Source organism: Promicromonospora xylanilytica (genome assembly GCF_054782895.1).
Genome location: NZ_BAAGRP010000002.1, coordinates 57,672 through 173,014, shown reverse-complemented (window position 1 = coordinate 173,014; position 115,343 = coordinate 57,672). Strand labels below are relative to the sequence as shown.

Sequence of the window (115,343 nt, the reverse complement as noted above, 5' to 3'; positions counted from 1 at the left end):
CCGGGCCGGCGGCTCCCGGTCCGCCGGCGCCCCGAGCGGCGGCTCCCGGGCCTTCCACGGTGCCTGTCTGCCCGTCGTGGGTGCCAGCGGCGGACGGCGGCCGGACGAGCCGGGGCGGGGCGCCGTCGGGAGCGACCAGACCGAGCGGGGTCGGAGTGCTGGGCTGGTCCTCCCGCAGCACCCCGAGCAGGCGACGCATGTCGGCCAGTGCCGCACGGCCCGTCTCCGCGATGGTCCCGAGGGAGCGCTGGGCGGCCGCCGGGTCCGCGGCGGCGGCGTACCGTCCGCCGTCGGCCTGGGCGATGACCACCGACAGCGAGTGGGCCACGATGTCGTGCATCTCCCGCGCGATGCGGGACCGTTCCGCGGCGGTCGCGATCTGGGCCTGCTGGTCGCGCTCGATCTCGAGGCGTTCCGCGCGGTCGCGCAGGGCGTCCATCATCAGGCGACGGGACCGGCGGACCAGGCCGAACGCGAAGGCGCAGCCCATGGTCGCCAGCGTCGGGAGGATAACGGTCAGGCTCTGCCAGGAGAAGGACTGGGAGAGGTTGTAGCCGAGGGACAACGCTCCGAGCACCGTCATGCCACAGGCCGCGAGATAGGCCCGCCGGGTGCCGTAGACGGTGACGCAGTACATGGAGACGAGCACGCCGAAGTCGGCGGCGATGACCGGCAGGTCGAAGACCCACAGCTGGACCATGCAGGCGGCGAACACCGCCGTGGCGGAGGCGAACGGGCGGGTCCGGCACCAGGGGAGCGGCGCGAGCACCAGGACGGAGGCGAGGACTATCCAGGTGGCGTCGAACCGCGTGGCGTAGACGGACAGGGCTCCGGGGATCGCGAACAGAGCCGCCACCAGTGTCGAAGCGAGGTCGACAAGGAACCGGTGATGCTCGGACCACCGCGACCACCGCTCGTACCAACCCATGCAGGTCAGAGTAGGTCTAACCGTTGCGCCGGCGCGTCATACCGTGGTAGCACTTGCGCCATGGCACCCTCCACCGAAAGGATTCGGTGAGGTGGTTGTCGGGTGGGGTGCCCGGGTAGCGCCAGAGCGTCGGTTATGCCCTACGATGGCGAAATGACTCACGTACTCCTAGCCGAGGACGACCCGGCCATTGCCGAGCCGTTGGCACGAGCGCTCTCCCGTGAGGGATACGACGTCGTCGTGCAAGGAACCGGCAAAGGTGCGATCGAGAGCTCGACCGGTGCGGACATCGTAGTTCTGGACCTGGGCCTTCCGGACATGGACGGGCTCGATGTCGCGCGCGAGATCAGGGCCAATGGCCTCACCGTGCCCGTGCTGGTGCTCACCGCCCGTGCCGACGAGGTGGACCTCGTCGTGGGTCTCGACGCCGGCGCCGACGACTACGTCACCAAGCCCTTCCGTCTGGCCGAGCTGCTCGCACGGGTGCGGGCGCTGCTGCGTCGCTCGCACGGCGAGACCGGCGAGGAGGAGGAGCTGCACGCGCAGGACGTCCGCGTCGACGTCTCCGCGCACCGCGCCTTCCAGGGTGACCGCGAGCTGCACCTGACCACCAAGGAGTTCGACCTGCTGCGCGTCCTCGTGCAGAACGCCGGCTCCGTGGTCGTCCGGGACACGCTGATGCGCGACGTCTGGGGCTCGGACCCGGTCGGCTCGACCAAGACGCTGGACATGCACGTGTCCTGGCTGCGCCGCAAGCTCGGCGACGACGCCAACGCGCCGCGCTACGTCTCCACCGTGCGCGGTCTCGGTTTCCGCTTCGAGATCGGGGCGAGCTAGCCAGATGCGCGCCCGCGTGCTGCAGGCGACGATCGCCGCGGTTGCGGTCGCCGTCCTGCTCCTGGGCATCCCGCTCGCGATCTTCGGTGCCCGGTACGTCTACGGCCAGGAAGCGCAGCGAGTCGAGACCCGGGCCCAGGACCTGCTGGCTGCTGCCGTCAACTCCTACGAGCGCAACCGCTCGGCCGCCGAGGCCGGGTTCGTCGACCAGTCGGTCGTCGACCGGGCGGTGCAGCCGCAGGAGACGGACATCGTCGCCTACGTGACGGTGAATCAGCCCAACGGCGTGCAGCTGGTCTCGGGCGAGCCCGTGACCGGCGCGACGATCGACCGGGGACTCATCTCGGACACGCAGCCGGTCATGGGCGTCGTGGTCTCCGTGTCGGCCTGGCCCGCGTACATCAAGGCGATCAACGTCGTGGTGCTCGTCGTGTTCGGCAGCGTCGGCGCGTTCGCCGCCGGTGCCGTCACGGCGGCCTGGCAGGCGAACCGGCTGGCGCAACCCTTCGTGTACCTGGCCGCGTCGGCCGAACAGCTCGGCGCGGGACAGGTACGTCCACGGCTGGATCCGTCCGGCGTGGAGGAGATCGACCTGGTCGCGGCGGAGCTGGCCCGCAGCTCCGACCGGCTGGCGGCGCGGCTCGCCGTGGAGAGACAGTTCACGTCGGACGCCTCGCACCAGCTCCGCACGCCGCTGACCGCACTGACGATGCGCCTGGAGGAGATCACTCTCACCTCCAGCGAGCCGGACGTGCAGGAGGAGGCCCGGATCTCGCTCGAGCAGGTGGAGCGGCTGGTCGGCGTGGTCGACGACCTGCTCTCCCGCTCGCGGCGTGCCCAGGGCGGCACCACCGAGTCGGTCGACGTCGCCGTCGTCTTTCTCCAGCAGGAGGAGGAGTGGCGTGAGTCGTTCGAGCGCGCGGACCGGCACCTGAACGTCGAGGACTCGGGCGGTGCCCGCGTCCTGGCGACGCCGGGCGCGCTCGCCCAGGTGCTCTCCACGCTGCTGGAGAACTCGCTCAAGCACGGCGACGGCACCACCACCCTGCGGATCCGCGAGGGACAGCGGGGCGCCATGGCCATCGAGGTCACGGACGAGGGCTCCGGCGTGCCCGAGGACATGCAGGGCAAGATCTTCGAGCGCGGCGTCACGTCGGGCGCGGGGACGGGCCTCGGGCTCGCCCTGGCCAAGGACCTCGTGGCGGCCGACGGCGGAAACCTGCAGCTCACCCAGCGCACGCCGCCGGTGTTCTCCGTGTTCCTCTCGGGCGTGCCCAAGACGCTCGACCCGCACCAGGTGCTGCCCGTGGGGTCCAAGATCTCCAGCTTCGGCCAGAAGAAGAGTCGCGGCCGCCGGTAGGCTTCACCGACGTGAGCGCAACACTCGATCCCGCCCCGGCTGAACGACCGCTGTCCACCGGCGAACCGTCCGGCACCGCCTCCTCCCCGACGGGACCGCCCGTCGTCGCGGTGGTCGGTGGCGGCCAGCTGGCCCGCATGATGGCGCCCGCCGCCGGCGAGCTGGGCATCCGGCTGCGCGTCCTGGTGGAGGACCCGGCGTCGTCCGCGGCCCAGGTGGTGACGGATACGCCGGTCGGCGAGGCTCAGGACGAGGCGGCGATCCGCTCGCTGATCGCCCCCGCGTCCGGCCCGGCGGCGGCCGTGCTGACGTTCGAGCACGAGCACGTGCCGAACGTCCTGCTCACGGACCTCATCGAGCACGGGACGCCCGTGCGGCCAGGCCCCCACGCGCTGGTGCAGGCGCAGGACAAGATCGTGATGCGGCGCAGGCTCACCGAGCTCGGGGTGCCGTGCCCGCGCTGGGCGCCGCTCCCGGCGTCGTCCCCGGAGGACGGGCGGGCCGCCCTGGCGGTCTTCCTGAACGAGGCGGACGGCGAGGCCGTGGTGAAGACCTCCCGCGGCGGCTACGACGGCAAGGGCGTCCGCGTGGTCTCGTCCCCTGACGACGTCGACGACTGGTTCGCCGGCGTCGCGGACGGCGGCCCGCAGCTGCTCGTCGAGGAGAAGGTGCCCTTCGTGCGCGAGCTGGCCGCGCTGGTGGCACGCCGTCCGTCGGGCGAGGTGCGGGCCTGGCCCGTCGTGGAGTCGGTGCAGCGGGACGGGGTGTGCTCCGAGGTGATCGCACCCGCGCCCGGCCTGACCGCCGAGCTGGACGCGCGAGCCCGCGAGATCGCGACCACGGTGGCGGAAGGGCTCGACGTGACCGGCGTGCTCGCCGTCGAGATGTTCGAGGTGACCGGGCCGGACGGCGTGCCGACGGTCCTGGTCAACGAGCTCGCGATGCGTCCGCACAACAGTGGGCACTGGACCATCGACGGCGCCGTGACCAGCCAGTTCGAGCAGCACCTGCGTGCCGTGCTGGACCTGCCGCTCGGCGCCACCGAGCCGACGGCGCCCTGGACCGTCATGGCGAACGTGCTGGGCTCCACGCTGGACGAGCTCACCGGCGCCCTGCCCGACGTGCTCGCGGCGTTCCCCGAGGCGCGCGTCAACCTGTACGGCAAGGACGTCCGACCCGGCCGCAAGCTGGGGCACGTGAACGTGAGCGGCACCGACCTGGACGAGGTGCGCGGCCGGGCGGTCGCGGCGGCGGCCCTGCTGAGGGGCGAGGCGCCGGCGACGGTCGTGCCCGCGTCGCGGGTCGCGCCCGTCGAGATCACCACCGAGGAAGAGGCGAACGCATGAGCGGCAACCCGCAGGTCGGCATCGTGATGGGGTCGGACTCCGACTGGCCCGTCATGCAGGCGGCCGCCGAGGCGCTGGGCGAGTTCGAGGTGCCGGTCGAGGTCGACGTCGTCTCGGCGCACCGCATGCCCACCGAGATGATCGACTACGGGCGGCAGGCCGCCGGTCGCGGCCTGCGGGTGATCATCGCGGGCGCGGGCGGCGCGGCGCACCTGCCCGGGATGCTGGCTTCGGTGACGCCGCTGCCCGTGATCGGGGTGCCGGTGCCGCTGAAGTATCTGGACGGCATGGACTCGCTGCTGTCGATCGTGCAGATGCCGGCCGGGGTGCCCGTCGCAACGGTGTCGATCGGCGGGGCGCGCAACGCGGGCCTGCTCGCCGCGCGGATCCTGGCCTCGGGGACCGGCGACGAGGCCGCGGCTCTGCGGGAGCGCATGGAGGCGTTCCAGACGGAGCTGAGCGCGGTCGCGCACGCCAAGGGCGAGAAGCTCCGCGCCCAGCTCTGACAAATTCGCCGAGGTAGTCATCTGGCGAGGTAGTCGCCTGGCGAGGTAGTCACTCGGCTTGCGCTGAGTGACTACCTCGCCAGATGACTACCTCGGCGGGGTGGGGTCAGGAGCCCGGCATGCCGCCTACCTTTTCGCCGGCCGGGTACTCGCCGTCCCGGATCTTGGCCCAGAACTCGCCCACCTGGTTCTCGTCCAGCAGCACCGCCGAGGCGCCCGAGGGGGTGCGGTAGCCGATCGTCTCGATCGGCGGGGTGCCGGTCACGCCGTCGTCTCCGTTCGCGGAGCGGAACGCGAGCCCGAGCGAGGCGAGGTCGATGATGCCTGAGTCGGTGTCGGTCACGACGGTCCCCAGGCCGGCGTCGACGAGGCCCACCTGGGTGGCCGGGTTGAGCAGGACGCCCGGGTCCGCGACCTTCTTGCCGACGGCGGCGATGAGCTGCTGCTGCCGCTCCGTACGGCCGATGTCGCCCGTCGGGTCCGCGTAGCGCATGCGCGAGAACGCGATGGCCGTCTTGCCGTCCGTCACGTGGCAGCCGGCCTTCCAGTCGAGCTTCGACTTCACGTCGTGCACGTCGTAGTCGAGGCACAGTCGCACGCCGCCGACGGCGTCCACCACGCCCTCGATGCCGCCGAACCCGACCTCCGCGTAGTGGTCGACGGTCAGCCCGCTGAGCTGCTCCACCGTCTGCACCAGGAGCGGCGCGCCGCCGTACGAGTACGCGGCGTTGATCTTGTCGCCGCCCACGCCGGGGATCTCCGCGTAGGTGTCACGCGGGAGCGAGATGAGGGCCACCGGACCCGACCGGGGCTTGTGCAGCAGCATGATCGTGTCGGTGCGCGCGCCGCTCGTCGAGTCGTCGATGCCGCCGCTGCCGCGGGCGTCCGAGCCCGCGAGCAGGTAGGTCGTGCCCGGCGTGCCCGACGCGTCGGACAGCGCCTCGACGTGCTGGATCTTGCCGTTGGCCCAGATCATGAGACCGATCGGCCACGCGAGGACGGCGAGCAGGACCAGCACCATGACCACGCCGAAGACGCGGCCCTTGCGGATGCGGATGTTGCCACCGCCCCGTCCCCCGGAGGCCAGGGCGCTCGGCGGGTTGCCGCCGCCCCGTCCGCCACCGGCCGGCGGGCGGGGTGCGCTGCGCACCGGCGTCGGGCGCACGGGGCCCGCGCTCGCCCGGACCGGGCGGCCCGGGGGGATGGCCTGCGGCGGCTGTCCGCCGGCCGCCGGCGCCGAGCGCGGCGGGATGGACCGTGGCGCCTGCCCGCCGGACTCACCCCGCACAGGAAGCCCCGACCTACGTGGTGGGACGGGCGGGGGATTGTTGCGCTGGCCGGACACCGGTACCTCCCGAGAAGACTGTCTACGGATGCGTGGTTCGCTGCGGGCCCCGTCCGAGCCTTCCGGCCGTCCGATGCGGTGAGCACCGCCGACGCCGGGAATCCCGACGCCGGGGGTCTCCGCGTTCGCGAGCCCGCCCTGCTCCTTGCCCGCCACGCCCGGCACGACACGGGGACGCTCGCCCGTGTCACCGACCGGGATGGCGTCGTCCGCGCCCGGCCGCCCGCTCACGCCCTGCGGCGTGAAGCTGGGGGGTATCCGGACGCGCGTCACGTCGTCGTCGGCGCCCTGGGCCGAACGGTTCGACGTTCTGGGATCTGACATGGCTAGCCGCAGACCTTGGTGGTGTCGGCGCCGGTGAAGGCTTCTTCACCGGCCTGCTTGATATCGGTCGACTCCGGCGTGGGCTCGGTGGCGCCACTGGTGTCGGTACCGGTCTCGCTGCCAGTCTCCGTCCCGCCATCGGTCCCGGCATCCGCACCGGCATCCGTGCTCGCACCATCCGTCGGAGCGGAGGGCGACGCGGACGCCGAGGGGTCGGCCGACGGAGCATCCGGGTCGAACCCTGCGGGCCTGTCGTGCTTGATGTTGTCCCACAGCTGCACGGCCTCGTCGGTCCAGAGGACGTTCGCCGTCATGACCGGGTCGTACTCGTTGGGGACGGTCATGAACGTGATCGTGTCAGGCCGCACGTCACGCATCGAGTAAGCCAACCCGGCGAGTCCGTCGATGCTGGCGAGCTCCTTGTTCATGGTGAGCGAGCCGGTCACCGCGTCGAGGAAGCCGAGGGTCTTGGTGGGGTTGGTCAGCACGTCCTGGCTCAGCACCTTGCGGGCGAGCGAGGCCATGACCTCCTGCTGCCTGCCGATGCGGCCGAGGTCGGTCCCGTCGCCGAGGCCGTCGCCCGTCCTGGCCCTGGCGTAGTCCAGCGCCTTGACCCCCTGCAGCCTGTGCGTGCCGGGGGCGAGCTCCAGGTGGTTCGCCTTCTCGGAGTAGATCGCCTCCTCGACGCACACGTCGATGCCGCCCACCGCGTCGATCATCGACGAGAACCCGGCGAAGTCGACGACCACGAAGCCGTTCATGAACACGCCGGTCAGCTTCTCGATCGCGGTCACGGTGCACAGCGCGCCCGACGCGACGTCACCGCCGTACTGCACACCCTGGGAGAACGCGGCGTTGAACTTGGTGCCGTACAGCTCAGGGGTGGTGGTGCCGTCCTGCGTCGTGCAGCTCGGGAGGTCCACCGTGGAGTCCCGGGGGATGGAGATCATCTCGACCCGCGACCGGTCGCCCGAGATGTGCATGACGACGGTGGTGTCGGAGCGGGCGCCCATCTCGCCGCCGCCCGCCAGGTCCGCGTTGTCGCCGCCGCGCGAGTCGCTGCCCATGATCACGATGTTGAGCGGGGTGCCCGCGTTCGGGTCCTCGGGCAGCACTTCCTTCGGGCGGTCCGGGCCGAGGACGGCCATCTCCGCCGTCTCGATGTTCCCGGTCAGCTGGGTCACGGCTGCCGCGCCGCCGGCGATCGCGAGCGACAGCGCCGCGACGACCACCATCCCGACCGTCCGGGAGGCGCCGCCACCCTGCCCGTTCAGCGTCCGGGCATGGGACGGCCCCTTGGCGGGATTCGTCGCACCTGGGGCGCTGAAGTCAGGGAACGTCACGGCCACCGATCCTAGGGGCTGGGGGTTGTACGGCGGCGCACCGCCCGAGGTCGGACCGTAGAGGGTTCGTGGAGAAGCCCGAAGACGGTGTGCCGCCCCGTGCAAAACAACGGGCGACCGGGCATTTCGATGTGCGGATGACCGGGATTCCGGTTCTTTCGGGCGGCGCCCCGGCCCGGCCCACCGGCGCTCGGCTTACCGGCGCTCGGCCTACCGGGCGCCCGGCCGGAGCCGGCCGGCGCTCGTGCATGTCACCGCTGGGCCTGCTCGGTGCTCAGCAGCCGGGTCAGCCGCGCGTCGTCCAGCTCCAGCTCCGCCGCGGTGGCCGGCGATGTCAGGACCACGGAGCCGCCGCCCGCCCAGACACCGAGCAGCTCCAGCAGCACGTCCGCGACCGCGCCGCGCCCGTCCACCAGCACGCGGGCGCCGGCCCCGGGCTCCGGGACCAGGCCCTTGTGCGCGACGGTCCCCGCCGCGGTCACCAGGGCGTCCTGTTGGGGTTCCACCTCTGGCACCCAGCCGATGGCGTCGCCGTACGTCATCACCGCGGAGGCCGCGTCGATGGCGCCGGCGGGCAGGTCGCCGTCGTACCTGCGGGCGAGCGCGGGCAGGGAGACGGCGACGAGGTCCGCACCCGCGTCGGCCCAGCGGTCGGGGCCGTCCGTGACGACCACGTCCGGGGCGGCCCCGGCGGCGTCGGGCAGGGCGACCGTCGCGCCGGTGCGCCAGGCCGCCAGCGCCCACACCACGGTGCGCCAGTGCACGGGCAGGTCGACGACGACACGGGTGCCCGGCGCGGCGTCGAACTCCTCCACGAGCAGGTTGACCGTCTTGCTCGCCCAGTTGGCGAGCACAGCGCCGGAGAGCTCGACGCGCTCGCCGTCGTCGCCGTACCAGGTGAGGCGGGGGCGCCCGCCGTCCGCCGCGAGGCGGGAGAGGAGCGAGGCGATGTCGGGCACGGGGCCGCCGCTGCGGGGCGCGATCTGCATGCCGCCAGCCTATGAGGTCCCGGTGCCCGTCCGGCGACCAGAGGAGCTGGATCTGGTTCCGTGCGGGAGATTGGGTGGTGTGGGTGGTGTGGGTGGTGTGGGTGGTGCCGCCGAGCCGCAAGTTGCGCGTGGACGAGGCGCCGAGCCGCAACTTCCGTGTCCATGCGACCGCTCGGTGACGTGTTCACATCGATTCGGCGTCAGAGGTCGCCATCAAGTTGCGGTTCGGCCCCGGTACGGGGCTTGATCGGCGTCTGTATTGCGGTTCGAACCGGCAGGCAGGAACAGTCGACGTCCAACTTGCCGTTCGCCGCCCCCGAGCACCGCTCCCCGAGCACCGCTCCCCGAGCACCGCCAGTGTCCGTCGCCCAATCACCAGCGTCGGCCGCACCAGTCACCACTACCTGGCCGGAGCCCCCGCCCAGGGGCCGCGCGGCGTTCACACCGTGATCTCCCAGCATCTCCGCCACTACCAGAGCCCCTCGGCGTGGCGACTCGCCGGTACCTGAGAACAGGGAAAAGCCGGGGTCACGGGTGAGACGTGCGCCACGACCTGCGGAAGGACTCGTGAATTACCCGTGGAATCCGTGGGCGATAGCACATTTCCGCTTGACGACTCCAGGCGACACGCGTGTAATTCCATGTATGCAGTTTTCGTAGCGCATACGCAACGGGGCCTGGAAACTGCAGGTCTGGCCAGCAACGATTGATCGGGACGGGTCGGCCGGCAAGGCCCCGGAGCACGGACACGGCATGGAGGGGCACGTCATGTGGAACATTCTGGAATCGGACGTGAAGTTCCCGACTGACGCGGAGAACGCGGCGGTGCCGGTGGCGCCGGTCCTGCCGCTCTTCGGCGAGCTGTACGAGCTGACGGAGCCGGACGAGTCGTTGCTCGGCTGGCAGGAGCGCGCCCTGTGCGCGCAGACCGACCCGGAGGCCTTCTTCCCGGAGAAGGGCGGGTCCACACGCGAGGCCAAGAAGGTCTGCTCCGGCTGTGAGGTCAGGGCCGAGTGCCTGGACTACGCGCTGGAGAACGACGAGCGATTCGGGATCTGGGGAGGTCTCTCGGAGCGTGAGCGGCGCAAGCTGAAGCGCCGGGCGGTCTGAGAAAGCAGAGTCTCACCCTTCGACCGGCGCGTCTGCGGCGTGTCGGCGCAGACGCGCCGCATGATGTGAAGCGAGATGAGCGCTCCACGTACCGACAGCCTGTCGGCTCCCAGCCCGGACCGGGGTCCCCACGAGGCCACGGTCGGGCCCGTGTGGGCCAAGGTGCCCGCCCAGTCCTCCGCACCCGCGCCGAGGGCCGTCACGGTGACCGCGGTCGTGGTCACGCGCGGCAGCAGCCCCTACCTCGCCGCGACGCTCGCCGCGCTGCGGACCCAGGTGCGCACCCCGGACGACGTCATCGTCGTCGACGTGGACACCGCCCCTGCCACGTCGGGCCACCAGGACCTGCAGCTCGGCGGCGCGCGCTTCGTGGCCGGCGCCGGCGCCCGGACCTTCGGCGACGCGATCACGGCCGCTCTCGCCGCGACGAACGCGCCGGAGCGCGGCTGGCTCTGGTTCCTGCACGACGACTCGGCGCCGGCGCCCGGCGCCCTCGCGGCCCTGACCCGTGCGGTGGAGCACTCGAACGCGGTGGCCGTGGCGGGCTGCAAGCAGCGCCGCTGGGAGTCGGGCCCCGACGGCGAGCCCCTCGACCCCGAGCTGTCCGACCGCGGGGTGCTGGTCGAGGTGGGCCACACCGTGTCGCCGCTCAGCCGCCGGATGACCGGCATCGACGACACGGAGATCGACCAGGGGCAGCACGACTCGCGCGAGGACGTCCTCGCGGTCGGCCTCGCCGGGGCGCTCGTGCGCGCGTCCGTCTGGCGGGAGGTCGGCGGCACGGACCCGGTCTACGGCCAGCTCGGCGACTCGACCGACTTCTGCCTCCGCGTGCGGCTCGCCGGCCACCGCGTGGTCGTGGTGCCGGACGCCGTGGTGCGGCACGCGCAGGTCGCCCTGCACGCCCCGGGCTCGTCCGGTGCGCGGCGCCGTAGCCAGCTCTACCTGCGGCTGACGTCGGTCGCGCCATGGACCCTGCCGTTCGCGATGCTCGCGATGGTGCTGTGGGCGCCGTTCGCGGCGGGCTACCGGCTGGCCATGAAGCAGCCGGAGCAGGCCCGCGACGAACTCCTCGCGCCGCTGTGGGCGGTGTTCCGTCTGGGGCCGCTGCTGCGCGCGCGGCGGCGCATCGCGCGCACGTCGACGGTGCCGCGCAGCGTGCTGCGACCGCTGCTGGGCACCTGGCGCGAGGTGGCGGCGGAACGGCGTGACAGACGGCTCGCCCGCGGCGAGGCCCACCGGGTCGACGCCCCGTCCGAGCTGGAGCAGGCGGAGCTGCACGTGCTGGCCGTCCGCCGCCGCTCGGCGCTCGCCGTGGTCGTGCTCGCCGCGGTCGGGCTGGCGGCGGCGCTGTTCGGTCCGGCGTTCGGAGCCCTTGCGTCGGGCGGCCGGCTGGTCGGCGGGGCGCTGCTCCCCGCGGGCGGTACCACGGCGTCGGCGTGGTCGGCCGCGACGTCCGGCTGGGTGCGGGACGGGCTGGGTACCGCCGCGGCGGCGGACCCCCTGCTGCTCGTCCTGACCGGCCTGTCGGCCCTGGTCGGCGGCTCCCTGCAGCATGCGGTGGACGCGGTGCTCCTGCTGGCGCTGCCGGTAGCCGCCGTCGGTGCGTGGGCCGCCGCGGGCACGGTGACGCGCTCGGTGTGGCTGCGGGTGCTCGCCGCGCTCGCGTGGACGGTCGCGCCCGCGTTCCTCGGGGCGCTGGAAGGCGGCCTCTTCGGCGGTGTCGTGGCGCACGCGCTGCTGCCCTGGACCGCCGTCGCGCTCGTCCGTGCCGTGGGCGCGCAGGCCGTCGACCGGCTCGGTCCGGCCGACGGCGCCGCCGAGGAGCAGGCCGGTGCCGCCGCTCGTACGTCCCGGCCGAGCGCCGGGTCGCTGGGCGCGGCCGGAGCGGCCGGGCTGCTGCTCGCCTGCGTGGTGGCCGGGGCTCCCGCGCTGCTGCCCGCCGCCGTCCTCGTGCTGACGGGTTCCGTGCTCGTGGCGCCGCGCCGTCGCGGCTACCTGGCGCTCACGCTCGGTCCGGCCCTCGTCGTGGGCGCCCCGCTGTGGTGGACGGTGCTGCGGGACGGCGACCGAGGCCTGCTGACGGCCGAGCCGCTGGCCGGGTCGGGCGTCCCCGCGCCGGGTACCGCGTCGGGCCTCGAGCTGCTGCTCGGCCTGCCGTCGGCCCCCGCCCCCTGGTTCGACGTGCCCGACGGCGGCCCGTTCCTGCTCGGCGTCCGCGCCGTCGTGACGGCGGGCCCGTGGGCCCTCGGCGCGCTGGTGCTCGCCCTGGCGGTGGTCGGTCTCGTCGCGGCGCTGCTGCAGATCGGCCGCGGACGAGGTGCCGGCACCGGGCGGCACGTCGCCGGGACGACGCTGGTGGGCTGGCTGGTCGCGGCAGCGGGTCTCGCCGTCGCGGTGCTCGCCCAGGACGACGGCCGGTGGTCCGGCCCGGGGCTCTCGCTGCTCGTCCTCGGTCTCGGCACCGCCGCCCTCGCGGGCGCCCAGGCCCTCTCGGGGTGGGGGACGACGCTCCGCGGCTTCCTCGGCGGGACACGCCGGGTCGCCGTGGTCGGGCTGGTCGTGCTCGCCCTCCTGCTCCCTGCCGCACAGGCCGCCGCGTGGCTGACCGGCTCCGGAAGCGTCGCGGCTGCCGGACGGGCCGGGATGCTGCACGTCGCGACCGCCCCGGTGGTGCCCGCCGTCGGGCAGCAGATGCAGGCCCCGCCGCGGCAGGCGCGTGTGCTCGAGGTCGGGTTCGCCGCGGACGCCGAGGGCACCGCTGTCGAGGGCACCGTCGAGTACGCGCTGCTGCGGGCCGACGGCTCGCAGCTCGCCGACGTCTCGGCGGCGGCGCGCGCGACGTCGGGCGGGGATCGCGCAGCGGGAGGCGAGCCCGCCGTGGCGCTGGACGCCGCGGTCGCCGCGCTGGTCTCCGGTGCGACGGAGGGGGTGCCGGGCCGGCTGGCCGACCTGGGTATCGGCGCGGTGCAGGTCCGGTCCGCCGGCTCGGGTGCCGGAGCCGGGGCCGTCGGTGACCTCACGGCCACGCTCGACATGGTCCCCGGCCTGAGCCGGGTCACCGAGGGGCAGGACGTCTCGGTGTGGCGGGTAGCGCCCGAGGGCGAGCCGGCGCCGGGCTGGGCCCGCGTCGAGGAGTCGGGGACCCCCGGCGAGACGCTGGCGTCGGCGGGCACGACGGTCCGTGCCGACGTCGAGGCGGGCGGCACGGACCGCACCGTCGTCCTCGCGGAGGCGGCGGGCTCCGGCTGGCACGCGACGCTGGACGGACGCCGGCTGGAGCCGGTGCCCGACGCGACCGGCCTGCAGACCTTCGCGCTCGGGCCCGACCCCGGGCACCTCGTGGTGCGCTACGAGGCGCCCCACCGCACGGCCTGGCTGGTGCTCACGACGTTCACGCTGGTGGTCTTCGCCCTCCTGGCCCTGCCGGTGGGACGCAGGAGGGTTCGATGAAGCGCACGAAGCGAGGGGTTCCCGCGGCCGCCCGGCGGACGGCGGCCGCGGTCGGTGGTCTGCTGTGCGCCATGGCGGTGGGCGCGCTCGCCGTCACCGACGGCGGGGGACCCGCCGCCGTGGCGCCGACGGACGAGGTGCGCGCGATCCCCGTGGCCGCCGCCGAGACCGGGCTGGTCTGCCCAGCACCGGCGGAGCTGCGGCAGCCGGACGTCGGCGACGACGAGTTCAGCGCGGCCCCCGTCAAGACCACGACGTCGCTGACCACCGCCGTGCTGGACGGCGCGGAGGGCGCGGAGCCGTCGGTGACCGCTCTCGACGGGGCTGCGTCGGCCGACCTCACCGGCCCGCTCGACGCGGGCGACCTCGCCCACGTGCGTGCCGGCGAGGTGGACGGTGCCCGCACGCTGCGCGTGACGCCGAGCGGGGCCACCTACGCGACCGGGACGGTCGCGTCCGTGACCACCGCCGGTGACCTGCGTGGACTCGTCGCCGGGCCGTGCGCCGCGCCGGCCGTCGAGCACTGGCTGGTGGGCGGCAGCACGTCGGTGGGGTCCAGCGGCCGCCTGGTGCTGCAGAACCCCGGCCGGACGCCCGCCACCGTGACGCTGGAGGCGTGGGGCGCGTCCGGCCCGGTGGTCCTGGGGAGCCAGTCGCTCGTCGTGGTGCCCCCGGGCGAGCAGGTGGTCACCATGCTCGAGGCCGTCGCGCCCGACCAGAGCCGCCTCGCGCTGCACGTCACCGCGAAGGGCGGACGGGTCGGCGCCTACGTTCAGCACCACCGCATCGAGGGGCTGCTGCCCGCCGGCGCGGACCTCGTCGTGGGCTCCGGCGCCCCGTCACGAACGACGGCGGTGTCCGGCGTGGTCAGTACCGGAGAGGCCGTCGACGACCCGCACGCGCCGCGGCTCGCCCTCCTCGCCCCGGGCGACACCGCCGGGACCGCCCGTCTCTCCGTGCTCGGCCCGGACGGGCCGGTCCGGCTGCGGGGTGGTGAGGAGGTGGCGCTCGAACCCGGCCGGCTCACCACCCTGCCCCTCGGTGGGCTGCCCGAGGGCGCCTACACGGTGGTCGTCGACGCCGACGTCCCGGTCGTCGCGGGAGCAGCCCTGGACCGGGAGGGCAAGGCCGCGCAGGACGCCGTGATCGACGACGACCCGTACGACCGGGCCTGGCTCGCCGGGCAGGCGGTGCCCGCGGGGGGCGCCGTGGCCGACGGCGCGGTCGCCGTCCCGGAGCACGTCGCCTACGGGGTGACGCTGAGCGGCGTGCCCGACGAGCGGCACCCGGACCGGATCGGGGACGTGGACGGCAGCACCGAGGTGGCGCTGCGCGGCGTCGGGCCGGACGGCGAGGAGGCCTGGACCCACACGGTCGAGGTACCCACCGGACAGACGGTCGAGGTGGACGAGGCCGAGCTGGCGGAGCTCGGTGACGCCGTCGCCGTGATCGCGGAACAGCCCTCCGACGAGCCCGGGGTGGTCTGGTCGGTGCGCCTCGCCGAGGAGGACGACGAGTCGCTCTTCTCGGTGCTGACGCCCACGGCCCCGCTCGCGGCGGGCGGGGACGTACACGTGCGCCGGGTCGACGCCGGCTGAGCCCTCGCGGGCGGCGCAGGGCTCCGGTTCAGGACCGGTCGCCGAAGTTCGGGTCGATCTCCTCAGGCGTCCTGGCCAGCATGTGCGCCACCTGCTCCACGACGACGTCGCGCACCAGGTCGGCGAGGTCGTCCCGGTCGAAGGCCCGCGCCTCGACCGGCCGCCGGTAGACCACCACGCGTCCGGGCCGGCCTGCCTCGGCGGGGAAGAACCGGCCGAGCAGCACACCGCCGTCCTCCCACGGCGCCGGGTCCGAGGGCGGCACGTCCTCCACCGCGAACTCGGTACCGCGCAGGTGCGCCGCCCAGACCCGGTCGAGGTCCTCGACGACGTCGAGCACGAGCTCGTCGAACCGCTGCGCCCGCGTGCGGTGCGCCGGCGTACCCGGCGGGAACATGGGGCCGCGCAGGCCACGGCCGCGGCGGTCCCGGCGCCGCGGACGGGCGGGCTCACCCGGCGTCGCACCGGCGCCGTCCGGACGGGTGGCGGCGAGCCGGAGCAGGTCGGCCTGGGACGCCTTGGGGAGGGCGGACGGGCTGGCCGGGCCGGGGGAGCCGCTGGGGGTACCGGAGGAGCTGCCGGCCGGTCCGGTACCGCGGTCCGACCGCCGGTTCCGGCCACGAGGAGAAAACGGAGGCACCTACCGACGATACGTCCGATCGGGGGTGCGGCTCGGCACCGCCACGGTCGGCCTCGCCTCCGCGCGGTCCGCTTCGAGAATGCGATCCGGCATGCTCCAGCGCCCGGGACCATGCCGGATCGCATTCTCGGAACGGACCGGACGACCGTGGTGCAGGTTCGCCCATATCCTGTGCGTGTGCGCGACGATCCCGCCGAGTCGGCGTACCGCCGAGCCCTCGCCCTGACCACGGCTCTCGTGACGGTGGTCGGTGTGCTCTGGGCGGTCCTGACCCCGGCGTTCCGGGCGCCCGACGAGCCACAGCACGTCAACAGCGTGCTGCGGCTCGCGTACGGCGGCGGCTGGCCGGCCGCCGGCGAGGCCCTCGTGGGCCCGGCGCTGGACGAGGCGCGTGACCAGGCGGCGCTCGAGACCGACGTGCCCGGCAGGCACCTCGACCGGGAGGGCATACCCGCCTTCGTCGCCGTACCGCCGACGCCGGACAGCGAGCGGGGCACGGTCTCGGGTGAGAACGCCCTCGCCGACGTGGTCCCGCCCGGTACCGACACGCGGGGGCTCGACCCGGCCGCCGTCGACCAGATGACGCAGCACCCGCCGCTGTACTACGCGGTGGCGGCCGGCGTGCTGCACGCCACGGGTACCGCCGAGGCGCGCTGGGACCTCCAGCTCCTGGTGCTGCGCCTGTTCGACGTCGCGCTCCTGGTCCCCGTGCCGCTGCTGACCGCCGCGGCGGTGCTGCGCCTGTCCCGGTCGCGCGCCGCGGCGCTGGTGGCCGCGTCGTTCACGCTGTTCGTGCCGCAGGTGGGGCACATCATGAGCAGCGTGACCAACGACGCGCTGGTCACGCTCAGCGGAGCGGTGATCGCCTACCTGAGCGCCCGGGTGCTGACCGGCGACCTGCGGCTGCGGACCGCGGCAGGGCTCGGCGTGGTGGTCGGGGTGGGGCTGCTCACCAAGGTCATGGCGGCGTTCGCGGTGCCCGTGGTGGTGGCCGCCTACCTGCTCGCCTCCGGGCCGCGTACCCGCCGCGCGGTGGGGGTGCTCGTCGCCGGCGGGGTGGCGCTCGCGGTCGGCGGCTGGTGGTGGCTGCGCAACCTGCTGGTGCTGGGCACGGTGCAGCCCGTCGGCATCCCGGACCGGTTCGTGGAGGACGAGCCGCACGGCCTCTGGTACTTCCTCAGGACCGTGGTGACGAGCCTGACCAGGTCGTTCTTCGGCAACTTCGGCTGGCTGGAGGTGCGCGTGCCCGACGTCGTCTTCTGGACCGCCGCCGTCGTCGTCGCCGCGCTGTGCGGCCTGGCCGTGGTCCGCGGACCGGCGCGGCGGGCGACCGCTGCGCTCCTGCTGCTGCCCGCCGCCCTGTGGTGCGGCGTCCTGGTCAACGCCTGGCCGGACTACTCGGCCCACGGCTGGATCTCCGCCGTGCAGGGCCGGTACCTGTTCGCGGGGCTCCTCGCGCTCGGCGCGGGGACGGCGCTGGGCCTGTCCGCCCTGCTCGGGCACCGGCTGCGCGCGGCGGTGCCCTGGGTGACCGGCGCTGCGGGGACCGCCGCGGCCTGCGGGCTGGCCTACGGGTTCTGGGGCTTCTACCAGGGCCCGGGGCAGTCCGTGGCCGACGCGGCGGCCCGTTGGGCCGGGTGGAGCCCGCTGACCGGCCTTCAGCTCGCGCTGGTCGGGTCCGTCGCGGTGCTCGTCGGTGCGGCTGCCGTGGTGGCCTCGGCCCGCTTCTCGCGCTCGGCGCCGACCGGCTCGGTGTCAGCCGGCTCGGCGCCGAGCTCCGCGACCGCGCGCAGCGCGAGCGCCGCCGAGCCGACGACGGCCGCGGCGGCCAGCACGCCGACGACCGCCGCGGGCAGCGACGCCTCGGCGTAGAACCCCGGCTCCGCGGGTGTGGCCAGCTCGACCGAGAGCCAGACGGCCAGGTCGAGCACGGTCAGTGCGGTCCAGGCGGGGACGAGCAGCCGGGGTCGCACCGCGAGGCCTGCCGCCACCGCGAGGCACAGGGCGAGGGACACCACCAGCAGGTAGCGCGGGTACACCCCTCCGCTGCTGGAGGCGTACGCCACCTGCACGGACACCGCGACGAGGGCCGCGACGACCGGAAGGCCGCGCAGCAGCAGACCGTCCGGTGACCGCTCGACCAGGAGGGCACGGCGTCGGACCGCGGTGACGAGCGCGAGGACCAGCGGCGTCCACACCAGCAGCAGGGCCGTGACCACCAGCGTGGTCACGGTGAGCGGCGTGTTCGGTGGGAGGCGCCCGGCCCACCAGAAGAGGTCGGGGAGGCGGAGCCAGGTCTCGGGGTCGGCGAGCACCGCCCAGACGGGCCGCTCCTGCCGGTTCTGGTTCTCCAGCGCCCAGTCGAAGTGGGAACCGGTGACCGTGCCGGTGAGCCGCACGTTGCGCAGGTAGAACCACCCGCTGGTGAGCAGCACGGCGCCCGGCCCGGCCAGCGCGAGCGCGACCACGTGCGCCCACCGGCCGCGGCGCTGCGCCGCCCGGACCGCACCGGCGGCCAGGGCGACGGCGGCGACCACGGCGGCGATGAGGGCCGCCGACAACCGGGTCAGGGCGCAGGCCGCCGCGACCAGTGACAGCAGCGCGACCAGCCGGGCGTCGAGCCCTCGGCGCACGGCGGTGGCCGCGAGCCCGAACAGCACGGTGACCCCGGTGGCGGCCAGCAGGTCGTTGTAGGCGTTGCCGCCCACGTGGGCGGCGGCGGGCATGGCACCGGCGAGGAACGCGACGAGCGGGGGCAGCACGCTGCCCGGCCGCGTCAGACGCCGGGCGCTCCACCCGGCCGCCAGCACGAAGACGCCGCTGAGCAGCACGTTCACCCCGCGGGCGGCATAGACGGCCGCGACCGGGTGGCCGGCATCCGCCAGGGGGCCCACCAGCGGCGCGATGAGCAGGTAGTAGAGCGGGGGGTGCTGGGCGGTCCACTGCACGGGGGCGAGCCAGGCGCCGTCGGGCCGCAGCTCGAGTCCGTCCTCGAAGACGGGGAGCTCGCCGTGCCACACCTGGTAGGCGTAGTCGACGTGCGGGGGCTCGTCCCCGGTCGCGTACGGGGCGTCGGCGAGGGCGACCAGCAGGGCCAGGAGCATCCCGGAGACCGTGGCGGCGAGGAGGGCGACCCGCTCGGCCCGGCCGTCGAGCCGGAGCCGGAGGACGGACCGGGGGAGCGCGCGCATCATGTGGTCACCAGGGGGTCGGGGGCCGGCCGGGCGGGGCGGCCGGGCCGCCCGTCGCCGACGGCGGACCGCGTGAGCGAGACGGTGACGGCGGCGCAGAGCGCCAGGCCGGCGGCCGCAACTGCGACCAGCACGGCGCTCGGGAGGGCGTACCAGTACCCGACGGCGGCCACGGCCCGCAGGAACGCGTCCGGTCCGTCGTCGTGGGGCATCCAGTACAGCCGCCACACGTCGTGCTGGAAGGCCAGGTGCATCGCACCGGCGAGGACGAGCAGGGCGAGCGGCACGGTTCGGCGCCACCGGGGCCGCAGCACCGCCGCGCCGGCGACGGCGACGACCAGCAGCCCGACGAGCCCGGTGTACAGGTACCGGCCCTGCTGGGCCGCGCCGAGCTCGTGGAACGCCGCGAACTGCTCCCACGAGCCGCGGGCGACGATGCCGGCGAGGGCCGGCACGGGGAACAGCAGCACGAGGGTGTCGAGCCGGCGGAGCGGCCGCCGCACCAGGGCGGCGCAGAGCCCCGCGAGGATCACCACGAGCGCCACGCGGGCCATCCACCACGAGGCGTCGTGGTCCCGCGCGGCGGCGTGGTCCTGGACGAAGAAGAGCGTGACCATGCGCTCGGTGAACCGGCCCAGCCACGCGAGGCCGCCGTCGGACCAGCCGTGGACCGGGGTGAGGTCGGGCGGGTCGGCGTGCGTGCCGTGCGGCTGCAGCATGCCGTGGACCACGAGGTTGCGGACCCACCAGGCGACCCCGGGAAGGGCCACGGCCGCCGCCACGAGGAGCGCCGCCGCCGCGGCCCGGAGGCGGGTGCGCTCCCAGTACGCGGCGACCACGTAGGCGAGCAGGACCCACGCGGGGAGCATGAGGGCGAAGCCCTTGGTCAGCAGCGCGAGCATGGTGACCAGCCCGAGCACGGCCGCCGTGCGGCGGCTCAGGTCGCCGGTGAGGACCCGGACGACCAGGAGCGTCGCGCACGCACCGAGGGCGACCAGGAGGTTGTCGTTGTTGACGGCGGACGCCAGGTGGGTCAGCTCGGGGATGCCGAGCGGGGCCAGCGCCGCGGCGACCGGGAGCGGCTCGGGCAGGCGCAGGCGCCGGGCGGTGGCGAACAGCAGCAGCGGCAGCGGCAGCGCGAGCAGCGCGTTCCACCAGCGCAGGAGCAGCCACACCTGGTCGAGCGGGGCGTCCTGCCAGCCGGGTACTAGGCCGACGACGGCGGCGCCGAGCAGGTAGTACAGGGGCGGGTGCTGGACGAGCTGGTTGAAGACCGGCTCGGCGCCGCCGCCCGGCAGCTCCGCCGTCATGGTGGCGGAGCCGCCGGCCTCCAGGTACGAGGGCCGCTCGCCACGCGGCGGGACGTCCTGGCGGTCCGCCAGGTGCACGGGACCGTCCAGGCTGTCGGCCTCGACGAAGCCGCCCGCCGTCACGCCCTGGGTGACGTAGGTGGTGCCCGGCCCTGGCCACGGCCAGGCGTCGCCCTGGCGCACCTGGAGGATCAGGTCCACGTGCTGGCGTTCGTCGGGCGAGCGGACGTTGGGGAACGCGGCGGTCTGGCCGAGCATCACCACGAGGTGCAGGAGCACGATCAGCCACACGACGACCGGGACCGTGCGGGGTCGGGTCACGCGAGCAGACTAACCACGACCCGAGTGCCGTTCCCGGCCCGCTGATCACGTCCGGGTAACAGTCGCTCCAGGGCACCTGATGTTCATCCCCTGGTCATGTGTCGTGCTTACGCTTGTGACGCCACTCACTGCTTGCCCAAAGCCCGCTAGTGAAAGTACAGGGCCATGAAGCTGTTCGTGCAGATTCCCTGTTTGAACGAGGAAGAAACCCTTCCTCTCGTGCTTGCCACTATTCCCCGGGAAATCCCTGGGATCGACGAGATCGAAATCCTGGTCGTTGACGACGGGTCCACGGACGGCACTGTTGAGGTGGCGCGTCGCCTCGGCGTGCGGCACTTCGTGCACCACACCCGGAACATGGGTCTGGCCAGGTCGTTCAGGGACGGTATCGACTACGCGCTCCGGCACGGGGCGGACATCGTGGTGAACACCGACGGCGACAACCAGTACCCGCAGGAACGGATCGGCGACCTGGTGATGCCCGTCGTGCTCGGCGACGCCGACATCGTGATCGCCGACCGGCAGACCGGGACGATCGAGCATTTCTCGCCGTTGAAGAAGGCGCTGCAGAAGGTCGGCAGCAAAGTCGTGAACTTCGCTGCGGGAACCGACCTCCCGGACGCCGCCAGCGGATTCCGTGCGTATTCTCGCGGGGCATTGATGCGGCTCAACGTCGTCACGCAGTTCAGCTATTGCATGGAGACCATCATCCAGGCCGGGCACAAGCGCCTGCGGATCCAGAGCCTGCCGGTCACCACCAACCCGAAGACCCGGGAGTCGCGGCTCTTCTCGAGCATGTGGCAGCACATCGCCAAGTCGGGCCAGGCGATCAGCCGGTCCTACGTGATGTACAAGCCGCACGCCGTCTTCATCACCCTCGGCCTCGTCTTCGCGCTCGGCGCCGCGGTCCCGTTCGGCCGCTACGCCGTGCTGCTGGCCACGGGTACCGGCGGACAGCACCTCCAGTCGATAGTGCTCGGCGCGACCTCCCTCGTGGGCGCCCTGCTCAGCTTCGCCCTGCTCGTGCTGGCCGACCTGCAGCGCACCAACCGGGTGCTGCTCGAGGAGACCCTCGAGCGGCTCAAGGACGTGCAGTACGGCACGACGGCGGCGCCCGGGCCGGCGGAGAACCGGCAGCCGTCCGCGGGCAACGAGCCGGGGCCCGTCGAGCGGGCCCTGCCGCTGGAACCGTCCACGACCCGGTCCCAGAGCGCCGGACCCGCGGACGTCCCGGCGGTCGTCTAGTGATCGCGTTCGGCACGTACGACGCCGCACGGCACCCCCGGATCGCCGTCCTCGTCGCCGGGCTGCGCGCCCACGGCGTCAAGGTCACCGAGCTGAACCGGCCGCTCGGCCTCTCCACGGCCGAGCGCGTCCGCATGCTCCAGCAGCCGTGGCGGCTGCCGGTCCTCGCCGCCCGGCTGCTGCGCCGCTGGGCCGGGCTGGTCGCCGACACGGTGCGGCAGCGGCGGGCCGACGGCCGGCCCCGGGCGGTGCTCGTCGGGTACCTGGGGCACTTCGACGTACTCCTCGCGCGGCTGCTGTACCCCCGGTCGGTGGTCGTGCTCGACCACCTGGTCTTCGCGGGAGACACCGCCGCCGACCGCGGCGCGGCCGGCCTGCGCGTCAGGCTGCTCACCGGCCTCGACCGGCTGGCCGTCGCCTGTGCCGACGTGGTCGTGACCGACACCGAGGAGCACCGCCGGATGCTCCCCGACCCGGACAAGGGCGTGGTCGTGCTCGTCGGTGCCCCGGACTCCTGGCGCGCGCCCGGCCCGCCCCCCGGCGACGAGGTGCTGTCCGTCGTGTTCTACGGGCTGTACACCCCGTTGCAGGGCGCGCCCGTCATCGCAGAGGCCGTGCGCGACGCCGTCGCGGGCGGCGCGCCGCTGCGCGTCACGATGGTCGGCTCCGGGCAGGAGCTGCCCCGGGCGCGCGAGATCCTGGCCGGGACGCCGGGCGTGACCTGGCACGACTGGGTGGAGCCCGACGAGCTCCCCACCCTCGTCGCGGACCACCAGGTCTGCCTCGGCATCTTCAGCGACACCCCGAAGGGCGTGCGCGTGGTGCCGAACAAGGTCTACCAGGGGCTCGCCGCCGGCTGCGTGGTCGTCACCTCGGACACCCCGCCCCAGCGCCGGGCGGTGGGACAGCACGTCGAGCTCGTCCCCACGGCGGACTCGGGGGCACTCGCGGACCGCCTCGCCCGGCTCTGCGACCCGGCGGAGCTGGCCGCCGCCCGGGACCGCGCCGCGCGCGGCCGCGACCGGATCCGCCCGCAGGTGGTCACCGAGCCGCTGGTCGCACGGCTGCGCCGGCTGGACGCCCTGTGAGGGTGCTCCGCTCGCCGTGGGTGCGCTGGGGCTTCCTCGGGACCGCCCTCGCGCTGGCCGTCTGGTACGTGCTCGGCAACCGCGCTGCCCTGACCAGGGCCGCCGCCGACCTGTCCGCGACGGACCTCGTCGTCGTCGTCGCGCTCGGTGCCCTCTACGTGTGGTGCACCCTGCTGGCCTGGCGCGCCGTCCTCACGGACCTGGGCTCGCCCCTGTCGCTGCGGAGCGCCGTCGCGGTCTTCGGGATCAGCCAGCTCGGCAAGTACGTGCCCGGTGGCGTCTGGAACGTCGTGGCCGCAGCGGAGGTCGGCGCCGGACACGACGTACCGCGCAGCAGGTCGGCCGCGTCGATGCTGGTCGCCGTCGCCGTGTCGGTCGCGTCAGGTGCCGCCGTGGGCGCAGTGGCGCTGCCGTTCGTCTCCGCCGATGCGCTGGGGGCCTGGTCCTGGGTGGTCTGGGCCGCGCCCGTCGTGGTGGTGGTGCTCGCCCCGCCCGTGCTCAACCGGCTGGTCGGCCTGGCCGTGCGGGTCGCCCGGCGGGGCTCGCTGGAGCACCCGATGACGTGGGGCGGCCTCGGCCGCGCCGCCGCGTGGTCGGTGGCCGGATGGCTCGTCGCGGGCGCCCAGCTCTGGGTGCTCTGTGCGGCGCTCGGGCTGTCACCCACCGTGCGCACGTTCGCCCTGGCGGCCGGCGGCTGGGCGCTCGCGTGGACCGCCGGGTTCCTCTTCGTGGTCGCGCCGGCCGGCGCGGGTGTGCGTGAGCTCGTGCTCGCCGCCGTGCTCGCCGGGGCGCTGCCCGCACCTGCTGCGGCGCTCGCGGTGCTCGTCAGCCGGGTGATCCTCACCGTGCTCGACCTGCTCCTCGCCGGTGCCGGACTGCTGGTGACACGGGCAATCCGGCGTGCCGGAACGGACACTCCGCCGTTACGGCCCTGACCGCCCGGGCGTGTTCGGCACGTTGTGCCCGGTCAGGGCGTAGTCTCGGCGCGTGAGATCGGTGAGACAGTGTTCGCGCTCGGCCTGTACCAACGCGGCCGTAGCGACGCTCACGTATGTGTACGCGGACTCGACGGCGGTACTGGGTCCGCTTGCGCACCTGGCCGAGCCCCACAGCTACGACCTGTGCGCGGAGCATGCCGAACGGCTGACCGCGCCGCGCGGCTGGGAGGTGGTGCGCCTCATGCCCGAGTTCGAGGACGCGGGGCCCAGCCCGGACGACCTGTCCGCCCTGGCCGACGCGGTGCGCGAGGCCGGGAAGGCGCGGCGTCCGGCAGAGCCGCCGACGGTGACGGAGACGGCACGCCGAGGCCACCTGCGCGTCCTGCGCGCGGACGACGACAGCTCGGCCTGAGCGGGGCCGGACCCGGCCGGGCGGGCCCGTCCCGGGCCGGGCCGGACGCAGAGTGGTCGGTAAAAGGTCAGGTGGTCGGCACCCCGGGGTGCCGACCACCTGACCTTTTACCGACCACTCGCCCTAACGGGTCACCAGACCGCGATCACGGGACCCAGGCGCAGACCGCGTGGCCGGCGCCCGACAGCACCAGGTTGCCCGCATCGTGCGGCACGAAGACCGACTCGCCCTGCACGAGGCGCTGTGGCCCCTCCTCCGAGCGGTCGGCGTCGAGCTTCAGCTCGCCGGCCAGGCAGAGCAGGATTCGCGGACCCGTCGCGGGCAGCGTGACGGGCTCGGAGGGGTCGACGTCGGCGGTCGTGAGCGCGAACTCCGTGACCGGCACGCGGTACGTGTGCACCTGGCCGCGGCTGCCCGCCGTCGTCATCTCGGGGATGGACGGCTGCTGCGGCGCGAACACGGTGCAGGCGACGAGGTTCTCCTCGTCCACGAGCTTGGCGGTGAGCCCAGCGCGCAGCACGTTGTCCGAGCTGGCCATGATCTCGATGCCGAGCCCCGACAGATAGGCGTGCACCACACCGGCGGGCGTGAAGGCGGCCTCACCCGGCTCGAGCGAGAACCGGTTGAGCATGAGCGACGCGATGGCGCCCGGGTCGCCGGGGTGCTGCTCGGCGAGGTCGACCACCGTGCGGTCGGCGCGCTCGAACGGCGAGCCGTTCGCGAGGCGGGCGCGCACCGAGTCCAGGGTGACCTGGATGTCGGCCGCGCAGGCCTCGTCCGACCTGGCGGACAGCAGGTGGTTGAAGGCGTCACGCATGCCGTCGTGGCTCCGGTCGCGCAGCAGCGCGGCGCGAACACCCTCGACGAGGTCGCCCGGCAGGCCCTCCAGCACGTCGAGGATGGTGCGCGGCGTGCGGAAGCCCGCGAGGCCCTCGAACTGGGACAGAGCCACGACCATCTCGGGCTTGTGCTGGTCGTCCTTGAACGACCGCTTCGGCGACGAGAGCGGCAGGCCTGCCTTGTTCTCGCGCGCGAAGCCCTCCCGGGCCTGCCGCGGCGACGGGTGCACCTGGAGAGAGAGGGCCTTGCCGGCCGCGAGGACCTTCATCAGGTACGGCAGGCGCGGGCCGAACTGCTCGGCCACGCGGTGGCCGAGCGTCTGCACGGGCGCCTCGCGCACCAGGCGATCGAGCGCGACGTCCTCGCCCTCGATGACGCTGACCGACGGAGCGCTGGTGTGCGCGCCGAGCCACAGCTCGGCCTGCGGCTCCCCGTCGGGCTCGGTGCCGAGCAGGTGGGGTACCGCATCGACGGACCCCCAGTCGTACCGCTGGATCGTGTTGGTCAGCGGCAGGGGCGCGTGAAACTGGGCTACGGCAAGCACCGCGTCAGGATAGCCCGGCAACTGCGACCAAAGAGTGAAGGCGGTCCGGCCGTGCAGAGGTGAGGGTAGGTGGCTCGGACGTTCGTCGCTGTCGCACCGGAGCTGTCTGCCCCCAGGGAGCGAGGAGGTTGGGAGCCCACGCTCGCTACTACGGCTGGTTGCACAGGTCCTACTACCCGCTTGACCCCAGCGGTCAGGACGAACTCTTCCATTCGAACCAGTCGTTCTGGATCCGCAGGGAATAGTGGCTGCACCCGAACCGACGGGTGTGCACGCCGGGACGGCGAAGGCGGTCCAGACGTCCCAGCGAGGCCTCGCACATCTGCAACAATCTGCCGTGCCGCCGCACGCCGACGTAGCGGAGCCACTCACCCGAGCAGAAAGAGCGCCCCCAGATGCCATCACGCACGCCGCGTGTCTCGGTCGTGATGCCGGTCCGCGACACCGAGCTCTACCTCGACGACGCGATGACCAGCCTCACCCGGCAGTTCGACGACGCGCGCGACCTCGAGGTCGTGGTGGTCGACGACGGCTCGAGCGATGCCACTCCCGACATCGCCGCGAGCTACGCCGACCGGCTGCCCCACCTGAAGGTGCTGCGCAACACGGAGGCGGTAGGGGCCGCGACGGCGCGCAACCAAGGCCTGGCCGAGTCCACCGGCCGGTACATCACCTACCTCGACGGCGACGACTGGTACGCGCCACGGCACCTGCAGCAGGTGACCGACGCGATCGGGGCGGTCGGCGTGCCGATCCTGCGGCACGACCACGTCACCGTCCAGGCGGGACAGCGCCGGATCGTCCGAGCCATGCAGCCGGTCCGGGGTCAGGTGCTGGACCCGCGAGAATCGATCCTGCCGACCGACCGGCCGACGATGGTCGACTATCCCTACGGATGGGCCGGCGTCTACGACCGGGCGATCGCCGACGACGGGTTGCTGACCTTCTCCGACGGCATGCGCACCGCTACCGACCGGACCTGGGTGTGGCGGCTGCACCTGGAAGGTGCCGCGTACGTCGTCACCAACCACACCGGCGTCTGCTACCGCCGCGGGGTCTCGACGTCCCTGACGCAGGTCTACGACGAGCGGAGGCTGGACTTCACCCTCGCCTTCGCGGAGATCCGTCAGCTCCTCGAAGCGGACCGGGAGACCGACCGGTTCCTGCCCAAGCTCGCCCGGACCGTGCTCGCGATCGTGGATCACCACCTAGGGTTCGCCGAGCACATGCCCGCCGAGCTGCTGGCAGAGCTGAACCGGCGCGCGACGGACCTGATCGCGACCTTCCCCGCCGAGCTGGTGCGCGTCCAGCTCCAGCAGTCCGGCCCCAAGCGTTGGGTAGCGCTGCGCGACGTGCTACCGCGGGAGCTCGCGCCGGGCCCCGAGCTGCTCGACGCAGAACTGTCGTCCGCGCCTTAGGGCTCGCTCTCGCTACGCTGTCGCCGTGGACTTCCGCCCCCGCAAGCTCATCAGTGCGCTCAGAGACGGTCGTGCTCTGCGGTCGCTCGGACAGCAGGGCGAACCGAACGGACAGCAGGGCGAACCGAAGAAGGGGCCTGCGGAGCCCGTCAGCACGTCGGAACCCGTCGTGGATCTGGTGCTGGGCTCGGGTGTCTTCGACACCGAGTGGTACGCGGCTCAGGCGGGCACCGAGTTCTCGGAACCCGCCGAGGCCGTGCGGCACTATCTCGCGCACGGTAGGCGGTCGGGGTGGTCGCCCCACCCTCTGTTCTTCCCGGCGCACTTCCGGCCGCTGCGGTGGGCGCGTGACAGCACCGACCCACTCGTCACCTACCTCAGAGGCACCGGCAATGCGTGGAGGTCGGCGACGTCGCCGCTCTTCGACCCGGCACGGCTCGACAGTCCCCGCGACGCGGACCGCAGCCCGCTGGCGGCCTTCCTGGCGGACGACGGCTCGCGGGCGCCGCTCCCGTTGGCACCTGAGGCCGTGTGGTTGCGTGACGGCGTGACGCTGTCCGACGTACGGGAGGTGCTGCGCTCGGAGCAGCGTGATCCGGAGGACAGTCCGACCGGCTCCTGGCGGGACCGTGTGGCGGAGGCTACGGTGCCTGGCCTGGTGAGCATCGTGGTCGTCGACTGTGACGCCACAACCGACGTGGTCGCCGCCCTTCGCACGGCCGACCAGGCCGTACGAAGGGGCGACGGCGGGCAGGCGCAGCCCGTCGAGGTCGTCCTCCTCGCGCCCGGCGAGCGTCGCCAAGCGGTCGTCGGGCGGGCGCTGGCTCGCCTTGCCCGGTGCGAGGTGCGCTTCGTGTCTGTCTCCCACGATGCCGGGGTGTCCTCAGCCGTCGACGAGGCGGTGCATGGGGCGCGGGGCGAGTACACGGTGCTGACGTCCGCGCGGCAGGCCTTCCGGGACGGAACCTTGCGCGACTGGTTGGTGGCGCTCGAGGAGTCCAGCGCAGCCGTCGTGCACCCTGTCGTGCTGGACGACGACCTGCTCGTACGGGACGCGGGCGTGGCCTACCCACCTCACGGGAAGGACCCGGTGCCGTTTCTCAAGGGTGTGCACCCTGACAGCGTCTCCTGGTCCCGGCGATGGTTCCCGGTACCGGGAGCGCCGGCCCCTCTGGTTGCCCGAACGGACTCCGTACGGGCGGTACAGCAGTCGGCGGGCCCGCAGGCACCGAGCCGGCCCAGCGCGCTGTGGGCCGACATCGACCTGTCGCAGAGGCTCGCCGCGCACGAGGGCCGACCCGTGGTCGTGGTACGCGATCTGGTCGCGACCTGTGCCGCCGGTGGTGTCTTCGACGACACCGCGGATCCGGACCAGGATCTTGCTGCGTTCCGTGCGGCGTGGGGGCGAGTGCCCTCCGGCTCCACGGAGCTGTTCGAGGAATTCGACCTTGCGCCGGTGTTCGTCGGTCTGGCGGCCCTTACCGTTCCGGATCGCCCGAAGTCATGGACACGTGCGCTGTGGCTGTCCGCACGCGAACGCTCAGCGGTGCTCGAGGCGCCGCCGACTCTGCGCTGGGCGATCAAGACCGCCATGCCCGCCAGCGACCGTGCGCGCCAGTGGGGCGACTTCCACTTCGCCGGCTCGCTGGCTGCCGCGCTACGTGAGCTCGGCCAGCAGGTAGTCGTCGACTACGGGCCGAACGACGGCCGCGAGACGTCGTATCGCGACGACGTCGTTCTCATGCTTCGAGGGCTGCGCCCCGCACGGCTGCCTGCCGACGCGACAAGCGTCGTCTGGGTCATCAGCCACCCGGAGGATGTCACTGCGCGTGAGCTTGCCGGTTATGACCTGCGGTACGCCGCGAGCCTCACCTGGGCGCGCGACACCTCTTCCCGGTGGGAACTCCCGGTGCGGTCGCTCCTGCAGTGCACCGACTCGAGCCGGTTCTACATCGACGACGATCCTGTCGAGGACGTCGTCGGCAAGGCCGTGCTGGTGGGCAACTCACGAGGCAAACCGCGCCCGGTGGCGGTCGAGGCTGCGCGGTCCGGCACGCCTTTCGTCGTCTACGGGTCGAGCTGGGAGAGATTTCTGCCCTCCGAGGTGATCGCTGGTTCCTACGTCCCGAACGAGATCGTCCGCCGCTACTACCGCTCGGCGGCCTGGGCGCTGAACGACACCTGGCCCGACATGCGTGACCTCGGGTTCGTCTCCAACCGCGTCTTCGACATCCTTGCGTCCGGCGGCCGGCTCCTGACCGACGACGTCCAGGGCCTCGACGAGATCGTTCGCCCCGTCTTGTCGGGGCGAGGTCTGGCGCGATTCACGACACCCGAGGAACTGCACGCGGTGCTCGCCGAGGGGAGCGAGTCCTGGTACGACGAGGTGACGTTGCGGGCGCTGTCCGACCATGTCCGGACGGAGCACGACTTCCGGGCGCGTGCGGCCGTGCTGGTCGAGGACGTGCTCGCGCAACGGGTGCACCCCCGGCCGTAGGGGCTCGCCGCTCGCGTAGGCTGGCGAGGTGGCTCTCGACCTCAGCAGGATCATCAAGGCGTACGACGTGCGGGGACTGGTCCCCGACGAGCTCTCGCCGGACGTGGCACGTGCGATCGGGGCGGCGTTCGCCCAGGTGGTGGTGCTTCCCGACGCGGCGGGCGACGCGCGCCCATCCGTCGTCGTCGGGCGCGACATGCGCGACTCCGGCCCGGACCTCGTGGACGCGTTCGCCGCAGGGCTCACGGCCGAGGGCGTCGACGTGATCCGGATCGGGCTGTGCTCCACCGACGGGCTGTACCACGCGTCGGGTGTCCTCGGCCTGCCGGGGGCCATGTTCACGGCCAGCCACAACCCGGCCGAGTACAACGGGATCAAGCTGTGCCGCTCCGGCGCGCGGCCGGTCGGGGAGGCCACGGGGCTCGCGGAGATCCGGGAGGTCGCGCAGGCGCTGCTCGACGGGGTGCCGACGGGCACGAGCGGCGCAGGATCGGGCGACGAAAGCGCGGCCGGTGCGGAAGCGCCGAGCGCGGCCGTGACCGACCGGGACATGCTGGCCGAGTACGCGGCCTTCCTGCGGGACCTGGTGGACCTGTCCGGCGTCAGGCCGCTCAAGGTCGTCGTCGACGCGGGCAACGGTATGGCAGGGCTCACGGTACCCGCGGTGCTCGGCACCGCGGCAGGCCTGCCGGAGCTGCCGCTGGATCTGGTGCCGATGTACTTCGAGCTGGACGGCACTTTCCCGAACCATGAGGCCAACCCGCTGGAGCCGGCCAACCTGATCGACCTGCAGACGGCGGTGGTCGCGAACGGCGCCGACATCGGGCTCGCGTTCGACGGCGACGCCGACCGCTGCTTCGTCGTGGACGAGAAGGGCGTTCCCGTGTCGCCGTCGGCGATCACCGCTCTGGTGGGGCTGCGGGAGGTCGAGAAGGAGAAGGCGGCGGGGCGTACCCCCACCGTCATCCACAACCTGATCACGTCTCGTGCGGTCCCGGACCTGTTGTCCGCCGCGCGGGCGAAGGTGGTCCGCACGCGGGTGGGGCACTCGTTCATCAAGGCGGAGATGGCCTCGAACGAGGCGGTGTTCGGCGGCGAGCACAGCGCGCACTACTACTTCAGGGACTTCTTCTTCGCGGACACCGGCATGCTCGCGGCTCTGCACGTCCTCGCCGCCCTGGGCACGCAACCGCACCCGCTGTCCGAGGTCGCGGAGATGTACGAGCCGTACGTGTCCTCCGGAGAGGTCAACTCGCGGGTCTCGTCGGCTGCCGAGGCCACCACCCGGGTGCTGGACGCCTATCGTCTCGCCTACCCCGAGATCGAGGTCGACACGCTCGACGGGGTCACGGTGTCCCACTGGGACGGGCAGCCGCAATGGTGGTTCAACCTCCGGGCGTCCAACACGGAGCCGCTCCTGCGGCTCAACGTGGAGGCCGCCGACCAGGACATCATGGAGAAGGTCCGCGACGACGTCCTGTCGCTGGTGCGGGCGAAGAACGACGAACAGGTGCCGGGCGACAGCCCGGACGACGCCGGGACAGGAGCTGTGGGATGAGTATCGAGCTGGAGCCGTGGGTGCGCGAGATCCTGCGCTGCCCCGTCACGGGCGCGTCGCTGGTGGATGGCACGGGGCCTGGCGGTGAACCCGAGCTGCACTCCACGGACCCGGAGCGGCCGCTGGCCTATCCGGTCCGCGACGGCATCCCGGTACTCCTGGAGTCGGACGCCCGGGAGCTCTGAGCGATACCGGACCGTGACGCGGGGTGGCACGGCCCGGTCCGGACGTCTGCCAGAATCGGCGTGCCCCGCGCACGATGCCTGTCCGCGGGTGCTCCACATCCTCGGAGAAAGCAGCAACCACAGACGATGAGCACGACACAGCTTGTCCTGGTCTCCTCGGCCGACGCACTGCTCGCAGCGGCGGCGGCCGTCGACGCGGGGCTGCTCGACCGGCCGCGCAGACGAGTCCTCGTGTCCTTCGGCCGCGCGCCTGCCCCGGAGACGGCGATGTTGCCGCACGAGCGGCCCGGCCTGGCCCCCGCGGTGGGCCGGTTCGACGACGTCGTCGTGCTCGACGAGCTCGTGCAGCCCCTGGACCCGACCCGCTGGTCACCACGCGGCGATGACCGGCCGGTGCTGGAGCGTCTGCTCCGCGGGGCCTGGGGGATAGGCGACGACACCGTCGTGATCGTCGCCGACCGGCCGCACGCCGAGCAGCCCGTCGAATGGCTGATGTCCGCGTTCTACGGCTGCGAGGTCGTCCGCCTGGTGACGGACCTCGCCGGATACGGTCCGGCGCCGCAGCCGCTCGGCTGGCCGCAGGCACAGCGGACGAGCCGGTACCTGTACCGGGAGCACGTCAAGGGCCTCAAGCCGTGGCCGGAGGGCGCTGAGCACCATCCGGAACAGGGCGTAGACGCGGTGGCGATCCCCGACGACGCGTGGAGCGGGCTGCTCGACGAGGTGGTGACCGCGGCCGACGCGGTGGCGCCGGGCCCGCGCGAGGGCCGGACGGCCCTCGTCCTCGCCGAGTCGTTCGTCACCGGCGACCTCCTGAGCCGGGACGAGGAGACGGCGCTCTGGCGCGAGGCGGTCGAGGCCGCCGTCGCCGAGGGCGTGGACGAGGTAGTGGTGCTCGCCGACCCGGTCGTCCCCGCCAACCTGGCGACCCGGCTGACGGACCTGGACACCGGTGCTGTGCGGGTCACGCTGGTGGAGCGCCCCGCGCCCGCTGAGGCGTACCTCCTCGCGCTGCGGCCCGACGTCGTGATCGGGACGATGTCGCCCACACTGCTGCGGGCCAGGGCGGAGGGTGCCCGTGTGGTGCCGGTCGGCACCAAGCTCGTCAAGGAGCGGCTGCGGCCCTACGCGAACCCGGCCCGGCTCCCGTGGGCCGTGGCCGACGCGGCGCTCCGCGAGGACGGACGCTGGTCAGCCGCCGGCGACCTGGAGAGCCTGGTCCGGGCGGTGGCGTTCTGCATGTACCCCGACCGCTTCGAGGAGCGCAGGACCGCCGTCACGTCCTTTCTCGAAGCATTGGAGCCGGCCGAGGTCGGCCGGTACACGACAGCGAACCGGGCGCAGAAGCTCGGCCTGCTGCCGGTACCCGAACCCGCCGACGAAGCCGAACCCGAGCCGGTCGCGCAACCGACGGCACCTGCCCCGGAGAGCTCCGCTCCCCGGGGCGAGGGATGGTTCCGCGCCTTCGTGCGCAAGCCCCGCTGAGGGCGCGGCTCACGCCTCCCGACGTGTCCCTGCGTCGGTCTTGAGCAGACCGCCCACCAGCGCGGCGAACTGCTCCGCGCCGTGGTGTGCCGCGAGGTAGCTCTCGGCCGCCCGCGCCAGCTCGGCACGCTCCTCCGGGTGCTCCTCCAGGTGCCGGACCAGCTCGAGGACGTCGCCCGGTGCAGCGTAGGCGGCCGCGTCGCCGTAGACGGGCCGGAACCGCTCGGGCACGATCACCACGCCGCCCGCCGCCATCGCCCGCACCAGGTGCGCGGGCGGCCGCTGGACGGCCTCGGCGGGGAAGCAGGGGACGTAGTCGAGCTGCTGGAGCATCCTGCGCTGCGAGACGTCACCGGCCCGGTAGACGAGCCACTGGGCGGGCGGTCGTCCGACGGCCGCCCACACGTGGTCGAGTGCGCCGAGCAGGCGGACGTCGACCGAGTCGTCGGTGGGATAGGCACCGACGAAGTCGTCCTTCGAGGCCGGCCACAGGTCGGCGCCCTCGAACGACGCGAACCCGACGGTCGGCCGGGCGGACGGGGTGCGGGTCCGGTGCGCGCGCCACAGGCCGGGCAGGACGGGGTCGACGGCGTCGGCGTGGTGCAGCAGCAGGCCGGGCACGTCCGCGAGCTCCGCGCGGACCGCTGCGTCGGCGGGGACCCAGACGGGCTCATTGCCGAAGAGGTCGCGGGCCGCCGTGGTGACGTCCCGCGCCGACCAGAGCGCACCGCCCGTCGACTCCGTACCGCCCCGATGGGCCAGGATCGCCACGTTGCCGGCGTCGAGCGACTGGGGCTCGGCGGACGGTAGCTGGAGCACGGCCGGATCGTGGATCAGCAGCAGGTTCGTACGTGCCTCTTCGGTCGGCAGCACGTGGGTCACGACGCCCTCGTCGATGAGCCGGCGGAACTCGGGCGACAGCGCCTGGGGGAAGGACTCCGGCCTGCCGGCCAGCTCCAGGTCGGTGATGCCCACCCGCAGGCCCTGCTCGACGAGCGCGGTCAGCTCGTCGTACAGCGACACCGCGCCGTCCGAGTCGGCGCGGAAGTCCCCCGCCAGGACGACGTCGAGGTCGGGCGCCTCGACCGGAACTCCCGTGTTCTGGACGAACCTCCGTGGTGCGGCGAACGACCTCCGTGCGGGGTCCGGCGACACGTAGGGCGCCGCGCCGGCCCTGACCTGCTCGTGCCATGCCTTGAACGACTCCGCGTACTCGCGGCGGGAGGGGTGCACCCAGCGCGTGCGGAAGTCTCCGCGGGAGAGCGATCCGGAGGTCAGCCGGACGAAGGCCAGCTGGTCGTCGAGGATGAGCTGTTCACCGGGGAGTGCCGCCTCGAGCCGCTCCAGGAACTCTGTGTCGGCGCTCTTGCGCACCGGGTCGAACCCGCCGAAGCGTTCGATGACCGCCCGGGGGAACATCAGCGACGACGCGTTCTTGCGGCTCGTCGGCATCGCGAGGTGCTGGAAGCCGAGCTCTTCGGTGCAGCGGATCGACCGGCTCATGGTCGAGTGCACGGCCCGGCTCTCCAGCAAGGGCCTGACCTGCCGGGCGATGCGCTCGGGGTGCGACCAGTCGTCCGAGTCCTGGAAGGTGATGAACTGGCCGCGCGCCTCTCGTACGGCGCGGTTCCTGGCCGCGTACGTCCCGCGGTTCTGCGGCTGCACGATGACGCGCACGCGGGTGTCGAGGCCTGCCACGTCGGCGAGGATGTCCTCGAAGCCAGGGCCGGAGGCGTCGTCGAGGACGAGCAGCTCGAGGTTGCCCCAGGTCTGGTCGAGGATGGAACGCACGGCGGAGAAGATCTCCGGACCGGGACGGAACGCGGACATCACGACCGTGACCAGCGGGCCGTCCTCGGTCCCGCTCGGCCCGGGGGCCGCGAGGCTGTCGAACGGTGTCGCGCCGTCACGCGTCAGCCGGACCGGCCTGGCGTCCCAGCGGCCCACGACGGCGTCGAGGCTGCGGTTCCACGACTCGCTGCCCACACCGTGGCGTGCGGCGGCGATGTCGACCTCGAGGGACAGTCGATCGTCCTCGAGGACCTCCTGGACCACGGCGAGCTCCGACTCCAGCTCGTCCGTCGCGCCGGTGAGCTGGAGGATCTGCAGGTAGAGACGCGTCTCGTCGGTACGCCACCGCGCGTTCGGTGCCAGGTGCCTGGAGACCCGGTACATGTGTGCCGCGTCGTGCAGGTCGTCCGCCGACATGTTCTGGTAGCCGACGGTCATGGCGAGCGCGCGCCACCAGCCGGGGCGCGGCCGGCCGAGACCTGCCGCACCGCTCGCGGACGACCGCGCCGCGTCCCTGAGGTCCTCGTATGCCAGGTCGGGTGCGATACCTGCCGCCACGACCCGCCGGAAGGAGTCCGCCTGGGTCCGTCCGGCCGTGTAGGCCATCGCACGGAGGTGGTCACTGCGCCGGACGATCTGTTCGGCCAGGCCGCGCGCGACGTCGGCGTCGACGTGCCGGATACTGGGGGCGGTGGTGCCGGTCGTTGCGGATGTCGCGGTCGTCAAGGGATTCCCTCCGGAGATTGCCATGAGGGACGCACGCCTCGGGCGCCCCATCTTCACCGCTCAGCACGGAGCGTGACAACTCGGCGGGACAGCTCGGCGGAGCGGCGAGGCGACGGCCGGGTGGCCGGCGCCACCGCACCGACCGGTCGCCGCACCTGCCGAGGCGCCGTACCGCCTAAGATTCAGGGGCCCCACGATCAGCCGCCCATCTCGCGGCCGGCGCACGGGCCAGATGATTTCCGGAACTCGAGAGGTACAGCATGTCGATGTTAGTCGTCGTGGGGCTCGGATACGTCGGTCTGCCCTTGGTGCAGGCCGCCGTTCGTGCTGGATACGACGTGGTCGGTCTGGACGTGAACGAAGGGGTCGTGGCCGGGCTCAACGCCGGGCGGTCGCATGTGGACGACCTGTCCGACGACGCGGTCGCCGCACTGCTCGCCGAGGGGTTCCGCGCCTCCACCGACGAGACGGTGATCGCGTCCGCCGACGTGGTGGTCGTGTGCGTGCCGACACCGCTGTCCGACGACGGCGGGCCGGACCTCGGCGCCGTGACCGGGGCGACCCGGGCCATCGCGCGCAACCTCCGGCCGGGGACGCTCGTGGTGCTCGAGTCCACCACGTACCCGGGAACCACCGAAGAGGTCGTGCAGCCGATCCTCGAGTCGACGAGCGGGCTCAGCGCGGGCACCGACTTCCAGCTGGCGTTCTCGCCGGAGCGGATCGACCCAGGCAACCCGGTCTACGGGATGCACAACACCCCCAAGGTGGTCGGCGGTTCCACGCCGGAGGCCTCGCAGCGGGCGGCGGACTTCTACGGGAAGTTCGTCGAGACCGTGGTGGTGGCCAAGGGAACCCGCGAGGCCGAGGCCGCCAAGCTTCTCGAGAACACCTACCGCCACATCAACATCGCGCTGGTGAACGAGATGGCGCGGTTCTGCCACGAGCTCGACGTCGACCTGTGGGACGTGATCCGGCTCGCCAAGACCAAGCCGTTCGGTTTCCAGGCGTTCTATCCCGGTCCGGGCGTCGGTGGGCACTGCATCCCGATCGACCCGAACTACCTGAGCCACAACGTGCGCTCTCGCCTGGGCTACCCGTTCCGCTTCGTGGAGCTCGCGCAGGAGATCAACGCGACCATGCCCACCTATGTCGCGCGGCGGATCCAGGACCTGCTCAACGAGGACAGCAAGTCGCTGCGGGGGTCCACGGTCCTGCTGCTCGGCGTCACCTACAAGCCGGACATCGCCGACCAGCGCGAGTCGCCGGCGCGTCCGCTCGGCGAGGCGCTCGTCGCGCAGGGTGCGCACGTGGCCTTCCACGACCCCGCGGTCGAGGAGTGGCAGCTCGAGTCGACGGTGCTGTCCCGCGTCGCCGACCTGGACCAGGCGGTGGCTGGCGCCGACCTGGTGGTGCTCGTGCAGAACCACCGCGCCTACGACGTCGATGCCCTGGCCGCGGCGTCCACGCGGTTCTTCGACACCCGAGGCGTCGCGACAGGGGAGACGGTGCACCGGTTGTGACGGGCTTGAGCTCGTTCGAGGCCTAGCACATCCGACAGTACCTCAGAAAGGGATCACCCATGCGTCGTCCGTCCGTCTTCAGTCTGCTGATCGCCGCGCTGCTCCTGGTGGGTGTCGCGATGGCGTTCGTGGCAGCGGCCGAAGGCTCCGGCGCCCTGGTGCTGGCCGGCGTGGGGCTCGCGCTCCTGGCCGGCGTCGCGTACCTCGGTGACCGGCGCTCTCAGCAGACCCGCAAGTCGCTCGAGCTGCGGCTCCAGCGTGGCTTCGACGCTGCCCGCCAGGACCTGACCGAGGTGGCGTCGGGTCAGAACCTGGCCGAGCTCACGGAGCGGCTGGACCGGCTCGACCTGCGTCTCGACGAGACGCAGCGTCGTCTGGTCGCGGCGGCCGACGCCGCCCGCCTGGAGGCCGCGGAGCGCTCGGCCCGGTAGACGGGCCGGGCCGGCGCCCCGCGGAACGGCTGCCGTGGTCAGGCGGTCGTGACGGGCGTTCCCTCGCTCGCCGCCGAGTCACCACCGGGGCCCGGTGCGGGCTCGGCGGCGAACAGGCGGCCCAGCACGCTGCGCGGGCCCGTGTTCTCGGCCCCCGCCTTGTAGGACAGCTTGTGGATCGTGGTCCGCCCGAGCACCTGCTCGAACTCCTGGTCGGTCACGTCCCGGCTCATCAGGTGGCGCAGCCGGAGCGACTGGGCGGTCGGCACCCGGGGGGTCGCCTCGAAGAGCTCTCCGAACGTCGGGTCGGTGAGCACCAGCGCCTCGAAGAGGTGGTGGAACGTGAAGTAGTGCGGAAGCTTGCCGTCCTTGCGCCAGTACGCGTAGAGCGCCTCGAGGGTCAGCGTGACGAGGTGGTGGCCGGGCGTGGCGGTCAGGTTCCACGTGCCGATCGTCGTGTTCTCCTTCGCGGGGGCGAAGAAGCCGGAGGCCTCCGCGTACTTCGTGAGCCGGGCGCCCACGTCGTCGGTGAGATAGCACGTGGCGTCGAGCCACGTGCCGCCGTACCGGGCCAGGAGCTCGAGGCGCAGCAGGTCGGACCGAGCGGTGCGGTCGGTGACCAGCGCGTCGATGTCGGCCGGCAGCGAGACCAGCGTCCCGATGTTCTCGTCCGTCAGCTCGAACACCGGACGCGTGAGGTGCCGGGCCATGGTCGCGCGGCACATCTTCACGACGTCGGGCGCCTGGTCGAAGCCCTGTGCCCAGAAGACCCAGACGACGTCCGACCGGTCCTCGACCACCGTGTGCGTGGCGGCCGCGGCACGCAGCTCGTCGAGCCGCTCCGTGACCAGGGCGACCGCGTCCCGCCGGAACACGTACTGCCGCACCCCCCGTTCGAGCAGGACGGCGTCCAGACCGTCCGGGAGCGGGTCCGACTGCGACCAGTGCTGATAAGCGGTCCGAGCCTCGTCCAGCCGACCGGAGAGCTCCGCGGCGCGACCGAGCTCGAAGTACCAGTGGCGAGGTGCCGCGGCGTGCCCGGCGATGGCCCGGACCAGCGCGTCGGCGGCACCCGCGTGGTCCCCGCGGCGCCGGCGTGCGGTGGCGAGCCGGTGCAGCCACCGGGGGTCGGCCTCCGGTCCCGCGGTCGCCCGGGTCAGTGCTCGTTCCGCGCGTTCGGGGCGTCCGAGCCGACCATGGACGCGGGAGAGCAGGTACTGCGACCGCTGTGTGAGCGTAGCCAATGTCTCGCCGTTCGTCTGGAGGAGTGGCACGACAAACAGTAGGCCGGGTGGTCAGCGGTGTCGCGGAAGAACGGGGTGAAAACCGGGGTGAAATCAGCGTCGGGTCAGGACGCCGGTCCGCTGCGTGCGAGGATCAGTTCGCGCGGACGCGCAGGATCCAGGACGACGGCAGGTTCCCGCCGCGGGTGTGCGGTCCCACCTCGGAGCGGACCCTGTCGGCGGCACCGCTGACGGTCGCGGTGCGGCCGGTCGGAGAGGTCGCGACCAGAGCCGCCGCCTGCCCGCTGCGGTAGCGGTCGGTCACCTTGATCGAGGCGACCCGGCGCAGGCCGAACAGCTCCGCCGCGGCGTCCTGCGTGAGCAGGCGCCCCCAGCGCGCGTAGCCGTTGCCCGGCGCGCGGAGGCTGTACGGGTCGGCCACGGAGCGCTCGTACGGCACCACTGACGACCACACGTCCTCCGAGTGCGCCGTGCGTCCCCCGCTCGACGAGAAGTAGTGGGCCTCGACCGGCCGGCCCGCGTAGGTGAGCACCCGGGCGCGGGTCCTGGTCGCCGTCGTGTCCCGGACGGCCCCGATCCAGTGCCTGGCGTAGCGGGACGTCAGGTTCTCGTAACCGGTGAAGTGCTGGTCGCGCACGTCGTCCACCAGGTGGCAGCGGCACTTCGACTTCCAGCTCGCCATGCGGACCAGGGCGAACGAGCGGGCGACCACGGCCTGCGCCTCGAGCGCCGCCGCCCCGCCGTTCGCGCCCCACGAGGCCGGCATCTCCGCGAGGCCGTACAGATAGGCGCTGTGGAGCAGCATCCGGTTGACCACATTGGGCTCGCCCGCGGACGCCGTGAGCTGGAGCCGGCCCCACCGGTAGGAGCCGTGCGCTCCGTCGACCCGCACGATCGCGGGAGGGCCGTCCGGCCGGTAGGCACCGGTCCCTGACCACTGCAGCCACATCCGGGCCTGGCGGTAGGTGTGGCCGCCGGTTCGGACGACCACGTCACCGCCGGAGACCGACACGGCGAGCGGCCCGGTACCGCGCGCCAGCGTCTCGCCCCTGGCGCGGAGCCGCCACGACCCGCGATCCAGGCTGATGCGGGTGGGCCCCGAGTCGCCGTACCCCGCGTAGCGGTACGGATCGGGCCCGTACACCTGCACGTCGATGGCGCGGGGCGTTCCGGCGAACGCGGTCCGGCTGCCTGTGTAGTAGTGATCGAGGATCCGTGACACGGAGGACCCCTCGCGAGCCATCTGATAGGCGCCGTACTGGGCCATGCCCACCCCGTGCCCGTACCCCGAGCCGTCGATGGTGAACGAACCGGGGACGTCCGCCGCGGCGGCCGGGGGAACGACCAGGCCGGCCGCCATCGCGAGGGCGGCGGCGCCGGCCGTGACCAGGCGGGCGAGGACGAGCCCAGGAGCACGCCCGTTCTTGGCATTCCGCGTCGGCTTCATCGCTGCACCTCCACCGCCACTGTGCCCTACGGGGCGTAGCTCGGCATCCGCGCAGCCGACCGTCAAGGTGACGGGTGAGCGGGTCGGTGTCGTCAGCCCGCCCGTCGTCAGCCCGTCAGCCGCGGATCCGCTTGACGACCTTCTTGCGCAGGCCGGAGCGCCGCGTCTGCTCGTCGACCCAGCCCATGGCCGGGTGCCGCAGGGCGGTCCGTGCGGTGTTGAGGGTCGCCTTGACCACCGGGTTCTGCTTGGGCGCCCCCGGCAGGCCGAGCAGCGACAGCCGCTGGCCGGCGACGTAACGTGACCGGTCACGCGGTGCCGCGGAGCTGAGCCAGGCCACGGCGTTCTCGCGCCGGTCGGACAGCGACTTGGGCTGCATGCAGTACGACACCGTGTCGACGAGCTGCTGCAGCGTCTCCGGCGCGTCGAAGTCCGAACCCTCGCGGTGCAGCGCGTCGATCACCGTGACCGGGATGCGGTTGCTGTTCTCGTACGGGGCCAGGCGCGACAGCAGCCGCGTCGTCTCGACGGAGATCGACCGGACGCCGAAGATGGAGCGTGCCGTGACGAGCGCCGTGGAGAAGCAGCCCACGATCGCGACGACGTCGGACGAGAGCAGCATCACCTCGACCGGCAGCGGGTCGGTGACGATCTCGAGCGTGACGCCCGCTTCGTGGGCCGCCCGCTCGACCGGGGCGAGGAATCCGGGCGGGGCCGACGGGTGCGGCTTGAAGCGCACGACCTCCGCGCCGGCCTTCGCGGCGGCGGAGATCATCCGGCCGTGCATCTCGGCCTCTTCGTGCATGGTCACCAGGCCGAGCGCCGCGAGGTACTGGCCGACGACGACCGCGGCCGGCGGCTGGTCCTCCTCGGGGGCCGACACGCTCTTCGCGGCGATCTCCTCGATCACCTTCCGGAAGGACTCGCTCGGGATGACCGTCGGCGTCACGCCGTACTCGCTCAGCAGGACGGGACGAAGGCCGGGCACCAGGTCGAGGTGCAGCAGCCCGTCGAGCCGCTGGATGATGTCGAGCGGCAGCTCGTTGCGCGTCGGGCCGTAGCTCATCAGGCCGTCCGCGTACACGGTGATGCCACCGGTGTGGAAGATGCGGGCGAGCGTCTGCGCCGGGTTGACCCACACGGACTCCGCGACGATGTCGATCGGCCCGTCGCCGAGGCCCCAGTGGCCGCGCAGCAGCCGTTCGAGCATGGGACGCTCGCGCGGGCCCGGCTTCCAGTCGGCAGGGTGGATCGGGGCGATCAGGTCCGTCAGGTGCACCACGCGGTCGAACCGGGCGAGCACCGGGGCAGAGCCCTCGATCTCGTCGGCGGCGGGCGTGAGCTCGGGGGCGAACGCGTTGTTCACGACGAGCAGCACGCGCTCGCCGTCGGGCTCCCCGAGGAGTCCCGCGTCTGCGGCGGCCGCGGCGGTGGCCGCGCCGAACAGTGTCGAGGCGACGACGAGCTGGGTCACGACTGCACCTCCTGCTGTGCCTTGAGTGTCTTGTCCTTCGGAAGGTCGTGGGGGAGCAGCCCGTGCAGCAGCCGTTCCCGCTTGCGCGACATCTGGCTGGCCTCCTGGGCGAGCACGTCCTCACGCAGGCCCGCGAACAGCTCCCGGGCCCCGCGGCGGAGCTCGCGACGCACCTCGTGCGACATGTTGCCGCGCCGGCTCATGTGGTGGGCGATCAGCGCCAGAGCGGTCCGGGTGAGCTTCGGGAGGAACTGCTCGCCGTCGCGGTCCGCCTCGACGATGTCGAACGTCTGCCGCATCGCGGGCAGGATGTCGAGCTGCCGGCGGTCGAACGTCGCCGTGAGCGACGTGGTGACGGTGCGGCGGTAGCAGAGGGTCGGCGCGTCCACGGTGGCGTACGACCGGGACCGGAGGAAGAGGTCCCAGATCCAGGGCCGGTCCTCGGCCGTGTGCAGACCCTCCGGGAACGCCAGGAGCCCGTCCTTCTCGATGGAGCGGTCGAAGATGCCCGCCCAGCTGTACGGGTAGTCGACCATGGTCGTGTAGTTGACCGGGAGGATGGAGTCGCGCGGGTCGAGCGCGACCCCGCGGCGCGCCTGCGGGGCCCAGGTCAGGTCGCGGCGGCGCGCACGGACGGCCGTGTGGTCGGTGCGGATGAAGTCGACCTTGAGGGCGTCCATCGCGTCCATGAGGTGAGCGAGGCGGCGGGGAGCCAGCCAGTCGTCGGCGTCGGCGAACGCGACGTACCGGGCGGACGTCGCCGCGACGCCCTGGTTGCGCGCGCTCGCCGCACCCACCGGGTTCTTGTTCTCGATGACCTCGAGGTTCGGGAACCGGTCGGAGAACGTCCGGGCGATCGCAGCCGTGTCGTCGGTGGATCCGTCGCTGATCACGACGATCTCCAGCTCGTGGGGGTCGTCCACCTGCTTGGTGAGGCTCGTCATCAGGTCGCCGATGTACTCACTCGCGTCTTTACCAGGCACGATGACGGACACGCGTGGCCGCGTGGTGATGCTCATATACCGGGTCCCTCGGTCTGATTGCTCGGGCTGTGGCGCGCACGGGGGTAAGCCGCCCGGCAAGCGCCGTCCGGCATTCATCTAAGCACACGCGGCGGTATCACGACGGGCAGGCCGGTCCCCGTACCGAGGACGGCGCGCCCCTTCCGCAGGATCTTCACTCGGGCAGCTCTTCCGCACCGTGCACCGGCACCGTGCACCGGCGCCGTGCACCGGCCCGCGCACCCGCGCCGCACGCGGTCCGTCAGGGCGTGACGGACCGGAACGCGCGCGCGAAGTCGGGTGCGAGCGTGGGCGCGTACACGTCGGAGATGTGGTTGGGGTCCGCGTAGACGACCACCCCGCCGATGGCGGCGGGACAGGTCGTCGCGTCGCAGAACCGGTCCGTGAGGTCGATGACGGTGACGTCGGAGCTCGCGGCCGCGGCGGCCTCCTCCGTCAGACCCCGGCCGGCGAACGCCGCGTCCCGCGAGACGGAGCACCTGCCGGGATCGGAGTAGTTCTCGCTGACGCAGGACAGGGCGTCCTTGCGGGGCAGGGGCGCGTCCTTCATGGCGAACACCTGAGCCCCGGTGCCTGCCAGGGCGTCGAACCCGGCCGCCAGACCGGTCGTCCCTCGACGTCCGGCGCCGTCGTCCTGGAACGTCGATCCCTCGTAGTACGCGGACAGGACGGCGTCGGGCCGCAGCTCGGTGATCTTCTCGAGGGTCCGTTCGTTCGCCGCGACGCACTCGGCGGAGCCGGCGAGCGTCCGTGGCGTGAACGAGAAGGGGCACGAGTTGCGCAGGAACGTCACGACCCGGTAGTCCTCCGTCTTCGCCGCCTCGATCACGGACTGGGCGAACATCCGCGCGTGGGAGTCGCCCACCACGGCGATCACCTTCTCGCTGTCGGGGTTGCCGTACTCGCACATCGCCGTCTCGTCCTCCGGGCGGTCGGCGTCGCACCGTTCGCCGTCGACGAGCCAGAGGTGCTTGCCCTCGGCGGCCGGGTTCGGCAGCAGCGCAGGGTCGTCCGTGATGAACGGTGCGTAGCTGCCGTCGCGAGTGGCGCCGGCGCCGAACCGCTCGTTGCCCGCGTCCCTGGCCTGCTCGACGGCCGCGGCGCCCTGGGCCCACCGGTTCTCCTGCAGGTTCGGCTTGATCCAGAACACGGACGCGCTCCCGGCCACCAGCAGCATCGCGACCAGAGCGGCGACGAGAGCGCGCGCGTCGCTCCTGCGCGCCCACGCCGCCTTGCGGAACGGCTGCTCGACCCAGTTGTAGGAGGCCCACGAGAGCGCGAACATCACCACGAGCAGGCCGAGCACCTCGAACTTGTCGGGGTGGCGGCCGGCCAGCACCACGAAGTAGACGGCGACAGGGAAGTGCCACAGATACAGCGAGTAGGAGACGTTGCCCACCCACTGCACGGGACGGAGGTCGACCAGCGGGCTGAGGGAGCCCGCCCCGCTCGTCCGCCCCGCGGCGATCACGGCGGCGGTGCCGAGCACGGGCAGCAGGGCGTTGGTCCCGGGGAACGGGGAAGCCGCCGTCAGGGTGAAGGCGCTCCACCCGACGGCGCCGAGCCCCGCGAGCGCGAGCAGCGCCCTGGGCAGGCGGAACCCGTCGGTGTAGCGCAGGACGACGGCGAGCACACCGCCGATCCCGAGCTCCCAGAGCCGCGTCGTCGTGACGAAGTACGCGGACGGGTCACCCTGGCCGACCAGGACCACGCTCCAGACGAACGAGGGCACGATCACCAGCGCGAACACGGTGACGAGGCATGCCGCCAGAGGTGGGGCGCCGCGTCGGCGCGCGACCTGCGCGGCGACGAACGCGGCCAGCGCCACCAGGAGGGGCCAGAGCAGGTAGAACTGCTCCTCCACCGCGAGCGACCAGAAGTGCTGGAAGGGCGTCTCGGCGTTCTCCGAGTTGGAGTAGTCGACCGAGTCGGCGGCCAGGATCCAGTTCTGCACGTAGAAGATGGAGCCGAGGGCCTGCCGCCCGAGGTTGCGCAGCTCCGCCAGCGGGAGCACGAAGGGCGCGGTCACCACGACGGCGAGGATGGCGAGCAGGCTCGCCGGCAGGATGCGGCGGGCACGGTTGGCCCAGAAGTGACCGAGGCGGATCCGCCCCGTGGCGCGCACCTCCTTGATCATGTGCCCGGTGATGAGGAAGCCCGAGATCACGAAGAAGACGTCCACACCGATGTACCCGCCCGGCATCAGGTCCGGACGCAGGTGGTTCGCGACGACGAGGAGGACGGCGAGGGCACGCAGCGCCTGGACCTCGGGGAGGAACGTGCGCCTCGTGGTGGCGGGGACGGGAGTAGCCCCTGGGCGCGTCGCGGTCGCGGTCGCGGTGGTTTTCACTGGGTTCCTGATCGTGCGAGGGTCGGGCAAGCTCGGGCAGACCCGCGAGGATATACGAGAGCGCTGCTGGCCCGGGGCCGGTCGTGAGGGTAGTGCACTACCCTGATGGGCAGCGGGGCCGCGACCATTCCGGCCTCGAATCCCGTACCAAGAGACTACGAGGAATCTCCAGCACATGTCAGTGAAGGCCGACCCGTCGGCGATCGTCATCATCCCTGCCCGCGGTGGTTCGCAGGGCGTCCCGCTGAAGAATCTCGCACGAGTCGACGGCATCACGCTGGTCGGGCGCGCGGTCCAGGCGGCGCTCGCGGCGCCCTCGGTGGCCCAGGTCATCGTCTCGACGGATCACGACGAGATCGCCGCGGAGGCCCGGTCGCACGGGGCGCGCGTCGTGGCGCGCCCGGCGGAGATCGCCGGTGGTACCGCGTCGTCGGAGTCGGCTCTGCTGCACGTCCTCGACCGGGTCGAGGCGGGCGACGGCGGCCTGCCTCCCCAGGAGATCCCGCCCGTGACGGTCCTGGTGCAGTGCACCTCGCCGTTCATCGACCCGGAGGACCTCGACACCGCGATCCGCCGCGTCGCCGCGGGCGAGAAGGACGTGGTGGTGGCCGTGTCCGAGACGCACGACTTCCAGTGGCGGATGGACGACGGCGTCGCCAGCCCTGTGGGACACACCACCGAGTACCGCCCACGCCGCCAGGAGCGGCCGCAGCACTTCCGCGAGACCGGTGCGTTCTATGTGATGCGGACGGAAGGGTTCCGTGCAGGAACCACCCGGTTCTTCGGCGACGTCGGGATCCAGCCGGTCGCCTCGGAGTGGGCCATCGAGATCGACGAGCCGCGTGACCTCTGGCTCGCCCGTCAGCTCGTCGACCAGGACACGGACGCGATGCGCGCGCCCCTCGACGTCGACGCGCTCGTCACCGACTTCGACGGCGTGCACACGGACGACCACGCCTACGTGGACCAGGACGGTACCGAGCAGGTGCGCGTGAGCCGCGGCGACGGTATGGGCGTCTCCCTCCTGCGCCGCACCGGGCTGCCGATCCTGATCCTGTCGACGGAGACCAACAAGGTGGTCGCCTCCCGTGCCGACAAGCTGAAGGTGCAGGTCATGCACGGTGTCGAGGACAAGGCGAGCGCGCTGCGCGCCTGGATCGCCGAGCAGGACCTCGACCCGGCGCGTGTCGCGTATGTCGGCAACGACGTCAACGACCTCGCCGCCATGGCGATCGTCGGCTGGCCGGTCGCCGTCGCGGACGCGCGTCCTGAGGTCAAGGCTCAGGCGAGGCTAGTACTGTCCCGCGAGGGCGGGAACGGTGCGGTTCGTGAGATCTGTGACCGTATACTCGCTGCGCGTCCGGGTGAAGTAGCCGCCAGTTCGGCAGCTGCCCAGACCCCTGTCGTCACCGGTTAGTCCCGACGACACGTAACAGCACTACCCTGTGCTCGACCCTTTCGGAAGGACCTTCTTATGAGCGCGACGAACGCGCAGCCCGCGCCGGTCTCCATCGGCGACCTGCAGGTCGGCGCCGATCAGCCCGTCTACGTGATCGGCGAGATCGGCATCAACCACAACGGTGACGTCGAGATCGCCAAGAAGCTGATCGACGTCGCGGTCGAGGCCGGGTGCCAGGCCGTGAAGTTCCAGAAGCGCACCCCGGAGATCAGTACTCCGAAGGACCAGCGCGACAAGATTCGTCAGACGCCCTGGGGCGAGATGACGTACCTCGAGTACAAGTACAAGGTTGAGTTCGAGGAGCCCGAGTACACGGAGATCGACGCGTACGCCAAGGACAAGGGCGTGCAGTGGTTCGCTTCCCCGTGGGACGCCCCGTCGGTGGAGTTCCTCGAGAAGATGGACGTGCCCACCCACAAGGTGGCCTCCGCCTCGGTGACGGACCACGAGATGCTGCGTGCGCTCGCCGCCACGGGCAAGCCGATCATCCTCTCGACCGGTATGTCGACGCTCGAGCAGATCGACGCCGCCGTGGAGATCCTGGACACGAGCAAGCTCGTGATCCTGCACTCCACGTCGACGTACCCGCTTCCCCCCGAGGAGGCGAACCTGCGCACCATCACGACGCTGCAGGAGCGCTACGGCGTGCCCATCGGCTACTCGGGCCACGAGACCGGTCTGCAGATCTCGATCGCGGCGGTGGCGCTGGGCGCCGTCGCCGTCGAGCGGCACATCACGCTCGACCGCGCCATGTGGGGTTCGGACCACGCCTCCTCGCTCGAGCCCAAGGGCCTCGAGAACCTGGTGCGCGACATCCGCATCCTGGAGAAGGCTCTTGGCGACGGCCAGAAGCGCGTCATGCCCGGTGAGTTCTCGCCGATGTCGCGTCTTCGCCGCGTCGACGCCTGAGCCGCAGGTTCAGGCGTCGAACGATAGAGCCTGAGCCGGAGGCGGAGACACGGGCTCGGGCGTCCGACAAAGGATCCTGAGCCGGCACGAACATACTGGAGGAGGCGGGCACCCACGCCGGGTGCCCGCCTTCGCCGCACAGGAAGGAACACTGTGAGCGAGCGGGACGAGTCGTCCAACATGCCTCGGGCGACCGTGGTCGCCGTCGTGCGCGACGAGGAGCCGTATCTCGAGGCGATGGTGCGTTCCGTCCTCGGCCAGGACTATCCGCATCCCCTGCACCTGGTGCTGGCCGTCGGTCCGTCGAAGGACCGTACCCGGGAGATCGCCGACAAGCTGGCGGTCGAGACGGGCCGCGTCACCGTGGTGGACAACCCGACGGGGTCCAAGTCCGTCGGCCTGAACTCCGGTCTCGAGCTCATGCCGGAGGGACACTCGATCTTCGTGCGTGTCGACGGCCACACCGTGGTCGAGCCCACGTACGTGCAGCGTGCCGTCGAGGCGCTCCTGTCGTCCGGGGCCGACGGCGTGGGCGGGCGCATGCTCCCCGTCGGCGACACCCCCACCCAGCGTGCCGTGGCGCGCGCGATGAGCCACCCCGCGGGCCTGGGCGTCGCGTCGTTCCACACGGGTGGCGAGGCCGGGCCGGCCGAGACCGTCTATCTCGGCACGTTTCGCCGCGAGGCGCTCCAGCGGGTGGGTGGTTACTCCCCGGTCTACGTCCGCGCCCAGGACTGGGAGCTGTGCCTGCGCCTGCGCAACAGCGGCAGCCTGCTCTGGTTCGACCCCTCGCTGGTGGTGGACTACAAGCCGCGGCGCGCCCTGCGCGAGGTGGCCAAGCAGTTCTGGCGTACGGGCATGTGGCGCCGTGAGGTCATCCGCAACAACCCCGACACCGCCAACCTCCGCTACCTGGCGCCTCCGACGGTGGTCGTGGCGCTCGGCGTGTCGGTCGTGGCGGCGGCCGTCGGCGCGGTGGCCGGTCTGCCCGGCCTCGTCGTCGCGGGCCTGGTGCCCCCTGCCGGGTACGCGCTGGGAGTCTGTCTCGCCTCGGCGCACGCCGCGACCCGCCGTCCCCGGCTGGACGCCGCCTCGGCGCTCCGTCTGCCCGCGACGATCGCCGTCATGCACATGGCGTGGGGCGCAGGATTCCTGCGCGGCCTCACCGACCGCGTCCGGGTGGACGACGGCGCGTAGCCGCGGGGCAGTGGGCCCTCAGACGCCGGTGATCCGGTCGATGGCGCGCTTCACCGGGCGGGCCGTCGCGACGAGGGCGCCGTACACCGGTGCGGGCAGCACCGACTGTGCGACCACCCTGGCGTGCCGTCGCCTGGACCACGGCTGGACGTCGGACAGCGACGACAGCCCCCCGGAGGCGCGGAGCTCCGCCAGCTCCGTGATCGCCTGCGGCAGCTCGGACTCCGCCGAGTGGAGGTAGTTGTCGTCCAGCCACTCGGCGTCGGGCGTCGGGCCGTTCTCCCGGAAGGCCTTGCCGGCGTCGGCGAGCGGCAGCATGCAGCCGCTCCCGGCGAACGGCTCGTTGAGCAGCTCTGCGCTGACCCCGAAGTCGTCGATGATCGCCGTCTGCAGGTGCAGCGCGAGCGACTCCAGCGCGGCGGTCGAGCTGACCGTCACCAGCGCGGTACCCGGCTGCAGCCACTCGGCCATCGGGCCGTCCACGAACCGCACGGCGTCGCTGCGGTGGCCGAGACGCGCGTGCTCGGCGTCCCACAGCTCGTCGTACGGGTGCCTCTCGTTGTGCGTCTGCCGCTCGCCCTTGCGCGCACGCAGCTTGACGATGACGTCGAACCCCTCGCCGGCGATCCCGGCGAGACCGTCGAGCAGCCGGACACGGTCCTCGCGGTCCTCCGGGACCTTCGCCTGCGCCGCGAACACCACGCGCTCGGTGGGCCGGGCGGGGATCGCCGTGAGCCGCTCGAGGAACGGCAGGTGGGTCAGGACGATGCGCGGGGCGACACCCTGTTCGGCGAACGCGTCGCGGTAGGCGGCGATCTCGTGGCGGCTGTGCACGATGAACGCGTCGCACCAGCGTCGCCACGCCGCGCCACGTGAGGTGGCGGGCAGCGCCATCCCCGGAAGGCCGGAGACCAGGACGGGCGGGTTGGTCGGGTCGGCGCGGACGACGATGCGGGCCACGACCTCCGCGACCGGTCCGGTGGCGGCCACCAGGACGATGTCGGGACGGGTCGCGCGCACGTGCGCCTTGAGCTCCTTGAGGCTCAGAACCGGCGGCCGCACGACCGAGGAACCGGCGACCGCCGCCGCGATCTGGTTCGTGGTGGGCACGATCGGGGTGTGCACGAGAACCGCGGTGCGTGCCAGGCCCTCGTCCTCGGGTGCGCCGATCTGGTCGAGCGTGGCGCAAGCCCACTTGAGGTAAGAGTCGCTGTCCGCGACGGCGAGCACGCGGATGGTCATCCGTGGTCCTCCGGGTCGTTCGGGTCGATGAGCGGGTGCGTGGCGGTGGCCGGGGGTGCGGCGGCGTCCTGCCGTGCCGCGTCCGCCGCGAGGCGGAGCACGCTCGACAGGTGCGCGCGCAGGCCCGGTGTCGCGCGGGACGTCCACCAGTCGTCCGCGACGGGCACGGCCGTCACCTCGACCGCGCGCGGAGCGAGGATGGTGGTGAGCAGGACCGCCGCCGTCGACGGCAGGCTGACGACCCGCTGCGGCGTCGCCATGCCGCGTAAGCGTAGCTCCACCGGTGCCTGCGCGGTGTCCACGACGAGGTCGCGGACGGCGGTGAGCCGCGCCAGCAGCTCAGGGGTCTGCCGCCGGTGCGGGAGGTAGCGCACCGGACCGTCGGCGGCGAGGCCCGCCACCCAGGACACGTAGGCGCCGGGATCCACCAGGCCGTCGGCGGCGAGTGCCGACCCGATCACCACCGTCGGCTCGGTCGGGGCGTCCCCGACCGGGACGCTCGCCAGCCACGAGAAGTCGTTGCGCACCACGGTGAACCCCTGTGCCGCGAGGTTTGTCCGGATCGCGGGTTCGAGCGGGAGGGCTGTGAAGAACGTCACCCGGCCCTGTGCGGCGAGGTGGCGCAGGCGGCGCGCCGCGGCGGCGCCGAGCTGCCTGCGCGGGGCCCCGGCCCCGGACCGCATGCGGACGAGCGGCTCGCGCGCCGCGAGGCGGCGCGCCAGCTCGAGCGTGGCGAGCCCGTCGTCGACCAGCACCACGCGCTCCAGACCGCACCGCACCAGCGCCGTCGCCTGGAAGAGGCCGGAGAAGGCGTCGCCGACCAGCCAGATCGGCTCGTGGGCCGCCAGGGCCGCACGGCGTCCGGCCATGGCCACCTCGACGCCGTCGGGAAGCCCGAAGCCGCGGACCGCGTCGAGCGCCGCACCGAGGGCCGGGACGTCGTCGCGGACGTGGACGTGCGTCGGGGCCCCGCCGTGGCCGGCCGCGTGGGCCTCGACGGTGCACAGGAGCTGGAGCGGCGACTCCACCAGGGCCCCGGCGGGCCGCGCCGGCCGGGGTGGCAGGGCCGCCGGGACGGGACGGGCGGTCAGCACGCCGTGCAGTCTCTCACGCGCCCGCGAGCCGGGCGCACGCTCGTGCGCACGCTCGCGGGACCGCCACTCGCCCGTGCGGACGGCGGCGGACGCGCCTCGCGGTGGAGGCGATGTGGAAGCCCGGTGGACAGGTGTGCTCACCTGCGGGGGGACGGCTGGAGGTGAATCCGACCAATGCGGTAGGGTTTTGCTTCGGGCCGATACGATCCCTGGTCCGACTAGGATTTGAGATGGCCGTCCGTCGCGGCCGCCACCATAGAGACAGGAATCCCTGCGCATCGTGAGCAACCCGACGACCGATGTGGCTGCGCCCCAGTCACCACCTGGCAAGGGCGGCAAGCCGCAGCCACCGCCACCGATCGTGCCCGACACGACATCGGCAGAACGGCTGGCGCTCGCTGAGAAGTACCGCCTCAAGCCGCTGAACGTCCGCCCGCCGCTCGGCGAGTACATCAAGGACGTCGCGAAGCGCTGGGCCTTCATTCGGGTGATGGCCTCGTCCACCGCCTACGCGAAGAACCAGAACAACTATCTCGGCCAGCTCTGGGCCGTCCTCACGCCGATCCTGAACGCCGCCGTGTACGTGCTGATCTTCGGCCTCGTGCTCAACGTGAGCCGCGGCGTGCACAACACCGTCGCGTTCATCGTCGTCGGCATCTTCATGTTCCGCTTCGTCGAGGCGTCGGTCACCGGCGGAGCCAAGTCGATCAGCGGCAAGACCCAGCTGCTGCGTTCCCTGCACTTCCCGCGCGCCGTGCTGCCCATGTCGTCGGTCCTCTCGCAGTTCGCGACCCTGATCCCCGCGCTCGTGGTGATGTGCGGGATCGTGCTGCTCAGCGGCCTGCTCCCGGCATACGACATGGAACGGGTGACCTGGTGGTGGCTCCTGCTGCCGGTGGCCGTGCTGCTGCTGGTCATCTTCAACACGGGCATCGCGTTCATGATGGCGCGGCTCGTGGCCACCACACCGGACCTCGACAACGTCATCGGCTTCGTCATGCGCCTGGTGATGTACGCGTCCGGCGTGATCTTCCCGGTCGCGAACTACATCGAAGGTCTCGACCTCGGCGGATGGCGGCAGACCGTCGTCGAGGCGATCTTCGACTACCAGCCGGTCGCCGTCTACCTGCACCTGGTCCGGTCGTGCGTCCTGTCGGAGGAGACCATCCCGCAGGACGGCCTGATGTGGGCCTTGGGCGTGTTCTGGGCCGTGCTGTTCTTCGTGGTCGGCTTCATCGTGTTCTGGCGGGCCGAGGAGAGGTACGGACGTGACTGAGGCAGAAGCACACCTGGACTTCGACCTCGAGCTGGAGCCCGAGGACCTGGACGACACGGCGCCCGTGACGCGGCTCGGCGACCCGTGCCTCGTGGTGGACGACCTGAACATCGTCTACCGCGTGATCGGGAGCCGTGGGAAGAAGGGTGCAGGGGACTCCCACATCACCGAGGTGGAGGACAAGCGGAACTTCCTCCAGCGGCTGATCAGCTCCGGCCGGCAGCACATCGGCGCGGTGAGCGAGGTGCACGCCGTGCGCGGCATCTCGTTCACGGTGCGGCACGGCGAGTCGGTCGGCATCGTCGGCGTCAACGGGTCGGGCAAGAGCACGCTGCTGCGGGCCATCGCGGGGCTGATGCCGGCGAAGTCCGGCAGCGTGCACGTCTCCGGCGAGCCCTCGCTGCTCGGCGTGAACGCCGCCCTCATGCCGCAGCTCTCGGGTGAGCGGAACATCATGATCGGCGGCCTGGCGCTGGGGCTCACACCCAAGCAGGTCGAGGAGCGGTTCGACGACGTCGTGGAGTTCGCCGGTATCGGCGACTTCGTGTACATGCCGATGCGCACGTACTCCTCCGGTATGGGCGCCCGCCTGCGCTTCGCCATCTCGTCCTCGGCGCAGCCCGACATCCTGATGATCGACGAGGCGCTCGCCACGGGAGACGCGGCCTTCAAGGCCAAGTCGAAGGCCCGCATCGAGCAGGTGCGGGAGAACGCCGGCACGATCTTCCTGGTGAGCCACTCGATCTCGACCATCGAGGCGATGTGCAACCGGGTCCTGTGGATCCACGAGGGCCAGCTCGTCATGGACGGGCCCGCCCACGAGGTCACCGAGGAGTACAAGAAGTTCGTCCGTGCGCACCGGCCGCCCGGCAAGGGCCGGGGCAACGGCCCCGGCCGTGGCAAGGGCGGTCCGGGACGCGGTAACGGCCCGGGCCGGGGGAACGGTCCAGGCCAGAACAACGGCCAGAACAACGGCCAGAACGACGGCCCCCGTCGCGGACCCGACGGCGAGCAGCCCGCCTGACCGGAGACGGAGCTGGACCGCACGGCAGAGGGCCCGGTGACCGATCACGGTCACCGGGCCCTCTGGCACCTTCGAGGAGCGACGGGGCGTCGCGTCACTCGCCCTCGACGGCCTGGATCAGGCCGTGGTGCTCCTTCTCGAACCGAGCGGTGTAGTCCTCGAAGAGCAGCTGGTCGACGCCGTTCGCCGCACGCAGGCGGGTGATCGACGTCGGCTCCTCGACCTGTTCCGTGGGCTGGCCCGACTTGCCCTGGTGCCCGACCCGCTCGGCGACCGGGACGCCGGTGCTCGCCACGGCCGCCAGGTGGCTGGCCGCCAGGTGCTTCATGGTGCCGACCAGGTGGAACCGCTCCTCGAGGGTCTCCCGGCACAGCCGCTCGAGCTCGGACTCGCTCAGGTCCGCCGTCGCCTCCAGCCAGTACATGTCCTCTTCGTTGGCGATGGGGCCGTATGCGCCCCGGTCGCCGTACCGCGCGCGGTACTTGGCCTGGATCGCGGGGTGCGTGGTCGCGATCTGCCGGGACAGCATGTTGGTCAGGCCGTTCTCGACCGTGTACGCGATGTGGTCGTCGAAGGTCGGCGACTTGTCGCGGGTCCCGATGATGTGGGGCGTCGCCTGGCGCTTGAAGTACCCGGAGCGGATCTGGGCGACCGGGTCGCGCAGGACCGTGAAGTAGGACAGGCGGCGGCCCGGCAGCGTGAAGCCGAAGGGGTGGTGCTGGTGCACCACCATGAAGTCGGCCAGCTCCTTCGCGGAGTAGTTCAGCGCGCGTTCGATCTGGAGCTCGCCGAACCGCCGGTTGATCTCGATCATCCTGGCCCACGGAACGGTCCGCTTGAGCGAGACGATCATGCTGGTCCCGCCCGAGAACGGCAGGTGGAAGAACACCGGGAGGACCTCGGGGTCCGCCGCGTTCCGCAGGGCGGCGAACTGCTGGGAGCCTGCGTCGGTTCCCCAGATGCTGACGAACCGCTCCTCGAGCCCGGGGAACGCCTCCAGCAGCTGCGCCATGCGCTCCTTGGCCTCGTCCTCACGCCCGAGCGCCGAGAGCGCCGTCGAGACGACCGGTTCGGCGAAGGCGGGCGGTCCACCCGGGACGCGCTTGCGGGGGACTGCCGCCGCCTCCTCGAAGCGGCCGGCCTCCGCGAGCATCACGGGGAGCCAGGACTCGGCGCCCCGGTCGCCGAAGATCTTCCAGAGGGCCGTGACCACACCGAGGGTGATGCCCTCCCAGTCGTGGGTGCGATTGCGCACGGCGAGCTTGCGCAGCTCCGCGACCTCCTCCTTGGAGGGTGTGGTCCCGGCGGCGCTCGACACGAGCAGGTCGGCGAACCCGTGCTGCACCTCGTCGAGGGCGGTCCGGTGGGCGGTGACCGGTCCGAACTGGCCCCTGAACCGAGCGCCGAGCGCCTTGCCCTCGCCGTAGCCGCGACGCCAGTCGGGCGTGCGCTTGTCATCCATCGCTGATTCCTCACATGCGTACTTCTGCTCCGTGACGCGGCGCGTCGCGGCGTTCCCCGCTCGGGCGATCTGAATCTAACCACAGACCCTTGACACTGCCTGGGGGCCGAGTCAAGCACCCAGGCGGTTCGCGAGGTACGCACGCACCGTACGGACGGCCTCCTCGACGGGCACCTGGGAGGTGTCGATGACCACCTCGGCATCGGTCGGCTCCTCGTACGGCGACGAGATGCCGGTGAAGTCGGGAATCTCGCCGGCGCGTGCCTTCGCGTAGAGACCCTTGCGGTCGCGCGCCTCGCACACCTCCAACGGGGTGCTGACGTGCACCAGCACGAAGTGCGCGCCGGTGGCCTCCGCCAGCGCCCGCACCCGGGCCCGGCCGGCGGCGAACGGTGCGATCGGCGCTGCGACGGCGATGCCGCCGTGCTTGGCCACGAGGGACGCCACGTACCCGATGCGCTCCACGTTCGTCTCGCGTGACTCCCTGTCGAAGCCCAGGCCCTTGGAGAGGTGGTGGCGCACGGCGTCGCCGTCGAGCAGCGTGGATCCGAGCCCGTCGTCGTCCAGCTCCGCGGCCAGGGCACGCGCGACCGTCGACTTGCCCGAGCCCGACAGGCCGGTGAAGAAGACCACGGCACCGCGGCGGTGCGCGCCGCTCGCGGCACGCTCGATCTCCGCGGCGGAGACCTCCGGGTAGAGCCGGGCGACCTCGGTCCCGTGCAGGGTGGGCAGTGCGGCCAGCCGCTGAGCGGTGGCGGCCGTGCGGTGCGCCGCGAGCGTCTCGGTGCGGCCCGGCCCGTAGGCGTCGGCGACGTCGTCGAGGGAGGACGCGCCGAGGCCGGACCACGGGACGACGACGGTGCGGACCGGGCGCGTGCCGCCCGCGAGCCCGGCGGCGAGGGCCGAGGCAGCCCGCACCAGGCCGGATGCGCCGACCGCGCCGGGCGCGGGGGTGCGGCGTGCGACGGGCACGAGCACGAGGACCGCCGCGGCGCCGTCGGCCAGGCGGCCGGCGAGGTCGACGTCCTCCCGGGTCGGGACCTCCGTGACGAGGAGCTTGACCGCGCCCTCCGGCGTCTCGGCGCGAACCTCACGCGCGCCGCGTCGCAGCGTGTCGTCCCACTGCGGGCCGAGCGCCGCGGCGATCGGCTTGAGCGGCTCGAGGCCCTTGGCACCCAGCGCGGCCAGCGGCGTGTTCTCCGTGTCGGTGAGGACCAGTGGCTCGCTCCCGGACAACTCGTCCGGCGTGCCGCCGAGGGCGGTCGCCAGGACGGCGGGGGCGACGCCCCCGCCGAGCGCGAGCTCGAGCAGGTCGAGCTCGTCGTCGGTGAGGACACGGGTGGGGGAGTCGGTCATGCTCGGTTGCTCGTTTCGTCGTCTGCGGAGACCGGGGCGTGGTCGTCGGGTGCTGGGTCGGGCGTTGGATGTTCGGGCGCCGGGTGTTCGGGTGTCCGGCGCTCGGCCGCCGCGGGCCGGCCGAACCGGCGCCGCACCCAGATCCAGACGAGGTTGCCGCCGACCAGGGCGGCGATCGCGGCACCCACGACGACCTCCATGCTCGCACCGAGGAGCTTGAGCGCGGACGCGAGCAGCAGGATGGCCAGGGCGCGGCGGATGATGCCGCCCGGCGCGCGCGAGGACACGTGGGCGCCGAACCAGGCGCCCGGGATCGCGCCTATGAGGAGGGATGTGGTCAGCCCGAGGGAGAAGTCGCCGTACAGGAGGTGTCCGATGGACGCGGCAGCGACGAGCGGGACGGCCTGGACCAGGTCGGTGCCCACGAGCTGTGACGCCTTGAGCGCCGGGTAGAGCAGCAGGAGCACGACGATGACGATCGAGCCGGCGCCCACCGACGTCATGCCGACCAGGAGCCCGGCGACGGCGCCGAGGATCGCGGTCGGGACCGGGCGCACCACGAGCTCTCGCGGGGCGGAGGGCCGGGTGGGACCCTCGCCGAACGCCGAGCGGCTGCGGACCATCTGCAGGACCGCGCGGACGACGAGGCCGATGGCGGCGATGAGCAGCGCGATCCCGAGGACCACCTTGAGCGCCGCGTCGAGCGAGTCGCCGAACGGCAGCGCCTGGATGAGCAGGGCGCCGGAGAACGCGGCGGGCACCGAACCGACGCACAGCCACAGGACGAGCTTGAGGTTCACCGTCTTGCGGCGGAGGTGGACGAACGCGCCGGCGGGCTTCATGAACAGGCTCGCGACCACGTCGCTGGAGACGGCGACGAGCGGATCCACCCGGAAGACGAAGATGAGCATCGGGGTCATCAGGGCCCCGCCGCCCATGCCGGTGAGCCCGACGATGAATCCGACGAGGAGCCCGCCGGTGATCAGTGCCGGATCGATGCTCACGAGCATGCCCCCTGCCTGCTCAGGGCTCCGCAGATCGTAAATCCGATCTGTCCGGTCGGTTTAATGGCCATAAGTGTTCCTAGATTGTCGATCAGCATGGAACTGGCCCCCTGGCAATGGATCGCATGCACGAATGGTAGCCTCGGCGCGTTCGCCGGAGTTCACCCGGCCCCCGCCCGAAGCGCTCGCTGTCGGGCAGGCAGCGCCACGGTGCACCACCTGAAGATTCCGCAGACCTGGAGATCGATGAACGCGCCCTCCCCCACGCTCCCTCAGGCGTCGCTCGACGATGACGCCCTCGCCCACGCACTCGCCTCGGGAGCGGCGGAGGTGCTCGTGGCGCTCCGCGCGGAGGTCGACGCCGCGGGCGGATCCTTCGTCGCCAAGGAGTTCAAGGACGCCGGGGACGCCGCGGCTCAGACGTGGCTCGCTGCCGCCCTCTCCGCCGCCCGGCCCGCTGACGCGGTCCTCTCGGAGGAGGCCAAGGACGACGAGTCCCGGACCCGTGCAGATCGTGTGTGGATCATCGACCCCCTCGACGGCACCCGTGAGTTCGCCGAGCGGCACACCGACGGCCCGCTGGCCGGGCAGTGGCGTGACGACTTCGCCGTCCACGTCGCGCTCTGGGAGCGGGGCGCGGGGCTCACCGTCGGAGCTGTCGCGCTCCCCGCCCGTGGCCTGGTCCTGACCACGGCGGACGGCGTGGTGCGCGACGACGACCTCACGGCCGTCCTGTCGGGCGACCGCCCGCTGCGGATCGCCGCGAGCCGCAGCCGTCCGCCGGAGTTCGTCGCTGCCCTGGCGGAGCGGAGCGACGTCGAGCTCGTGCCGATGGGCTCGGCGGGTGTCAAGATGCTGGCGGTGGCCGACGGTACAGTGGACGTTTACGTCCACGGCGGTGGGCAGTACGAGTGGGACTCGGCCGCGCCTGTCGCTGTCGCCCGGTCCAGGGAACTCGTCTGCACGCGTCTCGACGGATCCGAGCTCGAGTACAACCGGGAGAGCCCCTGGCTCCCTGACCTGTTCGTATGCCCCCCGGCCCTGGCTCAGCGCCTGCGCGAGCTGCTCGACACCGTTGGTGTCGCGTCCGTGGTCGGGGCAGATAGCAAGGAAGGTGCCCAGCCGTGAAGAGTCACGTTCTGAGCCAGCTGCGCAGCCTGGAGGCCGAGAGCATCCACATCATGCGCGAGGTGGTCGCCGAGATGGAACGGCCGTGCCTGCTGTTCTCCGGTGGTAAGGACTCCATCGTCATGCTGCATCTCGCCGTCAAGGCGTTCGCGCCGGCGCGCGTCCCGTTCCCGATCATGCACGTCGACACCGGGCTGAACTTCCAGACCGTGCTCGACTGCCGTGACCGGTGGGTGGAGCGCACGGGCGTGCAGCTGGTCGTCGCCTCCGTCCAGGAGGGGATCGACCGTGGTCTGGTCCAGGAGGAGCCCAACGGCTCCCGCAACCGGATCCAGACGCCGGTGCTGCTGGAGGCCGTGGAGAAGCACGGCTTCGACGCCCTGTTCGGCGGAGGACGCCGCGACGAGGAGAAGGCCCGCGCCAAGGAGCGCGTCTTCTCCTTCCGCGACGACTTCGGCCAGTGGGACCCGAAGAACCAGCGCCCGGAGATCTGGAGCCTCTACAACGGTCGCGTCCACCAGGGCGAGTCCATCCGTGTGTTCCCGCTGTCCAACTGGACCGAGCTGGACATCTGGGCCTACATCGAGGCCGAGCAGATGGACCTGCCCGACCTCTACCTCGCCAAGGAGCGCGAGGTCGTGGACCGCGGCGGCATGCTCTTCGAGGTCAACGACTTCACCCCGCTCAAGGACGGCGAGACCGCCGAGGTCAGGTCCACGCGCTACCGCACGGTCGGCGACGCGAACCTCACCGCGTGCGTCGAGTCGGCGGCGACCACGCTGCACGGCGTCGTCGAGGAGGTCGCGGCGGTGCGTCTGACCGAGCGCGGCGCCACCCGTGGCGACGACAAGGTGAGCGAGGCCGCCATGGAGGACCGCAAGAAGGAAGGGTACTTCTGATGACGACGACTCTCCCCGAGGACACCGGGGCCACCGAGACGCTCAGCGAGGTCGTCAGCGGCGACCTGCTCCGCTTCGCGACGGCGGGCTCGGTCGACGACGGCAAGTCCACGCTGATCGGCCGCCTGCTGTTCGACAGCAAGTCGATCTTCGCCGACCAGCTCGAGTCGGTGGAGCAGGTCAGCAAGGACCGCGGCAACGACTACGCGGACCTGTCGCTGCTGACCGACGGCCTGCGTGCCGAGCGCGAGCAGGGCATCACCATCGACGTGGCGTACCGCTACTTCGCGACGCCCAAGCGCAAGTTCATCATCGCGGACACCCCCGGCCACACCCAGTACACGCGGAACATGGTCACGGGCGCCTCGACGGCGGACGTGGCGCTGATCCTCGTGGACGCGCGCAAGGGCGTCGTCGAGCAGTCGCGCCGGCACACGTTCCTGGCCACGCTGCTGGGCGTGCCGCACGTCGTCGTCTGCGTGAACAAGATGGACCTGGTCGACTACGACGAGCAGGTCTTCGAGCAGATCCGTACCGAGTTCACCGAGTTCGCGTCCCGCCTGCGGGTGCCCGACCTGACGTTCATCCCGGTGTCCGCCCTGGCGGGCGACAACGTGGTGACCCGGTCGGAGAACATGCCGTGGTTCGACGGTTCTCCGCTGCTCAGCCACCTCGAGCGGCTCCACGTCGCCTCCGACCGAAACCTGGTCGACGTGCGGTTCCCGGTGCAGTACGTGATCCGGCCGCAGCAGGCCGACGTGCGCGACTACCGGGGCTACGCGGGCACGGTCGCCTCCGGCGTGATGAAGCCGGGTGACCGGGTGCTGGCCCTTCCGGCGGGCCTCGAGACGACCATCGAGTCGATCGACACGGCCGACGGCCCGGTCTCCGAGGCGTACCCGCCCATGTCGGTGACGGTGCGGCTGGCGGACGAGATCGACATCTCGCGCGGCGACATGATCTGCCGCCCGAACAACGCCCCCACCGTGACGCAGGACGTCGACGCCCAGATCTGCTGGATGGACGAGTCGGCGTCGCTGGTGCAGGGCAAGAAGTACGCGATCAAGCACACCACGCGGTGGGCGCGGGCGATGGTGAAGAACATCAACTACCGCATCGACGTGAACACGCTGCATCGTGACGAGGACGCCACGGAGATCAAGCTGAACGAGATCGCTCGGATCAGGCTCCGCGTCACTCAGCCCCTGTTCGTGGACTCCTACCAGACCAACCGCCAGACCGGTGCGTTCATCCTGGTGGACGAGGCGACCAACAAGACCGTCGCCGCGGGCATGATCGGCACGCTGCCGCACACCGTCTGAGCGGTTCGGCGGACCAGAGGGTACGACGTCGGTGCCCCCGGTCGCCCTGCTCGACAAGACCGAGGTCTTGTCCGGGCACGGTGACAGGGGGCGCCGGCGTCGTCTTCGTCGAGAGAACGGGTACGTGATGGAACAGGTCGAGATCGGCGGTACGACGGTCCGCATCCCTGACGGGATCGTCGGCCGGCCGCGGCGGCTGTGGGGCGCCAAGCCGGCCGACGTGGTGGTGCGTCTGCTCAGGGAGGGAGCCCTCGCTGAGGCGGACGAGCTGCTTCGCAGGACTGTCGCCGGCACCGAGGTGTCCGGCGACTGGTGGTTCCTCTCCGCGGAGACGGCCCGTGCCCTTGACGCGACCGACCGCTCGGTGGCGGCCTACGAGGCGGCCCTCGAGCGGCGGCCCGACGCGCCGGCGTTCTGGTGGGCGCGGCTCGGCTCGGCGGCCCTCGCCGCGGGCAGCCCGGCGCGCGCCGCCGAGGCCTACGAGCTGGCCGTGCGAGCCAGGGACGAGAGTCCCATGGCGTGGTACCGGGACCTGGCCAAGGCGTACGCGGCCTGCGGGCGGCCCGCCGACGCCGCCAGCACCTTCGCGAAGGTGGTGGACGGACAGCGCCGGCCGGCCGAACGTGCGGTCATGGAGCTCGTCCGGTACCTGAACCGGGCAGGTCAGAAGGACGAGGCGCGGCGCAGGCTCGCGGACCTGCTCGACCACGACCCGAGCACCCGTCCGCTCGAACGGGTGATGGCCGCGAACAACCCGGAGTTCTTCGGCATGCGGCGCCAGGTGCTCCGGTTCGTCGAGGACCACCTGACGGACATCCGGGCCGCCGCGCGGGAGAGCCTGCGGGGCGAGGCCGACCGCCGGTCGACGATCTGGACCTACTGGGCACAGGGGTGGGACGACCTGCCCGAGGTGGTCGCCACGTGCCACCGCCGGCTGCGGGAGCTGGGCGGGAGCGACGTCGTGCCCCTCGACGCGGTCGGCGCGGCGGAACTCGTACGCATCCCCGCGGACATCGACGCGATCGAGATGGGGCACGCGGCGCGCTCGGACCTCCTGCGGCTCGAGCTGCTGGGCCGGTTCGGCGGCACCTGGATCGACGCGACCTGCTTCGTGACGGAGGACCCCCGCCCGCACCTGGACCGCCTGGGCGCGGACGGGTTCTTCGCGTTCGAGAAGGCCGGGAGCACGCTCGCCACCTGGCTCATGGTCAGCGAACCGGACGGTTACCTGGTGCGGATGGCACGGAGCGCCCTGCACACGTACCTCCGCGAGCACAAGGAGTGGAGCTACTACTTCCTGCTCCACTACGTCTTCGAGTCGCTCGTGCTGTGCGACGAGGAGTTCCAGCGCCTGTGGATGCGGTCTCCCCGGCCGAAGCTCGGCCCTCCCACCGCCTTCATGCGGCACCGTACGGAGCCCGTCGACCAGCTCGACCTGGAGTCGCTCTTCGGTGAGTCCTTCGTGCAGAAGCTGAGCTACCGCTACATCGACGACGCGCTGAAGATCCCGGGCTCGTTCATGAACCACCTGCTGGCTAGCGCAGGCGGTTGATCCCGCGCCGGATGATCTTCCGGGCCCGTGCCATCCGGCGCCGAGCGCGGGACCGTGGCGCGGGGGCCCCTGCTGCTGCTGCCGCGGCCCCGGCGGGGGGCGTCGGCTCGGCGGGGACGGAGGGCGTGCTCTCGGCCGGGGCCTGGGCAGGCTGCGCGGCCTTCTTGCGCGGGGCCGGCTCCTTGCGGCCCCGCGTCTCGCCCAGCGCCTCTGCCACGAGATGGAGCGCGATCGGTGTGCGGCGCTCCTCGGGGAGCCGGTCGAGCAGAGCGGGAATGAGCTCCGCGGCCAGGGTGAACACCTCGGCGTCGGTGACGGTGTCGGGATGCCGCGCGCCCTGGGGCAGCACGGAGGAGGTGAGGTCGGCGAAATCACCGACGAGGTCGTAGCCGCGCTCGCGCAGGCGCTCGATCGAGCGCTCGGACCGTGCACGCACCGCCTCGATCTGTTCGCCGGACATCGTGATCTTCGAGCCGGAGAAGTTCAGGAGCATGTCGTGGGACAGGTACCGCTGGATCCAGACGTACGCCTCGTTCCACTTTCCCGAGTCGGTCTGCACGGCGGCACGGAGCTGGGGGCCTGCGAGCTGCAGCAGGCGGGCCGCCTCGACGCTGATGGACTCGCGGGCGAACTTCACGTCGGTCGAGCACCACGACGGGTCGATGCCGCACGCCGTCGCGAACCGGTTCCAGAGTGTCCCCGGGGGCGCGCCCCGCGGCGGCAGCGTGACGACGTGGACCTGCTCCGGCGGAAGCCCCGCGCCCCAGCGCTCGAGCGCCTCGGCGATGTCGAGCACGTCCCAGCACCAGCGGACCCCTGACTGGTCCATCGTCGCGGCGAACTCGTCGATCGAGGAGGTGTGGCCGAGCTTCAGGAACTCCTGCCACGCTCCAGGAACCTGGTCCACCAGGTCGCGTGCGGTGGCGACGACGTGGAGCTCGCCGATCTCCTGGAGCTGTTCCAGCGCCTCGGCGGTCTGCTCGACCGTCGCCATCGGGAACCACTCGCAGCTCACGATCGCGGTGTCGCCGGGCCAGTCGCGCAGCGTCGTCAGCAGACGCCGCCACTCGATGTGCCTGCGCCCGCCGGGGCCCTGCCGGAGGCCTGCGGCCGCGCCGGCATGCACCCCCCATGCCTCACCGGGCACAAGGACCCCGTGCTCCTCCAGCCGTGCCTTGTTCGCGAAGAGCACCTGCTGCAGGAACGTGGTGCCCGTCTTGGGGGCACCGATGTGGAAGACCACTCTCTGTGTCATGAAACCTGGAACCTCGTCGTCCTACGTCAGCCGACGGACTCTAACACGCGGGTGAATTCTGATGACTCCGACGGTGGCGTAGGCGGGCAGGACGGCGGTCTCGCGCCGTCCTGCCCGCTACCGGCCGAACGACTACTCGGTGGTCACGGCGTCCAGGGCGTCGGCGATGCCGTCACCGTAGAAGCTGTTCTCCTCGAGCTCGCCCACGCAGGCAGGCCCGCGCGTCGTGGTGGTGCACTCGTGGTCGTCGGCCTGTGCGCGGACGGCCTCCTCCAGCTGTGCCGGGCTCCAGCGCGGGTGCGCCGACTTCATGAGCGCCAGCACGCCCGCGACGTGGGGCGACGCCATCGAGGTGCCACTCTTGAGGTCCCAGGTGCCGTCGAGCTCGGTGGACAGGATCGCGCTGCCCGGTGCGGCGACGTCGATCTTGCCGAGGCCGCGGTTCGAGAACGAGCTCAGGTCGGTGGACTCCGTCAGCGACGAGACCGTCACCACGCCGTCCAGCTCGGCCGGGATGTCCTCGCAGCCGGAGTTGATCACCCGCTCCACGGCCGTCGAGTCGTTCGGGCTCGCGGTGTCCGTGGTGTTGTTCGCCAGGTCGGTCGCGGCGTTGCCCGCGGCGGCGGCGTGCACCACGCCACGCTTGGTCGAGAAGTCGACCGCGCGGCGCACGGCCTCCTTCGCGGCGTGCTGGTCGGGCTGGTCCTCGCACCAGTACATGAACGGGTCCACGTAGTACGAGTTGTTCGTGACGTCCATGCGGTGCATGCCCGCCCAGATGAACCCGCAGATCGCGTACTCGGGGTAGATGAACCCGTCGTCGCTCACGACCTTGACGGAGGCCATCTTGACTCCGGGGGCGACGCCCACGATGCCGACACCGTTCTGCGCCGCCGCGATGGTGCCCGCGACGTGCGTGCCGTGGTCGGAGGTGGTGGGCAGCCAGCCGGTCGCCGACAGGTCCGGCCTGCCGCCGTCCGTGCAGTTCACCGACTGGTCCGCGTCGACCTGGCTGGCCAGGTCGGGGTGCGACGCGTCGATGCCCGAGTCGAGCACGCCGACGGTGACGTCGGGGGAGCCGGGGTTGATCTCCAGCGCCTGGTCGGCCTTGATCATCTCCATGTCCCACTGGGTGGCCTCGCCCGGGTCGGGCACGGCGGTGGTGCCGGCCGGCTCGTCGACGGTCCAGCCGGTCACGCCCTTCTTGGCCTGGCCCCGCACGGTCTTGCTCTTCTCGGCGCCCTCGGGGCTCTCCGCGCCGGGGGTGCCCTCGGTGGGGGAGACGGTGCGGGTGGCGCCGACGGACTCGACGACGCCGACGCGGTCGGCCACGAGCACGTCCTCGCGGAACGACCCGTTGGCCGAGTGCGCGACGATCACGCCGATCTGCGGCCAGGCCTGCACGACGACGCCGTCGGCACGCTCGATCGCCTTGATGGCGAGGACGGTGTCGCGGGTCCTCGCGTCCTCCGTGTTGACGACGTAGGAGAACAGGGCGCCGTCCGGGGTGACGATCGGGACGGGTGTCGATTCCGGCTCGTCCGCCGCGTACCCGGCGCCGGTGCCGAGCGCGGTGAGTGCAAGCGTCGTCGCGGTAGCGACGGCGAGTGCTCGCCGGTGGTGGGAGATGCGCATGTTCACTCTCCTGGATGAGGTCGGGCCCCCGTGTGGGACCCGTAGGGCAACCTACGCTTTTGCGCGCAGATCGCCAGCCCATCCGCCGACCGTTAACCGGAGCGAAACAGACGGGCCGCTAACCCCTGCCGGGCCCCGCGACGGCCGGCTCCTTGGCCACGACCGGCGCGGCGGCCACCGGCGGGTCGGCTGCCGGGCTCGGACCGCTCGCGCGGACGGGCGGCGGGTCGAGGATCTCGAGCCGCTGGAACGCACGCCGCAGTCCGTCCTTGAGCACGGGCGCCAGCGGCTTCTCGACGAAGCGCATGATCAGCCAGGCCATGGCGAGCACCACCGCCACGGCGATCCCGAGCACCACGTACCGCGGCAGGGTGCCGCTGAGCTGGTGGATGACCCACCAGCCCCAGTACTCGTGCACCAGGTACAGCGGGTAGGTGAGGGCGCCGGCCGTCGTCAGCCACGCGGCGGAGACGTGGCGCAGGCGCGTGAGCGTCACCAGCGCGACGGCGGCGAAGCAGCCCACGACGATCATCGCGGAGACCGCGCCGGGCACCTCGCGGTCGGTGTTCGCGATGACGATCCCTGCCGTCTCGCGCCCGGACCAGACGGCTCCCAGCACCACGTTCTCGGCGAGCACCAGCCAGGCGAGCAGCGAGCGGCGGTCCTTGGTGAGCAGGAACAGCGCCATGCCGCCGGCGAACAGGGGCGCGTAGTTCCAGATGAGGAGGTCTGCCAGCAGGTCGAGCTCCGCCGTGTGGGCCATCGCGGCGAGGGCCGGCCACAGGGCGGCGAACGCGAGGACCCGTGCCCCGGTGAGGCCGATGACGAGCAGGACACCGACGAGCACGTAGAACCGCAGCTCCACCCAGAGGGTCCAGTAGACGCCGTCGACGTGCGGTACCCCGAAGGCCGACTGGAACATCGTGAGGTTCATGCCGACGGTGCTGAGGTCCAGGTTCTCGCGGCGGTCGGGCCAGAGGACCAGCAGCAGGAAGCCGGTGAGGAGCACCGCCGTCCAGTAGGCGGGGTAGAGGCGGGTGATGCGCGAGATGGCGTAGGAGCGCACATCACGGCCCCAGGCGGTGAGGAGGATCACGAAGCCGGACACGACGAAGAAGAGGTCGACGCCGAAGGCCCCCAGGGACGTCCACGCGGACAGCGAGGGAAAGACGTCCGCGGGCGGGCGGTCCCAGGACGGGTTCCCCAGGGCCGTGTAGTGGAACAGCATCACCGCCGCGGCGGCGAGGAACCGCATCCCGTCGAGCAGGCCCATCCGGGGGCGCGTCGTGCGAGGCGGACGGGCTGCGGTGGCGGTGAGGTCTGGCACGAGCGGAACCTACCAAAATCCGTCGGGTCAAGGGGTGGCCGGTTCGTCGAAAAGCCAGGTCAAGTGTGACCTGAGCTGCTCGTCGACGGCGGGGGTGAGCGTCCGTACGTACGTGTTGGTCAGGTGGTCGTCGTCGCGGTAGACGAGCACGTTGCCGACCACGGCGTCACACGTGACGGGGCCGCAGATCGAGTCGGTGAGGTCGAGGTGGACGGCGTCGTCCGGCACGCCGGGCGCCGTCGTCACGGGCGAGACGTCGGCGAACAGCTCCACCCGTGGCCGTCCGCAGGCCTCGGCGGAGACGGCGTCGACCATGCACTCCGGGACGAACCACTCGAAGCGGGGGTTGTCCCGGATGGTGACCACCGTGATCCCGGCCGCGTCCAGGGTGCGCCACGCCTCGACCTGCCCGGGCAGGGTCTCTTCCGGCGAACCGTCCTCGTAGGTGCGTGTGCCGACCACGACCACGACGTCGGGGCGGGCAGCGACCAGGGCCTGAAGGGCGTCCTCGTTCCACGTGGTGCACGCGGGTGGCACCTCGCCGTCGCCGTCGCCGTCGTGCGACGTCGCGAGGCGGCAGCCGTGCTTGAGCATCTGGCGCAGCTCCCAGCCGTTCTCGTGCGCGAGCGCGACGAAGGCCTCCTCGTACTGCTGCTCGTGCGAGGCGCCGGCGAGGTAGACCACGGCCGTCGGGTCGGCGGGGGAGACCACGGTGCACTCCAGCACCTCGGTCCTGTCGCCGCCCTGGGCACAGTCGGGGCGGTCCGGGTGGTCGTCGAAGGCGACCCACGTGGCGGGGCGGAACGGGGCGTCGTGCCGCGGGTCGGGGAGGGGTGCGTCCGGTGCGAGCGCCGCCGCGCCGGGGTGGTCGGGTGACGGCACGAGCAGCGCGGCGATGTCCTGCCGCACGGTCGCGTCGTGCCCGGCCGCCGCGACCTGGGTGCCGCCGAGCACCAGTACCGCCGCGCCGGCCAGGGCCGCGAGCGTCCGCCTGCCCGACGGTGTCGTGGCCGCCCGGTGGCCGACGCCGCCGCTCAGCGAGGTCGGGTCCGGGGCGGCGGCCCGCCGGGCCGCCAGGCGGTCGGCGACCCGGACGAGGAGCGGTTCCGCGACATAGCGGGTGGTGAGCCACGCGAGAACCGTCGAGGCGGTGAGGATCGTGGCGGCCGCGGCAGGGCCGACCTGCCGGGTCTCGGTCGTGAGGAGCCAGAAGATGAGGATCGGCCAGTGCCACAGGTAGAGGGCGTAGGAGATGCGCGCGCCGAAGCGCAGCGGGGCACTGTCCAGCAGCCGCTCGACGCCTCGGCCGGCCCGCGGCCGCGTCGGGGCCGGCGCTGTCGCCACCAGCACGAGCGCCGCGCCGCCGACGGGGACGAGCGCCCAGGCGCCGGGGAACACGTGGGCGCCGTCCACCAGGAACCCCGACCCGGCGACCAGTGCGATCCCCGCCCAGCCGAGCACGGTCAGCAGGGGGCCTCGCCGGGGTGCCCGGGAACGGAGGGCCAGGGCGAGCAGCGCACCGGCACCGATCTCCCAGAACCGGGTGAACGTGCTGAAGTAGGCGACGGGCTGGTCCACGGTGACGAGCCACAGGGCGCCCACGAACGACGCGACCGTGGCGGCGCCGGTGACCGCGGCGAGCAGCGTCGCGGGCCTGGGCGCGCCGCGCCGGTGCCTGCCGAGGCACCGGGCGCCGGCGACGAGGCCCAGCACCACCAGCGGCCAGGCGGCGAAGAACTGGCCCTGTACCGACAGCGACCAGAAGTGCTGCAGCGGGCTCGTCTCGGGCCCGGCCGCGCCGTAGGCGAGCGACGCGTGCACGAGCTCCCAGTTCTCCCAGAAGGTCGCGGACGCCCCGACCTCGCGCAGGCCGGACGACCAGCTCATCCGCGGGGCGAGCGTGAGCAGGGCGATCGTGACGGCCGCGAGCACCACCAGCGCGGCAGGGAGCAGGCGGGTGAGGGTGCGTGCGTAGTGCGCCGCCAGGCGCAGGCTGCCGGACTCGGCCCGGCGGAACAGCGTGCTCGTCGCGAAGTATCCGGACAGCAGGAGGAACACGTCGACGCCGCCCGAGACGCGGCCCTGGCCGAACAGGTGGAACGCGACGACGAGGATCAGTGCCAGGCCGCGCAGGCCGTCGACCGCGCCGATCCGCTGCGCCGGCCGGGAGCGCGCTGGCGCCCGCGTGCCGCCGGGCGCCGTGCCGTCGGAGGGCATGCCGTCGGCGGGCACGGCGTGGACTCCCTGGGGCACCGGTGAGGTATTCACGGATGACACAGTACCGCGCAATGCGTAGTAGTCCGACGAAGGGCGCCGCGACTCATCCACAGGCCGTGCCACGCGGTACGACCTGGCGCGGGCGGACAAGGACGGGGAGGGGCGCGATGGGCGCGCCGGTGGCTGGCACGCCGACGAATGTAGGGCGGGAGCCTTACGGGCAGGTGGAGAGCGGATAACGCGGAGGTCTCGACTTCACCCGCCGGGCTTCCGAGGGTCGGCGCTGCCGGACGGTAAGCCCCGGAAGCAGACCCGCGGTGGTTCGATGGCACCGTGATCGACAACCGCGAGTACGTGATCGAGGACGAGGCCCGCGTGCGCGACCTGGTCCGCAACCATGGCTGGGCCACCCTCGTCTCGGTGGCGGACGACGGAGCGCCCGTCGCCTCCCACCTCCCGGTACTCCTGGAGGACACGCCCCAGGGGCAGCCGATGAGCCTCCTCAGCCACGTCGGCCGGCCCGACGAGGTGCTGCACGGGCTGGACAGCGGCCGCGAGTCGCTGCTGATCGTGCAGGGCCCGCACGGGTACGTGTCGCCCGGCTGGTACGACCTGAGCCCCGCCGTGCCCACGTGGAACTACGTCGCCGTCCACCTGCACTGCACGGTCGAGCTGCTCGCGCCCGACGAGTCGTACCAGGTCCTGTCCGACACCGTGGACCGGTACGAGTCGGTCATGCCGCAGCCCGTCCGACTGCCCCAGGTCGAGGACTTCGCACGGCGCCTCGCGAAGGGCGCAGCGGCGTTCCGCCTGCGCGTGACCCGGTGGCAGGGCAAGGCGAAGCTGAGCCAGGACAAGCCCCTCGCCGTCGCCGAACGGGTGGTCGCCGCGCTGGAGACCGACCCCCACTACGCGCAGCCGGCGCTCGCGGCCGAGATGCGCGCGGAGCTCGACAGGCGGTCCGCCGGCCGGAGCGGCGGCGCGGCGTGACCGGGACGAGCACCCGGACCGAGCCGCTGCTGCTGACCGGTGCGCGCCTCGCCGGGCACGGTGGCCCCGTCGACCTGCTGCTGCGTGACGGCCGGGTCCGGGGCATCGCGCCGTCGGGCACGCTCGCGGGCGGCGACCTGGAGGCCGCGGGGAGCGGCGGTCCGCGAGCGCCGGTGGAACGCGTCGACCTGGACGGCCGGACCGTGCTGCCGGGCCTCTGGGACAAGCACGTGCACCTCACGCAGTGGGCACTGGTGCGTCGTCGTCTCGACCTGTCGGGTGCGCGGTCCGCCGCTGAGGTGGTACGGCTGGTGCGCGACCGCCTCGCCGAGGGGCCGCCCGAGCCGGGTACGGCGCTGGTCGGGTTCGGGTTCCGGGACGGCCTGTGGCCCGACGTTCCCGATGCGGCTCTGCTCGACGCGGTGGCGGGCTCCGTGCCCGTCGTGCTGGTGTCCGGGGACCTGCACTGTGCCTGGCTGAGCACCGCCGGGCTGCGGTTCGTGGGGGTGGGTTCCCACCCCACCGGGGTGCTGCGGGAGAGCGAGTGGCTGCCGCTGTCCGCCGTCGTCGACAGGGTGGACGACCGTCTCGCGGACTCCTGGGTCGCTGACGCCGCCGCGGCCGCTGCCGCACGGGGCGTGGTCGGCGTGGTGGACCTGGAGATCACGGACAACCGCATGGTCTGGAGCCGGCGGTTCGGTGCGGGGTTCGGCGCGCTGCGCGTGCGGGCCGGCGTCTGGACGGCGTGGTTGGACGACGTCCTCGCGGCGGGGCTGCGCACGGGGGACGTGCTGCCCGGTACCGGTGGCCTGCTGGAGCAGGGCCCGTACAAGGTGGTCACCGACGGATCGCTCAACACGCGGACCGCCTACTGCCACGATCCTTACCCCGGTCTGACCGGGCCGGAGGCGCACGGGATCCTGTCGGTACCGCCGGAGGACCTGATCCCGCTCATGAGACGCGCCCACGACGGCGGTCTGCGGTGCGCGATCCACGCGATCGGCGACCACGCCAACGCCCTCGCCCTGGACGCGTTCGCCGCGACCGGCGCACGGGGCTCGGTCGAGCACGCGCAGCTCCTCGACGCCGAGAGCCTGGCCCGGTTCGCCGAGCTCGGCGTGATCGCGTCGGTCCAGCCGGAGCACGCGATGGACGACCGCGACGTCGCCGACCGGCACTGGGCCGGCCGCACCGGCCTGGCCTTCGCCTACGGCTCCCTGGCCGACACCGGGGCGGTGCTCGCGCTGGGCTCCGACGCGCCGGTCGCGGCGCTCGACCCGTGGGCCGCGGTCGCCGCGGCGGTCAGCCGCTCCCGCGACGGGCGCGCCGCGTGGCATCCGGAGCAGCGGATCGGGCTGCGGACGGCGCTGGAGGCCTCGACGGACGGCCGCGGGCTCTACCCGACGGCGGGCGGGCCGGCGGACCTGGTGGTGCTGGACGCGGACCCGCTCTCAGGTGAGGGCGCGGACGGCGAGCCGACGGGCGGCGGGCTGGTGGCCGGCGACGCGGAGGGGCTGCGGCGCATGCCGGTGGCGGGCACCCTCCTAGCGGGCCGCTGGACGCACCGGGCGTTCTGAGGCTGCGTCGCGAGGGCCGGGGAAGACCCGGCTGGGAGAACTGCAGGAGGGCGCATGAGCGACCAGGCAGGCGCGCGTGGAGTACGGCATGAACCGAGCGGGTACCGGTGCCCCTTCTGCCTGCTGCAGCAGGGCGTGTTCGATGAACGGAACCAGCCGGCCGACGTCGTCGGCGTGACGGACATGGCTTACGCGCGGATCGCGCCGAAGTGGTGGCCGGCCAACGCTGGTGGCGTGCTGGTGATCCCTCGGGAGCACCACGAGAACCTGTACGACCTGCCGGACCGCGTCGGGCATGGGATCTGGGACCTGACCCGGAGCGTCGCCGTGGCGATGAAGGATGCCTACGGTTGCGGCGGCGTGTCGACACGGCAGCACAACGAGCCTGCCGGTGACCAGGACGTCTGGCACCTGCACGTGCACGTTCTGCCGAGATACCAGGATGACGAGCTCTACCTGCGGCACCTGGACGCTGTGTACGTCGCGGCGGCGGACCGGGTGCCGTACGCGGAGCGGCTCAGGGGATCCCTGGGCCTGCCCGTGACGTTCAGCTGAGTGCACTGTGCATGACCGCTACGCGATCGGCCATCCCGCCGTTGACTGACGCCTATTTACAGGTGTGGGCCGAGGAGGCCGAGGTCGGTTATGACGTGACCAAGCTGCGCGGCCGCGGGCGCCCTCCTGTCGGTGACGGGCCAGGCGAGGTCGTGCCAGCCCGGCTGGATGCTGCGACGTTGGCCGCGCTCGACCGGCAGGCCAAGGCTGAGGGCCTGGCGAACAGGTCCGAGGCCATCCGTGCGGCGGTGCGTGCCTGGGCGCACGTCGCGTGAAGCTGCACCACTCGTACCTGTTGGTCTGATCTGCCGTCGAACGTAGGAGTTGTCGCTCCACAGGTCGTCTTGGAGCGACAACTCCTACGTTCGCCTGGCCGCGATGCCGTTGGAGCGACAACTCCTACGTTCGGCCGGCCGCGATGCAGGCGGCCCGGGTCAGCCGAGCGTGAGGGCCGCCGCGCCGTTCGCGACCTCCAGCTCTACGCGGCCGTCAGCGATCTCCAGCGGCTCCGCCCGGTCGCCCCAGTAGCTGCTCCGGTGCGCGGACGTGACGCCGTCGGGCAGCCGGATGGCGGTGCGGGCGCCGTCCGGCGACGTGCAGAACAGCCGGACCAGAATCGAGCCGTCGGCGCTCTCCTGGAGACCCACCAGCCGCACCCGCGGGTCCTCGACCTCCAGCAGCGACAGGGAGTCGACGGGCGCCCCGTCGCCCGCGCCGAACACCGCGCGCAGCGGGTGGACCAGGGACTCGGCGGCCGTCGCGGCGACCGCCGTCGCCTCGCCCTCGCCGAACAGCACGGTGTAGCGGAAGTCCATCTCGAAGGTCTGCTCGACGGGGAAGTTGGTGTCCCAGATGTTGTTGTGGACCCACGAGTAGATGGTCGCCGGCTCGTCGTCGGGCATGGTGTTCGGGAACGGGACGTACGGCAGGGCGATGTGTCCCGTCTCGACCAGCGGCACGTCCGCCGTCGCCCAGCCGATCGCCGGGGCGGCCGAACCCGGGGCCAGGTCGTCGATCGCGATCCAGTGCCGGATCGCGGTCAGGTACTCACCGCCGCCCGGTACGCGGTCCGCGTCCCGGCCGCTGAGCCCGCCTGCCGACTCCTGCAGCAGCCGGGGCTCCGCGGCAGCGAACGGGAAAGCGAAGAACGCGCTCTCCTTGTCCCGCTGGTCCGACTTGGCCAGCCGGTTGACGATGTCGAGCTGCGCGCGGTCGTGCCGCAGCCGGTAGGTGGTGACCAGCGACTCGCCCCCCGGCACCCGGGAGGACGCCACTCGCACCCAGCTGTCCACCGCGCCGCTGCCGGAGTCGACGACCGCCACCGGTCCGCCGATCTCGCGGGAGCTCAGCAGGCCCAGGTTGCCGGAGTCGGCGAACTTGGACGAGTTGTGGTTGGAGTGCCCGTTCGTGGCGTACCGGTCGTAGACGTAGGCGTTGAAGCCGAGGGCGGCGTCCGTGTTCACCATCTCCCGGCCGGTGCGCTTGTCGAGGATCGAGGAGACGGTCCCGTCCCGCTGGTCCAGCTCGACCCGGAGGTGCTCGTTGTCCAGCACCAGCTCGTCGGCCGGCCGAGGACGCTCCGCGCCCACGGGCTCGCCCACCGCGTTCTCGAACGCCAGGTCGCCCGACGCCGCGGCGGCCCGACGGCGCAGCACGTCGGTCGCGGGCGCCGAGGTGAGGTCGAGCCGCACGAGGCCGACCGCCGGGACGTCGGCCACGGTGGTCCGCACGTGCCGGCCGATGCCACGGCTGCGCTGCTCCTCGACCCGTTCGTCGTGGTCCAGCGCGGCGCCGGTGCGGCTGTCGGTGACGGTCACGCTCCGGTCCAGCCCGGTCACGCTGGCGGGCAGGAAGAGCTCCACCGCCTCGGTTCGGGGCTGCCCGCTGGTGTTCAGCAGGTAGACCGACGCGTCGCCGGTGCTGCCGAGGTGCTCGGCCAGCGTCGCCCCGGCCACGTGCAGGCCGTGCTCCGCCTCGTCGAGCGCCTCGTACGCGCGGGCGACCTTCCAGTACCACTGGTGCTCCCCGGAGGAGGAGCCGAGGTCGGCGTGCTCCCAGGAGTTGGAGGCGCCCCAGGTGTGCTCGTCCCACAGCGCGAGCTGGGCGTAGCCGCGTTCGGGGTCGACCAACGGGTCGCCCGCGGCGCCGGTGATCAGCCGCGCCGCGGCGGACAGCGTCTGTGCGTCACGCAGCCTCGCCTGCGCCGTCCGGCCGACCGAGACCGGCGCGGCCGCCGCGCCGACGCCGTGCGCCCACCAGTCGTTCCAGTCGCCGACGAAGGTCTGCAGCTCGTCACCGACCCGTTCGACCGCCGCGTCGAAGAAGTCCTCGTTGGTGGACAGGCGCAGCCTCGGGAAGTCCCACTCGGCGTTCCACTCCGCCACCACGTCGCTGATCGTCCGGCTCGGGCCCGCGTTGTCGGACCAGCTGCCGTGCACCCGCAGGTGCAGGACGTCCCACGGGTACGGCTGCCGGTCCGTCCGTTCGGTGGTGTCCAGCCAGCCGAACACGCTGCCCGGCATGAGCGGGTAGGGCCGCTTGGCGAGCGACGAGAGGTACGCGGGGAAGAGGTTGCTGGTCAGCTCGTACGACTCGTGGAAGCCGACGGTGGGACCCTCCATGTACGCCATGCCGTGCGGCGAGTCCGTGCGCCAGACCACCACCGAACCACCCTGCGGACCCTGCCAGCGGAACAGCCGGGGCAGGTCGATCGCGCCGGTCTCGTCCGGCGCCGACCGGCCGGCCCAGTTGTGCGCGACGCTCAGGTACTCCACGCCCAGCGCCGACAGGGCGTCCGGCAGGCCCACGACGGCGCCGGGCACGTCCGTCTGCATCGCCGACCGGAACCGCAGCCCGTAGCGCTGCCGCAGGTCGCGGGCCGGGCGCAGCAGCTCGTAGAGCTCGTCGGTCGAGCACATCTCGGTGTGCAGGTTGAAGGGCATCGCCGACAGCGAGATCCGGCCCTCCTGGACCCGGCGGACGAGCTCGGCGCGCTGCTGCTCGGTCCGGTTGTCCAGCCAGTCGGTCACGGAGTACAGCGCCTCCTCCGACCAGCGGAACCTGGCGTCGTCGTCGCGGTCGTCCGTCTCCCGGGCGATCCGCAGCACGTCGTCCAGGTAACCGAGATGCTGCTCGCGGACGACGGCCTGCGGGTCGGTGTACCCGATGTCGAGGTGGGAGTGGTGGATCAGGTGCACCTCCCAGTGCCGCTGCGGCTCCAGCGTGTGCTCGAGCCGCACACCGAGGGTGGGCAGCGCGACCACGAGCTTGCCCGGCTCGTCCACCGCCGGCACCAGCAGCCGGACGCCGGACGGACCGACCGGGCGCCGTCCGGTGCCGACGGCACTGCCGTCGATCGTGACGTCGACCGGGAGCGAGGTGAGGTCGGGTGCGGTGCCCGCCTCCTCGTCCAGCCACTGCAGCCGGACCACCTGCTGCCGCCCGTGCTCCGGGTCGGTGCGCAGCAGCGGCTCGGCGACCAGGCCGAGCCGGTGCCCCTCGACGGCGACCACCTGGTCCGCGGCGTAGTCGAGGATCTTGCTGCGGTACAACGACGCGTCCCAGACAGGGCTCGGGGTCATGTAGGCGTGAGAGGGCACGGTGAAGCTCCTTCGCTGCGGGGTCGGGGCGTTACTTGCTGAGGGCCAGGCTCGAGACGAAGAAGCGCTGGAAGAGGAAGAAGACGGCCACCGTCGGCACGGAGGCGATCAGGGCGCCGGCCAGCACGGTGGGCGGACCGACCGACGAGTAGCTGCCGTTCAGGTTGATCAGGGAGGCCATGATCGGCCGGACCTCGGGGCTCGCGGTCAGGGTCATGCCGAACAGCAGGTCGTTCCACGCCCAGGTGAACTGGAAGATGAACGCGGCGAACATCGCCGGGCGGCACATCGGCAGGCAGATCCGCAGGAACGTCACGAGCGGCCCGGCGCCGTCGATGGAGCACGCCTCGAAGACCTCCCGCGGCAGCGTGGTGATGAAGTTGCGCATCAGGAAGTACGCGAACGGGATGGAGATGGCCACGTAGACGATCATCAGGCCCGGCCGGGTGTCGTACAGGTTGCTGCGGGCAGCGGCGGTGAACATGGGCGCGAGGAAGATCTGCAGCGGGACCAGGGTGCCGCAGTAGATCAGCCAGAACCACAACGTCTTGTGCCGCACCTTCAGCACCACCGTGCCGAACCCCGCCAGCGCCGCCAGGACGACGGCGACCGCCGCGCAGACCGTCGAGTAGAACAGGCTGTTGAGGAAGCCCGGTCCCATCTGCCCGGTCTGCCAGGCCTCGGTGAGGTTGGTGAGCAGCCCGAGCTCGCCGGGCCACCAGGCGGGCGTCCCGGAGTACTGTGCCGACGGGGTGACCGCGTTGACGACCATCAGCCAGACCGGCAGCAGCCAGAGCACGGTGACCAGTACCAGGAAGACCGGACGGAGGCCCGTCCACAGCTTGTGCATCGTCATCTCCTCACGACGTGGGTTCGGGCCGGAGGCTGCGGCGCAGGTACAGCCAGGACGCCGCGACCACGATGACGGCCAGCACCACCGCCGTCGCCGCGCCGACCCCGTACCGGCTGAGCAGGAACGTCTGCCGGTACATGGTCAGCGCGAGGGTCTCCGACGCCGTGCCGGGCCCGCCGCCGGTCAGCAGCCAGACCAGGTCGAAGGTCTTCAGGCTGTTGGCCAGCGCCATCCCGACGACGACGATCGTGGACGAGGCCATCTGCGGGAAGACCACCCGCCAGAAGAGCTGACCGCCGGACGCCCCGTCGAGCCTGGCGGCCTCGACGGTCTCCCGTGGCACCGTCTGCAGCCCGACCATGAACAGCACCACGTTGATGCCCGTGGCCTGCCAGGTGCTCGCGACGATCATGGTCACCGTGTTCAGGGGCCAGTGCAGCAGCCAGTCGACCGGGTCCAGCCCGACCGCCCCGAGCACCTGGTTGACGGCGCCGTCGCTGCGCAGCATGAAGTTGTAGATGACGCCGGTGGCCGTGCCCGACAGGGCGTACGGGATGATCACCGCGATCCGCGCGATCGTGCCGAGCCGGCTGCCCTGCGTGACCACGGCGATCAGCAGGCCGAGCGCGACGGGCAGCACCAGCGACCCCACCGACCACATCAGGGTGTTGAGCAACGACTGACCGAACCCCGGGTCGCCGAACAGCCGCGTGTAGTTGCCGAGCCCTTCCCAGTGCATGGTCACGCCGTTGTAGCGCGTGAAGCTGGTGGCCACCGTCCACGCCATGGGCAGGAGCAGCACCACGCCGACGAACACCGTCGCGGGCCCGATGAAGGCGGACGCGGCCAGCCGGTCGGTGCGGGTCGGGCCGTGCTGCGGCTTCGGGGGACCGGCCACGGCCGGCCGGTCCGCTGTGGGAGCGGGCGAGACGGAGACGCTCATGCGAGGTTCCAATCGGTCCATGCCTCGTCCGCGTGCCTGGCCATCTGCTCCGCGGCCTCGCGGTACCGGGACGGGGCCAGCATGAAGGCCGAGACGTCCGACAGGACGGTCTGCACGAGCTGGGGCGGGCTCGACTCGTAGAACCGCTGCAGCGGCGTGGCCCGCGTCCTGGCGAGCTGCTCCTGCAGCTCGACCACCGCGGGGTTCTTCACCGGGACGTTCGGGTTGGCCGAGCTGTCCTGGAGGTAGTCGCTCCACGGCTGCTGCACGCTGGGGGCGAGCCATTCGCCGATCACGTCGAGGGCGGCCGCGTGGTTCGGGGCCTGCCGGGGCAGCGTGAAGACGCCGGACTCGACGATCACCGTGTGCTCGACGCCCCGCGTGACGGGCGGCAGGTTGAACAGGCCGAAGTGCTCACCGGGCAGGACCCCGTTGGCGGCCAGGCTGCCCGAGTTCCACGTGCCGTACGGGACCATGCCGAGCGTGCCTTCCTTGAGCATGGGCCCGCAGCCCGACGCGATGTCCAGGTCCAGGGCGGTGAACCAGCCGCGCTGCATGAGGTCGCTCCAGCGGCGCAGCACGTCGAGCAGGGTCGGGTCGGTGTAGGCCGCCTGGCCGCTGGTCAGGGCGCGGTAGAACTCCGGGTCCGTCTTGGTCAGCAGCTCCTCGAACCAGCACATCGACTGCCAGTCGCTGTACTGGGCGGAGAACGGCGTTACCCCGTTGCCGTGGAGCGTCCTGGCGATCTCGAGCAGGTCGTCGTAGGTGTCCGGCGGGCTGAGGCCGAACCGGTCGAAGGCCACCTTCGAGTAGTAGAACGCGAAGTGGGACTTGTAGAGGGGCAGCCCGTAGACGTGGGAGTCGACGGAGACGAACGGTCGCAGCGACTCGTCCACCCGGTCCTGGCTGACCGCCACGTCCCAGACGTCGTCCAGTGCGGCGAGCCGGCCCCCGCGGACCAGCTCGGTGAGCGGGTAGCCGGACTGCCACTTCACGACGTCGGCGATCTTCCGGGTCTGGATCGACATCTTGACGATCTGGTTGTAGTTGTTCGCGATCGAGTTGACGTCGAAGCCGTAGCCGGTGACCTCGGCGAGCGCCTTGCCAGCGGTCTGGTAGCCCTCGAGCCATCCGCTGTTGTCGTTCATCATCGCGAGCCGCGTGGAGCTGCGCTCGCCGAGGGTGCTGGAGCCGCCGCACGCGGCGAGGGCCGCGGCCAGCGGGCTGACGGCGGCCGCGGCGAGCACGGTCCGTCGCGAGAGCGTGCGGTCACCGCCCCACCGGGGTGCTGGGCGCCTGGCCGGCGCCTGCGACGTTGCAGTGACCATGTTTCGCCTCCGGACGGATACCACCATTGGTAACGTTCCCAGAATTACCCTAGCCAGACCCGTGCGGGCATCGCAAGGGTCTGTGCCCCATCGAGCAGCACCAAGGAGGCGAACGGCTTGGTCGCACCCACACGCCGGCAGCCGACGATCCTGACGGTCGCGGAGCACGCGGGGGTCAGCCGGATGACCGTCTCGCGCGTGCTGTCCGGCGGCAAGAACGTGCGCCCCGAGCTGGTGGACCGCGTGCACGCCTCGGTCGCCGCGCTCGGCTACCGGCGCAACGAGCAGGCGCGGAGCCTGCGACCGGGCCAACGCTCCGGGCTGATCGGCATGGCGATCACCAACGTCGCCAACCCCTACTACGGCGAGTTCGTCCTCGGGGCCGACGAGGTGGTCAGCGACTCCGGCCGGGGCCTCCTGATCGGCAGCACGAGCGAGGACGAGGACAAGGAGCGGCTCCTGATCGCCGACTTCATCGGCCGGCAGGTGGAGGGCCTGATCGTGGTGCCGACCGGGGCCAGGCGGCACCTGCTCCCGGCCGCGCTGGGCGGCGTCCCGCTGGTCCTGGCCTCTCGTGCGGTCGCGGGCGTCCGTGCGGACACGGTGCTGGTGGCCGACGTGCAGGCCAGCTATGACCGGGTGTCGGCCCTGATCGACGCGGGCCACCGGCGGATCGGGTTTCTCGGCACGATGACCTCGGTCTTCACCGGGCAGCGCCGGTACGAGGGCTTCCGGCTCGCGCACGAGGACGCCGGCCTCGAGCTCGACGACGACCTGGTGCTCGTCGGCCAGCAGGACGTCGAGTCCGCCCGGGCGGCGATGGCGTCCCTCCTGGAGCGCGCGGACCCGCCGAGCGCCGTCTTCTGCGCCAACAACCGGAACGCGATCGGGGCGGTCCGTGCCCTGCTCGCCGCGCCGCGCCGCAAGCGCGGGGCCGAGCCGACGGCCCTGGTGAGCTTCGACAACTTCGAGCTCGCCGACGTGCTGGGCATACCCCTGACGATCATCGACCACGACGCCCGCGACCTGGGGCGGCAGGCGGCGTCGATGCTGATCGGCAGGCTGGACGGGGACGGCGACGGGCTCCCGCAGACCGTCGAGCTGCCGACCCGGACGCTGGACTATGGCGGTGCTCCAATCTGAGGTAACGTTCCCAACGTGGCGATGATCCTGGCGGTCGACCTCGGCGGAACACACGTGAAGCTCGGCATCGTGGCCGACGGCGTGCTGGTCGACGAGGACCGGCTCCCCGCACCGGCGACGCTGCGCGAGCTCGACGCCGTGGCGGACCGGGGGCGCCGGATGATCACCGCGCACACCGCGCGGGGCGCCGAGGTCACGCGGGTCGGCGTGGCCGCACCCGGTGTGGTCGACCCGCGCAGCTCCCGGCTGACCTCGATCCACGACAAGTACGCCTACCTCGTCGGTGTCGACCTGCTCGGCTGGGCGACGGCGGAGCTCGGCCGCCCGGCCGTCGTCGAGAACGACGCCAGGGCGGCTCTGCTCGGCGAGGTCGCGGCCGCGGAGACCGCGACGGGCCGCGCCGTGCGCGACGCGGCGATCGTGATCACCGGCACGGGGATCGGCACCGCGGTGCTCGTCGACGGCAGTCCGCTGGTGGGCCCGGAGGGCTACGGCGGCGTGCTCGGCGGCCACTTCACGGTCGATCTCGACGGCCCGCCGTGCAACTGCGGCAACGTCGGCTGCGCCGAGGCGGTCGGCGGCTCCTGGAACCTCGCCGCCCAGGCACGTGCCGCCGTCGGCTGGCGGGACTCCGTGCTTGCCGGGGCCGCGTCGGCCGACAGCCTGTCGATGGCGCAGCTGTTCGAGGCGGCCGCGGCGGGTGACCCCGTCGCAGCCGGTCTCACCGACCGGGTCCTGCGGGCCTGGGCCGCGACGGCGGTCAACCTGTGCCACGCCTACCAGCCCGACCTGCTGATCTTCTCCGGCGGACCGATGCGTGCCGCCACGGCGCACCGGAGCCGGCTGGCGGACGCCGTCGGCCGGCGGCTGTGGAGCTCGCTGCGCCGCCCCGACCTGCGGTTCGCCGAGTCACCGGAGCACTCGGTGATCCAGGGCCTCGCAGTACTCGCCGAGCGAAAGGACGTGCGATGACCTACCCGTCGTACCAGAACTATGTCCGCGAGCCGGTGATCAAGGTTCCCGGAGCAGGACGCGCCCACCGCGGCGCGGAGGTGTGGGCGGAGCTCGACCGTGCCGCGCGGGCACGGAGCGACCGGCCGCTGGTGGTCATCGACTGCTACCCCGGCGTCGACCTCGAGGACCTGTGGAAGGCCGTCCAGCGGCACCTGCCCGGCTACGTGGCCATCGACGTCGAGGACGCGGCGGCCCTGCCCATCGCCGAGATCGACGCGAAGATCGCCGACAACGTCACCGACGACCGGGTCTTCGGCGTGCTGGGCCACCAGACGGTCGGCGACCTCTACGACCAGGGCGCGCTCCGGCGGGTCCGGGACCAGGTCGAGGAGCGCACCACGCCGGTCGTGCTGGTCGGCTGGGGCGCGCTGCTGGGCGTGCCGGGTGACGACGGCGCCGGGACCGGGGCGGTGCCGGGCGGCGGGGACGCCGTCGTCGTGCTCGCGGACATGCCCCGCTGGGAGATCCAGCAGCGTCAGCGCCGCGGCGCGCCGAACTGGCGCTGCGACAACGGCGCGGAGGACAACTTGCGCAAGATCAAGCGCGGCTACTTCGTCGAGTGGCGGGCCGCCGACCGGCACAAGAAGCACCGGCTGTTCGACCGGATGGACTACCTGATCGACACGACGCGGCTCGCCGAGGACGCGGTACTGATCACGCGGGACACCTTCCAGGCGGCGCTCACCGCGGCGGCGTCGGGCCCGTTCCGGCTCGTGCCGTTCTTCGACCCGGGAGTCTGGGGCGGACGCTGGATGAGCGAGGTGCTCGGGCTGCCGCCGAGCGACACCAACTACGCCTGGTGCTTCGACGGCGTCCCCGAGGAGGAGAGCCTGCTGCTCGACGTGGGCGGGACGATCGCGGAGATCCCCGCCATGGACCTGGTGCTGCAGCGGCCGCGCGAGCTGCTGGGGGAGCGCACCTTCGCCAGGTTCGGCGCGGAGTTCCCGATCCGCTTCGACTTCCTGGACACCATGGACGGCGGAAACCTGTCCCTGCAGGTCCACCCGCTGACGGACTACATCCAGGAGACGTTCGGCATCCCGTACACCCAGGACGAGAGCTACTACTTCCTGGACGCCGAACCCGACGCCAAGGTGTACCTCGGGATCCAGGACGGCGTGGAGCCCGCCGACATGGTGGCCGCGCTGCGCCGGGCCGAGGCCGGCGGCGAGCCCTTCGAGGCCGAGAAGTACGTCAACGTCCTCGACGTCGCCAAGCACGACCACGTGCTGATCCCCGCGGGCACCGTGCACTGCTCCGGGCGCAACTCGATGGTGCTGGAGATCTCGGCGACGCCCTTCATCTTCACGTTCAAGATGTGGGACTGGGGGCGCCTCGGGCTCGACGGCCGACCGCGCCCCGTGCACCTCGACCACGCCGAACGCAACATCCAGTGGGACCGGCGCACCGACTGGGTCACCCGGAACCTGGTCGACCGGGTGGAGCAGACCGCCGCGGGGGACGGCTGGGTCGAGGAGCACACCGGGCTGCACGAGCTGGAGTTCATCGAGGTACGGCGCACCCGGTTCACCGGGCCGGTCGAGCACGACACCAGGGGGACCGTGCTGGTCCTGAACCTGGTCGAGGGGCCGGAGGCCGTGATCGAGAGCCCGACCGGGGCGTTCGAACCCTACGTCGTCCACTACGCGGAGACGTTCATCGTCCCGGCGAGCGTGGGGCCCTTCACCATCCGCCCGGGCGAGGCCGCCGCCGGACAGGAGCTCGCCACGGTGAAGGCCTACGTCCGCGGGACCGAGAGCCTTCCTGTCGTCTGACCTGTCCACCACACGAAGGAGCACGTCATGAGAGCGACCACCGGCGCAGTGTCGCGCCGTTCCTTTGCCGTCGGCATGAGCACGCTCGGCCTCGCGGCGCTCCTCCCGCCGGGCGCGGCCGCCGCGTCGGCGCACGGTGCGGGGGCCGGGGTCTGGGCCCGGCGCGCGCACCGCGGCTACGCCGCGCTGCAGCGCTACCTGTACGTGCCGGACAGTGCGCTGTACCAGGAGAACTACCCGACCAGGGACGGCGAGAACCCGTACTCCTACGTGTGGCCCCTCCGGGAGGCGGCGGCCGCCACCCAGGACATCAGCCGGCTCCCCTCGGCACACGGCCGGTACGACGGCGACGTGGCGAGCCGGTTCGACGCCCTCGAGCGCTACTTCAACGAGGAGCGCGGCACCTACGACTCGTACCTGCCGGCGCCGCAGGGGATCGGCGGCGACCCGTTCTACGACGACAACGGGGTGATCGGGCTGGAGCTCGTCCGTCGCTACCGGCTCATGGGCGAGCGGCGGATGCTGGACCGCGCCGTCCGGGCCTTCGAGTTCGTCGAGCAGGCGTGGGACACGGACACCACTGTCGACTGCCCCGGCGGGATGCACTGGGTGGACGCGGACTGGAACCCGCTGCGGGGCGCCACGAACGTCACCGGCATCGCCGCCGAGCTGGCGGCGCACCTGTACGAGCAGACGGGTCGACGTCGTTACCTCACCTGGGCGGAGCGCACCTACGACTGGGTGCACGGCTGCATGCGCCGCGACCCCGGCCTGTACCGCAACGGGGTCCGGTTCGACGGCACCGTCGAGGAGACGCTGTGGACCTACAACTCCGGCTTCATGATCGGCGCCGCGACACTGCTCCACCGCGCGACCGGACGGCGGTCCTGGCTCCGTGCGGCGGAGGACGACGTGGCCGGCGCCATGGACCACTGGACGCGGGACCGCCTCTACGAGCAGCCGGCCGTCTTCAACGCGATCTACCTGGCCAACCTGCTGCTCTTCGCGTCGGAGCGGCCCGAGCGGGCCGCCGAGATCCGTGACGTGTTCACCGACTACGCCGAGCGGCTGTGGGCCGAGAACCGCGACCCCGGGACGGGGCTGTTCGGCTTCCAGGCCTCTGGCGGTGGCGCGCCGGACCCGGAGCTGCGGCCCCAGACCCTGCACCAGTCGGCCGCGGTGCAGCTCTTCGCGCTGCTGGACTGGCGCAGGAGCGACTGGCCGGTGGCCACCTGACCTCGCCGCCGACGGGAGCTCAGCCGTTCAGCGCGCTCAGCACCAGGTAGCCGGCGCACGCGACGCCGAGCACGAGCGCCGCCGCGGTGGCCAGCGCGATCGGCGCTGCGCCGTGGTCGAGCGATCCGGTGCTGTGCAGCGCGGTGTTGGCCCGGTGGTAGCCGACGGCCGCTGCCACGTAGGCGGCGACCGCGAGCCCGGCCCCCGCGACGCCCGCGAAGACCGCGAGCACACCGGCGGTCTCCACGGTGAACCGCATGGCGACGAGGCTGGCCACGCCGAACGAGAGGCACGTGCGGCGCCAGGCGAGCAGCGTGCGCTCGGTCTGGAGGCCCGGGTCGTAGAGTCCGTGGTCCTGGCTCATGCGAACAGCCCGATCGTCACGAGCACGACGGCGATCACGATGCCGACGACGAGCAGGCCGCCGACCGCGAGGCCGGGGAGCGGCCGGCCGCGGCGCAGCGCCGACTCGGTCGCGGACCAGCCCAGCCAGGCCTGGACCGCGGCCACGGTGCCGAGCAGGAGGAACACGCCGGCCGCGGCCACCCGCCACCCGGTCGAGGCGGGCAGCGACAGGGCCTCGAGCGCGAACGCGCCCGCGTAGAGCCCGAGCGCGGTGCGCAGCCAGGCCAGGAACGTGCGCTCGTTGGCGAGGCTGAAGCGGGGGTCGGGTTCCTCGCCGTCGCGGTAGACCCGCTGGGGGAATCTCCGTGCGCTCATGCTCGTGCGCCGGTGGGGTCGAGTGCGGCCGTGCGGAAGCCGGCGTTGCCCATCGAGGAGTCGGGGGTGTTCGACGACCGTGCGGAGTTGCGGTACCGGTTGCAGTAGGAGATGTGGCACAGGTAGCTGCCGCCGCGCAGGACCCGCGCGGTGCCCTGGTCGGGTCCGGTCGGGTCGGTCGTGGGGGATTCTTGGTAGTGGTGCGGGTCGAACCAGTCCTGGCACCATTCCCAGACGTTTCCGACGGGCTGCCAGAGGCCGTGGCCGTTGGGCTCGAAGGTCCGTACCGGTGCGGTGGTGAGCCAGCCGTCGTCCAGTGTGTTCACGCGGGGGAAGTCGCCTTGCCAGATGTTCGCGCGCCAGCCGTCGTCGTCCACCTCGGCGTCGCCCCAGGGGTACTTGGCGCCGTTGATCCCGCCGCGGGCCGCGTATTCCCACTCGGCTTCCGTGGGCAGGCGTCGGCCGGCCCAGGCGCAGTAGGCGAGGGCGTCGTTCCAGCTGACGTGGGTGACGGGGTGGTCGTCGAGTCCGTCGGTGCTCGACCGGGGGCCGCCGGGGTGGGCCCAGTCGGCTCCGCGCACGCCGTACCACCATGGGGTGCCGCTTGGTTGTCCCAGGATGTCGGCGGGGTCGGCTGCGACGGCGAGGTGGAACACGGCGGAGAAACCGAACGTCTCCGCTTCGGTGCGGTAGCCGGTGTCGTCGACGAACCGGGCGAAGTCGGCGTTGGTGACGGTCGTCGCGTCGATCTCGAAGGCGTTGAGGGTCACGTCGTGCAGGGGGGCCTCGCCGTCGCCGGTGTTCCGGTCGCCCGACGAGTCGCCCATGGTGAAGGTCCCGGCCGGGATCCGTGCCTGCTCGACGCGGTGCCTGCCGTCGGCCGGTGTCGCGGTGATGGTGCCGGTGGCGTCGGCAGGGCGGGTCCCGAGCTGGACGAACGCGTCCCGTCCCGGGGTGCCGCAGCCACAGCCGCAGCCCTCGTGCTCTGCTCCGGTCTGTTCGTTCATGATCACGCCCCCACCGTAACCGCGCCGGACCCGGGGCTACCGCCGGCCGGCGGGACGGCGCGCCTCCACGGCCGCCGCGACCACCGGGTCGGAGCTCGGCGTCTCGATGCCGTACCGCAGCAGGTAGCCGATCCGGGACTCCCGCACGTGCGCGGCCATCAGGGCGGCGGCACGCTCGCCGTCGCCGGCGTCGATCGCGCTCACGATCACCCGGTGCTCCGGCCAGAGCCGCTTGCCGCGGGACTGCCGGTCGGCGGCGTAGAGCCACTCGATCTTCCACGAGAGCTGGCGCAGCAGCCTCGTCATGGTCGCGCTGCCGCTGAGCTCGGCGATCGCGAGGTGGATCTGGTCGTTGATCGCCACCAGGGGGTCCAGGTCGTCGGCCGCGACGTGCGCGTCCCCGGCGTCGAGCAGGGCGGCGATCTCCCGGCGGGTGCGCCACCAGTCCTCCGGGCTCTCGTCGCCCGACCAGAGGGCGGCGGCCCGGCGAGCGGCACTGCGCGCCGTCGCCACCTCCAGGGCCTCGCGGATGGCGAACAGGTCGTCGGCGTCGTGCACGGGCAGGGGCGCCACGCGCGAGCCCACGTGCGGCAGCGAGTCGACGAACCCCTCGCTCTCCAGGCCGCGCAACGCCTCGCGGACCGGGACCCGCGAGACGTCGTAGCGCTGGGCGAGCGAGGTCTCGGTGACGCGGGCGCCCGGCGTCAGCACCCCGGCGATGATGTCCCGCCGGATCGCGTCCTGGACGGACGCCGGCCGGCCGGGCTCAGCGCCCTGCGGCATAGCCCTGCGCGCCCCTCGGGTTGGCGGCGGCTCCCAGCAGCCCCGTGGCCGGGTCCCGGGTCACGGCGGACAGCCGCCCGAGGGCCCAGTCGCCCGCGCGGGTCACCACGTGGCCGCGCCGTTCCAGGCCGGCGATGACGTCGTCCCCGAGACGGTCCTCCACGACCGCGCCGCCCGGCGTCCAGGTGCGAGGCCAGAACGACCCGGGGAACGACGTCGTGTGCAGGGCCGGCGCGTCGATCGCCTGCTGCGGCGTGTACCCGCCGACGAGCACGCGCAGCAGGAACAGCAGCTGCCACTGGTCCTGCTGGTCGCCGCCCGGCGAGCCGAACGCGAGCACGGGCTCGCCTCCTCGCAGCACCAGCGTGGGCGTCAGCGTCGTCCGCGGCCGCCGTCCGGGCACCAGGGCCGACGGCGACGCCTCGTCCAGCCACGTCATCTGCAGACGCGTGCCCAGGCAGAAGCCGAGCCCAGGCACCACGGGCGAGGACTGCAGCCAGCCGCCCGACGGCGTCGCGGACACCATGTTGCCCCAGCGGTCGACGACGTCGAGGTGGCAGGTGTCGCCGCGGGTGGCGCCGGTGTGCTCGGGGGAGTCCGGAGCCGGGACGGTCGGCTCGCCGACGCCGGACGCCGGGCCGCCGAGCGGGGCGCCCGGCAGCGAGCCCACCGGAGTGCTGGTGGCGTACTCGGTGCGCAGCACCGGGACGGGCGGCGTCGGGCGGCCGGGCACGTCGCCGGGCCGCACCTCGTGGCTCGCGGTGTCGGTGACGAGCGCCCGGCGCCGCGCCGCGTAGTCCTCACCGAGCAGGTAGGTCAGCGGCACGTCGTCCGCCGCGGGGTCGCCGTACCAGACGTCGCGGTCCGCCATCGCGAGCTTCAGCGTCTCGAGGATCGTGTGCGCGCCGAGCTCCGTGGACGGGTCGAGCGCCGCGTCGTCGAAGCCCTCCAGGATCTTGCACGCGGCCAGGAGCGCGGGCCCCTGACCCCAGGCGCCGGTCTTGGCGATCGTGTACCCGCGGAACGTCGCGGTGGTCGCGGGCTCGTAGGACGCCTCGAAGCCCGCTACGTCGGCGGCGGTCATGACACCGGCGTGGTCGCCGCCGTCCGCGTGCCGGTGCGGGGTCCTGACGAACTCCTCGACGGCGGTCCCGACGCGCTCGCGCCAGGCGGCCCGGGCGAGGTCGATCGCCTCCGCGCGGTCGCCCGCGGCCGCACCCGCCGCCACGACGGCGTCCAGCAGGTCGGCGTACTCCGGGTTGGTGACGAGCGACCCGGGGGCGGGCGCCTCGCCGTCGGACAGCCAGTGGGCGGCCGAGGTGGGCCAGTGGTCGCGGAACAGGTCGGCGACCAGGGAGATGGTGGAGCTGACCCGGCCGAGCACCGGATGCCCGTCGCGGGCGTAGCCGACGGCGTAGGAGAGCACGTCCGCCAGGTTCCAGGTGCCGTGGTCGCGCAGGAGCAGCAGCCAGGCGTCGACGGCGCCCGGCACCGCCGCGGCCAGTGCTCCGGAACCCGGGACGAGGTCCAGTCCCTCGGCCCGGAAGTGCTCGATCGTGGCGCCGGCGGGAGCAGGCCCCTGCCCCATCAGCACGCGCGGGTCCGACGGCGCGTCGGCGGTGACGAAGAGGCCGGTCATGTCGCCGCCCGGCCCGTTGAGGTGCGGTTCGACGACGTGCAGCACGAAGGCTCCTGCCACCGCCGCGTCGAACGCGTTTCCGCCCCGCTCGAGCACGGCCTGGGCGCTCGCGGTGGCGAGCCAGTGGGTGGAGCTCACCATCCCGAAGGTGCCCTGGAGGTCGGGCCGGGTGGCGGGAGCTGCGGGCGGGGTGAACGACGAGCCGGTCGCGGCCGGCGACGGAGTGCGCACTGAGAGATCCGATCCTTGGCTGACAGGGACGATTGCATACAATCATGTCTCAGGCGGCTGATGTGTATGCAGCAGGTCCCGGCCAGGTTCTGCGGGCGCGTCTCTTTCCGGCGGGTGAAAGCCTGAGTACAGTCTCGCCATGGAAAAGGACAATGAGGTCACTTCACAAGGCTTGGCCGGGGGACCGCCGACGCCGGACGGCGGGGTCGCCGCCGGGCACGAGGGATCGCTCGAGAAGCCGCGCTGGAGGATCGTCGGCCCTGGTCTCGTCGTCGCGGCCACCGGCATCGGCGCCGGTGACCTCGTCGCCACGATGGTCGCGGGCAGCGCCTACGGGTACGCCCTGCTCTGGGCGGTGATCCTCGGCGTCGTCATCAAGATCGTGCTGGTCGAGGGCGCGGGCCGCTGGTCGCTCGCGACCGGCCGCACGATCTTCGACGGCTGGAAGTCGCTCGGGCTGTGGGCCGTCGTCTACTTCGGCATCTACGTGGTGATCTGGGGCTTCAGCTACGGTGCCGCCGCGATGTCCGGGGTCGGCCTCGCGCTCAACGGCCTGTTCCCCGGCGTGGACGTGCGGTACTGGGCGATGCTCGCCGGGGTCGCGGGCCTGCTGCTGGTCTGGTTCGGCAAGTACAAGCCGTTCGAGAACGTCATGGCGGTCCTGATCGGCGTCATGTTCGTGACGGTCGTGGGCTCGGCCATCATGACGACACCCAACCTCGGCCAGATCGCCGCCGGCCTGGTGCCGATGATCCCGGACGGCGCCGTCCTGAACACGCTCGGCCTCGCGGGCGGCGTCGGCGGGACGATCACCCTGGCCGCCTACGGCTACTGGCTCACCGAGAAGGGCTGGAGCACGCCCCGCTGGATGCGCGTCATGCGGCTCGACAACGCGTGGGCGTACGTCATGTCGGGCGTCTTCGTGGTGTCCATGCTGATCGTGGGCGCCGAGCTGCTCTTCTCCGCCGGGATGGCCGTGGCCGACGGCGAGGAGGGGCTCATCGACGTCGCCGACGTGCTCTCGCAGCGGTACGGGTCGTTCATGGCCCCGCTGTTCCTCGTCGGGTTCTTCGCCGCGACGTTCTCGTCGATCCTCGGCGTCTGGCACGGCGTGTCACTCATGTTCGCCGACTTCGTCGCGACGACGCGCAACCTGCCGAGCGACGACCGCCGCCGCGGCGCCGGCGGCACCTACTACCGGGCCTACATCCTGTGGCTGACGTTCCCGCCGATGGCGCTGCTGTTCCTCGACCGGCCGATCCTGCTCGTCGTGCTCTACGGCGCGCTGGGCTCGCTGTTCATGCCGTTCCTCGCGCTGACGCTGCTGATCCTCATGAACTCGAAGGCGGTGCCGCTGCGGTGGCGCAACCGCTGGTGGGTCAACGTGATCCTCGTGCTGGTGGCCGCGATGTTCCTGGTCCTGGGCGGCAACGAGCTCGTCAAGGCGGTCGCGCCGCTCTTCGGCGGCTGACCACCTCCTGCCACCGAGGTAGTCCTCTGCCGAGGTAGTCGTCTGGCGAGGTAGTCCCCTGGCGCTCGCTACGGGACTACCTCGCCAGACGACTACCTCGGCGCGAGGGGGTCAGGCGGCCGCCGGGGTCTCGCGCATGGCGCGGACCTTCTCGTAGATACCCTCGAACGCGTCGAGGGTGCCGTCCACGGCGTGCGCCGCCACGAGCTCCCGGCTGGCCGCGCCCATCCGGCGGCGCAGGCCGGCGTCGGCCAGGAGGTCGCTGAGCCGGTTGGCCAGCTCCCGCACGTCGCCGGGCGTGTAGAGCCAGCCGTTGACGCCGGGGCGCACGAGGTGGGGCAGCGCCATCGCGTCGGCGGCCACGACCGGGAGGCCCGAGGCCATCGCCTCGAGGGTGACCAGGCTCTGCAGCTCGGCCACGCCGGGCATGCAGAACACGTCGGCGTCGGAGTAGGCGGTCAGCAGCTCGTCGTCGGGCACGTAGCCGCGGAACCGGACGCGGTGCGCGACGCCGGAGGCCGCGGCGAGCTCCGCCCACTCCTCGGCCTTCGAGCCGGTACCGACGATCTCGAGCCGCCCGGGCAGGTCGGCAGGCAGGAGGGCGAAGGCGCGGATGATCTCGTCCACCCGCTTCTCCTGGTCGAGCCGGCCGACGAACAGGACGGTGGGCTCGGCCCGCCCGTCCCGGACCGTGGTGGTGTACCGGTCGGTGTCGATGCCGTTGGACACGGGGATCGCGTGGGTCAGGCCGGCGTGCTGGGCGAGCAGGTCCACGGCACGCGGCGTGGGGGCGGTGACCACGTCGGCCTTCGCGTAGACGCGCCCGATGTCCTGCCAGGCCCAGCGCCCCACGGTGCGGTGCATGGAGCTCGGCACCATGAGGTAGCCCACGATGTTCTCCGGCATCAGGTGGTTGGTGGCCACCAGGGGCAGACCCTCCCGGTGTGCCGCGTCGACCAGGGCGCGGCCGACGATGAAGCTGCCGTTCGTGTGCACGACGTCGGGCCGGACCTCGTCGAGGATCTCCGCGACCGCCCGGCGCGTCTCCCACGGCAGGCACACGCGCAGGTTGTCGTGCGACGGGTAGCGCCGGGAGCGCAGCCCGTGCAGCACGACACCGTCGCGCACCTCGCGCACCGGCGCGCCGGTCGGCGACGGTGCGACGACGTGCACGTCGTACCCACGCCGGGCCAGGCCGGTGGCCAGGCTGCCGGCGAACCGGGCCGCGCCGTTCACTGCGGGCGGATAGGTGTCGGCGCCGATCAGGATCGTGCGGAAAGTACCGGGCAGGTTCACTGTGCTGTACCTCTCGATGGTTCGGGAAGTCTCGAAGGGGCGGAACGCGCCGCGCGCGCCGCGACGGCGTCTGGGTGGAGCCGGGCAAGGACGAGGACCCCCACGGCCGCGGCGACCGCCGCGCCGCCGAGGAGGAACCAGGTGGCGAGGGGCGTGTCGGCGCCCTCGCCGAGGAGCAGGGCGCCGAGCAGGACGGCGACGATCGGGTCCACGACCGTGAGGCACGCGACCACGACCTCCGGCGGACCGGACGGGTAGGCCTGCTGCACGAGCCAGCCGCCCACGGCGAGGGCGACGAGGGCGCTCGCGGCGGCGCCGAGCACCGGCGGCTCGTACCAGCGCGAGTGGCCGGCGGAGATCTCCTGGAAGATCACCCGCATGAGGGCGGAGAGCAGGCCGAACGCGGTGGCTCCCGCCGTCGCGCACGCGACGCAGCGGAGCCAGCCACCGGCCGCCAGGCCACCCGCGCCGAGCGCCACCACGATGCCGCCCACGACGAGAGTGGTCGGCAGCGTGGACCCCGGCGGCGGTGGGTTGCCGGTGGCGCCGCCCACCGACGCCGCGACGAACACCGCGACACCGGCCATGGTCAGCACCACGCCGAGGATGACGCTGCGGCTGGGCGGGCGGCGGGAGCGGAGCGAGGACAGCAGGACCGCTACGGGCACGGCAAGCACCCCGATCGGCTGGACCACGCGGAGCGGAGCGAGCGCGAGCGCGATGGCATGCACCACGGTGCCGCCTCCTGCGAGCCCGAAGCCGACCAGCCAGCCGGGGCGCCGCGCGATCCTGCTGAGCCTGCGTAACGACAGGACCCGTTCGCGGGGGAGCGGCTGCCCGTAGAGGTCGGCCACCTCGCGGTGCTGCAGTACGGCGGCCCCGGCGAACAGGGCGGCGCCGAGCACTGCGAGGGTGACCGCGATGGCTTGCATGGGACAACGGTGACGTAAGGATGCCCTTCTCCGCCACCAGGTTTCCCCCCGGGATCGCATGGGGGTTTACCCCCATCTTTCCTGCCCCTCTCCCACACCGGCCGCTGACGTGCTTAGGGTCAGCGCGATGAACACCGACCTGCCGGCGCGTCGTGCCGAGCCGCCGCACGACCCACCGCACGAGCTGTCCCTCAGGGCATCGTACGAGCTGCCGTACCAGGCGCTCGTCGAAGCTACGCCCGTCCGCGACGCAGACCTGGAGCTCCGTGGCGTCCGTGTCCACGTCCGGGTGTACGGCGCCGCGACCGCGCCCCATCGGATGGTGTTCCTGCACGGGCTCCGGGGCGACCACCACGGCCTGGAGCCGATCGTCGCCCACCTCCTCCGGGAACGCTCTGACCTGCAGGTATGGGTTCCCGATCTGCCCGGGTTCGGCGCCTCGGCGCCGCTGCCCGACGGCGTGCACGACGTCGAGGGCTACGCCGCGTGGACGGCCGAGCTGCTGGCCGCCGTCGCCCCGGAGGGCGATGTCCTGCTCGGGGGTCATTCCTTCGGGTCGATCGTGGCGGCGGCCGCCGTGGCGGGTGCCGCCGGCCCCGGGTCCCGCGTGCGGGGCCTCGTGCTGGTCAACCCCATCGCGACAGCCGCGCTCGACGGTCCGCGCCGGGCGCTGAGCGCGGTCACGGTGGGGGTCCACCGGCTGGCCGCAGCCCTGCCCGAGCGGGCAGGGACTGGCCTGCTGCGTCACCCGCTGTTCACCCGCGTCGCGAGCCTCGCCATGGTCACCTCGACGGACCGGGACATGCGGCGCTGGATCCTCGCGGAGCACGACCGCTACTTCTCCGGGTTCGCCGACCGGCGCACCCTGCTGGAGGCGTTCCATGCCTCGGTCGGGACCGACGTGGCCGCCTACGCCTCACGCATCAGCGCGCCGACGCTGCTGGTCGCCTCGGAGAACGACGACGTCGCGCCGCTGCCCTCCCAGCGGGTTCTCGAGCCGATGTTCGCCGACGCGCGGCTGGCGGTGGTCCCACGTGTCGGGCACCTGGCGCACTACGAGGCACCGGCTGCGGTGGCTCGGGAGACCGCCGGTTTCCTGGCCGTCCTCGAGGCCGCCGCCGGGCGGGATGAACAGTGAGGGAAGATCGGATGAAGATCGTCGTCGACTGCCGGTATCTGCGGGTCGGCCGGCACGACGGCATCAGCCGGTACACCGCGGGGATCGTCACCGCCCTCGCCAGGCTGCACCCGGTCGAGGTGCTGGTGAACGACGTGCTCCAGCTCGACCACCTGCCCGACGGCCTCCCCTGGCACCTGGTGAGCGCCCCGACCAGCTGGCGCGAGCCCTTCGTGGCGCGACAGGTGCGGCGCACGGGTGCCGACGTCGTGTTCAGCCCGATGCAGACCATGGGCACCTGGGGCCGCGACTACCGGGTGGTCCTGACCCTGCACGACCTCATCTACTACCGGCACCCCACCCCGCCGCGGAACCTGCCGGAGCCCGTACGCCTGCTGTGGCGGGCGTTCCACCTCGCGTGGTGGCCGCAGCGCCTCCTGCTGAACCGCGCCGACGCCGTGGTCACGGTCTCGGAGACCACCCGTGACCTCATCGCGCGCCACCGGCTGACCCGGCGCCCCGTGACGGTGGTGCCGAACGCGCCCGACCCGGTGCCCGGCCTGCCCGTCGACCGCTCGGAGGCGTCGCGGACCCGCTCGCTCGTGTACATGGGCTCGTTCATGCCCTACAAGAACGTCGAGCTGCCCGCCCGTGCCATGGCGCACCTGCCCGGCTGGGAGCTGCACCTGATGAGCCCGGTCGCGCCGGAGCACCGTGCGCGGCTGACCGAGCTGGCCGGCGCCGGCACGCTCGTGTTCCACGACGGTGCGTCCGACGAGGTCTACCGCGAGGTGCTGGGCAGCGCGACCGCGCTGGTCTCCGGGTCGCGGGACGAGGGCTTCGGGCTACCGCTGGTCGAGGCGATGGTGCTCGGTACCCCGCTCGTCGTCAGCGACATCCCCGTGTTCCGCGAGGTGGGCGGCGACGCGGGCGCGTACGTCGATCCGGATGACGTGGCGGGGTTCGTCGCGGCGGTCCGCGAGCTCGACGACCCGGCGACGTGGGCCGGACGGTCCGCGGCAGCACGGGAGCGGGCCGCAGGATACGACTGGGACATCTCGGCCAAGACACTTCTGGCACTTCTGGTAGGGTGAATTTTGACCGTTATCTTTCCGTGATCTAAGGTCTGCGGCGATGACCCGCCATGAGAGCACGCCAGCCACCTTGCCCGAGGCAGCCTCCGCGACCACGGCAGGCAAGGACCGGAGACCCTCCGGTCGGCTCGTGGGGATGGACGGCCTGCGCTTCGCCGCGGCGGTGGCGGTGCTGCTCTACCACTTCACCGCGACCTCGACGGTGACCGGGTACTGGGGCATCGACCCGGTGGACGCGTTTCCCATGCTGAACGAGGTCACGCGGTACGGCTGGCTCGCCGTCGAGCTGTTCTTCATGATCTCGGGGTTCGTGATCCTGCTCAGCGCCGACGGCCGTGGGATCGCCGGCTTCGTAGCCTCCCGCGTGGGCAGGCTGTTCCCCGCCTACTGGGCCTGCATAGTGCTGACCGCCGGCCTGCAGCAGGTGTGGTCCGGCGGGCGCAGGACCACCCTCACCGAGACGCTGGTCAACCTCACGATGGTGCAGGACCTGTTCGAGGTCACCGGAGTCCAGGTCGTCTTCTGGACCCTGCTGGTGGAGCTGAAGTTCTACCTGCTCGTCTTCGTGGTGCTGGCGATGGGCCCGCTGACGCGCAACCGGGTGCTGGCGTTCGCCACGCTCTGGCCCCTCGCCGGCTGGGCCGCCCAGCAGTTCGGCGCCCACTGGCTCGCCGACTGGCTCGTGCCGAACTACGCCCCGTACTTCGCCGTCGGCATGCTGCTGTTCCTCGTCTACCGCGACGGGTTCGACCTCGTCAGCGGCCTGCTGCTCGGCGCGGGAGTGGTCGTGTGCGTGCTGCGGGTCCTCGACGCGGCCGGCCGGGCGTCGGACCTCCAGGGCGTGTCGGTGGACCCGACCGTCGCCGTGGTGCTCATGCTGGCGTGCATCGTCGCCGTATGGGCCACGACGCTACCCGGCAGGACGGTCCCGCCCCGGCGCGTGGCGGCGGTGCTCGGCACGGTCGGCGCCCTGACCTATCCCATCTACCTGGTGCACACGCAGTTCGGGTACGCGGTGATCGACGTGCTGGCCCACGAGACCACCCGCACCGTCGCGCTGTTCGCCGCCGGCGGGATCAGCCTCGCGCTGGCCGTGGTGATCCACTACGGCATCGAGCGCCCGACGTCGGCCCGGCTGCGCCGGGCGGTGCAGACCGGGCTGGTGCGCTTCTCGGAGGCCCTGCGCTCGCGGGGCCGGGTGCGGGTCACGGACGACGCCAGGGCCTGACGCGGGCGGGGTCGTGACCCGGGTGTCTGGTGTCGAGCCGCAGGTTACGAGTCACCGGTGGCTTCGAGCCGCAAGGAACGAGCCCAACGGGCCTGGTATGGACGCGTAACCTTCGGTCGGGCCGTCATCGGGACGAGTAACTTGCGGTTCGCCGTCCTGGAACGATCGCCGGGACGCACAGCTTTCGGTTCGGCGCCGGTGGGTGCGACTCTGACGACGCGTAGCTTGCGGTTCGACGGCCGTGCCGTGTCCGCCGGTCCGTCGATGTCCCCGGGTCAGCGCGGCGGGTCCGCCACCGCGAACGGCAGCCGGTGCAGCAGCTCCGCCTGCTCCTCCGCCCGCTTGCGCTCCCGCTGACCGGCGCCGAGCTCACGCTCGCGACGCTCGGCGAGGACGGCGTGCAGGAACGCCTCCGGGTGGGTGCCGGGCGGCGGCCCGGGTGCCACGTAGCGCTCGATCCGGCCGGCGAGGTCGTCGGCGAGCCGGGCCCGCGACTCGGGCGCGAGGCGTGCGGCGCGGCCGAGGAGCTGGCGGGCGGCCAGCGCCAGCCCGTCCGGCAGCCTGCGCATGTCGGCCGTGTGCGCCCACCCGGCCAGGGCCTGGGGCATCACGATCGGGGCCGACGGCGGCCTGCCGCCCCGCACCCGCACCGCGTACGTGCCGGCCGCGAGATCGCCGAGGCGCTTGCCCTTCGCGTTCGCCAGCGACGTGATGGCCGCGATGCCGCCGAACGTGAGCCACAGCTCGATCACCCCGACCAGCGCGCGCACCAGCGCGTGCCGGAACCGGACGGGACCGCCGTCGTCGCGCACCACCCGGATGCCGCAGGCGAGCTTGCCGACGGACCGCCCCCGGGACAGCGTCTCGACGGTGACGGGCACGCCCACCATGACCAGGACGGTCGTGACCACGTACACGATCATCGCGATGTCCTGGTTCAGGCTGGCGCTCTCCAGGAACCAGATGCCGCCGACGATGATGGCGACCCAGATGACGGCACCGATCACGAGGAAGTCGAGCATGGCGCCCATCGCGCGCGTGATGAACGACGCGGGGCGCGCGTCCAGCACCACGCCCTCACCGATGACAATGCCGTCCTGCACGGTTCCTCCGGTCGGGGTGTCGGGGGCTTCGGGGTCACGCCGTAACTCCTGTGCGGCAGACTACCGCCGTGGACATCGACGCCTTCACCGCCGTGCACGCCGCCGAGTGGGACCGCCTCAAGGAGCTCTCGTCCCGGCGCCGCCTGGACGGCGCAGAGTCGGACGAGCTCGTGCGCCTCTACCAGTCGGTGGCCACGCACCTGTCGACGGTCCGGTCGGCCGCGCCGGACCCGGCGCTGGTCACGCGCCTGTCCGACGTGCTGAACCGGGCGCGGACCCGCATCGCAGGCACCCATGAGCCCGCCTGGCGCGAGGTCGTGCGGTTCGCCGTGGTGTCGCTGCCCGCCGCCTTCTACCGGATCCGGTGGTGGTCGCACGCCGTGACGGCTGCCTGCCTGCTCGTCGCGGTCGTCGCGGGCGTCTACATCGCCACGGACACCGCCGCGCTCAACGACATGATGCCGCCGTCGGCGCAGGAGGACTACGTGAACAACGCGTTCGCGTCCTACTACGACCCGGGCATCGGGTTCGCCGCCGTGGTGTGGACCAACAACGCGTGGATCGCCGCCCAGGCCGTCGGTGGCGGGATCACGGGGTTCTTCCCCCTGATGGTGCTCTGGCAGAACGCGGTGCAGATCGGCGCGACGGGCGGCATGATGGCCGCCCACGGCGAGCTGGACCTGTTCCTCACGCTCATCGCGCCGCACGGCCTGCTGGAGCTGACGTGCATCTTCGTCGCGGGAGCCGCGGGCCTGCGGCTCTTCTGGACCCTGATCGACCCCGGCCACCGCAAGCGGTCCGTCGCCATGGCCGCCGAGGGGCGCGCCCTGATCACCACCGCCATCGGCCTCGCGGCGGCGCTGGGCGTCTCCGGCCTGGTGGAAGGCTTCGTCACCGGGTCGGACCTGTACTGGTGGCTCAAGATCGTGATCGGTGCGCTGGCGCTCGCCGCGTTCTGGGCGTACGTGTACGTCCTGGGCCGCCGGGCGGTCGGTGCGGGCGCCACCGGTGACCTCGCCGAACACGAGGCGGGGGCCACCGTGGTCACGGCTGGGTGACAGTTGCGCGGAGCGACCGACGCGGACACCAATATCGCGGCCCGCTGTCAGCGTGCCGTACTAGGGTTGCCGCGCAGGCACGACCCCAAGACGACACCCGGGAGCACGCCCCCATGACGACGCCCGAGAGCGCACCCGACCAGCCGGCGCAGCCGACGCCCCCGCAGTCCGGCGGGCACCAGCCCGCCGGCTGGGGCGAGCCGCCGCGGTACGGACAGTACGCGCCCGGGTACGACCCGGCAGCGCCGCCCGCCCAGGGCCAGCCGCAGTACGGCACACCGCAGTACGGCACACCGCAGTACGGCACACCCCAGGGTGAGCAGGCCGCGCAGTACGGCCAGAGCCAGTACGGCCAGTACTCCCCGTACACCTCGCAGGTGCCCGGCTACCGCCCGCCGGCGGACAAGCCCGGCATCGTCCCCCTGCGCCCGCTCACCCTGGGCGAGCTGTACGACGGCGCGTTCGGCGCGGTCCGGCACAACCCGGGCGTGACGCTGGGCCTGACGGCGATCATCGTGGTCATCGCCGTGGCCCTCGGCACGCTGGTCAGCATCCCCCTGACCACGCTGTTCACCGACATGTTCGCCGACCTGTTCGGGGAGATCGGGTCCGACCCGGCCTTCGACGACCTCGGCTTCACGCAGGACGTCCTCGGCGTGACCTACGGGTCGCTGCTCGGCACCAGCCTGCTGCTCATGATCGCCACACCGCTCGCCATGGGCGTCATGGCCATCTCGGTCAGCGACTCGGTGATCGGCCGCAAGATCTCGGTGTCCGCGGCCTGGCGTCGCGTCGGCAAGCGCGCCTGGTTCCTCATCGGGTTCTCGCTCCTGAGCACCGCCGCGGTGCTCGTGGCGTACGCGCTGGCCGTCGGCATCATCGCGGGGCTGTTCTACGTGGACCCGACGCTCGGGGTGATCGGGCTGTTCCTCGTGCTCGCGGCTCTCGTGGTGGTCGGGGTGTGGGTGTTCACCCGCCTCCTGCTCGTCCCGCCGGCGCTCGCGGTCGAGGGCGGTGGCTTCTGGGCCACGGTTCGCCGGGCCTGGAAGCTGACGCGCGGCACGTTCTGGCGGGTGCTCGGCATCTATCTGCTGACGTCCCTCATCCTGAGCGTCATCGGCCAGATCGTCGCGTTCCCCGTCGGTATGGTCATGGGCCTCTTCATGGCGACCGCCAACAGCGCAGCCCTCGCGGCCAGCTACGGGGTCACCTACGTGATCACCGGTGGCATGAGCGTGCTGTTCCTCGGTGGCGTGGTCGCGCTGCTCTACATCGACACCCGGATGCGTCGCGAGGGACTGGACGTGCAGCTGCAGACCGCGGCGGCAACCGCAGCGGACCAGTGAGATGAGGGCCGACCTGCCCGTCGTTCCCGACCGGGACACCGCACGCGAGTGGCTCAGCAGCGAGCTGCAGGGCTCCGAGTACGCGGAGCGCGAGTCGTTGCTGTCGCGCCTGATCAGCTGGGTGCTGGACTGGCTGAGCGGCATCGAGTGGGCCGGCGCGGCGGTGTCCGGTCCGGCGCTGGCGATCGTCATCGCGGTGATCGCCCTCGTGGTGCTCGCAATCGCCTGGCTGGTGGCCGGGCCGGTGCGCCTCGGCCGCAACCGCGCGGGCTCCGCGGAGGTGCTCGACACCGATGACGCCCGCACCGCAGTGCAGATGCGCACCGCGGCCGACGCTGCCGCGGCCTCGGGTGACTGGCGGACGGCCGTCGTCGAGCGCTTCCGTGCCGTCGTCCGCTCCCTGGAGGAACGCGTGATCATCGAGCCGCGGCCGGGCCGCACGGCGCAGGAGGCCGCCGCCGACGCAGGCGCCCGCCTGCCCGCCCAGGCCGCGGGCCTGCGCTCGGGCGCCGACCTGTTCGACGGCGTCGAGTACGGCGACCGGGTAGCGGTGGCGGAGGACGATGCGGACCTGCGCGCGCTCGCCGCCGAGGTCGCGGCGGCCCGGCCCGTGTCGCACACCGGCACCGGCACCGGCGCACCCGCCGAGCCGGGTACCGGGTCGAGCGCCGAGACGCCGGCGGACGAGAAGCCGGAGGTGTCCGCATGACGGTCACGCCCGCCCCGCCGCCGCCCGCCCCCACGCCGCCCGCTGCGGTCACCGGCGGCCCGTCGGGCCCCGTCGACGAGCCACCCGTCGTGATCGGCGACGACACCACCGGCCGGTCCCGCGCGGCGAGCACCTGGCGCCGCCTGCGCTGGCCGTTGACGGTGCTCGCCGCGATAGCCTTTCTCGTCCTCTTCCTCGCGGTGGTGCGCCCGCCGACGTCGGCGGACCCGTACGCTCCGGACAACCCGGAGGACGACGGGGCGATGGCCGTCGCCGAGGTGCTGAAGGACCAGGGCGTGCGGATCACCCACGTGACCACGGTCGCCGAGGCGTCCGCGGCCGCCGGGCCGGGCAGCACCCTCCTGGTCACGCCCAACCCCGGGTTCTTCGCCGAGGACCAGATCTCGGCGCTGAACCGCACGGGTGCCGACCTGGTCGTGCTCGGTGCGGACTACACGATGGTCGCCGCAGTCAGCAGGAACACCCTCGACGCCACCTACGGCGAGGCGGAAGGCCCTGTCGCGCCGAAGTGCGACGACCCGGCGGCGCAGGCCGCCGGTGAGCTCGCGCTGCGACCAGGGCTCTACGACGTGTCCGCCGAGGCGAACGGCGGCGCCGTGCGCCCGACGCTGTGCTGGCCCGACGGCCTGGGCGCCTACGCCTACGCGCGTCTCGACTTCCCGAACCGGTCGGTGACCCTGGTCGACGACCCCGCCGTGATCCGCAACGGCAGGGTCCTGGACGAGGGCAATGCCGCGCTCGCCCTCTGGATGCTGGGGAAGCACGAGCACCTGGTCTGGATGGTGCCCGACCCGATGGACGTCAGCACCGGCGAGGACGTGCCGACACCCGCGGATCGCGGTCAGGTCAACGCGATGATGCCGCCCGGCTCCGCGCCCGTCGCGCTGGTGGCCGTGCTCGCCGCCGTGCTGCTCGCGCTGTGGCGCGTGCGTCGCATGGGCCCGCTCGTCGTGGAGGACCTGCCGGTGCTCGTGCGCTCGGCCGAGGCGACGCGCGGGCGCGCCCGCCTGTACCGCGCGGCCCGTGCCCGTGGGCACGCGGCGGCGGGCCTGCGTGCGTCGACGGCCGACCGGATCGCCTCGCGGCTCGGCCTGGCCCGCTCGTCCGACGCCACCTCCGTGGTCGACTCCGTCGTCGCCGCTACCAACCGCCCGTCGCAGCAGGTGGCAGACCTGCTCTACGGCCCACCCCCCGCTGACGACGCCGCGCTCGCCGAGCTCGCGCGCCGACTCGACATCCTGGAGAGCGAGGTCCACCGACCGTGACCGAACCAGCCTTCCCCCACCAGCCCGCTGCTCAGCCCGCCGAGCCCACACCGGCTCAGCCCGCCGAGCCCACAGCGGCTCAGCAGCCGAGCACCGCGCGGCCCGCCGCACCCGAGCCGCCCGCCCCGTCGCAGGAGCTGCGCTCCGCCCTCGCGGCGGTCCGTACGGAGGTGGGCAAGGCCGTCGTCGGGCAGGACGCGGCGGTGACGAGCCTGCTCATCGCTCTGCTGTGCCAGGGGCACGTGCTCCTCGAGGGTGTGCCGGGCGTCGCCAAGACCCTGTTGGTCCGTACCCTGGCGGCAGCCCTGAAGCTGGACACCAAGCGCGTCCAGTTCACGCCCGACCTCATGCCGGGCGACGTGACGGGCTCGCTCGTCTACGACGCGCGCACCGCCGAGTTCTCGTTCCGCGAGGGTCCGGTGTTCACCAACCTGGTGCTGGCCGACGAGATCAACCGCACGCCCCCCAAGACCCAGGCGTCGCTCCTGGAGGCGATGGAGGAGCGCCAGGTGTCGGTGGACGGCACGCCCCGCCGGCTGCCCGACCCGTTCCTGGTCATCGCCACACAGAACCCCGTCGAGTACGAGGGCACCTACTCGCTGCCCGAGGCACAGCTCGACCGCTTCCTGCTCAAGCTCGTGCTGCCGTTGCCCGAGCGAGAGCAGGAGGTCGAGGTGCTCGCCCGGCACGCCGCCGGGTTCGACCCGCGCGACCTGGCCGCCGCCGGGGTCACCCCCGTGGCCGACGCCGGCATCCTCGAGCGCGCCCGCGCCGAGGTCGCCCGCGTCCAGGTGTCGCGGGAGGTGCTCGGCTACGCCGTCGACGTGTGCCGCGCCACCCGTTTCTCGCCGTCCCTCTCGCTCGGCGTCTCACCGCGTGGCGCGACCGCGCTGCTGCGCACCGCGCGGGCGTGGGCGTGGCTGTCCGGCCGCTCGTTCGTGACGCCCGACGACATCAAGGCGCTCGCCCACCCGACGCTGCGCCACCGGGTGCAGCTGCGCGCGGAGGCCGAGCTCGAGGGTGTCACCGCCGAGGGCGTGCTGGACACGGTGCTGGCCTCCGTGCCCGTGCCGCGCTGAGGCCGCGCACATGGTCGTGACGTGGCGGGCCGCCGCCCTGATGGGGCTCGGCGTGGTTCCTGTGCTGCTCCTTCCCGCGAACGGGACGGTGCTGGTGTGGTCGGCGGTGGTCGTCCTGGCGTGTGCCGTCGATGTCGTGCTGGCCGCGTCGCCGCGGCGGGTGGCGGTGCAGCGGCGGGTGCCCGGCTCGGTGCGCCTGCGCTCCGAGGCCACGAGCGAGCTGGTGGTCCGTAACGCCTCCGGACGGCGGCTGCGTGCCGTGGTCCGGGACGCGTGGGGGCCGTCGGCGGGCGCAGGTCCCGGGCGGGGCCGGTCGGAGCGGGTGCGGCCGGCGTCGGGCGGGTCCGGGCGGCACCACGTGAACCTGCCGGACGGCGAGGCCGCGCGCCTGCCGACCACGCTCGTGCCGACGCGGCGCGGCGACAGGACGGCGGGCGGGGTCACCATCCGCAGCCTCGGCCCGCTGGGCCTGGCGGGCCGCCAGGTGACGCTGCCCGTGCCCGGGCGCCTGCGGGTGCTCCCCGAGTTCGCGAGCCGCAAGCACCTGCCTTCCCGCCTGGCACGGCTGCGTGAGATGGACGGCCGCGCGGCGGTGCAGATCCGTGGCGAGGGCACGGAGTTCGACTCCCTGCGTGAGTACGTGGTGGGCGACGACGTCCGGTCGATCGACTGGCGCGCCACCGCCCGCCGTCGTGAGGTCGTGGTGCGCACGTGGCGGCCCGAGCGGGACCGGCGCGTCATGATCGTGCTCGACACGGGGCGCACGTCCGCGGCCCGGGTCGGGGCGACCGACTCGACCGGCGCCCCCCGGCTGGACGCCAGCATCGAGGCGGCGCTGCTCCTCGCGGCGCTGGCCGGCCACGCGGGCGACCGGGTGGAGCTCGTGGCGTTCGACCGGACGGTCCGTTCGCGTGTGGTCGGCGCGGCCGGACCGCGGCTCATGCCCGCGATGGCGGAGTCGCTCGCCACGGTCGACCCGGTGCTCCTGGAGACGGACTGGCCGGGAGTGGTGACCCAGGTCCGGACCCGTATGACGCAGCGCGCGCTGGTGGTGCTGCTCACGACCCTCGACCCGGCCGCGGTGGAGAACGGGCTGCTGCCCGTGGTGGACCAGCTCGCCCGGAACCACACGGTGGTCGTCGCGTCCGTCGCGGACGAGGAGGTGGCCGGGCTGCGGGCCGGGCGGGACACCATCACCGAGGTCTACGACGCGGCGGCCGCCGCGCGGGGTGACCTGGAGCGCACGGCCGTGACGACCATGCTGCGCCGGTACGGTGCGGACGTCGTCGAGGCGCTGCCGGACGACCTCGCCCCGCGCCTGGCGGACGAGTACCTGGCGCTCAAGGCTGCGGGCCGGCTCTGACGGGTCCCCGGACGGCGGGTCCTCAGACGCCCAGGTGCCGGAGCACCGCCAGGACGCGGCGGTGGTCGGCGGCGTCCTGCGGCAGGTCCAGCTTGGTGAAGATCGCGGCGACGTTCTTCTCGACGGCCCCGTAGGACAGGTGCAGCAGCTCCGCGATCGCCCCGTTGGATCGGCCCTGGGCCATGAGGCCCAGCACCTCGCGCTCCCGGGCCGACAGCCGCTCGAGGTCGTCGTCCTTCCGGGGCGAACCCATGAGCTGCGAGACGACCTCGGGGTCCAGCACCGTCGCGCCGGCCGCCACCCGGCCGAGCGCGTCGACGAAGTCGCGCACGTCGGCCACCCGGTCCTTGAGGAGGTAGCCGACGCCGCGCGCGTCGCCGGACAGCAGCCTGCTCGCGTACCGGGTCTCCACGTACTGCGAGAACAGCAGCACGGGTAGGTTCGGGTGCCTGGCCCGCAGGCCCAGGACGGCGCGCAGGCCCTCGTCGGTGAAGCTGGGCGGCATCCTGATGTCCGCGACGACCACGTCGGGCAGCGACTCCTCGCGGACGAGGCGCGCGACCTCACGCTCCAGGGCCGCGCCGTCCCCGACGGTCGTGACCGTGTGTCCACGGCGCGTCAGGAGGGCGGCGAGCCCGTCCCGGAGGATCGCCGAGTCCTCGGCGAGGAGCACCCGCAGGGTCGAGGGCGGATCGTTGGGCCCGGTCATGGACGGCTCGCCGGGCTCGAGGTGGGCAGGAGCACGGTCACTACCGTAGGCCCACCGGCAGGGCTGGACAGGTCGAAGGTGCCGTCCACGGAGCGCACCCGCTCGGCCAGCCCGGCCAGCCCGGAACGCAGTCCGGAGCCGTCGGGCGGCACCACCCGCGCGCCACCGCGACCGTCGTCGCGCACCCGGATGCGCACCGTGTCGCCGACGGGCTCGACCAGCACGTACACACCGGTGGCACGAGCGTGCTTGGCCGCGTTGGTGACCAGCTCGGCCACGGAGAAGTAGGCGATCGACTCCAGGGCGGGGGCCAGGCGCCCCGCCGCCTCCACCCCGGGATCCACGTCCACGTGGACCGGCAGGGCCGAGCGGGCGGCGAGCGTCTCGAGCGCGACGGCGAGGCCGCTGTCGAGCGCCGGCGGGTGGATCCCTCGTGCGAGCTCGCGCAGCTCCGTGAGCGCTTCCTTGGTGGACGAGTGGGCGGTGTCGACCAGCTCGGCGGCCTGCCGCACGTCGCCGCCGTCGACCAGCTGTTCGCGGGCCTCGCCGAGCTGCATGGCCACCGCGACGAGGCGGGCCTGGGTGCCGTCGTGCAGGTCCCGCTCGATGCTGCGCAGGCGCGCGTCGGCGTCGTCCACCGTGCCCGTGCGGGACCGCTCCAGCTCCGCGACGCGCAGGCTCGCCCGGGTGGGGCTGAGCAGGCCACGGGACAGCGCGCGGAAGAGCATCGCGAACGCCCGCGTGACCCACGGCCAGCACAGGAGCAGCACGAGTCCCACCAGCGCGACCACGGCGAGGCGCGGAGGGGTGTCCAGGAAGTAGGCGTCCCCGAAGGCCGCGCCGCGGTGCAGCTGTCCGTCAGCCCCGAGGTCCTCCGGCAGGAACCGGTACCAGAACCAGTACGTGAGGTAGCCGAGGCCGCCGCCGAGGAACGTGATGCTCGTGACGAACGACACGATCGAGAGGGGCAGCGCGATGAACATGAAGAGCAGCGCGCGCCAGGCGGTGGCGTCACCGAGCATGGAGCCGACGGTGCGCCAGAAGCCGCGGGGCCGCACGTACGGGGCGGGGGCCGTGACCTCGATGTCGAGCAGGTCCCTGGCCAGGCTGCGGTAGGCGGCGGCCCAGCCGCGGCCGCCGAGCACCACGGCGCCCGCCACGAACAGCCCGACCACGGTGACGGCGATGCCGGCGGTGAGGCTCACGGCGAAGAGCGTGTACGTGAAGGCGAACGGTGCGAGCAGGAGCACCAGGGCGAGGTAGCCCTGCTCCCGCCAGGTGCGGCTCGCGAGCGGGGCGGTGAGGAAACGCGGGCCCGGACGGGCGGTCGCGCCCGAGGCAGCGGTGCCGGCCTCGAGCCGGTCGACGGTCATGGGGGTCATGCTGCCAGGCTGACCCCTGGTGGGGGACCGGTGACATGGTGCGAACCGCCGGGTTCTACGGGGGCTGTCCCCCTCGGACGGTCCGGCCCCCCGGCGGGGAGGGTCGAACCAGCGGGTGAACTCGCGGTAAACGGGCCTGTCACGCCAGGCAAGGCCGAGTTTGCTGGACCAGCCTGGCACACTGGAGGACATGAAGGTACGAGTTCTCGTCGTCGACGACGACACAGCACTGGCGGAGATGATCGGCATCGTCCTCAAGGGCGAGGGGATCGATGCCGTGTTCTGTGCCGACGGCGACGCCGCGCTGGGGATGTTCCGCACCCACCAGCCGGACCTCGTGCTGCTCGATCTCATGCTGCCCGGCAAGGACGGTGTGCAGGTCTGCCGCGAGATCCGCGCCGAGTCGGGCGTGCCGATCATCATGCTGACGGCCAAGTCCGACACGCTCGACGTCGTGGTGGGCCTGGAGTCCGGCGCCGACGACTACGTCTCCAAGCCGTTCAAGCCCAAGGAGCTCGTGGCGCGGATCAAGGCCAGGATGCGCCGCAGTGAGGACCCGGGGCCGGAGCGCCTCGTCGTCGGCGACGTCGAGATCGACGTCACCGGCCACACCGTCACGCGGGACGGCGAGCGCATCGCGCTCACCCCGCTGGAGTTCGACCTGCTCGTGGCGCTGGCCCGCAAGCCGTGGCAGGTGTTCACGCGGGAGGTGCTGCTGGAGCGCGTCTGGGGCTACCGGCACAGCGCCGACACTCGCCTGGTCAACGTGCACGTCCAGCGCCTGCGTTCCAAGATCGAACGTGACCCGGAGAACCCGGAGATCGTCCTCACGGTGCGCGGCGTCGGGTACAAGGCGGGCGCGACCCGCTGATGTCGCACGGCCTGGTCAGGCGGCTGCGCCGGGCGGTGTCCCGGGTTCGGGTGGTTACGGTCCGGTCCACCCGGCGCGCGGTCGCGCAGTGGCGGTCCTCCCTGCAGCTGCGGGTCGTCACCACGGCGCTGGCCATCGGCTTCGCGGCGATCGCCGTACTGGGGCTGTACCTGTCGACGTCGGTCCGCGACGGCATCTACGAGCAGCGGCTCGCCGCCATCGACCGGGAGGCCGCCGCGCTGACGGCGCAGGTGTCGCAGAACTTCTCGGACACGGCGACCACGTCGGACGGCGAGCTGCAACAGCTGCTGCTCGACACGATCGCGACGCTCGGCGCGACCAGCGGCTCCACCGCGGAGGAGTACTTCCTGCTGCACGAGCAGGGCACCGTCGCGAAGGTGAACGACATCGCCTCCCGGCCCGACCTGGTCGACGTGCTGATCACCGCGGAGCTGCGCCAGGCGAACATCGGCACCGAGGACGACCAGGTGCTGCAGCCGGTGGGCATCCCCGCGCCCGAGGACCCCGGCATGGTGCGCCCCGGCGTCGTCGTGGGTTCCACCGTCCAGGCGTCCCCGGAGGCGCCGTACGAGATCTACTACCTGTACTCGCTGGAGCCCGAGCAGGAGACGCTGTCGTTCGTGCACCGCGTGCTGCTCGCCGGCGGGTTCGGCATGCTGGCGCTGCTCGGCGTCGTGACCTGGACCATGGCCCGGCAGACCGTGACCCCCGTGACCCGGGCAGCGACGGTGGCCGAGCGGCTCGCCGAGGGGCACCTGTCCGAGCGCATGCCGGGCGCCCGCGGCACCGACGAGATGGCCAGCCTCGCCCGCTCGTTCAACGAGATGGCCGAGAGCCTCCAGGACCAGATCCTGCGTATGGAGGAGCTGTCCGCCATGCAGCGCCGGTTCGTGTCCGACGTGTCGCACGAGCTGCGCACCCCGCTCACCACCATCCGCATGGCGAGCGAGATCATCCACGAGTCCCGCCACCAGATGGACGAGGACGCTGCCCGCTCGGCCGAGCTGCTCCTCGGCCAGATCGACCGGTTCGAGTCGCTCCTGTCCGACCTGCTGGAGATCAGCCGGTTCGACGCGGGCGCCGCCGTGCTGGACGCGGAACGCCGTGACCTGCGCGACCTGGTCATGTCGGTGGTGGAGCAGGCCGCCCCGCTCGCGGAGACCAAGGACGTCCGGGTCTCGGTGCGGCTGCCCGACGCCGACGCGGCAGCCGACTTCGACCCGCGCCGCATCGAGCGCATCCTGCGCAACCTCGTCGTCAACGCGATCGAGCACGCCGAGGAACGGCCCGTCGAGGTGACCGTCGCCGAGGACGACCGCGCCGTCGCCGTCGTGGTGCGCGACTACGGCGTCGGCATGACCAAGCAGGAGGTCGAGCACGTCTTCGACCGGTTCTGGCGGGCCGACCCGGCGAGGGCCCGCACCACCGGCGGCTCCGGCCTGGGCCTCGCCATCGCGCTCGAGGACGCGCGACTGCACGCGGGCCGTCTCGATGCCTGGGGCCGGCCGGGGCAGGGCGCGAGCTTCCGGCTCACGCTGCCGCGCAGCGCCGGCGTCCAGGTGGTCGATCCGCCTATCACGATGGCGCCCGCGTCGCACGAGCCAGGGGTCCGCACCGGCCAGATCCCCGTGGTCCGCCCGCCCACGGGGCCGACGCCGACCGCCATCCCCGACCTGTCGGATCCCGGGGACTCCGACACCGTGGGACTGCCCGCCGCCGACGACGTGGAGGTGCGCTGATGCGCAAGCCGGTAGCGACCGTCGTGTCCGGCCTCGTGACGCTGGCCTGCGTCGCGGGGCTCGGCGCCTGCGCCCAGATCCCGACGTCCGGCCCCGTGCGCGTCGGTACCGAGGACGTGCAGGCACAGGTCGACATCGCGATGCTGCCGCAGGGACCGACGCCCGGAGCCGACCCGAACGGGATCGTCACAGGGTTCCTGGGCGCCGCCGTCGCCGCCACGACGTCCTCGAACGAGTTCCAGACCGCACGGGAGTTCCTGACCGAGGACGTCGCGCAGACGTGGGACCCCGAGGCATCGGTGCGCGTGGTCCGTGAGCCACCGCTGCTGGAACCGGCCGGGCGCGACGCCGAGCTCCAGGACGCCGACACCGTCGAGGTCGTCGTCCGGGCGACGGCCGTCGCCACCGTCGACAGCGTGGGCGCGTACACGGAGGTGGGCGACCCGCGCGAGCTGGACTACCGGTTCACCCTCACCCGGTCGGGCGAGGAGTGGCGCATCTCCGCGCTCGACAACGGCGTGCTGGTACCCGCCAACCTGTTCGCCAACCAGTACCGCGCGACCCGCCTGTACTTCCCGGCCGAGGACGACATCACCACCCTCGTCCCCGACCTGCGGTGGTTCCCGAGGCAGTCCTGGCGCCGGGCGGCGGTCGAGGAGCTGCTCGCCGGCCCGCCCGAGTGGCTGCAGGGAGCCACCCGGTCCCTCGTGCCGGAGGGCACCCAGCTCGCGTCGCCGTCGATCAGCGACACGGACGGCGGCGAACCTGTCGCGGTGCGCCTCAGCGAGCAGATCAGCGCAGCACCGGCCACCCAGCGCGCCGTCATCGCGGCGCAGATCTCAGCGACCCTCTCCGAGGGAACCGGACGCTCCGTGTCCGTGGACCTGTTCAGCGACACCAGCCGCCTCGGGGTCACCGCGGCCGACGTCGACCTGCCGTCCACCATCGTGCAGGCCATGGCGCTGAAGGACGACCACCTGTACCGCATCGAGGACGGCCGCCCGGTCGAGCACGACCTACCGGTGGACCTGTCGGGCATCGATCCGACGGCGCTCGCGGTCAGCCCGGTGACCACGCCGATCGTGGTGCGGGACGGCACCGACCGGATCGTGAGCATCTCGCTCGACGACGAGGACGGCCCGGCGACCCTCCTCGAGGGTCCGGACCTGGCGGCGCCGTCGATCGACAACCTCGGCGCCGTCTGGACCAGCGGCGGCGTCGGCGAGCTGCGGGTGCGTACCGCCTCGCAGGAGGAGGTCACCGTGGAGCCCGACTGGCTGCGCGGGCGCAAGGTGATCAGCGTGTCCGTGGCGCCGGAAGGCTCGCGGATCGCGGTCGTGAGCAAGACACCGACGGGCACGCAGGTGCAGGTGGCGGGCATCGTGCGGGACAACGAGGGGCTTCCGGTCGACCTCGCCGCCCCGCTCGCCGTCGGCGCACCCGTCGACGACGTCGTGGAGGCCCGGTGGTCGGGGCTCACCACGCTCGCGCTCCTGGCGCGGGACGGAGACGGGACCTCCGGCATCTGGACCGCGGGCGTCGGCGGGCTGGCAGGTACCGACGGACGGTCCCGGCAGCTGCCGGGACTCACGGACGTGGAGCAGATGGCGGCCGGCGTGACGGATGACGGCATCCTCGTGGTCACCAAGGACGGCGACCTGGAGCACGAGGAGACGGGCGTCTGGCAGCCGGTGGCCGAGGACGTCGACCTCGTGGCGTACCCCGGCTGACCCACCCCCGTCACACACTCACCCACCCACGCACGCACGCACCCACGCCGGCCACGCCGGCCACGCCGGCGTAGTCGTCTGGCGAGGTAGTCGCCTGGCGAGGTAGTCATGCAGCGAGGTAGTCACTCAGCTCGTGCTGGGTGACTACCTCGCCAGAGGACTACCTCGCCAGAGGACTACCTCGCCAGAGGACTACCTCGCCAGAGGACTACCTCGGCGGAGTGGGTCAGGTCAGGTCGGTGACCGGCGCGGCGCCGCACGTGTTGTCGAGCTGGACCACGCCGAACGACCAGCCCTTGCGCTTGTAGAGCACGGACGGGCGCGACGTCTCCTTGTCGATGAACAGGTAGAAGTCGTGGCCCACCATCTCCATCTCGTAGACGGCGTCGTCCAGCGTCATCGGGTCCGCGTGGTGCAGCTTCTGCCGGATCACCACGGGCGAGTCGCCGATCGTGGTCTCCACGGAGTCACCCGGTGCGGACAGCGCGGCCGGGGTCGAGATCTGCGGCTCGGGCGCGTCACCGGAGGCGTTGCTCTCGTCGGTCAGGATCTCGTCCAGGGGACGGACGTCCACGGGCGGGATCACCTTGTTGTTCCGGTGGTCCTTGCGCCGGTCCCGGGCGCGGCGCAGGCGCTCGTTCAGCTTGTCGATGGCGAGGTCCAGGGCGCCGAAGCGGTCGTCCGCCGCGGCCTCCGCGCGGATCACCGGGCCCTTGGCGCGCAGCGTGAGCTCTACTCGTTCACGATTCTCGGAGAGTCGCGGGTTGTTCTCGTGCGTGACTTCCACATCCACCCGACGTACGTAGGGAGACAGCAGCTCGACCTTCGCGAGCTTCTCCTCGACGTGCTGGCGGAACCGGTCCGCCACGTCCGTGTGCCTGCCGACAACGACAATTTCCATGTGCGTATCTCCGCTCCGGGAACTCTGGGCCACACCGTCCCTTGCCGGCGGTGTGCGCCCGTCTTACTCGTGATGGCACCCCCTGCTACCGGTGCCGGGCACGAACCACCTCCCGTCGCTTGCGTCCCGACCGCCTCGTCGAGACTCCGATCCAGCGTGGAAGGTTCAGGCTAACTCCGTCGCCTGGGTAACGACAGTCCCAACGGATAGTGAACAAGGTGACACAGATCTGTCAGACTTTCAGGTTCTGACCAGTATTCCGTCGATGTCCGATCAGCGACGCGGGCGCCGGTTCGGTGGCGTCCGCCGGTGGCGGCGTCGCTGCCAGCACCGTTGCGCCCAGGACGTCGTGGCCGCCCCGTTCGAGGGTGCGCTCGACGGCGGCGAGGGTCGCCCCCGTCGTCAGGACGTCGTCCACAAGAATGCAGGTGGATCTTTGTCCGAGCGTGCGAGCCCCACGTCTCGTCATGCGGACCGCGCCCGCGAGGTTGCGTCCTCGGGCGCGGGCACCCAGGCCCACCTGGTCGCGTCCGGAGCCCCGACGGGCGAGCGCGGGCACCACGTGAGCGCGAATCCCGGCGTCGTGCAGCCCGTCGGCCACCGCCCGGGCCAGGACCGCCACCGGTTCGCGGCTCCTGGCCCTGCGGGCCGCACCGGTCGACGGCACCGGTACGACGGCGAGGGGCACGCCGCCGAGCGCGGGCGCGAGAACCGGGCCGAGCCGGGCCGCCGCTGCGCGCAGCGCCGGTGCGAGGAGCCGGTCCAGGTCGGTGCGCCCGCGGTCCTTCCAGTGCACCACGACGTCGCGGACCGGCCCGGTGTACGGCGTGAGCGCCCACACCGGGACCGGTGGGACGCCGTCGAGGCGGTCCAGCCGCGGTGCGCCCAGCTCGGCCCGGACGGGCGGACCGGACAGCAGGGCCGCGCAGCCGGCGCACCAGCGCACGTCCGGCTCCCCGCACGGGCACGCGACAGGAAGCAGCAGGCGGGCGAGATCTCGGACCGGACGCACCCCACCACCCTGGCCGACGAAGCCGTGTCGCGCCGCTTGTCCACAGGCTCATCCGGGGAGTGTCAGTGGCGCACGGCACGATGGTCCCGTGCAACCGATCTCCTTGTCCCTCGACCAGGCCCGCCGCATCGCGATCGCCGCCCAGGGCCTCAGTCGCCCGCGGGTCGACGGCCCACGGACCATGCGCCACGTGCAGGGCGTGATCGACCGGCTGGGCCTGCTCCAGATCGACTCGGTGAACGTCCTCGCCCGGGCACACCTGCTGCCCCTGTTCTCGCGTCTCGGGCCGTACGACACCGACCTCCTCGACCGGGCCACGGCCTCAGGCCGGTTCGCCCGGCGGGCGGGCAAGGGCGCCGCCGCCGACCGGCGGCTCGTGGAGAGCTGGGCCCACGTGGCGGCGTACGTACCGCCGCACGTGTGGCCCCTGCTGGCGTTCCGGCGGCGGTGGTTCGCGGAGGAGTACGACTGGCGCGAGCTGGACGGGGTGCGGCTGCCCGACGCCCCACAGGTCGCCGAGGTACGCGACCTGGTGGCGGCGGAGGGACCGCTGTCGGCGTCCCAGATCCACGACCGGTTCGTCTCCGAGGGGCGGTCGGTGCGGCGCAAGCGGGGCACCTGGTGGGACTGGAGCACCGAGAAGCGCGTCGTCGAGCACCTGTTCTTCACGGGCGAGGTGGTCTCGGCCGGGCGGAACGCGCAGTTCGAGCGGCTGTACGACCTGCCGGAGCGGGTGCTCCCGGCGTCGGCCCTCGGGGAGGTGCCGGAGCTGGAGGCCAAGCGTGCCCTGCTCGAGCTGGGCGCGCGGGCGCACGGCATCGGCGTGGCGCGCTGCATCAAGGACTACTACCGGCTCAGGGGCCGCGTGGCGGACCAGGCTCTGGCCGACCTCGTCGACGAGGGGGTGCTGCTCCCCGCCCGCGTGGCCGGCGGGTCCGAGCAGTGGCTCCTGCACCGCGACGCCGTCCGCCCGCGGCGTGCCACCGGGCAGGCGCTGCTCGCACCGTTCGACCCGCTGGTCTGGGAACGCAAGCGGCTGGAACGCCTCTTCGGGATGCGCTACCGGATCGGCATCTACACGCCGGCCGCCCAGCGCGTCGACGGGTACTACGTGCTGCCGTTCCTCGAGGACGCACAGCTGACGGCCCGGGTGGATCTCAAGGCGGACCGTGCGGCGGGGGTGCTGCGAGTGCAGTCCGCCCACGCCGAGCCGTCGCTGACCAGGGACACGCCGGAGCGGCTGGCGGCGGAGCTCGACGCGATGGCGCGATGGCTGGGGCTCGGGGCTGTGGCGGTAGAGAACAAGGGATCCCTTTCACCCGCCCTGCGCGCCGCGACGGTCAGTCCCTGAAACACGCGGCGACTAAACTCTGTGCATGGCCACCGCTGCGATCTTCCTGGCCGTCACGGTTGCGGCCGGGCTAGGGGCGGTGCTGCTCCGGCTACCGCCCCTGGTGGGCTTTCTGGTGGCCGGGTTCGCCCTGCACGGGGCGGGGGTCGCCGAGCCGGGCTACCTGGGGACCATCGCCGACCTCGGTGTGACGCTGCTGCTGTTCGGCATCGGCCTCAAGCTCGACGTCAGGACGCTCCTGCGCAGAGACGTGTGGCTCACCACCGTCGCGCACCTCCTGGTCAGCGTCGCGGTCGCCATCGGGTTCCTCGGCCTGCTGGGCGTGATCGGGTTCTCGATGCTCGCGGGGGAGGAGCTCGGGGTGCTCGCGCTCCTCGGGCTGGCCCTGTCCTTCTCCTCGACGGTGTTCGTCGTCAAGGTGCTCGACGGCCGCTCCGACCAGTCCGCGCTCTACGGCCGGATCGCCATCGGTGTGCTGGTCATGCAGGACCTGATCGCGGTGGTCTTCCTGTCCGTGTCCTCCGACCACGGGCCGAGCCCGTGGGCACTCGCCCTGGTGCTGCTCGTCCCGGGGGCCTGGCTGCTGCGCAAGGTGTGGTCGCGGGTGGGGCACGGTGAGCTGCAGGCGCTGTTCGGCGTGGCGGTCGCACTCGGCCCCGGCTATGCGCTGTTCGACGCGGTCGGTCTCAAAGGAGATCTCGGCGCGCTCGTCCTCGGCATGCTCCTGGCCGGCCACCCGGCCGCCACCGAGCTGTCGCGCAACCTGTTCACGCTCAAGGAGCTGCTGCTCGTCGGCTTCTTCGTCTCCATCGGGTTCGCCGGCCAGCTGACCTGGCAGGCCGCCGTGATCGGGGTCCTGCTGCTGCTCATGCTGCCGATCCAGGCCGTCGCGACGGCGGTGCTGCTGCGCCTGACACGGCTGCGCAAGCGCACGGCGATTCTCACCGGACTGGTGCTGACCAACTACTCGGAGTTCGGTCTGATCGTGGTCGCCGTGGGCTCGCAGGCCGGCATGCTGCACGACGAGTGGCTCGTGGTGCTCGCGGTCGCCGTCGCCGGCAGCTTCGTGCTGTCCTCGGCCGTCAACACCCGCGGCAACGAGCTCGCGATCAAGCTCGCCAAGCGGTTCCCGTCCAAGCCCAACGAGTGGCTGCACCCGGAGGAGCAGCTCATCGACGTCTCCGGCGCCGAGGCGCTCGTGCTCGGCATGGGCAGGGTGGGCCGGGGTGCCGTCCGCCAGCTGCGGGACGACTACGGCATGGCCGCCATGGGGGTCGAGCACGACCCGGCGCGTGTCATCACCCTGCGGAACGAGGGTTTCACCGTGGTGCAGGCCGACGCCACGGACATCGAGTTCTGGGGCCGGGTGCGCAGCGCCGGCGCCGTCAGGCTGGCCATCCTCGCCATGCCGTTCCACGCGGCCAACCTCATCGCGCTGTCCCAGCTGCGCGCGAGCGGCTTCGAGGGCACCGTCGCCGCCGTCGCGCGCTACGACGACGATGTGGGTGAGCTCGAGCGGCACGGGGCCGACGCCGTGTTCCACTTGTACGGCACAGCGGGTCTGGCGCTGGCCGACGAGGCCGCCGAGGCGGCACTCGGCTACGCCGCCGCCGAGCGGATGCGTGACGCGCAGGCGCGGCGGAACGCCGCGGCGGCCACGGCACCGGACCCGACGCCGGACGAGACGCCCGAGCCGCGGGCCGAGCCGGTGGCCGGCGGGGGCACGCTCTGACCGCGGCAGGCTGAGTCCGGCCACGGCCCGCCGAGGCCGCCCGGCCGGAGGTCAGCCTGCGGCGTCCGGCCCCGGCGCCGGGGGGTCCGCGGGCGGCGCGGGGTCCTCCGGCGCGGTGGCACGCTCCGACCCGGCGGGCGCGGCCGGGTCCTCGAGCTGGTCGCCCTGGGCCTGGAGGAGCACGGGGGCGATGTTCGCGGTGCGCAGGCCGGCGCGGCCCACCATGTGCGCCCCGACCGGTGTCGTCAGGAGCTGGAAGACCGCGACCAGCAGGAGGATGGTCGCCGAGGTCCAGTCCAGCAGCCGGAGCGCCACGCCGGCGAGGAGGAACAGCAGCCCGAGCACCTGGGGCTTGGCGACGACGTGCATCCGCGAGAGCAAATTGTCGAAGCGCACCACGCCCACTCCGGCGGAGAACGAGAAGAACGCTCCCAGCAGCAGGCAGACGGCCGCTGCCACGTCGGTCACCACTGTCATCGTGCGTCCTCCTCGACGTCGTCGTGGCCGGCCGGGCTCTCCGGGGCCTGCCCCGCGTCGTCCTGCCGCTCCTGCTTTGAGGGCTCGACGGCGGCGAAGCGGGCGACGGTCACCGACCCGATGAACCCGACCATCGACAGCACCACCAGGATGGGCACGGACTCCGTGCGGCGGGAGATCGCCGCCTCGACCGCGATGGCGCCGACGAGCGCCGTGGTCAGCACGTCGAACGCCACGGTGCGGTCCAGCATCGAGGGCCCGCGCTCCATGCGGACCACCGCGAGCAGCGCGCCCAAGGCGAGGAGGGCGGTCGCGAGCACTCCGACGACGAGCATCATGGCCGTACCTCCTCCGGTGGGTGGGGTGCGGTCCGGCCGTCCGGACCGGCCAGCCCGGTCCGGACGAGTTCGTCCTGGGAGGCGAAGGCGCGCAGCACCCGTGCCTCCAGGTCGAGCGTCGACCGTCGGACGGCCTCGGCGCCGCCGGACGCGTCCAGGTCGAGCACGTGCAGCGTCAAGGTGCCGCTCGGCGGGTCGTGGTCGATGACGAGCGTGCCCGGCACCATCGACGACAGCCCGGCGGTCGTGGCGACGAACAGGTCGAACTTCGTGCGGAGCCGTACGGACACCAGCCCGCCCTCCGGGGTCGGGCCCGGTGTCACGGCCGACCACGCCACCTGGAACGACGCGAGCACGAGGTCCGCGACGAACCGGCCAGCCAGCCGGAGCACGGCGAGCGGCCGCACGGTCGCGGCGGTGCCGAAAGGAGG

General features: G+C 72.5%; 92 protein-coding genes (2 of these 92 cut by a window edge). 51 read left to right on the top strand and 41 right to left on the bottom strand.

Annotated elements, in window-relative coordinates:
- On the bottom strand, window positions 1–928 hold the 5' portion of the coding sequence (locus ACYVK7_RS02520) for a sensor histidine kinase (RefSeq protein ID WP_460886099.1). The gene continues 581 nt to the left of window position 1, outside the view; the window shows 928 of its 1,509 coding nt (coding positions 1–928); its start codon is at window positions 926–928; its stop codon lies beyond the left edge, outside the window.
- Window positions 929–1,081: 153 nt separating this feature from the next.
- On the opposite strand from ACYVK7_RS02520, the gene ACYVK7_RS02515 reads away from it, so the two are divergent.
- The 4 genes from ACYVK7_RS02515 to purE all read left to right on the top strand — a co-directional run bounded on the left by ACYVK7_RS02515 (window position 1,082) and on the right by purE (window position 4,977).
- Window positions 1,082–1,765, top strand: a complete 684-nt coding sequence (locus ACYVK7_RS02515; RefSeq protein WP_026366105.1) for a response regulator transcription factor — start codon at window positions 1,082–1,084, stop codon at window positions 1,763–1,765.
- Between the two features lie 4 nt (window positions 1,766–1,769).
- The gene (locus ACYVK7_RS02510) at window positions 1,770–3,125 is read left to right on the top strand and encodes a sensor histidine kinase (RefSeq protein ID WP_460886098.1); all 1,356 of its coding nucleotides are present in this window, start codon (window positions 1,770–1,772) and stop codon (window positions 3,123–3,125) included.
- A gap of 137 nt (window positions 3,126–3,262) precedes the next feature.
- Window positions 3,263–4,471 (top strand): 5-(carboxyamino)imidazole ribonucleotide synthase, encoded by a 1,209-nt coding sequence (locus ACYVK7_RS02505; protein WP_460886306.1) that lies wholly within the window; start codon window positions 3,263–3,265, stop codon window positions 4,469–4,471.
- The gene (gene purE / locus ACYVK7_RS02500) at window positions 4,468–4,977 is read left to right on the top strand and encodes a 5-(carboxyamino)imidazole ribonucleotide mutase (RefSeq protein ID WP_460886097.1); all 510 of its coding nucleotides are present in this window, start codon (window positions 4,468–4,470) and stop codon (window positions 4,975–4,977) included. Before ACYVK7_RS02505 ends, purE begins: the two co-directional genes overlap by 4 nt.
- 106 nt (window positions 4,978–5,083) lie before the next feature.
- Here the strand turns inward: purE and ACYVK7_RS02495 are convergent, their stop codons facing one another.
- The 3 genes from ACYVK7_RS02495 to ACYVK7_RS02485 all read right to left on the bottom strand — a co-directional run bounded on the left by ACYVK7_RS02495 (window position 5,084) and on the right by ACYVK7_RS02485 (window position 8,978).
- Window positions 5,084–6,646 (bottom strand): LCP family protein, encoded by a 1,563-nt coding sequence (locus ACYVK7_RS02495; RefSeq protein WP_460886096.1) that lies wholly within the window; start codon window positions 6,644–6,646, stop codon window positions 5,084–5,086.
- A gap of 2 nt (window positions 6,647–6,648) precedes the next feature.
- Entirely contained in the window at window positions 6,649–7,989 is a 1,341-nt protein-coding gene (locus ACYVK7_RS02490) for an LCP family protein (RefSeq protein ID WP_460886095.1), read from the bottom strand.
- A gap of 251 nt (window positions 7,990–8,240) precedes the next feature.
- Window positions 8,241–8,978, bottom strand: coding sequence for a TIGR03089 family protein (locus ACYVK7_RS02485; RefSeq protein ID WP_460886094.1), 738 nt, complete (start codon window positions 8,976–8,978; stop codon window positions 8,241–8,243).
- 768 nt (window positions 8,979–9,746) lie between these two features.
- Between ACYVK7_RS02485 and ACYVK7_RS02480 the strand changes: the two genes are divergently transcribed.
- The 3 genes from ACYVK7_RS02480 (at window position 9,747) to ACYVK7_RS02470 (ending at window position 15,139) form a co-directional block, all read left to right on the top strand.
- On the top strand, window positions 9,747–10,088 hold the full coding sequence (locus ACYVK7_RS02480; RefSeq protein WP_460886093.1) for a WhiB family transcriptional regulator: 342 nt from the start codon (window positions 9,747–9,749) through the stop codon (window positions 10,086–10,088).
- Between the two features lie 75 nt (window positions 10,089–10,163).
- Complete coding sequence (locus ACYVK7_RS02475) at window positions 10,164–13,541, top strand: glycosyltransferase family 2 protein (protein ID WP_460886092.1); 3,378 nt, start codon at window positions 10,164–10,166, stop codon at window positions 13,539–13,541.
- Window positions 13,538–15,139 carry a DUF5719 family protein gene (locus ACYVK7_RS02470; protein ID WP_460886091.1) on the top strand — a complete coding sequence of 534 codons (1,602 nt, stop codon included), beginning with the start codon at window positions 13,538–13,540 and terminating at the stop codon, window positions 15,137–15,139. The genes ACYVK7_RS02475 and ACYVK7_RS02470 overlap by 4 nt, the downstream gene beginning before the upstream one ends.
- Before the next feature lie 28 nt (window positions 15,140–15,167).
- Here ACYVK7_RS02470 and ACYVK7_RS02465 read toward each other — a convergent pair whose 3' ends face one another.
- Window positions 15,168–15,779, bottom strand: coding sequence for a metallopeptidase family protein (locus ACYVK7_RS02465; protein ID WP_460886090.1), 612 nt, complete (start codon window positions 15,777–15,779; stop codon window positions 15,168–15,170).
- 177 nt (window positions 15,780–15,956) lie between these two features.
- On the opposite strand from ACYVK7_RS02465, the gene ACYVK7_RS02460 reads away from it, so the two are divergent.
- The gene (locus ACYVK7_RS02460; protein WP_460886089.1) at window positions 15,957–17,651 is read left to right on the top strand and encodes a DUF2142 domain-containing protein; all 1,695 of its coding nucleotides are present in this window, start codon (window positions 15,957–15,959) and stop codon (window positions 17,649–17,651) included.
- 1,318 nt (window positions 17,652–18,969) lie between these two features.
- Here the strand turns inward: ACYVK7_RS02460 and ACYVK7_RS02455 are convergent.
- Window positions 18,970–20,601 (bottom strand): glycosyltransferase family 39 protein, encoded by a 1,632-nt coding sequence (locus ACYVK7_RS02455; RefSeq protein WP_460886088.1) that lies wholly within the window; start codon window positions 20,599–20,601, stop codon window positions 18,970–18,972.
- 165 nt (window positions 20,602–20,766) lie between these two features.
- On the opposite strand from ACYVK7_RS02455, the gene ACYVK7_RS02450 reads away from it, so the two are divergent.
- The 4 genes from ACYVK7_RS02450 to ACYVK7_RS02435 are packed head-to-tail and all read left to right on the top strand — an operon-like array spanning window position 20,767 to window position 24,284.
- The gene (locus ACYVK7_RS02450) at window positions 20,767–21,846 is read left to right on the top strand and encodes a glycosyltransferase family 2 protein (protein WP_460886087.1); all 1,080 of its coding nucleotides are present in this window, start codon (window positions 20,767–20,769) and stop codon (window positions 21,844–21,846) included.
- Window positions 21,846–22,934, top strand: a complete 1,089-nt coding sequence (locus ACYVK7_RS02445; protein ID WP_460886086.1) for a glycosyltransferase — start codon at window positions 21,846–21,848, stop codon at window positions 22,932–22,934. Before ACYVK7_RS02450 ends, ACYVK7_RS02445 begins: the two co-directional genes overlap by 1 nt.
- A complete protein-coding gene (locus tag ACYVK7_RS02440) occupies window positions 22,931–23,869 on the top strand; it encodes a lysylphosphatidylglycerol synthase domain-containing protein (RefSeq protein WP_460886085.1) in 939 nt (312 codons plus the stop codon). The genes ACYVK7_RS02445 and ACYVK7_RS02440 overlap by 4 nt, the downstream gene beginning before the upstream one ends.
- 52 nt (window positions 23,870–23,921) lie before the next feature.
- Window positions 23,922–24,284 (top strand): DUF3499 domain-containing protein, encoded by a 363-nt coding sequence (locus tag ACYVK7_RS02435; protein WP_460886084.1) that lies wholly within the window; start codon window positions 23,922–23,924, stop codon window positions 24,282–24,284.
- Between the two features lie 145 nt (window positions 24,285–24,429).
- Here ACYVK7_RS02435 and manA read toward each other — a convergent pair whose 3' ends face one another.
- The gene (gene manA, locus ACYVK7_RS02430; RefSeq protein WP_460886083.1) at window positions 24,430–25,668 is read right to left on the bottom strand and encodes a mannose-6-phosphate isomerase, class I; all 1,239 of its coding nucleotides are present in this window, start codon (window positions 25,666–25,668) and stop codon (window positions 24,430–24,432) included.
- A 395-nt stretch (window positions 25,669–26,063) separates the two neighbouring features.
- On the opposite strand from manA, the gene ACYVK7_RS02425 reads away from it, so the two are divergent.
- The 5 genes from ACYVK7_RS02425 to ACYVK7_RS02405 all read left to right on the top strand — a co-directional run bounded on the left by ACYVK7_RS02425 (window position 26,064) and on the right by ACYVK7_RS02405 (window position 32,811).
- Window positions 26,064–27,086 (top strand): glycosyltransferase family 2 protein, encoded by a 1,023-nt coding sequence (locus tag ACYVK7_RS02425; protein ID WP_460886082.1) that lies wholly within the window; start codon window positions 26,064–26,066, stop codon window positions 27,084–27,086.
- Between the two features lie 25 nt (window positions 27,087–27,111).
- Entirely contained in the window at window positions 27,112–29,583 is a 2,472-nt protein-coding gene (locus ACYVK7_RS02420; protein ID WP_460886081.1) for a glycosyltransferase family protein, read from the top strand.
- 28 nt (window positions 29,584–29,611) lie between these two features.
- On the top strand, window positions 29,612–31,141 hold the full coding sequence (locus tag ACYVK7_RS02415) for a phosphomannomutase/phosphoglucomutase (protein ID WP_460886080.1): 1,530 nt from the start codon (window positions 29,612–29,614) through the stop codon (window positions 31,139–31,141).
- The gene (locus ACYVK7_RS02410) at window positions 31,138–31,326 is read left to right on the top strand and encodes a Trm112 family protein (RefSeq protein ID WP_460886079.1); all 189 of its coding nucleotides are present in this window, start codon (window positions 31,138–31,140) and stop codon (window positions 31,324–31,326) included. The genes ACYVK7_RS02415 and ACYVK7_RS02410 overlap by 4 nt, the downstream gene beginning before the upstream one ends.
- A 126-nt stretch (window positions 31,327–31,452) precedes the next feature.
- Window positions 31,453–32,811 carry a hypothetical protein gene (locus tag ACYVK7_RS02405; RefSeq protein WP_460886078.1) on the top strand — a complete coding sequence of 453 codons (1,359 nt, stop codon included), beginning with the start codon at window positions 31,453–31,455 and terminating at the stop codon, window positions 32,809–32,811.
- Between the two features lie 9 nt (window positions 32,812–32,820).
- On the opposite strand, the gene ACYVK7_RS02400 is transcribed toward ACYVK7_RS02405, so the two are convergent.
- Window positions 32,821–35,328, bottom strand: a complete 2,508-nt coding sequence (locus tag ACYVK7_RS02400) for a glycosyltransferase (RefSeq protein ID WP_460886077.1) — start codon at window positions 35,326–35,328, stop codon at window positions 32,821–32,823.
- Window positions 35,329–35,588: 260 nt separating this feature from the next.
- Here ACYVK7_RS02400 and ACYVK7_RS02395 point away from each other — a divergent pair, with 260 nt between their 5' ends.
- Entirely contained in the window at window positions 35,589–36,848 is a 1,260-nt protein-coding gene (locus ACYVK7_RS02395; protein WP_460886076.1) for a nucleotide sugar dehydrogenase, read from the top strand.
- Between the two features lie 59 nt (window positions 36,849–36,907).
- Entirely contained in the window at window positions 36,908–37,279 is a 372-nt protein-coding gene (locus ACYVK7_RS02390) for a hypothetical protein (protein WP_460886075.1), read from the top strand.
- A 38-nt stretch (window positions 37,280–37,317) separates the two neighbouring features.
- Here ACYVK7_RS02390 and ACYVK7_RS02385 read toward each other — a convergent pair whose 3' ends face one another.
- From ACYVK7_RS02385 to ACYVK7_RS02365, 5 genes are all read right to left on the bottom strand, one after another.
- Window positions 37,318–38,523, bottom strand: a complete 1,206-nt coding sequence (locus tag ACYVK7_RS02385; protein WP_460886074.1) for a capsular polysaccharide synthesis protein — start codon at window positions 38,521–38,523, stop codon at window positions 37,318–37,320.
- A gap of 133 nt (window positions 38,524–38,656) precedes the next feature.
- A complete protein-coding gene (locus tag ACYVK7_RS02380) occupies window positions 38,657–39,970 on the bottom strand; it encodes a SpoIID/LytB domain-containing protein (RefSeq protein WP_460886073.1) in 1,314 nt (437 codons plus the stop codon).
- Between the two features lie 115 nt (window positions 39,971–40,085).
- Complete coding sequence (locus tag ACYVK7_RS02375) at window positions 40,086–41,444, bottom strand: polysialyltransferase family glycosyltransferase (protein ID WP_460886072.1); 1,359 nt, start codon at window positions 41,442–41,444, stop codon at window positions 40,086–40,088.
- Window positions 41,441–42,463 carry a glycosyltransferase family 2 protein gene (locus ACYVK7_RS02370; RefSeq protein WP_460886071.1) on the bottom strand — a complete coding sequence of 341 codons (1,023 nt, stop codon included), beginning with the start codon at window positions 42,461–42,463 and terminating at the stop codon, window positions 41,441–41,443. Before ACYVK7_RS02370 ends, ACYVK7_RS02375 begins: the two co-directional genes overlap by 4 nt.
- A 244-nt stretch (window positions 42,464–42,707) precedes the next feature.
- On the bottom strand, window positions 42,708–44,816 hold the full coding sequence (locus ACYVK7_RS02365; protein ID WP_460886070.1) for an acyltransferase family protein: 2,109 nt from the start codon (window positions 44,814–44,816) through the stop codon (window positions 42,708–42,710).
- A gap of 175 nt (window positions 44,817–44,991) precedes the next feature.
- On the opposite strand from ACYVK7_RS02365, the gene ACYVK7_RS02360 reads away from it, so the two are divergent.
- From ACYVK7_RS02360 to ACYVK7_RS02350, 3 genes are all read left to right on the top strand, one after another.
- A complete protein-coding gene (locus tag ACYVK7_RS02360; RefSeq protein ID WP_460886069.1) occupies window positions 44,992–46,233 on the top strand; it encodes a cytidylyltransferase domain-containing protein in 1,242 nt (413 codons plus the stop codon).
- Window positions 46,234–46,290: 57 nt separating this feature from the next.
- Window positions 46,291–47,184 (top strand): N-acetylneuraminate synthase family protein, encoded by an 894-nt coding sequence (locus tag ACYVK7_RS02355; protein ID WP_460886068.1) that lies wholly within the window; start codon window positions 46,291–46,293, stop codon window positions 47,182–47,184.
- A gap of 153 nt (window positions 47,185–47,337) precedes the next feature.
- Entirely contained in the window at window positions 47,338–48,381 is a 1,044-nt protein-coding gene (locus ACYVK7_RS02350; RefSeq protein WP_460886067.1) for a glycosyltransferase family 2 protein, read from the top strand.
- 18 nt (window positions 48,382–48,399) lie between these two features.
- Here the strand turns inward: ACYVK7_RS02350 and ACYVK7_RS02345 are convergent, their stop codons facing one another.
- Window positions 48,400–49,623, bottom strand: a complete 1,224-nt coding sequence (locus ACYVK7_RS02345; protein ID WP_460886066.1) for a DUF6716 putative glycosyltransferase — start codon at window positions 49,621–49,623, stop codon at window positions 48,400–48,402.
- Window positions 49,620–50,717 carry a hypothetical protein gene (locus ACYVK7_RS02340; RefSeq protein ID WP_460886065.1) on the bottom strand — a complete coding sequence of 366 codons (1,098 nt, stop codon included), beginning with the start codon at window positions 50,715–50,717 and terminating at the stop codon, window positions 49,620–49,622. Before ACYVK7_RS02340 ends, ACYVK7_RS02345 begins: the two co-directional genes overlap by 4 nt.
- 361 nt (window positions 50,718–51,078) lie before the next feature.
- Between ACYVK7_RS02340 and ACYVK7_RS02335 the strand changes: the two genes are divergently transcribed.
- Together ACYVK7_RS02335 and ACYVK7_RS02330 are read left to right on the top strand one after the other, a co-directional pair.
- Window positions 51,079–51,993, top strand: coding sequence for an ABC transporter permease (locus ACYVK7_RS02335; RefSeq protein ID WP_460886064.1), 915 nt, complete (start codon window positions 51,079–51,081; stop codon window positions 51,991–51,993).
- Window positions 51,986–53,017 (top strand): ABC transporter ATP-binding protein, encoded by a 1,032-nt coding sequence (locus tag ACYVK7_RS02330; protein WP_460886063.1) that lies wholly within the window; start codon window positions 51,986–51,988, stop codon window positions 53,015–53,017. Before ACYVK7_RS02335 ends, ACYVK7_RS02330 begins: the two co-directional genes overlap by 8 nt.
- Window positions 53,018–53,111: 94 nt before the next feature.
- On the opposite strand, the gene ACYVK7_RS02325 is transcribed toward ACYVK7_RS02330, so the two are convergent.
- The 3 genes from ACYVK7_RS02325 to ACYVK7_RS02315 form a co-directional block, all read right to left on the bottom strand.
- Window positions 53,112–54,479 carry a hypothetical protein gene (locus tag ACYVK7_RS02325; RefSeq protein WP_460886062.1) on the bottom strand — a complete coding sequence of 456 codons (1,368 nt, stop codon included), beginning with the start codon at window positions 54,477–54,479 and terminating at the stop codon, window positions 53,112–53,114.
- Window positions 54,480–54,590: 111 nt separating this feature from the next.
- The gene (gene cysC / locus ACYVK7_RS02320; protein ID WP_460886061.1) at window positions 54,591–55,835 is read right to left on the bottom strand and encodes an adenylyl-sulfate kinase; all 1,245 of its coding nucleotides are present in this window, start codon (window positions 55,833–55,835) and stop codon (window positions 54,591–54,593) included.
- Window positions 55,832–56,839, bottom strand: a complete 1,008-nt coding sequence (locus ACYVK7_RS02315; protein ID WP_460886060.1) for a sulfite exporter TauE/SafE family protein — start codon at window positions 56,837–56,839, stop codon at window positions 55,832–55,834. The genes cysC and ACYVK7_RS02315 overlap by 4 nt, the downstream gene beginning before the upstream one ends.
- 246 nt (window positions 56,840–57,085) lie before the next feature.
- Between ACYVK7_RS02315 and ACYVK7_RS02310 the strand changes: the two genes are divergently transcribed.
- The 4 genes from ACYVK7_RS02310 (at window position 57,086) to ACYVK7_RS02295 (ending at window position 61,740) form a co-directional block, all read left to right on the top strand.
- Window positions 57,086–57,967: a 3'(2'),5'-bisphosphate nucleotidase CysQ gene (locus ACYVK7_RS02310; RefSeq protein WP_460886059.1), complete on the top strand. Its 882-nt coding sequence runs from the start codon at window positions 57,086–57,088 to the stop codon at window positions 57,965–57,967.
- The gene (gene cysD / locus ACYVK7_RS02305) at window positions 57,964–58,866 is read left to right on the top strand and encodes a sulfate adenylyltransferase subunit CysD (protein WP_460886058.1); all 903 of its coding nucleotides are present in this window, start codon (window positions 57,964–57,966) and stop codon (window positions 58,864–58,866) included. Before ACYVK7_RS02310 ends, cysD begins: the two co-directional genes overlap by 4 nt.
- The gene (cysN, locus tag ACYVK7_RS02300; RefSeq protein WP_460886057.1) at window positions 58,866–60,188 is read left to right on the top strand and encodes a sulfate adenylyltransferase subunit CysN; all 1,323 of its coding nucleotides are present in this window, start codon (window positions 58,866–58,868) and stop codon (window positions 60,186–60,188) included. Before cysD ends, cysN begins: the two co-directional genes overlap by 1 nt.
- A gap of 127 nt (window positions 60,189–60,315) precedes the next feature.
- On the top strand, window positions 60,316–61,740 hold the full coding sequence (locus ACYVK7_RS02295) for a capsular polysaccharide synthesis protein (protein ID WP_460886056.1): 1,425 nt from the start codon (window positions 60,316–60,318) through the stop codon (window positions 61,738–61,740).
- Here ACYVK7_RS02295 and ACYVK7_RS02290 read toward each other — a convergent pair.
- From ACYVK7_RS02290 to ACYVK7_RS02275, 4 genes are all read right to left on the bottom strand, one after another.
- Window positions 61,724–62,995: a hypothetical protein gene (locus ACYVK7_RS02290; protein WP_460886055.1), complete on the bottom strand. Its 1,272-nt coding sequence runs from the start codon at window positions 62,993–62,995 to the stop codon at window positions 61,724–61,726. The genes ACYVK7_RS02295 and ACYVK7_RS02290 overlap by 17 nt on opposite strands.
- Window positions 62,996–63,127: 132 nt before the next feature.
- Complete coding sequence (locus ACYVK7_RS02285; RefSeq protein ID WP_460886054.1) at window positions 63,128–64,630, bottom strand: S8 family peptidase; 1,503 nt, start codon at window positions 64,628–64,630, stop codon at window positions 63,128–63,130.
- 118 nt (window positions 64,631–64,748) lie between these two features.
- Window positions 64,749–65,957, bottom strand: a complete 1,209-nt coding sequence (locus ACYVK7_RS02280) for an acyltransferase family protein (RefSeq protein ID WP_460886053.1) — start codon at window positions 65,955–65,957, stop codon at window positions 64,749–64,751.
- Between the two features lie 27 nt (window positions 65,958–65,984).
- Window positions 65,985–68,225, bottom strand: coding sequence for an acyltransferase family protein (locus ACYVK7_RS02275; RefSeq protein ID WP_460886052.1), 2,241 nt, complete (start codon window positions 68,223–68,225; stop codon window positions 65,985–65,987).
- 282 nt (window positions 68,226–68,507) lie between these two features.
- On the opposite strand from ACYVK7_RS02275, the gene ACYVK7_RS02270 reads away from it, so the two are divergent.
- From ACYVK7_RS02270 to ACYVK7_RS02255, 4 genes are read left to right on the top strand one after another with little or no spacing between them, the layout of a single operon-like run.
- Entirely contained in the window at window positions 68,508–69,164 is a 657-nt protein-coding gene (locus ACYVK7_RS02270; protein ID WP_460886051.1) for an FMN-binding negative transcriptional regulator, read from the top strand.
- Window positions 69,161–70,741 carry an amidohydrolase gene (locus tag ACYVK7_RS02265; protein ID WP_460886050.1) on the top strand — a complete coding sequence of 527 codons (1,581 nt, stop codon included), beginning with the start codon at window positions 69,161–69,163 and terminating at the stop codon, window positions 70,739–70,741. The genes ACYVK7_RS02270 and ACYVK7_RS02265 overlap by 4 nt, the downstream gene beginning before the upstream one ends.
- A gap of 54 nt (window positions 70,742–70,795) precedes the next feature.
- On the top strand, window positions 70,796–71,296 hold the full coding sequence (locus tag ACYVK7_RS02260) for an HIT family protein (protein ID WP_460886049.1): 501 nt from the start codon (window positions 70,796–70,798) through the stop codon (window positions 71,294–71,296).
- A gap of 11 nt (window positions 71,297–71,307) precedes the next feature.
- Complete coding sequence (locus ACYVK7_RS02255) at window positions 71,308–71,571, top strand: ribbon-helix-helix domain-containing protein (RefSeq protein ID WP_460886048.1); 264 nt, start codon at window positions 71,308–71,310, stop codon at window positions 71,569–71,571.
- A gap of 159 nt (window positions 71,572–71,730) precedes the next feature.
- Here ACYVK7_RS02255 and ACYVK7_RS02250 read toward each other — a convergent pair whose 3' ends face one another.
- The 4 genes from ACYVK7_RS02250 to ACYVK7_RS02235 are packed head-to-tail and all read right to left on the bottom strand — an operon-like array spanning window position 71,731 to window position 78,019.
- Window positions 71,731–74,895, bottom strand: coding sequence for a glycoside hydrolase family 38 N-terminal domain-containing protein (locus ACYVK7_RS02250; protein WP_460886047.1), 3,165 nt, complete (start codon window positions 74,893–74,895; stop codon window positions 71,731–71,733).
- Between the two features lie 31 nt (window positions 74,896–74,926).
- Window positions 74,927–75,745: a carbohydrate ABC transporter permease gene (locus tag ACYVK7_RS02245; RefSeq protein ID WP_460886046.1), complete on the bottom strand. Its 819-nt coding sequence runs from the start codon at window positions 75,743–75,745 to the stop codon at window positions 74,927–74,929.
- Window positions 75,746–75,755: 10 nt separating this feature from the next.
- Window positions 75,756–76,691, bottom strand: a complete 936-nt coding sequence (locus ACYVK7_RS02240) for a carbohydrate ABC transporter permease (RefSeq protein ID WP_460886045.1) — start codon at window positions 76,689–76,691, stop codon at window positions 75,756–75,758.
- Entirely contained in the window at window positions 76,688–78,019 is a 1,332-nt protein-coding gene (locus ACYVK7_RS02235; protein WP_460886044.1) for an ABC transporter substrate-binding protein, read from the bottom strand. Before ACYVK7_RS02235 ends, ACYVK7_RS02240 begins: the two co-directional genes overlap by 4 nt.
- A gap of 117 nt (window positions 78,020–78,136) precedes the next feature.
- Between ACYVK7_RS02235 and ACYVK7_RS02230 the strand changes: the two genes are divergently transcribed.
- The 4 genes from ACYVK7_RS02230 to ACYVK7_RS02215 are packed head-to-tail and all read left to right on the top strand — an operon-like array spanning window position 78,137 to window position 83,187.
- Entirely contained in the window at window positions 78,137–79,162 is a 1,026-nt protein-coding gene (locus ACYVK7_RS02230; RefSeq protein ID WP_460886043.1) for a LacI family DNA-binding transcriptional regulator, read from the top strand.
- 21 nt (window positions 79,163–79,183) lie between these two features.
- Window positions 79,184–80,134: an ROK family protein gene (locus ACYVK7_RS02225; RefSeq protein ID WP_460886305.1), complete on the top strand. Its 951-nt coding sequence runs from the start codon at window positions 79,184–79,186 to the stop codon at window positions 80,132–80,134.
- Complete coding sequence (locus tag ACYVK7_RS02220; RefSeq protein ID WP_460886042.1) at window positions 80,131–81,951, top strand: class I mannose-6-phosphate isomerase; 1,821 nt, start codon at window positions 80,131–80,133, stop codon at window positions 81,949–81,951. The genes ACYVK7_RS02225 and ACYVK7_RS02220 overlap by 4 nt, the downstream gene beginning before the upstream one ends.
- Window positions 81,952–81,978: 27 nt before the next feature.
- The gene (locus ACYVK7_RS02215) at window positions 81,979–83,187 is read left to right on the top strand and encodes a glycoside hydrolase family 76 protein (RefSeq protein WP_460886041.1); all 1,209 of its coding nucleotides are present in this window, start codon (window positions 81,979–81,981) and stop codon (window positions 83,185–83,187) included.
- 19 nt (window positions 83,188–83,206) lie between these two features.
- On the opposite strand, the gene ACYVK7_RS02210 is transcribed toward ACYVK7_RS02215, so the two are convergent.
- Genes ACYVK7_RS02210 through ACYVK7_RS02190 form a run of 5 tightly spaced genes read right to left on the bottom strand, consistent with a single transcriptional unit; the run spans window position 83,207 to window position 87,477 of the window.
- Entirely contained in the window at window positions 83,207–83,551 is a 345-nt protein-coding gene (locus ACYVK7_RS02210; protein ID WP_460886040.1) for a DUF202 domain-containing protein, read from the bottom strand.
- Window positions 83,548–83,907, bottom strand: a complete 360-nt coding sequence (locus ACYVK7_RS02205) for a YidH family protein (RefSeq protein WP_460886039.1) — start codon at window positions 83,905–83,907, stop codon at window positions 83,548–83,550. Before ACYVK7_RS02205 ends, ACYVK7_RS02210 begins: the two co-directional genes overlap by 4 nt.
- Window positions 83,904–84,914 (bottom strand): formylglycine-generating enzyme family protein, encoded by a 1,011-nt coding sequence (locus ACYVK7_RS02200; protein WP_460886038.1) that lies wholly within the window; start codon window positions 84,912–84,914, stop codon window positions 83,904–83,906. The genes ACYVK7_RS02205 and ACYVK7_RS02200 overlap by 4 nt, the downstream gene beginning before the upstream one ends.
- 36 nt (window positions 84,915–84,950) lie before the next feature.
- Window positions 84,951–85,697, bottom strand: a complete 747-nt coding sequence (locus ACYVK7_RS02195) for a GntR family transcriptional regulator (protein WP_460886037.1) — start codon at window positions 85,695–85,697, stop codon at window positions 84,951–84,953.
- Window positions 85,681–87,477 carry a gamma-glutamyltransferase family protein gene (locus tag ACYVK7_RS02190; RefSeq protein ID WP_460886304.1) on the bottom strand — a complete coding sequence of 599 codons (1,797 nt, stop codon included), beginning with the start codon at window positions 87,475–87,477 and terminating at the stop codon, window positions 85,681–85,683. The genes ACYVK7_RS02195 and ACYVK7_RS02190 overlap by 17 nt, the downstream gene beginning before the upstream one ends.
- Before the next feature lie 229 nt (window positions 87,478–87,706).
- On the opposite strand from ACYVK7_RS02190, the gene ACYVK7_RS02185 reads away from it, so the two are divergent.
- Window positions 87,707–89,038: an Nramp family divalent metal transporter gene (locus tag ACYVK7_RS02185; RefSeq protein ID WP_460886036.1), complete on the top strand. Its 1,332-nt coding sequence runs from the start codon at window positions 87,707–87,709 to the stop codon at window positions 89,036–89,038.
- A gap of 111 nt (window positions 89,039–89,149) precedes the next feature.
- Here the strand turns inward: ACYVK7_RS02185 and ACYVK7_RS02180 are convergent, their stop codons facing one another.
- Complete coding sequence (locus ACYVK7_RS02180) at window positions 89,150–90,334, bottom strand: glycosyltransferase (RefSeq protein WP_460886035.1); 1,185 nt, start codon at window positions 90,332–90,334, stop codon at window positions 89,150–89,152.
- Complete coding sequence (locus ACYVK7_RS02175) at window positions 90,331–91,266, bottom strand: hypothetical protein (RefSeq protein ID WP_460886034.1); 936 nt, start codon at window positions 91,264–91,266, stop codon at window positions 90,331–90,333. The genes ACYVK7_RS02180 and ACYVK7_RS02175 overlap by 4 nt, the downstream gene beginning before the upstream one ends.
- Before the next feature lie 127 nt (window positions 91,267–91,393).
- Between ACYVK7_RS02175 and ACYVK7_RS02170 the strand changes: the two genes are divergently transcribed.
- The 3 genes from ACYVK7_RS02170 to ACYVK7_RS02160 are packed head-to-tail and all read left to right on the top strand — an operon-like array spanning window position 91,394 to window position 94,705.
- A complete protein-coding gene (locus ACYVK7_RS02170; protein WP_460886033.1) occupies window positions 91,394–92,404 on the top strand; it encodes an alpha/beta fold hydrolase in 1,011 nt (336 codons plus the stop codon).
- Window positions 92,405–92,415: 11 nt separating this feature from the next.
- Window positions 92,416–93,477: a glycosyltransferase family 4 protein gene (locus ACYVK7_RS02165; RefSeq protein ID WP_460886032.1), complete on the top strand. Its 1,062-nt coding sequence runs from the start codon at window positions 92,416–92,418 to the stop codon at window positions 93,475–93,477.
- Window positions 93,478–93,517: 40 nt separating this feature from the next.
- The gene (locus ACYVK7_RS02160) at window positions 93,518–94,705 is read left to right on the top strand and encodes an acyltransferase family protein (protein ID WP_460886031.1); all 1,188 of its coding nucleotides are present in this window, start codon (window positions 93,518–93,520) and stop codon (window positions 94,703–94,705) included.
- A gap of 275 nt (window positions 94,706–94,980) precedes the next feature.
- Here ACYVK7_RS02160 and ACYVK7_RS02155 read toward each other — a convergent pair whose 3' ends face one another.
- Window positions 94,981–95,808: an RDD family protein gene (locus tag ACYVK7_RS02155; RefSeq protein ID WP_460886030.1), complete on the bottom strand. Its 828-nt coding sequence runs from the start codon at window positions 95,806–95,808 to the stop codon at window positions 94,981–94,983.
- A 68-nt stretch (window positions 95,809–95,876) separates the two neighbouring features.
- Between ACYVK7_RS02155 and ACYVK7_RS02150 the strand changes: the two genes are divergently transcribed.
- The 6 genes from ACYVK7_RS02150 to ACYVK7_RS02125 all read left to right on the top strand — a co-directional run bounded on the left by ACYVK7_RS02150 (window position 95,877) and on the right by ACYVK7_RS02125 (window position 102,649).
- Window positions 95,877–96,866: a stage II sporulation protein M gene (locus ACYVK7_RS02150; protein ID WP_460886029.1), complete on the top strand. Its 990-nt coding sequence runs from the start codon at window positions 95,877–95,879 to the stop codon at window positions 96,864–96,866.
- A 113-nt stretch (window positions 96,867–96,979) separates the two neighbouring features.
- Window positions 96,980–98,212, top strand: a complete 1,233-nt coding sequence (locus ACYVK7_RS02145) for a DUF7544 domain-containing protein (RefSeq protein WP_460886028.1) — start codon at window positions 96,980–96,982, stop codon at window positions 98,210–98,212.
- A gap of 1 nt (window position 98,213) precedes the next feature.
- Window positions 98,214–98,921 (top strand): DUF4129 domain-containing protein, encoded by a 708-nt coding sequence (locus ACYVK7_RS02140; protein ID WP_460886027.1) that lies wholly within the window; start codon window positions 98,214–98,216, stop codon window positions 98,919–98,921.
- A complete protein-coding gene (locus ACYVK7_RS02135) occupies window positions 98,918–100,207 on the top strand; it encodes a DUF4350 domain-containing protein (RefSeq protein WP_460886026.1) in 1,290 nt (429 codons plus the stop codon). The genes ACYVK7_RS02140 and ACYVK7_RS02135 overlap by 4 nt, the downstream gene beginning before the upstream one ends.
- Window positions 100,204–101,286: an AAA family ATPase gene (locus ACYVK7_RS02130; RefSeq protein WP_460886025.1), complete on the top strand. Its 1,083-nt coding sequence runs from the start codon at window positions 100,204–100,206 to the stop codon at window positions 101,284–101,286. Before ACYVK7_RS02135 ends, ACYVK7_RS02130 begins: the two co-directional genes overlap by 4 nt.
- Before the next feature lie 10 nt (window positions 101,287–101,296).
- Entirely contained in the window at window positions 101,297–102,649 is a 1,353-nt protein-coding gene (locus ACYVK7_RS02125) for a DUF58 domain-containing protein (RefSeq protein WP_460886024.1), read from the top strand.
- Between the two features lie 22 nt (window positions 102,650–102,671).
- On the opposite strand, the gene ACYVK7_RS02120 is transcribed toward ACYVK7_RS02125, so the two are convergent.
- Both ACYVK7_RS02120 and ACYVK7_RS02115 read right to left on the bottom strand, forming a co-directional pair.
- Window positions 102,672–103,358, bottom strand: a complete 687-nt coding sequence (locus tag ACYVK7_RS02120; protein ID WP_460886023.1) for a response regulator — start codon at window positions 103,356–103,358, stop codon at window positions 102,672–102,674.
- Window positions 103,355–104,740 (bottom strand): sensor histidine kinase, encoded by a 1,386-nt coding sequence (locus ACYVK7_RS02115; protein ID WP_460886022.1) that lies wholly within the window; start codon window positions 104,738–104,740, stop codon window positions 103,355–103,357. The genes ACYVK7_RS02120 and ACYVK7_RS02115 overlap by 4 nt, the downstream gene beginning before the upstream one ends.
- A 190-nt stretch (window positions 104,741–104,930) precedes the next feature.
- Here ACYVK7_RS02115 and mtrA point away from each other — a divergent pair, with 190 nt between their 5' ends.
- The 3 genes from mtrA to ACYVK7_RS02100 are packed head-to-tail and all read left to right on the top strand — an operon-like array spanning window position 104,931 to window position 109,101.
- Entirely contained in the window at window positions 104,931–105,611 is a 681-nt protein-coding gene (gene mtrA, locus ACYVK7_RS02110) for an MtrAB system response regulator MtrA (protein ID WP_460886021.1), read from the top strand.
- Window positions 105,612–105,661: 50 nt separating this feature from the next.
- Window positions 105,662–107,371: an MtrAB system histidine kinase MtrB gene (gene mtrB / locus ACYVK7_RS02105; protein WP_460886020.1), complete on the top strand. Its 1,710-nt coding sequence runs from the start codon at window positions 105,662–105,664 to the stop codon at window positions 107,369–107,371.
- Window positions 107,371–109,101, top strand: a complete 1,731-nt coding sequence (locus tag ACYVK7_RS02100; protein WP_460886019.1) for a GerMN domain-containing protein — start codon at window positions 107,371–107,373, stop codon at window positions 109,099–109,101. Before mtrB ends, ACYVK7_RS02100 begins: the two co-directional genes overlap by 1 nt.
- A gap of 226 nt (window positions 109,102–109,327) precedes the next feature.
- On the opposite strand, the gene hpf is transcribed toward ACYVK7_RS02100, so the two are convergent.
- Together hpf and ACYVK7_RS02090 are read right to left on the bottom strand one after the other, a co-directional pair.
- On the bottom strand, window positions 109,328–110,002 hold the full coding sequence (gene hpf, locus ACYVK7_RS02095) for a ribosome hibernation-promoting factor, HPF/YfiA family (RefSeq protein WP_460886018.1): 675 nt from the start codon (window positions 110,000–110,002) through the stop codon (window positions 109,328–109,330).
- A 232-nt stretch (window positions 110,003–110,234) separates the two neighbouring features.
- Window positions 110,235–111,014, bottom strand: a complete 780-nt coding sequence (locus tag ACYVK7_RS02090; RefSeq protein WP_460886017.1) for a ComF family protein — start codon at window positions 111,012–111,014, stop codon at window positions 110,235–110,237.
- Window positions 111,015–111,102: 88 nt separating this feature from the next.
- Between ACYVK7_RS02090 and ACYVK7_RS02085 the strand changes: the two genes are divergently transcribed.
- Both ACYVK7_RS02085 and ACYVK7_RS02080 read left to right on the top strand, forming a co-directional pair.
- Window positions 111,103–112,365 carry a winged helix-turn-helix domain-containing protein gene (locus ACYVK7_RS02085; RefSeq protein WP_460886016.1) on the top strand — a complete coding sequence of 421 codons (1,263 nt, stop codon included), beginning with the start codon at window positions 111,103–111,105 and terminating at the stop codon, window positions 112,363–112,365.
- A 25-nt stretch (window positions 112,366–112,390) separates the two neighbouring features.
- Complete coding sequence (locus ACYVK7_RS02080; RefSeq protein ID WP_460886015.1) at window positions 112,391–114,097, top strand: cation:proton antiporter domain-containing protein; 1,707 nt, start codon at window positions 112,391–112,393, stop codon at window positions 114,095–114,097.
- A gap of 51 nt (window positions 114,098–114,148) precedes the next feature.
- On the opposite strand, the gene mnhG is transcribed toward ACYVK7_RS02080, so the two are convergent.
- The 3 genes in view from mnhG to ACYVK7_RS02065 are tightly spaced (each overlapping or abutting the next) and all read right to left on the bottom strand, a layout consistent with a single transcriptional unit that may run on beyond the window.
- On the bottom strand, window positions 114,149–114,574 hold the full coding sequence (gene mnhG / locus ACYVK7_RS02075) for a monovalent cation/H(+) antiporter subunit G (protein ID WP_460886014.1): 426 nt from the start codon (window positions 114,572–114,574) through the stop codon (window positions 114,149–114,151).
- A complete protein-coding gene (locus ACYVK7_RS02070; protein ID WP_460886013.1) occupies window positions 114,571–114,912 on the bottom strand; it encodes a monovalent cation/H+ antiporter complex subunit F in 342 nt (113 codons plus the stop codon). Before ACYVK7_RS02070 ends, mnhG begins: the two co-directional genes overlap by 4 nt.
- Window positions 114,909–115,343, bottom strand: the 3' portion of a protein-coding gene (locus ACYVK7_RS02065; RefSeq protein ID WP_460886012.1) for a Na+/H+ antiporter subunit E. It continues 180 nt past the right edge of the window; the window shows 435 of its 615 coding nt (coding positions 181–615); its start codon lies off the right edge, out of view; it ends in the stop codon at window positions 114,909–114,911. The genes ACYVK7_RS02070 and ACYVK7_RS02065 overlap by 4 nt, the downstream gene beginning before the upstream one ends.

Bases quoted from the DNA above. Each gene is read 5' to 3' on its own strand.
- ACYVK7_RS02515 (WP_026366105.1), top strand. From the start codon at position 1,082: ATGACTCACGTACTCCTAGCCGAGGACGACCCGGCCATTGCCGAGCCG.
- ACYVK7_RS02510 (WP_460886098.1), top strand. From the start codon at position 1,770: ATGCGCGCCCGCGTGCTGCAGGCGACGATCGCCGCGGTTGCGGTCGCC.
- ACYVK7_RS02505 (WP_460886306.1), top strand. From the start codon at position 3,263: ATGATGGCGCCCGCCGCCGGCGAGCTGGGCATCCGGCTGCGCGTCCTG.
- purE (WP_460886097.1), top strand. From the start codon at position 4,468: ATGAGCGGCAACCCGCAGGTCGGCATCGTGATGGGGTCGGACTCCGAC.
- ACYVK7_RS02495 (WP_460886096.1), bottom strand. From the start codon at position 6,646: ATGTCAGATCCCAGAACGTCGAACCGTTCGGCCCAGGGCGCCGACGAC.
- ACYVK7_RS02485 (WP_460886094.1), bottom strand. From the start codon at position 8,978: ATGCAGATCGCGCCCCGCAGCGGCGGCCCCGTGCCCGACATCGCCTCG.
- ACYVK7_RS02480 (WP_460886093.1), top strand. From the start codon at position 9,747: ATGTGGAACATTCTGGAATCGGACGTGAAGTTCCCGACTGACGCGGAG.
- ACYVK7_RS02475 (WP_460886092.1), top strand. From the start codon at position 10,164: ATGAGCGCTCCACGTACCGACAGCCTGTCGGCTCCCAGCCCGGACCGG.
- ACYVK7_RS02470 (WP_460886091.1), top strand. From the start codon at position 13,538: ATGAAGCGCACGAAGCGAGGGGTTCCCGCGGCCGCCCGGCGGACGGCG.
- ACYVK7_RS02450 (WP_460886087.1), top strand. From the start codon at position 20,767: ATGAAGCTGTTCGTGCAGATTCCCTGTTTGAACGAGGAAGAAACCCTT.
- ACYVK7_RS02425 (WP_460886082.1), top strand. From the start codon at position 26,064: ATGCCATCACGCACGCCGCGTGTCTCGGTCGTGATGCCGGTCCGCGAC.
- ACYVK7_RS02410 (WP_460886079.1), top strand. From the start codon at position 31,138: ATGAGTATCGAGCTGGAGCCGTGGGTGCGCGAGATCCTGCGCTGCCCC.
- ACYVK7_RS02405 (WP_460886078.1), top strand. From the start codon at position 31,453: ATGAGCACGACACAGCTTGTCCTGGTCTCCTCGGCCGACGCACTGCTC.
- ACYVK7_RS02395 (WP_460886076.1), top strand. From the start codon at position 35,589: ATGTCGATGTTAGTCGTCGTGGGGCTCGGATACGTCGGTCTGCCCTTG.
- ACYVK7_RS02390 (WP_460886075.1), top strand. From the start codon at position 36,908: ATGCGTCGTCCGTCCGTCTTCAGTCTGCTGATCGCCGCGCTGCTCCTG.
- ACYVK7_RS02380 (WP_460886073.1), bottom strand. From the start codon at position 39,970: ATGAAGCCGACGCGGAATGCCAAGAACGGGCGTGCTCCTGGGCTCGTC.
- ACYVK7_RS02370 (WP_460886071.1), bottom strand. From the start codon at position 42,463: ATGAGCATCACCACGCGGCCACGCGTGTCCGTCATCGTGCCTGGTAAA.
- ACYVK7_RS02360 (WP_460886069.1), top strand. From the start codon at position 44,992: ATGTCAGTGAAGGCCGACCCGTCGGCGATCGTCATCATCCCTGCCCGC.
- ACYVK7_RS02355 (WP_460886068.1), top strand. From the start codon at position 46,291: ATGAGCGCGACGAACGCGCAGCCCGCGCCGGTCTCCATCGGCGACCTG.
- ACYVK7_RS02345 (WP_460886066.1), bottom strand. From the start codon at position 49,623: ATGACCATCCGCGTGCTCGCCGTCGCGGACAGCGACTCTTACCTCAAG.
- ACYVK7_RS02325 (WP_460886062.1), bottom strand. From the start codon at position 54,479: ATGGATGACAAGCGCACGCCCGACTGGCGTCGCGGCTACGGCGAGGGC.
- cysC (WP_460886061.1), bottom strand. From the start codon at position 55,835: ATGACCGACTCCCCCACCCGTGTCCTCACCGACGACGAGCTCGACCTG.
- ACYVK7_RS02310 (WP_460886059.1), top strand. From the start codon at position 57,086: ATGAACGCGCCCTCCCCCACGCTCCCTCAGGCGTCGCTCGACGATGAC.
- cysN (WP_460886057.1), top strand. From the start codon at position 58,866: ATGACGACGACTCTCCCCGAGGACACCGGGGCCACCGAGACGCTCAGC.
- ACYVK7_RS02295 (WP_460886056.1), top strand. From the start codon at position 60,316: ATGGAACAGGTCGAGATCGGCGGTACGACGGTCCGCATCCCTGACGGG.
- ACYVK7_RS02290 (WP_460886055.1), bottom strand. From the start codon at position 62,995: ATGACACAGAGAGTGGTCTTCCACATCGGTGCCCCCAAGACGGGCACC.
- ACYVK7_RS02285 (WP_460886054.1), bottom strand. From the start codon at position 64,630: ATGCGCATCTCCCACCACCGGCGAGCACTCGCCGTCGCTACCGCGACG.
- ACYVK7_RS02260 (WP_460886049.1), top strand. From the start codon at position 70,796: ATGAGCGACCAGGCAGGCGCGCGTGGAGTACGGCATGAACCGAGCGGG.
- ACYVK7_RS02255 (WP_460886048.1), top strand. From the start codon at position 71,308: ATGACCGCTACGCGATCGGCCATCCCGCCGTTGACTGACGCCTATTTA.
- ACYVK7_RS02245 (WP_460886046.1), bottom strand. From the start codon at position 75,745: ATGCACAAGCTGTGGACGGGCCTCCGTCCGGTCTTCCTGGTACTGGTC.
- ACYVK7_RS02240 (WP_460886045.1), bottom strand. From the start codon at position 76,691: ATGAGCGTCTCCGTCTCGCCCGCTCCCACAGCGGACCGGCCGGCCGTG.
- ACYVK7_RS02235 (WP_460886044.1), bottom strand. From the start codon at position 78,019: ATGGTCACTGCAACGTCGCAGGCGCCGGCCAGGCGCCCAGCACCCCGG.
- ACYVK7_RS02225 (WP_460886305.1), top strand. From the start codon at position 79,184: ATGATCCTGGCGGTCGACCTCGGCGGAACACACGTGAAGCTCGGCATC.
- ACYVK7_RS02220 (WP_460886042.1), top strand. From the start codon at position 80,131: ATGACCTACCCGTCGTACCAGAACTATGTCCGCGAGCCGGTGATCAAG.
- ACYVK7_RS02215 (WP_460886041.1), top strand. From the start codon at position 81,979: ATGAGAGCGACCACCGGCGCAGTGTCGCGCCGTTCCTTTGCCGTCGGC.
- ACYVK7_RS02210 (WP_460886040.1), bottom strand. From the start codon at position 83,551: ATGAGCCAGGACCACGGACTCTACGACCCGGGCCTCCAGACCGAGCGC.
- ACYVK7_RS02205 (WP_460886039.1), bottom strand. From the start codon at position 83,907: ATGAGCGCACGGAGATTCCCCCAGCGGGTCTACCGCGACGGCGAGGAA.
- ACYVK7_RS02200 (WP_460886038.1), bottom strand. From the start codon at position 84,914: ATGAACGAACAGACCGGAGCAGAGCACGAGGGCTGCGGCTGTGGCTGC.
- ACYVK7_RS02195 (WP_460886037.1), bottom strand. From the start codon at position 85,697: ATGCCGCAGGGCGCTGAGCCCGGCCGGCCGGCGTCCGTCCAGGACGCG.
- ACYVK7_RS02190 (WP_460886304.1), bottom strand. From the start codon at position 87,477: ATGGTGAGCTCCACCCACTGGCTCGCCACCGCGAGCGCCCAGGCCGTG.
- ACYVK7_RS02185 (WP_460886036.1), top strand. From the start codon at position 87,707: ATGGAAAAGGACAATGAGGTCACTTCACAAGGCTTGGCCGGGGGACCG.
- ACYVK7_RS02175 (WP_460886034.1), bottom strand. From the start codon at position 91,266: ATGCAAGCCATCGCGGTCACCCTCGCAGTGCTCGGCGCCGCCCTGTTC.
- ACYVK7_RS02170 (WP_460886033.1), top strand. From the start codon at position 91,394: ATGAACACCGACCTGCCGGCGCGTCGTGCCGAGCCGCCGCACGACCCA.
- ACYVK7_RS02165 (WP_460886032.1), top strand. From the start codon at position 92,416: ATGAAGATCGTCGTCGACTGCCGGTATCTGCGGGTCGGCCGGCACGAC.
- ACYVK7_RS02160 (WP_460886031.1), top strand. From the start codon at position 93,518: ATGACCCGCCATGAGAGCACGCCAGCCACCTTGCCCGAGGCAGCCTCC.
- ACYVK7_RS02145 (WP_460886028.1), top strand. From the start codon at position 96,980: ATGACGACGCCCGAGAGCGCACCCGACCAGCCGGCGCAGCCGACGCCC.
- ACYVK7_RS02140 (WP_460886027.1), top strand. From the start codon at position 98,214: ATGAGGGCCGACCTGCCCGTCGTTCCCGACCGGGACACCGCACGCGAG.
- ACYVK7_RS02135 (WP_460886026.1), top strand. From the start codon at position 98,918: ATGACGGTCACGCCCGCCCCGCCGCCGCCCGCCCCCACGCCGCCCGCT.
- ACYVK7_RS02125 (WP_460886024.1), top strand. From the start codon at position 101,297: ATGGTCGTGACGTGGCGGGCCGCCGCCCTGATGGGGCTCGGCGTGGTT.
- ACYVK7_RS02120 (WP_460886023.1), bottom strand. From the start codon at position 103,358: ATGACCGGGCCCAACGATCCGCCCTCGACCCTGCGGGTGCTCCTCGCC.
- ACYVK7_RS02115 (WP_460886022.1), bottom strand. From the start codon at position 104,740: ATGACCCCCATGACCGTCGACCGGCTCGAGGCCGGCACCGCTGCCTCG.
- mtrA (WP_460886021.1), top strand. From the start codon at position 104,931: ATGAAGGTACGAGTTCTCGTCGTCGACGACGACACAGCACTGGCGGAG.
- ACYVK7_RS02100 (WP_460886019.1), top strand. From the start codon at position 107,371: ATGCGCAAGCCGGTAGCGACCGTCGTGTCCGGCCTCGTGACGCTGGCC.
- hpf (WP_460886018.1), bottom strand. From the start codon at position 110,002: ATGGAAATTGTCGTTGTCGGCAGGCACACGGACGTGGCGGACCGGTTC.
- ACYVK7_RS02080 (WP_460886015.1), top strand. From the start codon at position 112,391: ATGGCCACCGCTGCGATCTTCCTGGCCGTCACGGTTGCGGCCGGGCTA.
- mnhG (WP_460886014.1), bottom strand. From the start codon at position 114,574: ATGACAGTGGTGACCGACGTGGCAGCGGCCGTCTGCCTGCTGCTGGGA.
- ACYVK7_RS02070 (WP_460886013.1), bottom strand. From the start codon at position 114,912: ATGATGCTCGTCGTCGGAGTGCTCGCGACCGCCCTCCTCGCCTTGGGC.